This is a genomic window from Streptomyces sp. NPDC093261, from assembly GCF_044753645.1.
GTDB lineage: Bacteria > Actinomycetota > Actinomycetes > Streptomycetales > Streptomycetaceae > Streptomyces.
Map to the genome: position 1 here is coordinate 399,829 of NZ_JBIVNO010000003.1, position 114,284 is coordinate 514,112.

Here is a 114,284-nt window from a genome sequence, read left to right on the forward strand (position 1 = left end):
TCCCGCTCGGTGCGGGCGGCGATCGCGAATCCGAAGTCACGTGCGAACACCTCGGCCCGGTCCAGGTCCGGCTTCTCGAACTCCAGCCATGCCAGGTCAGCCACCTTGATGACGGGGTTGCGCGCGCGTCCGGGGTGCTCGCCACGCAGGGCACCCAGCTCGCTGTGGAGATCTTGGTGGGGCGTCTGGAGATCGTCCCTGTTAACGGGGGTGTGGGACATGGTGTCCTCCAAGCAACACTGCCGTAATGAGGAAATCATCAACTTTGCCGTTGCTCATCGTCAATAGAGTCAGCGCATTAAATTGAGGGAATCATCATTCATGCGGGGATCATCGCGCCGGTTGTTACACTCGCCGTATGCCGACGTCAGCCCCGCCCAAGAACCGCTTCGAGCGGCGCCGCGCCGAAACCCGTCAGGCGCTCATCCGTGCGGCCCGGCAGATCCTCGCGGAGACCGGGGACACCAGTGCCAGCATCCAGGCGATCGCCGAGCGCGCGGATGTGGGCTTCGGCTCCTTCTACAACCACTTCGCGTCGAAGACGGAGCTGTTCGACGCCGCGGTGACGGATGCCCTGGAGGAGTTCGGCCAGGTCATCGACGAGCGCGTCCAGGGGATCGAGGACCCCGCCGAGCTCGTCGCGGCGGGCTTCCGGCTCACCGCCCGGATGGCCGAAACGCACCCCGAGCTCATGCGGATCCTGCGAGATCGCGGTCTGGCCCACATTCACTCCGAACGCGGCCTGTCCCCACGAGCCCTCCGCGACCTGAAGCGCGGCATCACCTCGGGCCGCTTCACCTCCACCGACCCGACCACGGCCCTGTCCGCCATGGGCGGGACCCTGCTCTCCCTGGTGGCGCTCCGGCTGTCCCGCCCCGACCTCGACGGCGACCATGCCGCCTCCGACCTGGCCGAGATGGTCCTGCGCATGCTGGGCATCCCCGCGGACGAGGCCCGCGAGGTCACCCGGCGCCCCCTGCCCGACTGACCTGACGCGCGACAGCGCGGCCGACCTGGCCATGCACGGAGTTCACTCGGGAAAACAGGCTGCGGTGGTCTGCCTCGACAGAAGGGTCAGCATCCGCAGGCTTTCCTGCTCGGCGGCGGCGATGCAGACCGCCGGGTTCGGGCGGGCAGACCGCCGGGTTCGGGCGGGCTTCGCGGAGCCGAGGAGCGAAAAACCGTGGGCGCCGGTGCTCCCTCAAGCACCGGCGCCCACTCACCCCTGCCCGAGGTGGCTTTGATGTCCTGCTGAACAGGTGTCAGGGGACGAGGATGAGGCGGATCGGGTCGCCGATCTTGCTCTCCAGGCGGTGCAGCGCCACGGCCGCGTCGGCCAGCGGGAGGTGGTCGGTGATGGAGGGGGCCAGGTCGAGACGGCCGTGGGACGCCAGCTGCACCAGCTCGGAGACGGACTCGGAAGTGCCGCCATAGTGGCCGCGCACCTGCTTGCCCAGGTAGTTGAAGGTCAGGCCCTCGGTGATGGTGAGCGGCTTGGGCGTGATGCCCACCAGGATCAGGGAGCCGCCCAGGCCGAGCACGGAGGCGGCCTGCTCGCGGACGGCTGGTACGCCGGCGCAGTCGAAGGCGAAGTCCAGGCCGCGTCCGCCGGTGGCCGCGCGTACCTGGTCGGCGAAGTCGGGGGCGGCCGGGTCCAGGGCGACGTCCGCGCCGAAGGCGAGGGCGCGCTCGCGGGCGCTGGGCAGCGGGTCGACGGCGATGATCGGCGCGGCGCCGACCATGCGGGCGAGGCGCACGTTGTGCGCGCCCACTCCGCCCACGCCCCATACGCCCACGGACTGGGCGGGACGGACGCCCGCGGTGGCGACGACGGCGGCGTAGGGGGTCGAGACCGCGTCGGGGATGATCGCGGCCTGGTCGAAGGGCAGGCTGTCGGGGATGGGGATGAGGGTGTCCTCGCGGGCGAGGGTGTACTGGGCCCAACCGCCGTCGTAGTCGATGCCGGCGGTGAGCATCTGGACGCAGGGGCGGCGGCGCACGCAGCCGGCGCACCGGCCGCAGGTCTTGCCGGCCTCCAGGGTGACGCGGGTGCCGACGGTCAGGCCGCGCTTGAGGTCGGGGCCGAGCGTGTGGATCACACCGGATACCTCGTGGCCCACGGTGACCACGTCGGAGGTGGCGAACAGCGGGACGAGGGAGCCGTCGATCAGGTGGACGTCGGAGAGGCAGACGCCGGCGGCCTTGACCTCGATGAGGACCTCGCCCGGGCCGGGTACGGGGACCGGGGCCTCCTCCACGACGAACTTCTTGCTGTCCAGGTGGAAGCGTCCGGCGAGCATGGTGTCCATGAGTACCTGCTTTCTGTGAATGGCTCTCCCCGGCCGGTTGGGGCCGCCCGGGTGCCGTGGGGTGTCCGGCGGGCTTGGGGTGGGGGCCGGGAGGCATGCGGGGCGGCGGCACTGCCGCATGCCTCCCGGCGTCAGGGTTCAGGCGAAGACGTCCTGCTGGTAGCGCTGCTCGGCTTCGAGCTGGGCGAGCCACCGCTGGGCGTCCTCGTCGTCGCTGCCGGTCCGCTCGCGGTAGACCGCGGCGAGGGCCTCGCGCACGGCGGGCGCCATGCGACGGCCGTCGCCGCAGACGTAGATGTACGCGCCGTCTTCGATCGCCTGCCACACCGCCTCGGCGGAGTTGGCGATGGCGTTCTGCACGAACCGGGCCGGGTGACCGGTCACCGCGGAGTACGCGGTGTGGACCCGGGCGATCCCGGACTGCTCCCAGGCCCGCATCTCCTCCTTGTAGAAGTAGTCGTGCTCCGGGTGACGGCAGCCGACGAACACCTGCGACAGGCCTACCGTCGTGCCGTCGGCGTGCTGCCAGGCGCGCTCCTCCAGGAAGCCGCGCAGCGGCGCGATGCCGGTGCCGGGGCCGATGAGGATCAGCGGCGTGGCGGGGTCGGCCGGCGGGGCGAAGGTCGGGGAGGGCACGCGCACATAGCCGTAGAAGACGTCACCGGGCTCGAGGCCCGCGATGTAGGAGGAGCAGGTGCCGCGGTACTGGCCGTCACCGGACAGGGCGGGCCCCTCGAGGAGCCCGACGGTCAGGCGTACCTGGCGCGGGTTGGCCAGCGGGGCGGAGGAGATGGAGTAGAAGCGGGGACGGATCGGCCCCATCATCTCCAGGAAGACCGCCAGCGGCAGTTCGATGGCGGGGAAGCGCTCCAGCAGGCCCAGCACCGAGACCCGCTTGTCCAGGATCTCGCTCTGGTAGCGCTCTGCGGCCTCTGCGGTGTCGGCGGTGTAGGCCTGAAGCTGCGGCCGGGTCCACGGGCACTCGGTGTGCCCGGCCAGGGTCTGGATCTGGGAGCGGGTGGCCACGTCCTGCAGCTCCAGGAACTCGCTGAGCAGCAGGCCGGCGGTGACCGGCGTGCCGACCGGCAGGTGGGTCCAGCCGCCTGCGGGCTGGTCCAGGCGCAGCACCTGGTCACGCTCCACGCCCAGGCGGGTGAGCGCGCGATCCACGAGCTGCGGTTCGTTCTTGGCGAAGACGGCCAGATGGTTGCCGGTGTCGTAGGTGACACCCTCCGGCAGCTCGATGGTGATGGACTTCGCGGACGGGCGCGGCGGTTCGATCCGGAAGTCCCACAACCCGGTCGCGTCGGCCACGAGTTCCTCGTTGGCCACCACCGTGAGGGGGTAGGCCTGCTCGGAGACGATCGCGGGGCGCACGTCGGCCTCGGTCAGCAGCTGCACCTGGTAGCGCGGCGCGCCGTCGTCGGAGGTGTCGGCGGCGTACTCCTCGGCCAGGGTGGCCCACAGGGTGTCCATCCAGCGGGTGGCCATGCCGTCGAAGTCGCCTGCGGCGTCGGCTATGCCACGCTCGACGACGGGGGCCGCGCCGGCGGCCAGCAGACCTTCCTCGATCCGCTTGGGGAAGGCCTGGTAGGTGGCCACCCACTGGGTGTTGCCGGCGCCCAGCAGCGCGAACCGCACGTTGGACAGCGAGCCCTCGGGCAGTCCGGCGGCGAGCAGGTCGTCGAAGCGCTGGGCGTTGTCGGGGGCCTTGCCGTTGTAGCTGGCGGCGACGACCACCAGCAGGCCCTCGGTGGGCAGGTTGTCGCCCAGCTCGTCCAGGCTCATCAGGGTGGTGCCGAACCCGGAGCGCTCGCTGCGGTCGGCGATGGTGCGTGCCAGGTCCTCGCAGGAGCCCAGGCTGGAGCCGTAGGCGACGGTCAGGTTCACACCGACACCGCTGACCGCGGCCTGCCGCTGCGTGTCATCCGTCTGCACGTCGGCCACGCCGAAGACGTGACGCTCGTGCTCCTGGCGCCTGCGCACGACCAGCTCGAAGTCGCCGGGCTTGCGCGTCAGCGTCTCCCTGGCGTCCATCTTGTAGTCGCCGGTGTCGGAGAACTTGAACTTCTGCAGCACCAGAGCGAGGGCCAGACGGGCCTCGACGAGCGCGAACTGGCGGCCGATGCAGGCACGCACACCGTTGCCGAACGACTTGTAGGCGTGCGGGTGGTGCTGGACCCGGTTCTCCGGCAGCCAGCGGTCGATGTCGAACTCGTGCGGCCGCTCCCACGCCTTGGGGTGGGTATGCAGCGGGCCCATGAGGAGGTTGACCCGCGTTCCCTTCTTCAGCTCGTAGCGGCCACCGATGACGGTGTCCTCCAGCGGCGCCTTGCCGATCGACGGGATGGGGGCCCACAGCCGCAGGGTCTCCTCCAGGATCCGCGGGATCACATCCAGCTGCATGATCGTGTCGTAGTCCGGGACGGTGTCGCCGGGCAGCAGGCGGTCCACCTCTGCGTAGGCCTGCGCCAGCACATGCGGGTTGCGCATCAGCGAGTACGTGGCGAACGACAGCAGACCGCTGGTGGTCTCGTGGCCGGCGATCAGGAACGTCAGCACCTGGTCACGGACGTTGTCGACGTCCAGGGACTTGCCCGTCTCCGGGTCGGTGGCCTCCAGCATCAGGCCCAGCAGGTCCTCCTCACCGCTGGACTTCCCCTCGCGGCGCTCCTTGATCACACTCTCGACCAGGTCCTGCATCAACCGGATGTTCTCGCGGTACTTCTTGTCGTCCGCCTTGCGGAGCTTGGTCATCATCGGCAGCTCCTGCGAGCGCCGCAGCGACTCCACCAGCGCGCCCAGCAGCGCATTGAGGAAGGGGTGCAGCTCCTCCTTGTCGAAGGACCGGAACCGGTAGCCGAACCCGGACAGGGCGATCGTGTCCAGGGTGAGCCGGGTGTAGTCGTCGGTGATGTTGACCGGCCGGCCCTCCCGGCGCTCCCACTTGCCCGCCAGGTTCTGAGCGATCTCCAGCATCTGCCCGTAGTAGTTCTTCATGGCGCGCTGACTGAAGGCCGGCAGGAGGATCCGGTGCGCCATGCCCCATTCCTCCTCGTACTGGTGGGCCGTGAACAGGCCCGCGCCCGCGAAGTCCCGGACGTGGTACAGCGGCGTCTTGTCGATCTGCTTGAAGAACCGCGTCTCGTCACAGACCTCGGCCACCAGGTCCGGGTCGTAGACGAAGACCTGCTCGTGACCGGCGATGTCCATGCCGTAGATGCCTTCGGGGAACTGCTTGGACAGCTCGCCGAAGTAGGCGATCGGGTTGGTGTCGGGGATCTGCGGCGTGTGGCCGAGCAGGGGGATCCCGCGCGGGGACCGGATAGGGCGAAGGTCGTTCGCGGACTGCGTGGTCATGACTTGCTCCTTTGCGCGGAGAGGGGATGGGCAAGGGCGCCGGTCGATGCTGCGGTGCACGACAGAAACATACGCCGTATGGAAGTGATAACATACGTCGTATGGAAAGTCGAGCGCAACCTGACCCGAGCCCCACCCCGCCGTCGAGACCAATTTCATACGCAGTACGAAACTGATACCGTACCGAGTATGGAAAAGCCGAAGCGACCCCCGCGGGGCACCAGGAAGAGAGACGTGCCTCTGACCGAGGCCGGGATCTACGCCGCCGCCCTGCGGCTCATCGACGAGGACGGGGTCGAGGCGCTCACCATGCGCAAACTCGCGGCCGTGCTGGATGCGAACCCGATGTCGCTCTACCACCACGTGCCGAACAAGGAGGCCGTGCTGCGCGGCGTGGCGAGAATGGTCGGCACCCAGTTCCGCACCGTGACGCTGGAGAACGCTCCCTGGCAGGAGCGCATCCGCCTGCTCGCCACGGATTTCCGGACGCTGGCGCACCGCCACCCCAAGCTCATGGCCTACTCGTTCAGCCACCAGCCGGACTTCATCCAGCCCGAAGACCCGTTCCTGGCTACGCTCACCGCGATCCTGGACGCCGCAGGGGTGCCGCTCCCGCAGATCCCGGAGGTCTCCGCCGTCCTGTGCGCCGTCGTCACCGGTGTTCTCACCGCCGAGCTCAACGGGGCGCTCCACCAGTGGGCGAACCTCAAGCCGCCGACCGTCCGCACCACCGACGAGAACGGATACACGAATCCGGACCCCGATGAGGACCGCGTCTTCCGCCTGGTGCTGGACACGATCATCACGGGCCTGGAAAGCCGGCTCACCGCCGATCGTGACGGCCAGGGCGCCGGCCGTTGAGTCCCTGCTCCTACGGCGTTGCGGCCGCGTCCTGAGACAGACCCGCGGCCGGGCGGACTCAGGCCGCGCGCACGGGGCGGGACCGACGCGGTGCACGGCCGGGCCGTGGAACGCGCCTGTGCGGCAACGGCCTGCCGGGGTGACCGGCCCCGTCGGCGCATTCGGGGGCTGCGACGGGACTCAAGCCATGCATCCCGGCGCATCGGCGAGCACACGGCAGGTGAGACCGCCCGCTGTCGGCGGACTCTTCAGCCGGTCGCCGTCCACTGGGTGGGGACGTGGGCGTCAGGCGATCCGAAGAGCGGCGGCTCGAGCGGCTCCGCGCCTGCCACCGCAAGGGTGAGTCGGCGCCGCCGGGACGTGACGCGGAGGAGGCCGTGCCCCGATCCTCCGTCCGGCGACGGCGGACGAAGGTGTGCGCGCAACAGGCTTGTTCCGCAGAGCGGTTGGGAGGTTCCTGTCAGCTGTCCGGGAGCAGGTTCGCCAGTTCGGTGTCCCAGTCGATGTGTCCGGACTCGGTGCCCTGCGGCACCAGTGCCTCCGTGTCCTCCAGGAAGGTCATGACGTCCTGCACGGGAACCTCGAGCAAGGCGGTGCCCGCGGAGGACCCGAGGGCGATGTACATCTCTCGGTCGCCACGGCCGACGGCCGACCAGATCCGGATGTCCCCCTCACCCGCGGAACCCCTCAGGCCGTCGGCCAGAAGGTCACGCCCCAGGATCCATTCCACCGGCTCGTCAGTGTCGGTGAAGAAGCAGGCGCGGACGACATAGGGATCGGTGGGCTCGTACCGCAGGCGCATGCTCAAGGGAACCGAGCAATCTCGCGAGACGACAAGCTGCGCGCCCACTCGCTGCACCACGACTCTCAAAGACTTCATCGACCTCACTCCAAGGCGCTTCCGCCTCGGCTGCCTCCTTCGCCACCGGACCGTCCCGGGCCGGTGGCGAAGAGGCGACGAAGAGGAGGCGTTGTACAGCAGGGCCCGGGTGCCGGACGGCATCGGCGGACCGCATGATTCATGGCGTCGCGCCAGTGGGGCGACGCGAACCTGCGACCCGTGGTGGGTGCCCGCAGGCAGGTGTGAGGGCGACGGCCCCTCACTCAGCCGGCCGCCTGGGCGGAGGTCACGGACCGCTGGTGCCCGGACCGGCGGTCTCGTCCCTGCCGCCGGCAGGCATCACAGCGAGGCGCACGGCCTGGACCCACGGGCGCAAGCGGCATCCGTCTCACCGGCCGGCGTGGTTCCGGTTGTGGGGGTGCCGGTCCCGGCCGTCGTGCTCGTGGCGGTTCCCGTCGTGCCGGTGCGACCGGTCGGACCTCCCTCCGCGTCCCTTGTAGGAGTGGCCGTCGTGGCCGTACCGGGCCGAGCCGGTGACGCAGTCGTCGTGGTGCCAGCCGCGGATCCGGTCCCAGGAGTAGCCCTGCTCGAGCAGGTAGCCGACACCGTGGTCCCAGCGGTTGTTGTCGGCCTTGACGCTGACGGCCGGGCGCTGGATGTGCGCGGACGCGGGAGTCGCGGCCGAAGCGGTGCCCCCGGCACCGAGGACGGCGGCACCCGCGACCGCCACGGAGGAAGCAGTGACGGCGATCCGCTTCGTGAGCTTCTTCATGGTCTGTCCTTCCGGTCGGTGCGATCCGCACCAACGGCTGCTCGTGCAGGCGATGTGAGGCGCCCGGCATGGTCGATCAAGCTCTTCCATACGCTGTATGGAATCGCCCTTCCAGTACTACCATACGACGTATGGAAGTGTCGAGGGCTCGTCGCCGAAGAGGATGTGCGCCACTGCTTCGCCGGTGTGCTACCGCTTCGACGGGGTACTCACCCCGCTGCGCCGACCCGAGCGCCTGACCCCCTTGCGCCGCGAACCCGGCCCGGCGAACCGGCACGTCGGATTCGGCAGCCGCATGCCCCTCCGCTACGACGCCCCTCGCCCGTATCGAGGCTGAGGCCGCACCGGACGCGCTGAACCCCCGCCTCGCCTTTGGCGCGCCCGGCCCAGGACCCCGACCCCTACGGGCGGCACGCCCCCGCCAACTGACCTTTTCAAGGGTGAGGCCGCCTGGAGGCGACCCTCCTCACGCCGCGGCGGGAAGAGGGCGCCGGGCGACGTCGCGGGCCTCGTCCGTGGAGAGGCCGAGCAGGTGCAGGAGCATCTCGGCCATGCTGTCCGAGGCCCGGCCGTTGTCCACCTCGGGCTGGGTGAACCACAACTCCAGGAGCGCCAGCAGGCTGCCGTTCAACGCGACCAGAGCGACGACCGGGTCGACCACGGTGAAGCGGCCCGAGGCCATGCCCTGCTCCACGTCGCGCCTCGCGCGCGCAGCCAGCAGTCCGCGGCCGGCGTAAATGCGGCCGAGTCCGCTGTGGCACAGGATGCTCACGATCTCCGGGTGCGCCCCGGCCATGCGGGCGCTGAGCCGCACGGCGCCGGCGAGGCGCTCGGCCGGATCCTCGAGGCCGTGCAGCCGTCCGTCGATGACCTGGGCGTACTCCTCCAGGGCATCGGCCACGGCCGCGTCGAACAGTTCCGGCTTGCACGTGAAGTGGTTGTAGAAGGAGCCGAAGCCCACGTCCGCGCGCTCCGCGATGTCCCGAATGCTGGCGCTGGTGTCGCCGGACTCGGCCAGGATCGTCCGCGCGGCGCGGACGAGTGCCCGTCGAGTCTCTGAGCGACGGCGGTCGAAGCGATTCCCGCATGAAGCTGACATCGTCATCACCGTGACCAAAAAGCACCAGTTGTGATGTTTTCATCATTGCACCGCCGCCCACGCCCGTCCAGTGAACGCCTTCGCCCGTAGCGACGCGTCCACGGAGGACGTGACATGCCACGACACACTCTGATCTATTCCTCAGTTATGACCATCTCATCCGTTATGAGGCACTTGACGGCCAGCGGTTCGTATCTGACTATTTCATCAGAAATGGGCGAAACGCTCGATACCGACACATGCCGCGTGTGTGCGCTCAACCGGCCATCGCCGTTCCACCACGACTGCACACAGGACCGCCGCGCCATGTACCGACGCTCCCTCACCTCCGCACCGATGGGATGAACCACGATGACGCACACCGGCCACAGCCCCCTCGCCGAGCCGGCGAAGCCCCGCGAGATACCCGACGCGGCGATAGCGATGATCGACGCGGAGGGGACCGTGACGGGGTGGACGCAGGCGGCCCAGCGGCTGGTCGGGTACTCGGCCGGGGAGGTGGTGGGCCGGTCCGCCGCACACGTGCTGCCGCCCCCCGAGGACGCCGGAAGGGCTTCGGAGTTGGCCGAGCAGTGCCGTGCCCAGGGCGGCTGGTCCGGCACCGTGGCGGTCCGCCACCGCGACGGCCATACGCTCACCATGACGCTGCGGGTCTCGTTGCTGTGGGGGCAGAACGCCGGCACTCGGTGGCTGGTGTCCGTGACCGACATAGGCTCCCTGTCCTCGGAGGCGGCCACCGGGCCGGTGCGGGAGTCACTGCTTGCCCGCGCACCGATCGGCATCGTCGTCTATGACCCGCAGCTGCGCTGTGGCTGGGTGAACGACGCCATGGAGCGTCACGACGGCGTGCCGCGTCAGCGACGGTTCGGACGCCGCCTGAAGGACTCGCTGCCCGCCTTCGAGGCCGAAGCGCTCGAGGTGGTGATGCGGCAGGTACTGAAGAGCGGCACCACCATGGTCCACGAGTTCCGGGCGTGGCCGCCGGCGGACCGGCGCCGGGAGCACGCCTTCTCGGCCTCGTTCTTCTGCCTCCAGGGCGCGGACGGCACGCCGGTGGGCGTGTGCTCCATGACCGTGGACGTCACCGGCAACCGGCGGGCACGCGAACGCCTCGCCATCCTCAGCGAGGCCGGCACCCGCATCGGCAGCACCCTCGACCTCATGCAGACCGGGCAGGAACTGGCCGAGCTTGCCGTGCCCCTGCTGGCCGACCACGCCCTCGTCGACCTGGTGGAGTCGGTTTCGTTCGGCGTGGAGCCCTCGGCCGTCACGGCGAGCGGCAGCCGCCCGGTGCTGCGCCGTGCCGGTGTGGCCACCATCGACCCGGGTGTCCCGAAACTGCCGTTCGTACGCGAAGAGGTGATCCACGCCCACCGGGCCTCGCCGTTCGCCGCCGCCCTGCGCACCGGCAGGGCTTACCTGGAACCAGTGCTGGACACCCACGCCGGCCCCTGGGTCGACCACGACCCGGTACGGGCCCAGAAGGTACGTGACAGCGGCATCCACTCCTTGATGGTCGTCCCCATCCGTGCGCGGAGCAGCGTGCTGGGCCTGGCGATATTCGCCCGCTCCGAGGAGCCGACGCCGTTCCAGGAGGACGACCTGCTGCTCGCCGAGGAGCTCGTCACCCGGGCCGCGCTCTGCCTGGACAACGCGCTCCGGTACGCGCGCGAACGCGCCGCGGCCCTCACGCTGCAACGCGCCCTGCTCCCTCACCGTATGCAGGGCGGTGCCGCCGTCGAGGTGGCCTCCCGCTACGTGCCGGCCGACATCGACCACGGCGTGGGGGGTGACTGGTTCGATGTGATCGAGCTGTCCGGCGCCCGGGTGGCCCTCGTCGTGGGCGACGTGGTCGGACACGGCATCAACGCCGCGGCGACGATGGGCAGGCTGCGCACCGCCGTGCGCACGCTCGCGGACCTTGACCTGCCCCCCGACGAACTGCTGGCACACCTCGACGACACGGTCCGGCGGTTGAACGACGAGGAAGCCGACCTTTCCGACGAGGTCGGCGCGGTGGTGGGCGCCACCTGTCTGTACGCCGTCTACGACCCGGTCACCCGACGGTGCACGATGGCACGGGCCGGGCACCCCCCGCCCCTGATCATCGACCCGCAGGGCCAGGTCAGCTTCCCCGACCTGCCCACCGGAGCCCCACTGGGCCTCGGTCTCGGCGTGGTTCCCTTCGAGTCCGCGGAACTGGAACTTCCCGAGGGGAGTCTGCTCGCGTTCTACTCCGACGGCCTGGTCGAGTCCCGCGACGACGACATCGACGTCGGTCTGCACCGCCTGGGCGCCGCCCTGGCACAGCCGGGCTCATCCCTGGAGGACCTGTGCTCACGAGCGATGGAGACCTTGCCGACTCAGGCACCGGCCGACGATGTCACCCTGCTCCTCGCGCGCACCCGCGCACTCCAGCCCGCCCAGGTCGCCTCCTGGGACCTGCCGAACGAACTGGCCACCGTCCCGGCCGCCCGGCATCTGGCCGCCCGTCAGCTCACCGAATGGGGACTGGAGCCGCTCGTGAGACCCATGGAACTGATCATCAGTGAACTGGTCACCAATGCCATCCGCCACAGCGACGGCCCGAGCCGCCTACGGCTCATCCAGCACCGGGTTCTGACCTGTGAGGTCTTTGACACCAACACCAGCCAGCCACGCCCCCGCCATCCCCACTCCCTCGACGGGGACGGCCGAGGACTCTTTCTCGTCGCCCAGTTGTCGCGCAGGTGGGGCTCACGCTCCGGGGCGGACGGCAAGGTCGTCTGGGCCGAACAAGACCTGCCCTCCGCAGCCCTTGCGGCGCCCCCCATGCTCCAGCAGGGAAGTCCCGGACATGGCTCTCAACAACGCACATGACACCGGTTCGCTGAGCACCGCCCAGGAGACACCGAGCGTCTCCGACGCCCGTCCCAGCGGCAGCGCTTACGTCCTCGCGGGCCTGGCGGCCGCCGTGGTCGACAGCCGAGGCGCGGTGGTGCGGTGGACCGAGGCAGCAGCGGACCTGACGGGGTTCACCGCCCAAGAGGTCTGCGGCCGCCCCGTGCGGGAACTGGTGGCGGAACTCCCCGACGGACTGCGCGGCACCACGCAGATGCCGGCATCCGGCCGGGTACGGCTGTGGCTACGGTGCGGCAACACCGTCGACGTCGCTTTCCGGACCACCCGGCTGAGCGGCTCGGCGGAGTGCCTCGCCCGCGAGGTGGCGGAGCAGGTGGGAGGGTCCCTGGATGTCGTGCGTACCGCGCAGGACACTCGCGGACCTCGAGCTCGAGCCGGACGAGCTGCTCACCCGGATCGCGGACCTGGTCCAGCGCCTCTCGGCCGAGGCCCCACCCGGTGACCACGACATCGTCGGCGCCACATGCCTGTACGCGGTGTACGACGCCGTCACCCGCCGCTGCGTCATGGCCAGTGCCGGGCACCCGCCACCCGTCCTGGTCCGGCCCGACGGGACCGCGGAAGCCGTCGGAATCTCCCCGGGCCTACCACTCTCCCTCAGCGGCGTGCCGTACGAGACCACCACCATCGGCCTCGAACCGGACAGCGTGCTCGCGCTGTACACCGACGGCCTGATCGATCGGGGCGCGGACGACACCCGCGATGGACTCCGGCGGCTGACCCATGCGCTCGCCGCGTCCTGCCGCCCGGACCGCGCTCTGGACGAAACCGGCCGGGCGGTCCTCGCCGATCTGGTGGACGAAGCGCCGCGTGATGACGCGACCCTGCTGTTGGCACGCACCCGCGCCGTACCGGCGCAGGACACCGCTCACTGGGAGATCCCGGCCGATCCGGCTGCCGTCTCCGAGGCTCGGGAATGGGCAGGCCGCCGACTCGCCGCATGGGGGCTGGACGCCCTCCTCTTCACCACCGAACTCATCGTCAGCGAACTGGTCACCAACGCCATCCGCCACGGTCGTCCGCCGGCGGAGCTGCGGCTGATCCGCCACAACGTTCTGCTCTGCGAGGTCACCGACTCCAGCAGCACCCAGCCCCGCCTACGACGTGCCCGCACGAACGACGAGGGAGGACGCGGCCTGTTGCTCGTCGCTCGACTCGGCGCGCGCTGGGGCTGCCGCCACAGCCAGAACCGCAAGACGATCTGGTCCGAACAGCTCATCGAATGCCCACGCTGACCGATGTCCTCGCCGCCACGCGGGCCTGGGCCCCGGCGGCAGCCGAGCGCGGCACGACATCCCGACAGGGACGGAGCGCCGGCCCGTACGCAAGACAGCTCACCCAAGAGGCCGGCCGTGTCCGCGTCGAGGCTCTGCGATCCCTCACGATCGAAGGGCCGCCGTCTGCGGGTACGCCGGGGGGCCGCGAGCGGAAACGCGTGTCGATCTCCTCCCGCACCCGCTTTGTGGGCGCCCCGTGACTGAGAACACCGGCGGGATCCCGATTCGCTTTCAGGGCCGACCGGCCCCCGTCCCACCCCGCTCAGCCCATGTGATCGCCGGCATGGCGGCCGATGCTTGAAATGCCGAGAGCCCGGAGGAAACCGCGATGACGGACGACACAGTCAGCCGCCCCCGGATACACGCCCTGCTCGCGGACGGCAGCACCGTCTGCATCCGGCCCGTGGAGCCGGACGATCACCAGCGGTTGCGGGGCTTCTACGAGGAGATGTCATGCGTCGCTTCGGGTTCGTCACACCCAGAGCGCACCGGCAGGCCGCCAAGTCCAGTGCCTTCAAGGCCGGCGAGCGGCCACCGCACGGCTCGCCCACGATCGGCCGCACGGCCCCTGGGAGGAGGTGACGAGCTGTGGCCGCACAAGCATCGTCGAACGCGGCGGGAGGCCACCCGACCGGTGACCTTGGGCGCCGGATCGCCCTGCGGCGCGAGGAACTCGGCTTGACCCGGGAGGAAACGGCCGATCGGGCCGGTATGGCTGCCGGCTACCTCCGGTACCTGGAGGAGCAGTCCACCGCCACGCCGAGCGCGGCCTCCCTCCTGCGGTTGGCCGGAGCACTCGAGACCACCGTCCGGGACCTCTCCGGTGGTGACGTCGATCTGCCACCCGGCCTCGGACAGGCGGGCCGACACCCGAAGTTCACGGTGCTGACCACGCAGGAGTGCCAGGAGCTGCTCTCGACCCACGGCGTGGGGAGACTCGCGGTATCCACCGCCTCAGGACCACTGGTCGTCCCTGTGAACTACAGCGTCGTGGAGGGGACGGTCGTCTTCAGGACGCTGCCCCACGCGGTACCTTCGCAGGCGCCGGGCCCTCAAGTGGCCTTCGAGATCGACCACGTCGACGGAGCCTTGAGCCAGGGCTGGAGCGTCCTGGTGCGCGGACAGGCCCGAGCCGTGACGGATCCCGAGTCCGTACGGCGTCTGGAGGAACAGGCGTACAGCGCACCCTGGGCGGGCGGGCAACGTGAGCTGTGGATCCGCATCGAACCTCTCAGCATCACCGGGCGCCGGATCACCGTGTGACGACACCGACCGCCCGATGGCGACGGCCTCCGTCTCGTGGGAAGCCGAAACGACGGTGAGCGAGCCCGTCTGCCCAGGCGGCACCGGCACGCCGAGCTCGGCCTCTTCTCATTCGAGGACTACCGCATACGTCTCTGCGGCGCATACCGGCCATCACTGCGAGGAGGTCCGAGGAGCCTCCGCCTGCCGGGGCCCGGCGGCGCCGGTCGGGTGCGGTCTGTTCGGCGACGGACGACGGGTGGCCTGCGGTTGCCGCAGTCGGGTGATGGTGCTGAAGCGTGCCGCGCGGCGGCGCAGGTGGCGGTGGCCGAGGGCCGGCCGGGGCGGTACCGGTGCGCGTGCGGTCCGGTAGAAGATCCGCTTGCCCGTCTCGACGAGGAGAAGATAGACGACGACCATGGCGGCCACCGCGGCGAAGAAACCGGTCGGCAGGAACTGGAAGCCGAGGACATGAGCCAGGGGGGTGGCCGGCAGGGCGGCGCCGAGGGCGACGACAGCCAGCGCGGTCAGCGTCAGGGGGAGGCTGGGGCGGCTGCGCCAGAAGGGGGTGCGGCGGGTGCGGATGGCGAAGATCACCAGCGTCTGCGTGGCGAGGGACTCCACGAACCAGCCGGTGTGGAACTGGGCCGCGCCTGCGTGGAAGAACCACAGCATCACCCCGAAGGTCAGGAAGTCGAACAGCGAGCTGATCGGCCCGAAGCACACCATGAAGCGCCGGATGAAGGCGATGTCCCAGTGCGCCGGTCGGCGCACCTGCTCCTCGTCGACCTCGTCGGTGGGAATGGCGAGCTGACTGGTGTCGTACAGAAGGTTGTTGAGCAGGATCTGGGAGGGCAGCATCGGCAGGAACGGCAGGAACAGTGACGCGCCGGCCGCGCTGAACATGTTGCCGAAGTTGCTGGACGTGCCCATCAGCACGTACTTGATGGTGTTGGCGAAGATCCGCCGCCCCTCCGCGACCCCGTCCGCCAGGACCCCGAGGTCCTTCTCCAGAAGGATCACGTCGGCCGCGTCCTTGGCCACGTCCGTGGCCGAATCCACCGAGATGCCCACGTCGGCGGCGTGCAGCGCGAGGGCGTCGTTGACCCCGTCACCGAGGAAGGCGACATCGCCGCCGGTCCGCCTCCGGCTGCGGACGATGCGGGCCTTGTGCTCGGGGCTGACCCGGGCGAAGACCGTGGTGTGCTCGATCGCGACAGTGAGCTGCTCGTCGTCCAGGGCGTCCAGGTCGCTCCCGGTCAGGACGCCGACCTCGCTCAGTCCCAGGTCGTGGCAGACCCTGGCGGCCACCGCGGGGTTGTCCCCGGTGACGATCTTCACCGTGATGCCCAGCGCGTCGAGCCGCCTCAGCGCCTCGGCGGCGTCGGGTTTGGGCGGATCGAGGAAGACCAGCAGACCGGCCAGGCACAGGTCACGCTCGTCGGCAGCCGTAAGAGCGGCGGCCGCCTCGGCGGGGCGGGTCGCCACGGCCACGACACGGTTGGCGGCGGCGAACTCGGCGTTCAACGCCCGACGGGCGCTGTCGGGCACCTCCAAGCAGCGTTCCAGCACCGCCTCGGGGGCACCTTTGGTGATCAGCGTGGGGGCGCCGTCGGGATCGGTGACCGTGACGGAGACCATCCGACGCTCGTGGTCGAAGGGCAGGACCTGGATCCGTATCCAACCGCTGAGGGCCGAGCGCTGGAAGGCGGCGGCGGAGGAGCCCCACAGGGCGGCGTCCAGCGGGTTGCCGCCCGCCGGCCGCCCCTGGTCGTCCACTTCCGCCTCGGTGCACAGCAGCCCGAAGCGCATCACCTCCTCCGGCGACGCACCACCCACCGGCACCGCCCGCATGAAATCGATGCGCCCCTGGGTCAACGTGCCGGTTTTGTCGGTGAACAGCACGTCGACGTCACCGAGGTCCTCGATACACACCAGGCGCTTGACCAGCACCTTGCGCCGGCTCATCCGCCGCGAGCCCGCGGCCAGGCTGGTGGAGACCACGGCGGGCAGCAGCTGCGGAGTGATCCCGACGGCGATGGCCAGTGAGAAGAGCAGCGCCTCGATCAGCGGCTTGTGCAGTGCCCCGTTGATGACGAAGATCGACGTGGTCAGCGCCCCCGCGACGTACACCAGCAGCATCGAAAACCGGCGTAGCCCCACCTGGAACTCGGTCTCCAGCTGGTGGCCGCTCAGTCCGGCGGCGATCTTCCCGAACTCGGCCTGCGCACCGGTGGCGACCACCAGCCCACGGCCGCTTCCCGAGTGGACCACGGTGCCCATCAGGGCACATCCGGACAGCTCGGCGAGCACCGTGGCGGCCGGGACGGGGGCCGTGTCCTTGGCGACCGGCAGCGACTCGCCGGTCAGGACCGACTCGCTGCACTCCAGGCCGGTGACCTGGAGCAGTCGTAGGTCCGCGGGCACGACGTCGCCGAGGCGCAGCTCCACCACATCGCCCGGAACCAGGCCGGTGACCTCCACCTCCTGCGGACGGCCGTCGCGCAGCACGAGCGCCCGGTGGCGGATCTTCGCGTGCAGTGACTGGGCGGTCTTCTCGGCCCGGTACTCGTTGACGAAACCGAGACCGACGGAGAGCACGACGATCACCCCGATGATCAAGGCATCGTTACGTTCACCGACGAAGAAGGAGACGACGGCGGCGGCGAGCAACAGGCCCAGCAACGGGGACCGCAGCTGGTGCCACAGGACGAGCCATGCCCGGGCCCGGTGCGAATGGACCGCGTTGGGTCCCCACCGCCTCAGCCGCCGCTCCGCCTCGTCCGACGACAGACCACCGTCGGTCGCCCCCAGGTCGCGCAGCACCTCGGCGGTGGACCGGGCGGCCGCCGTGGCGGCACGGCCGGCGGCTACCGGCCGCGCCGGCATGGTGGTCACCATCACAGCTCAACCTTCGATCCGCTTCGCCCGCGGCCCAAGGGGCCATCCGGTCCCTGTCGCCGGGACCTGTGTCGCGGCGCAGCCGCTGTCGGCCGCAGGTGCACTCCACCGACTCCTAGTGATGATCGCTTGCCTCCCGTACGGAAGCGGCAACGCGATCGATCAAATCGGGCAGAGCCGACTGCACCGGTTCGCTCAGGCCGGTGCCCAGCGCGATGTCGGACGCCTCCACGGCATGCACCACGAGCTCACGCGGGAGCCGGTCGAGGGCCTTTGCCAGGGCCAGGCACTCTCCCAGGCCCAGAGCGTGGGTGCTCGCCGAACCCGCCCCGTGTGCGGCCGCTTCCGCCGCTGACAGGGTATGCAGCCGGCCGGGGCGGGCCGGCTGCGTGCGAACGGCTTCCACCAGGACCACGGTGTCGGCTCCGTGCCACAGGTCGAGCATCCGGCCGGGTTCGCCGTCACTGACCGTCAGAACGATGCCGTCGGGAACCCGGTCCCGCAGTGCCTCCACCACCACCGGGCCGACACCGTCGTCGCGGCGGAAGGGATTGCCCACACCGATCACCACGACCCTGCCGGTCATGCGCGCTCCACCGTCAGATCGAGGAAATGGGTGGAGCAGGAAATGCAGGGATCATGATTGCGGATGGCCCGCTCGCACACGGTGGTGAGTTCCTCGTCGTCCGGGGCGAGGCCCGGCCTGTCCAGTCGCGACTGGACGGCCCGGCGCAGGTCCTCCTCGATGGCCGACTGGTTCTGGGCAGTGGGCGCAATGATGCGGGCTGCGGTGAGCGTGCCGTCCGCCGCCATGGCGTAGCGGTGGTAGAGCAGTCCGCGGGGTGCCTCGGTGGCGCCGGTGCCGACCGCCTCGCGTGGCGTGACCTCGACGGCCGGGCGGGGAGGTGGTTCGTAGGCGTCGATGACGCGCAGGGCTTCCTCGACGGCATGCACGACCTCCACGGCGCGTACGACGATGCTGCGGAAGGGGTTGCGGCAGACCGCGCCCGAGGTCGGGTCGCCGAGCCCGGCGTCTCGCGCCGCTTCGGCTGCCGCGCGGTGCAGCCAGCGGCCGTTGAGGGCATAGCGGGCCAGTGAGCCGGTCAGGTAGCGGCGGCCGTCGAGGGTGGCGGTAAGGGCGGTGGAGTGCGGTACCTGCTCTTCCCGCACGTGCCGCTCGAAGTCGGCGACCGGGAACTCGCGCGGGGCCGGGCTCCGCTCGGTGTCACCGTGGTCGAGGGCGGCCATGACCGCGGGTGTTCCGGAGTCGATGGCGTAGCGGCCCGGATCGCGCAGCGCGAGGAGGTCGTAGTCGCACAGGGCGTCGGGGAATTCGAACGCGGCCACCCAGCGCACGGTCTCCAGCGCGTCCTCGCGGGCCTGCCGCAGCCGGTCCGCCAGTGGCCGAAGCTCCTGGACCGTCGGCGTGCGGTAGAAGCCGCCGACACGGACGTTGACCGGGTGGATGGGGCGGCCGCCCAGCTGTTCCAGGATGGCGTTGCCGGCCTGCTTGGTCCTCAGGCCGCGCTCGACGGCGGCGCGGTGGTCGCGGGCGAGTTCGACCGCACTGGGGCAGCCGAGGAAGTCCGGGGCGTGCAGCAGATGGATGTGCAGGGTCTGGCTCTCGATCCATTCGCCGCAGTACAGCAGGCGGCGTAGCTCTGCGAGGGGGCCGTCCACGGTGACGCCACAGGCGTTCTCGACCGCCTGGCAGGCGCTCATCTGGTAGGCGACCGGGCAGATGCCGCAGATGCGGGAGGTGATGTCCGGTGGCTCGGTGTGTCCCCGGCCGATCAGGAAGGCCTCGAAGAACCGTGGCGGCTCGTAGATGCGCAGCCGTGCCTCGGCGAGCGTTCCGTCGTGTACGCGCAGGTGGAGGGCGCCTTCGCCTTCCACGCGGGCCAGTGCGTCCAGCCGCAGGACGCGGGATCCGCGATGGCTCATACCGGCCCTTCCGGGATGGTGTCTGTCCTGGTCTGAGAGTCGTCCTGCTCCTCGGCTGCCTCAGCCGCGAGATCGGGTACGGGGGCATATTCCGGCGACGCGGCGTTGAAGGTGCGGAAGACACGCAGGATGTCGCGCTCGCTCATCCCGTCGTGGCGCAGCTGCCGGACCATGGAGCGCAGGTTGGGGCTGTTGCTCGGGCCGAAGCAGCCGTAGCAGCCGCGTCCGTAGGCGGGGCAGATCGCGCCACATCCGGAGTGGGTGACCGGGCCCAGACAGGGGGTGCCGTGGGCCACGGTGATGCAGGTGGTGCCGCGCCTCTTGCACTCGAAGCAGACACTGTGGTCTGGGATGCCCGGTTTGCGCCCGGCCAGGTAGGCGGTGATGACCTCGAGGAGCTGGCGGCGGTCGATGGGGCAGCCGCGCAGTTCGAAGTCGACCGGTACATGGGCCGAGATCGGCGTCGACGTCTCCAGCGTGGCGATGTACTCCGGGCGGGCGTAGACCGCGGCGCGGAACTCGGCGACGTCCCCGAAGTTGCGCAGCGCCTGGATGCCACCCGCGGTGGCGCAGGCTCCGATGGTGACCAGGCGCCGCGAGATGCGTCGGATGTGCCGGATCCGCTCGGCGTCCTCGGCCGTGGTGATCGACCCTTCGACCAGGGAGAGGTCGTACGGTCCGCGCCCGGACAGCTCCGCGCGCTCCCCGTCGGGACCCTCGGCGGCGGACATCTCCAGGAAGTGCTCGATCCGTATCCGGTCGGTGAGACCGAGCAGCTCGTCCTCGCAGTCGAGCAGGGTCAGCTGGCAGCCGTCGCAGGAGGCGAACTTCCACACGGCGAGTGTCGGCCGGGGATCGGCGGCCGGTCCGGTGCCGGTGTCCGGTCGCGTGTTGATGTCCATCTCACAACTCCCTTACGGCGAGCAGTGGTTCAGCCCGGTCGTAGCCGACGACCGGACCGTCCCGGCACAGCAGCAGGGGGCCTAGCTGGCAGTGGCCGCAGTGGCCGGTGGCGCAGCGCATGTTGCGTTCCAGGGAGACCTGGACGAGGTGCGGGGGCACGCCCCGGTCCGTCAGGGCGCGTGCGGTGTGGCGGATCATCACCTCGGGGCCGCACACCAGCGCGCACGTGCGGTCGGGATGGATGTCGAACCGGTCCAGGAGTGTGGTGACCACCCCCACCGCGCCGTGCCAGCCCGGGCTGGGGCGGTCGACGGTCACTGCCACCCGGGCCGAGCCGCCCCAACTTTCGGTCTCCTCCCGGCAGACCAGGTCGCCGGGGGTGCGGGCGCCCACCAGAATCGCGAGCCGGCCGTAGGCCGCGGGACGCTCCAGGACCGTGTGCACCACCGGCCGCAGCGGCGCCAGCCCGATGCCGCCGGCGATCACCAGTACATCGTGGCCGACCGCCGCGTCCAGGTCCCAGCCGACGCCGTACGGCCCGCGCAGCCCCACGGTGTCTCCGGGGCGCAGCCGGTACAGCGCCGTGGAGACCGCACCCACCGCGCGCACGGTGTGCACCAGCCCTCCGTGGCGGCCACGCAGGGAGCTGACCGAGATGGGCACCTCGCCGACGCCGAACGCGTAGATCATGGCGAACTGACCCGGCGAGAACGGCGGTAGCTCCCGCCCCACCGGCACCAGTTCCACCGAACAGGTGTCGGCGGTCTCCCGCCGGGTGTCGGCGACCCGGTACGGAAGCGGAGGCGTCACGGTGCTCATGCCGGGCCGCTTCCGTACGGCGCGTACAGGTCCAGCAGCCTGATGCGGGTCGCCTGCAGGCGCTCGGCGACGACCTCGGTGAAGCGGCGCATCAGGGCGTAGCCGAGTCTGGGGTCGGCCGCGCACAGGCCGAGTACCTCGGCGGCGGGGAACTGCGTCGCCTCCACCGCGGTCACCGTCCGGGCCCCCAGGTGCCAGCGGTACGGCGGAGAGATCCACGACCAGCCCAGCAACTGACCCGGGCCGAGCGTCTCCACCACGGGCGCCGGGTGCCGGCCGGGGACGTACAGGTCGAGGGCGACCTCGCCGGAGCGCAGCAGCCAGAAGCGGTCGGCCTTCCCGCCCTCGTCGAAGAGTCGCGTACCGGCCGGATACGTGACGTCCAGTCCTGTGGCCATCAGCCGTTCGCGGTGTGCGGCGGGGAGGAAGTCCGGGGACGGCGGCAGGCGGGTCACGGGGCCTCCTCCGATGCCCGGGACTGCGTCCAGTCGTGCAGAGCGGCAGCCTCCTCGGTGATGTCGATGCCGACCGGGCACCACACGATGCAGCGGCCGCAGCCCACACAGCCGGAGGAGCCGAACTGGTCGTACCAGGTGCCCAGTTTGTGGGTCATCCACTGCCGGTAGCGGCTGCGCGCGGACGCGCGGACCGGGCCGCCGTGCAGACGGGAGAAGTCGAGGTCGAAGCAGGAGTCCCACAGCCGCCACCGCTCCGCGTGGTCACCGGTGAGGTCGGTGACGTCCTCGGTGGTGGTGCAGAAGCAGGTGGGACACACCATGGTGCAGTTCCCGCACGTCAGACAGCGCCCGGCGACGTCGTCCCAGCGTGGGGCGTCCAGCGTGCCGGCCATCAGTTCCCTCAGGTCGGCTTCGGGCATGGTCCGTCCCATGCGGTCCGCGGCGGAGGCGACGCCCGCGCGGGCCGCCTCGCGGGTGGCGGCGTCCGCCGGGCGGGCCGGCAGTTCGGCGAGGATCTCGGCGCCTTCCTCGCTGCCGGCGCGGATCCAGAAGCGGTGACCGTCGTCATCGACCACCTCGGTCATCACCAGGTCGTAACCGGGTCCGGCCGCCGGTCCCGTGCCCATCGAGACGCAGAAACAGGTGCCCCCGGGCTCCGTGCACTCCACCGCCACCAGGAACGCTCCGGTGCGCCGCCCCTGGTAGACGGGGTCGCGGTGCGGCCCCCCGGTGAGCACCCGGTCCTGGATGGCGATGGCCCGCAGGTCGCAGGAGCGCACCCCGAGGAACGCGTACCGGACCGGCGGGGGCTCGTCAGCCGTGAACACCGTCTCGTCTCCCACCCGGTCGGCACTCCACTGCCGTACCCGCGCCGGGTGCAGGAACGTCTTCCACGACTGGGGGCCCGCCGCGTTCGCGAACGCGGCGCCGTCCGGCCGCTCGCGCAGCCGGTACTGCCCGGCCTCCAGCTCCACGCCCCATCCGTAGGGCAACCGGTCGGCCGACTCCAGCTCCGCCAGCACGATCGCGCCGTCCCGCACAGTGGGGCCGACCACGGTGAGACCGCGCCCGATCAGGACGTCGACCAGCGCGGCCATCCCGTCCTTGCCGATCACCATCCCGTCGGAGAGGGGTGGCGACGAGCTGTTCACGTCGGTGTACGTGTTCATGGCCTTGCTCCCTCAGTACCGCGGAAAGCAGGTGCGGCGGCCGTCGGTCCCCATGGTGCCCATGGGTTCAGGACTTCCGGCACAAGCGTACAAATACGGAGGTACCGGAAGCATGTGCGTGTGCCTTCAAGGACGCAAAGAAGTAATCGGTATCCACTACCAGGGCGGAAGCCCGCCGTACGACGTGCGCCGGGACGCCGGACGGGCGACGCTGTATTTCTCCGGACCCGACGCGTACGTCAAGCACCTGGGCGTACGGACCGCCTCACCTGAACGCCGCTGATGACGGAGATCACGATGGCACGACCGGATGCCCCGATCGTGGTCGGTGTGGATCCCGACCCCGCGAAGCGCATGGCGCTGGCCTGGGCGGCCGACGAGGCGGCGCGGCGCGGACTGCCGCTGCGCCTGGTGCACGCCGAGAGCATGCCGACCGTCGGGTTCGGTCGGTGGGAGGTGCCTCCCTCCTGGGAGGCGTGGAACGAGATGCTGCACCGGGCCGGCGAGCGTGTGCTGGAGGACGCGGTGTCCTTCGTGGAGGCCCGGCAGCCCCAGGTGCGGGTGTCCGGGCTGCTGGCGGAAGGGAACCCGGCGTGGGTCCTGCGCGAGCAGAGCCGGCAGGCCACGGCTGTCGTGCTGGGCTCGTGGCACCTCAGCCGAGCGCGGGAGGTGTTCGGCTCCTCGTCCATCGCCGTGCCCGTCATGGCGCATGCCCGCTGCCCGGTGGTCGTGGTCCCCGAGCCGGAGCACGTCACCCAGCAGCCCGCGCACTTCGTCGTCGGCGTGGACGGCAGCGCCCACTCCGCCGCCGCAGTCGACTTCGCCTTTCAGGAGGCCGCCCTGCGGGGCGCCGCGCTGCGCGCCGTGTACGCGTGGCAGTCCGGGCCGTTGCACTGGATGTTCGACGAGCACGCGGAGCAACAGGAGTACCGACGGGTGCTTTCCGAAACCGTCGCGGGGCGCGGCGCGGCGTACCCGGACGTGCAGGTGCGTCACGAACTCGTCAGCGGTCATCCGGTGGAGGTGCTGACCGGGGCATCCGCCCACGCTCTCGGCCTGGTGGTGGGGACCCGGGGGCGCGGCGGCTTCGTCGGCATGCTGCTCGGCTCGGTGAGCCAGGGCGTGCTCCACCACGCCCGCTGTCCCGTCATCGCCGTCCCGCACGACTCGGCGTGAGCCGTGAAGACAAAGGCCGGTGGCCGTGGCGGGCGGCGAGAGACGAACCTTCTATCGGCTCGGCACAGCCGACGTCTGCTGGAGTCCGGACTGCTGGCGATGACCGCGGGCGCCCTGCTCGCCGGCGGCATCGCGTGGCTGCTGGGGCGTCACGATGTCGCGGGTGCCTGCTGGGCGGCCGGCACCGCGCTGGCCCTCGTTCCCGCGGTCGCGTGGGTGGTGGGCGATCTGCGCAGGGGACGGGCCGGCGTCGATGTGATCGCCGTGCTGGCGCTCGCCGGAACCCTCGCGGTGGGCGAGTACCTGGCGGGTGCTCTGATCGGGCTGATGCTGGCGACCGGCCGGGCACTGGAGAAAGCCGCGGAACGGCGCGCCTCACGGGACCTGCGTTCCCTGCTGGAGCACGCCCCGCGTTCGGCCCATCGCCGCGACGGCGGGAAGGTGAGGGTCGTGCCGCTGGACGTGGTGGCACCCGGTGATGTGCTGGTGGTCGGCCCGGGCGAGGTGGTGCCGGTGGACGGCGAGATCACCGTCGGCCCGGCGGTGCTCGACGAGTCCGTGCTGACCGGGGAGTCCGGCGAGATCGAACGCGGGGTCGGCGAGACGGTGCGCAGCGGAGTCGTGGGCGGCGGGGGCGTCTTCGAGCTGAGGGCGAAGGCCACCGCCGCCGACAGCACCTACGCCGAGATCGTGCGCCTCGCCCAGCAGGCGGCGGCGGAACGGGCTCCCATGGTGCGGCTGGCGGAGCGCTACGCCGCCTGGTTCCTTCCCCTGTCGCTGGGGTTGGCCGCCGTCGCCTGGCTGGTGAGCGGCTCCGTGGTACGGGCGGTGGCCGTCCTCGTCGTGGCCACCCCCTGCCCGCTGCTGCTCGCCACCCCGGTCGCCATCGTCTCCGGCCTGTCGCAGTGCGCCCGGCGGGGCGTCGTGGTCCGTGACGGCGGTGCCCTGGAGCGACTGGGCCGGGCCCGCACCCTGGTGATCGACAAGACGGGCACGCTGACCGTGGGACGGCCGCGGGTGCTGGAGGTGGCGGGCGCGCCGGGAGGCCCGGCTCCGGCGGAGGTGCTGCGGCTGACCGCCTCGCTCGACCAGGTGTCGGCCCACCTCCTGGCCGAAGCCATCGTCCACGAGGCCAGGGCACGCAACCTGCCCCTGGCCCTTCCGCAGGACGTCATCGAGGAACCCGGACGAGGGGTCACGGGGACCGTCGACGGCGTGCGCATCGGCGTGGGAAGGACGGAGCTGTCCCCGGCCGACCTGCCCGGCTGGGCGCGTGCCGTGGACAACCGTGCCATGCTGAACGGCGCCGCGACGGTCTGGCTGACCGTGAACGGCATGGTGTCCGGTGCCCTGCTGCTGCGAGACCCGCTGCGCCCCGACGCGCCCCGCACCATCCGCCGCCTGCGGGCGGCCGGACTGGACCGGCTGCTGATGCTCACCGGAGACCGCCCCGAACCGGCCCGTGAGGTGGGGGCGGTGCTGGGACTGGACGACGTACGCGCCGGGCAACTGCCCACCGACAAGATCGCCGCGGTGCGCGAGGAGAGCGAGCGGGCCGTCACGGTGATGGTCGGCGACGGTGTCAACGACGCCCCCGCTCTTGCCGCGGCCGACGTCGGTGTCGCCATGGGTGCCCGTGGGTCCACGTCGGCATCGGAGGCCGCTGACATCGTCCTCGTTACGGACCACGTGGCGCGCCTGGCCGACGCGATGGAGATCGCCGCACGCGCCCGCCGCATCGCGGTGCAGAGCGCCGCGGGCGGGATGGCGATGTCCCTGGCCGCCATGACGGCCGCGCTCCTCGGCCTGCTCCCGCCCGCACCCGGCGCCCTCCTCCAGGAGGCCATCGACGTGACCGTCATCCTCAACGCGCTGCGGGCCCTGCTCCCGCCACCCGGCGTACGCCCGACCCTGGAACCGGAGGCGGAGAGCCTCATCCACCGGTTCGCCACCGAGCACGACGACCTCAGGGACGCCCTCGACGCGATCCGGGAAGCCGCCGGCCTCCTCGCCACGGACCACGGCCCCCGCGCCCTGGCCGCCGTGCGCGAGATCGACCACCTGCTCAGAAACCGCCTGCTCCCCCACGAACACGCGGAGGAACACGAGCTCTACCCCGCGCTGGACCGACGTCTGGGGCCCGAGGCCACCGACACCATGAGCCGCGCCCACGCCGAGATCGAACGCCTGGCGGAGCGCATCGCCACCCACGTACGCCTCACCGACGAGGAAGGCGGGCTCCGGCCGGAGCAACTCGACGACCTGCGCGCCTCGCTGTACGGCCTCCACACGATCCTGCGCCTTCATTTCGCGCAGGAGGAGGAGAGCTACTTCTCGCTGGCGCAGTGACCGCTCACGGCAGCTCCGGTACGACGGCCACCGGGCGCTGGGCCTGGTGCAGCAGCGTGTGTCCCACCCTCCCCAGGCGGAGTCCATGGGGGTCGTGGCCGCGGGCGGCCCCGATGACCACGAGGTCCGCGGCGGCCGAGCGGTGCAGCAGCACCTTGTGGACGGGCCCCTCGACCGTGGTCCTCTTCATCCGGACGTCCGGGTGATCGGCCGCCGGGTCCTGCAGCAGGGCGTCGATCAGCGTGGAGGCCCGCTCCTGGTGGTAGACACGAGCCGCAGCGGCAGACCGTGCCGAGCCGCCTCGTCGGTCGCCCAGTCCGCCGCGAGGAGACGGAATCCGATCCGTCGACGCCTACGACCACGGGCAGTCCCATCGTCCCCACCGCCTTTCCCCAGTCCGGGAAACCACGCAGGACCAGGTACTTGCACCAGCACGCCGCCCACGGGGCCACAGAAGGGCATGTCGCCCTCTTCGGTGCGGCATTCGGCCCAAGCCGCTCGATGCGCCGGCCGCGCATACCCGTCCGGAAGACATGGTCCGCACGGTCCTCCAAGAGGTCCGAACGGCCCTACCCCGGCGTACCGCGCGCCCCCAGTCTGGAAGGTGATCAGCCGTCCGGATCGACTCCGGAGGGGGTTCAGTGACCGCACCACCCTTGGACGTGTCCGTCGTCGCGGCGTTCGTCGAAGACGCCACGGCCGCTCCGTCCCAGCACAACGCACAGCCCTGGAGATTCCGGTTCCTCGGTGACAGCGGCGTCCTGCAGCTGTACGTCGACCCGGAGCGCACCCTTCCGAAGACCGACCCCGACGGGCGCGGCATGCACCTCGGCTGTGGTGCCGCACTGTTCAACCTGCGGGTGGCCGCGGTGGCGGCAGGCCGGGAGCCCGCCACCCGGCTCCTGCCCGACTCGTCAGTCCCCCAGTTGCTGGCGGAGGTGGACCTCACAGGCGACGCGAGCCCCGGCGACGATCTCGCCCTTCTCCACCCGGCGATCCGACGACGCCACACGAGCCGGCATCCCTTCCGTGAGGACGACATCCCGGATGCCCTGAAGGACGGCCTGTGCGCGGCGGCCCGCCTCGAAGACGCCCGGCTGGTCTTCCCCGACGCCTGGCACGTGCAGTCGGTCCTCGATCTGGTGCGCGACGCCGAAGGCCGGGAGGCACGGTACCCGGAGGTGCGGGGCGAGACGGCCCACTGGGCCCGGACCGAGCCCGCCGACAAAACCCCCGCTTCGGACGGGATCCCCGCCGAGGCGTTGGGCCCTCGCCAGTGGGGAGCCGACTCCCCCGTACGGGACTTCGCCGTCGGCCGCGAGGTACCCGGGCGCGGTTGGGCCCCGTTCGAGAAACGGCCTCAGATCGCTCTGCTGGGCACGGCACAGGACCGGCGGCTGGACTGGCTGCGGGCCGGCCAGGCGCTGGAGCGGGTCTGGCTCCAGGCCACTTTGGACGGCCTGGTCGCGTCCCTGACGTCCCAGCCTCTCGAGTGGCCCGAACTCCGGTGGGTGGTGCGGGACCCGACGACGGCCATGGGGCACGTACAGATGGTGATCCGTCTCGGATACGGACCCGAGGGCGCCCCGGCTCCGCGACGACCTGTGGCCGATGTGCTGGACATCGTCTGACGGCCCGCCCTCGCCGCGAGCCCCTTTCCACAGCCATGAGGGCTGTGCCCACGGATGGAAGAAGTGCAAACATGCAGCACCGGACAGTCGCCGAAGTCATGACACACAGTGTCGTCACGGCACACCCGCGCTCGTCCTTCAAACAGATAGCCCAGCTGTTGCGCGACAACGACGTCACGGCCGTCCCCGTCGTCGACGACGAGGGGCGCCCCATCGGTGTCGTGTCCGAGGCGGACCTGCTCCGCAAGGCGGCGAGCCTGCCGGACCCGGAGGGACGGCCGCCAGGACACCGGCTGGGTCCGGAGGAGCTGGCACGCGCCGGTGCCGAAACCGCGGAAGCGATGATGACCACACCCGCGGTGACGGCACGTCCGGGCTGGAACGTCGTCGAGACGGCAAGGAGCATGTACCGCCACAAGGTGAAGCGGCTGCCCGTGGTCGACGAGACCGGCAGACTCGTCGGGATCGTCAGCCGGTCGGATCTGCTGCGGCCGTTCCTGCGCGGCGACACGGCGATCAGCGACGAGATCCACCAGGACGTGCTGCGCGCGACCCTGGGTCTCGCCTCGGACGCCGTGCAGGCCGACGTGCGGGACGGCGTGGTGACGCTGAAGGGCCGGGTCGAGCAGAGAACGCTGATTCCGGTTGTCGAGCGTCTGTGCCGTTCCGTGGACGGCGTGGTCGCCGTGCATCAGTCGATCGGCTACGCCGACGACGACCTCGGATCCGACCTCGGTCCACCGCGGCTACCCGGCAGGGGAGACAGCGGCCATGAAGCGTCCGCTCACCGTGGGTGAGTGATGACGCCGCCCAGCCTGGGGAGGCATTCCCGGCATTGCTCCTTCGAGGGCGGCCACCCGGCCGGAAGCATGCAAGATGGCCTGCCGTCGGCACGACTCGCGACTCGAATGCCAGGCGCCGGGCATCGCCGTGGGCCCGGACAGCAGGGCGCCGACTGCCCGACCTGCACCCGCGTTGAGGAAGCCCGCGTCTTGTCAGGGCGGGAGCCGAGGTCATGGCAGCCGCCGTCACATACGAGCCCCGAGCCGTCGGGACCCGGTCATGGCCGGCCGGACCACCTCATCGCGCTTCCGGGCGCACGATGACAACCGGGCACCTCGCATGGTGAGCCACGTGCTGGCTGACGGACCCCAGCAGGGCTCGCGCGAACCCGCCCCGCCCCCTGCTCCCCACGACCAACGCCTCAGCGCCCTCGGCGGCCATCAGAAGCACCTCGACGGGGTTCCCCCGGACCACGAGCGCCCTGACCGAGGCGGCTCCCTCGGCACCCAGCACATCGCTCAACTCCTGGCTGAGCTGTTGCCGGGCGACGGCCTCGTCGAAGTCGGCGTCCACGGCCAGAGCCGACCAGCCGTACGCGCCGGGCATGTCCCACGCCACCACCGCGTCCACGGTTCCGCCGATCAGGCCGGCGTACCGCACGGCCCAGCGCAGCGCCGCGTGTGACGACGGCGAACCGTCGACGCCGACGACGACACGAGGCCTGGAAGTGTCCGTGCCCATGTGTCCCACCTCTTCCGCGGCCTTCTCGCCGGCCACGCCGGATGCCGTCCTTCACCTCCACGCTGCGCGACTTCGGGGTGGCGCGCCAGGGAAGGGCAGCCGAGTGAGCCCTGTGCGCCGCTCGCTGGGCCGGCAGCCGCAGCGGCAGTTCATGGCGCGCCGCCTCGTCCACCGGCCGGTCCACCGCCTGAAGACTGGATTCCGAACCGTCGGCGCCGACAACCAGGGGCGGCTCCATCGTCCCCACCGCCTTCCATCGCAGCTCACTGTGAGGACCCAGTCACCACCGTCGCACCGTCCTGCGAGGCCCGCGACGGGCGCAATGGCCCCGCGACGGGGACCTTCGGCCCGATGCCGCCCGGTCCGATGCCTTGGGACTCTGGAGGACAGGGTCGAGGCTGCGACGCGCCGGCGTCTTCAGACGAAGCGCTGCGCGCTTCCTGCCGCGCCCGGCCGGGTCGTAGCGCGAGGAGGTCTTCATGGCCGGGACACCGCACATCGTGAGCGATGTGATGACCATGGCGGTGGTGACCGTAGGACGTGACGCGCCGTTCAGGGAGATCGTCAGGACCATGGAGCAGTGGAAGGTCAGCGCCCTGCCGGTCCTGGAGGGCGACGGCCGCGTCATCGGGGTGGTGTCCGAAGCCGACCTCCTGACCAAGGAGGAGTTCCGCGCCGGTATTCAGGGCCTGTCCGAGCAGCGGGAGCGCCTGTCCGCCACGGCCAAGGCCGGAGGTCTGACCGCCGCAGACCTCATGAGCACTCCTGCGATCACCGTGCATCCCGACGTCACCTTGGCGCAGGCGGCCCGGATCATGGCCGTGAAACGCGTCAAACGACTCCCCGTCGTGGACGACGAAGGAATGCTGCGCGGGATCGTCGGCCGCGCCGACCTGCTAAGGGTCTTCCTCCGGCCGGACCAGGACTTGGCGGAAGAGGTCCATCGCACGATCGTCGCCCCGCTCTTCCCTGCCCTCGCCCACACCATCCACGTGGAGGTGAAGGACGGAGTCGTCACCCTCCGCGGTCAGTTCGGGGACACCTCGCTCATCTCTGTCGCCGCACGTCTCGTTCGCGCCGTGGAAGGGGTCGTGGACGTGGAATGCCACCTCACTGACGCCCATAGCGCCGGCGTCGGGCCGAACGGGCCCTAGTGCGCCTCGATCAGTCCGCCCAGGCGCTGCTGCCCTACCAGGCGCGTGAACTGCTCTGGCGTTCCGGCCCAGTTGGCGCTCTTCCGCAACGGTGAGGGCCTGACCGGAAGCACGGCGCCGTACCCACCACCGCCGCCCGACCAGAGAACCGAAGACCTGCCAATTGATCGTTTCCCACCGGGCACGTCACTACGGTTCGGATCAGCCACGAGGCCGGCAGTCTCGCGCTTCCTCAACCAGCGTTGACAGTCTGGTTGGCAGTATCGGCCGTCCTCCGCCCGATGGTCCGAGAGCGAGCGCGGGCCTGCGAGATCAGCGCAAACGTCGCTCGATCGCTGAGCGAATCTTGGTAAGCGCAACGCCTGAAGGAGACCGTGATCGGAGCGCGGAAGTTGATCGGGCAGCCAGCTTTACATCTCACAGCGCAAGGCCAGGTCACGCCACAATGCCGGGCCAGCGCGAGGTCAGCTTCTCCCGTACGACCAGCGCCACGATCGGCCATGCTGGATGTGACGTCCTGGCGCACCGTATGAGGAGGACATGTGGCTGAGCTGGTCAGCCGGCAGGAGTATCCGGTGGAAGTCGATCACGGCGGCTTCGCCCTGCAGGATTGGGACGACCGGCAAGTGCCGGTGCAGTTTCCCGACGGTTTCCAGCACGGAGCCTTTCTTGCTGCGCACCCCGGGCGCCTGGACTTCACAAGTGCGGGGCACGCACACCGCTGCTCTCGCCGTCGAGGTGTGGGATATCGAGCCTCCCGTTCCTTCAGGAACATGGGAGGAGATCGCCACGGCGCGCATCTACTGCTCGTCGGGGAGGCTTGAGGCGAGGTCGATGACCGCTGGCCCGATGTTGGACGAGATTCAGTTGTCGGATGGTCCGGGGACCTGGTCCGTGCGTGTGGTGTGTACGGGGCGGGACGCGCTCGCTGAACTGGCCGGGGAAGGGGCTGTGGACGGAGTGGAGTGTTACGTCGCCCAGTTCTGGCCTGAGGTGTAACAGGTCGGCGGGCCCGGATCGCCGCTGCGTGATCCGGGCCCGCCGAGTGGGTGTTGCCTGATTGGTGTCAGGGGATGATCTTGACGAGGAACCCGTCGTCCGGTCCGTCAAGGATGCGGTTCTTGTCGTAGAACTGCGCGAGCAGGATGCCGCCGGCGCCGTTCTCCTCCTTCTTCACCGGCATCACGCTGAAGTTGTTGGGCTCTCCCAGGTGGTCGTGCTTCCAGCGAGCGGCGCCCTCGTAGGTGCTTTGGAAGGGGTATTCGTCGCACTCCTTGGTGTTGTGCTGTGTGTAGCCTGCGCCGAAGTACTTCTTGCAGTTGTAGACCGAGACGTTGTAGTTGTCCTTGCGCCGGGCGCTGTCCCAATACAGGCGTGTCAGCGGGGCGTCGGCGGTCTGGCCTGGGAAGCCCTTCCTCGTCGTGGGCGGCAGCGTGCTGAACGGTTTGGTGAAGGCCTTCTGGATGTGGAGTGCCACGCCCCGCTCCGGCGCGTTGGCTGCCGCGCTGTACTGCAGCGTGGGGAGGATGCTGAAGGCTGCGGCGCCGGTGGTCTTGCTGGGGAGGTAGGCGGCTTTGTCCCAGCGCGGCGGCAGCATGAAGAAGTTGTGTGCTCCAGGGTTGGCCACGACCCACCCGGGCGGGGCTTTGATCTCGACGCTGGGCTGGTAGGCGGCGAATTCGGAGTCGGTGCGGGCTCCGGCGCTTCGCTGGCCCGCAGCGGCGCTGACCGTGCGCTTGAAGCTTCCTGATTCCAGCAGCGGTGACCGTGACAGTGCGGCTGTCTTTGGGGATGGTCCCGATCGCCAGCACGTCGAAGCTGCTCGCGGCCCCAGGACGGACGTCGTTTCATTCGATACCCCCTGTTTCAGGACACGCCATACGGCGTGGGTCCTGTCAGGGGGATCAAGCACAAGAAGTTCACAGGCATGGAGGATTCACTTGTGACGCAAATGCATCCGGCGATGGCCAGATCGTGATCAACAGGGGGCGCTGGCGCTTCGACGAGACCTCACGATTGCGAATCAGTGCCAGCACTGCCCATCGATCCGCTCGCCTGAAGGCGCAGAGCCAGCACTCAAGCCGCACACCCTGGGCCGCGGCATCCACCTGGCCCTTGTCGACCCGGAGCCCAGCCCCACCGACCCTCCCAAGGTGTGCCGCCAGCGCACGATCACCATCAGCCCCGAAGCCGGCGCCAAGCACTGGCAGGCCCTCGAGTACGGCAGCCCGGAATGGCAGAAGGTCTACTTCCGGCTCCGCAATAGCGTCGAGGGCTACAACGGCTACGCAAAGAACCACCTGGCCGAAGGGATCGAGTCCGCCGGCTCCCGCCGCATCCGCGGCATCGCGGCCCAGACGATCCTGCTCGCCTTCCAACTGGCCCACGCCAACCGCCGCAAAATCAGGAAGTGGCTCGACACCCTGGCACTGAACAGCGAACGACCACGCCGCCGCACCCATCACCGCCGGAAGACCAAAGAACCAAGGTCCTGGACCCCGACCGGCCACCTGGCACCAGCGGCGTAGACCGAACCAACCAGGTTCCGCCGAAGGACAATCAGGATCAGGAGCAGGGCGCCGGCCGTGAGATAGCTCACGTACGGCGGGCTCTTGGGCGCTCCTGATCGCGGGCCGTGCGGTATCTCACATCTGAGGTAAAACAACGCGAAACGGGTCCCTCCAGGACTTTCGTCACTGTGAGAGACCCGTTTCGTCGGTACCTCGTGGTGCGCGAGGGGGGAGTTGAACCCCCACGCCCTTGCGGGCACTGGAACCTGAATCCAGCGCGTCTGCCTATTCCGCCACCCGCGCATTGGGTGTGTCTTCCGGCTCCCGCTCCTTTCGGTGCTGGCGCCCTCCGACATCCAGAACATTAGCACGCTGGAGAGGGTGGGTTCACATCCCTTTCCCTCCGGGGCCCCTGCCCGGCCCCGGGGCCGCTCCCGCGGAGCCCCCTCCGACCAGCGACGACAGGCCCCCACCCCCGACCGGCGCTCACGCGGCCCACGGCCCCGGCCCTGAGCCCCTGCCCCAGGCCCCGGACGCCAGACCCCCTCGAACCCCGACGCGGCCCCCGCGCTCACCCGCCGCAGCACCGTCCACCCGCACCCCCAAGGCCCCCGCCACTCCCCCGGCCCGCGGCCCGCAGCCGCCGCCCCGCAACGTCTCGACACGAATCGGTTCACGTATCAACCTCGTACCGGTCCCGCCCATCTCTCCAGGAGGGGGCAGGGTCCGCAGCCAGGTGCGGGACACTGGTCTGCGGCCCCCTCTACGATCCATGTCAGGAGTGCGTGCGAGGTTACGTGCACGCACTGCGAGCAGGAGAAGTTCGAGGAGGTCGTCCGGAGGGAACTCCGCAGGCGTCGACACCCGTCGACAGAGCCGACAGGGGGAACCAGCCGATTTTCCGGCGCGTGGATACGATCAGTAAGCAGTACCAGGTAAGCAGTACCCAGGACGGCAACGACGGAGGAGGTGCCCCATGGGAGTCCTGAAGAAGTTCGAGCAGCGTCTCGAAGGTCTGGTCAACGGCACCTTCGCCAAGGTCTTCAAGTCCGAGGTCCAGCCCGTGGAGATCGCCGGCGCGCTGCAGCGCGAGTGCGACAACAACGCGACGATCTGGAACCGCGACCGGACCGTGGTCCCCAACGACTTCATCGTGGAGCTGAGCGCGCCGGACTACGAGCGCCTGAGCCCGTACTCGGGCCAGCTCGGCGACGAGCTGGCCGGCATGGTGGGCGACTACGCCAAGCAGCAGCGCTACACCTTCATGGGCCCCGTCAAGGTCCATCTGGAGAAGGCCGACGACCTCGACACCGGTCTGTACCGGGTGCGCAGCCGCACCCTGGCCTCCTCCACCAACCAGCAGGCTCCCGCCCCCGCCGCCCCCTCCGGACGGCAGGGCCCGGGCGGCTACGGCTATCCGCCGTCCGCCGCGCCGGCGGGAGCGCCGCCCGTGCCGAGCGCGCCGCCGCCCGGCGGGCGTCCCGGCGGCTATGGGTACCCGCAGCCTTCGGGCCAAGCCGCCCCGGCATCCGGCGGGCGCACCCGCCACTGGATCGAGATCAACGGCACCCGCCACCAGATCTCCCGTCCGACGCTGGTGCTGGGCCGCAGCACCGAGGCGGATGTGCGGATCGACGACCCCGGCGTCTCCCGCCGGCACTGCGAGATCCGGACCGGAACGCCCTCGACGATCCAGGATCTCGGGTCCACCAACGGCATCGTGGTGGACGGGCAGCACACCACCCGCGCTACGCTCCGCGACGGCTCGCGGATCGTCGTGGGCAGCACCACCATCATTTACCGGCAAGCCGAAGGGTGAAGCGGGGGCAATGTCAGAGCTGACCCTCACGGTCATGCGGCTGGGTTTCCTGGCCGTACTGTGGCTGTTCGTGATCGTGGCCGTGCAGGTCATCCGCAGCGACCTGTTCGGTACGCGCGTCACACAGCGCGGCTCGCGCCGTGACGGCGGGCGGCCGCAGCAGGCGGCCCGGCCGGCGGCACCGCCGCCGCAGCGGCAGCAGCCGGGCGGCAGCCGCCAGCGCCGTGGCGCCCCCACCAAGCTGGTCGTCTCCGAGGGGTCCCTGACGGGCACGACGGTCGCGTTGCAGGGCCAGACCATCACGCTCGGCCGCGCCCACGACAGCACCATCGTGCTGGACGACGACTACGCCTCCAGCCGGCACGCCCGGATCTACCCCGACCGGGACGGCCAGTGGATCGTCGAGGACCTCGGGTCCACCAACGGCACGTACCTCGACCGGACCCGGCTGACGACCCCCACACCGATTCCGCTGGGTGCGCCGATCCGCATTGGCAAGACCGTCATCGAGCTGCGGAAGTAGTACGACAATGAGCGAGCGGAGCGAGCACGCAGCGGCGGTCCACACCATGGGCCCCGGCGCGCTCCCGACCGGAGGGTGGGCACCGTGCGGATGTACCCGGAGCCGACAGGCGAGGTGCGCATGAGTCTGTCACTGCGCTTCGCCGCCGGATCGCACAAAGGCATGATCCGCGAGGGCAACGAGGACTCCGGTTACGCCGGTCCGCGCCTGCTCGCGATCGCCGACGGGATGGGCGGCCAGGCCGCCGGCGAGGTCGCCTCCTCCGAGGTGATCTCCACGATCGTCGCGCTCGACGACGACATCCCCGGCTCGGACATCCTCACCTCGCTCGGCTCGGCGGTGCAGCGCGCCAACGACCAGCTGCGGGCGATGGTGGAGGAGGACCCCCAGCTGGAGGGCATGGGGACCACGCTCACCGCCCTGCTGTGGACCGGTCAGCGGCTCGGGCTCGTGCACGTCGGCGACTCGCGCGCGTATCTGCTGCGGGACGGCGTCCTGACGCAGATCACCCAGGACCACACCTGGGTGCAGCGGCTCGTCGACGAGGGCCGCATCACGGAGGAGGAGGCCACCACCCACCCGCAGCGCTCCCTGCTGATGCGCGCGCTGGGCAGTGGCGACCACGTCGAACCTGACCTGTCCATCCGTGAGGTACGCGCGGGCGACCGCTATCTGATCTGCTCCGACGGGCTGTCCGGGGTGGTCTCCCATCAGACGATGGAGGAGACCCTCGCCAGCTACCAGGGCCCGCAGGAGACCGTGCAGGAGCTGATCCAGCTGGCGCTGCGCGGGGGCGGCCCCGACAACATCACGGTCATCGTGGCCGACGTCCTCGACCTGGACACCGGGGACACCCTCGCCGGGCAGCTGTCCGACACCCCGGTCGTGGTGGGCGCGGTCGCCGAGAACCAGCATCATCTGCACGACAACGGCATCATGCAGACGCCCGCGGGCCGCGCCGCCGGTCTCGGCCGGCAGGTGCCCGGTCAGGGCGGCGGGGGCGAGTTCGGCCCGCCCGGCAGCGGTGACACCACCGGCTACGTCCCGGGCGGCGGCTTCGGCGACTACACCGACGAGGACTTCGTCAAGCCGCGCAAGGGCCGTAGGTGGCTGAAGAGATCCTTCTACACGGCTCTCGTGCTCGGCGTGATCGGCGGCGGCTGCTACGGCGCCTACCAGTGGACGCAGACGCAGTACTACGTCGGCGCCAACGGCGAGCATGTGGCGCTCTACCGCGGTCTCAGCCAGGACCTCGCCTGGGTGTCGCTGTCGAAGGTGCAGAAGGACCACCCCGAGATCGAACTCAAGTACCTGCCGCCGTATCAGCAGAAGCAGATCCGGGCGACCATCGCCGAGGGCGGTCTCACGGCGGCCCAGTCGAAGATCTCCGAGCTGTCGGTGCAGGCGTCCGCGTGCCGCAAGGAGAGCGAGCGCCAGGAGAGCGCAGGCCGGCCCGGCGCGAAGACCGGCGAGGGCCGGACCGGGGGCGTCACGGGAACCACAAAGGCCTCACCGACGTCCAAGGCCTCGCCGACCCCGACGTCCTCGGCGCCGACGACCAAGACACCGACCGCACCCACTCCCACACCCGGCCCCAGCCTCTCGGAGGAAGAGCAGAAGGTCGTCTCACTGTGCGGTAAGCAGTAAGCAAGCCGTGAGGGGCCCTGTCACACCATGAGCAGCAGTACGAACACGACGACACATCACACGTCCACGATCGGCGCGATCGGCGCGCCGAGCCGCCGCAACACCGAACTGGCGCTGCTGGTCTTCGCCGTCGTCATTCCGGTGTTCGCCTACGCCAACGTGGGCCTCGCCATCAACGACAAGGTGCCGCCCGGCCTGCTGAGCTACGGCCTCGGCCTCGGCCTGCTGGCCGGGGTGGGCCATCTGGTCGTACGGAAGTTCGCCCCGTACGCGGATCCGTTGCTGCTGCCGCTCGCGACGCTGCTGAACGGGCTCGGCCTGGTCGTCATCTGGCGGCTGGACCAGTCGAAGCTGCTCCAGGCCATCAAGCAGGCCGGCACCGCGGCGCCCCGCCAGCTGCTGTACACCGCGATGGGCATCGCCCTCTTCGTCGTCGTACTGATCTTCCTGAAGGACCACCGGGTCCTTCAGCGCTACACCTACATCTCCATGGTGGGCGCGCTGGTCCTGCTGCTGCTGCCGCTGATCCCGGGTCTCGGGGCCAACATCTACGGCGCGAAGATCTGGATCCACGTCGGCAGCTTCAGCATCCAGCCCGGTGAGTTCGCGAAGATCGTGCTGGCGGTCTTCTTCGCCGGCTACCTGATGGTGAAGCGGGACGCGCTCGCCCTGGCCAGCCGCCGCTTCATGGGCCTGTACCTGCCGCGCGGCCGCGACCTCGGCCCGATCCTGGTCGTGTGGGCGATCTCGATCCTCATCCTGGTCTTCGAGACCGACCTCGGCACGTCGCTGCTGTTCTTCGGAATGTTCGTCGTCATGCTGTACGTCGCCACCGAGCGGACGAGCTGGATCGTCTTCGGTCTGCTGATGTCCGCGGCCGGCGCGGTCGGTGTGGCGTCGTTCGAACCGCATGTGCAGCAGCGTGTCCAGGCGTGGCTGGACCCGGTGAAGGAGTACGCGCTCTCCCGGCAGGGCGTCGCCGGCCACTCCGAGCAGGCCATGCAGGCGCTGTGGGCGTTCGGCTCCGGCGGCACCCTCGGCACCGGCCTCGGCCAGGGTCACTCCGATCTCATCCGGTTCGCGGCCAACTCCGACTTCATCCTCGCGACCTTCGGCGAGGAGCTGGGCCTGGCCGGCATCATGGCGCTCCTGCTGATCTACGGCCTGATCGTGGAGCGCGGCGTGCGCACCGCCCTCGCCGCCCGCGACCCGTTCGGCAAGCTGCTCGCGGTGGGCCTGTCCGGCGCCTTCGCGCTCCAGGTGTTCGTGGTCGCCGGCGGTGTGATGGGCCTCATCCCGCTGACCGGTATGACGATGCCGTTCCTGGCGTACGGCGGTTCCTCCGTCATCGCCAACTGGGGGCTGATCGGCATTCTGCTGCGGATCAGCGACACCGCGCGCCGTCCGGCCCCGTCCCCCGCCCCGAACCCCGACGCCGAGATGACCCAGGTGGTCCGTCCGTGAACAAGCCCCTGCGCCGGATCGCGATCTTCTGCGGGCTCCTTGTCCTCGCACTGCTCGTCCGCGACAACTGGCTCCAGTACCTCCAGGCCGACAAGCTGCGCACGGACCCGAACAACCGCCGGGTCCTGATCGCGCGGTACTCCAAGCCCCGTGGCGACATCATCGTCGACGGCAACCCGATCACCGGGTCGAAGAAGACGTCCAGCAACAGCTTCAACGACTTCGCGTACAAGCGCACGTACAAGGACGGCCCGATGTGGGCGCCGGTCACCGGCTACGCGTCGCAGGCGTTCGGTGCCACACAGCTGGAGTCCATCGAGGACGGCATCCTCACCGGCGACGACGACCGGCTGTTCTTCCGCAACACGCTCAACATGCTGACCGGCAAGCAGCAGCAGGGCGGCAACGTGGTCACCACGCTCAACGGGGCCGCGCAGAAGGCCGCCTACGACGGTCTGAAGAACGTCGGCGGCAAGGGCGCGGCCGTGGCGCTCGACCCGCAGACGGGCGCGATCCTGGCGCTCGCGTCCTATCCGTCGTACGACCCGTCGTCGTTCGCGGGCAACTCCACGACCACCGACACCAAGGCGTGGACGAAGCTGCTGAAGAAGAACGACCCGAGCGACCCGATGCTGAACCGGGCGCTGCGCGAGACCTACCCGCCGGGCTCCACGTTCAAGGTGGTCACGGCGGCGGCCGCGCTGGAGAACGGGCTGTACAGCAGCGCGGACCAGAACACCGACTCCCCGCTGCCCTTCATCCTCCCGAACACCAGGACCGAGCTGAAGAACGAGGGCAACATTCCCTGCAAGAACGCGACCATGCGGGTCGCGCTCCAGTTCTCCTGCAACACGGTCTTCGGCAAGATCGGCGCCGACCTCGGCAAGGACAAGATGCTGGAGGAGGCGAAGAAGTTCGGCTTCGACTCGGAGCAGTACACGCCGGTGCGGTCCAACGCCTCCAACTTCCCCAAGGACATGGACAAGCCGCAGACGGCGCTCAGCTCGATCGGCCAGTTCGAGACGGCCGCGACCCCGCTGCAGATGGCGATGGTCGCCTCGGCGGTCGCCGACGACGGCAAGCTGATGAAGCCGTACATGGTGGACAAGCTCCAGACGCCCGGCCTGGACGTGGTCACGCAGACGCAGCCGCAGGAGCTGAGCCGTCCGCTGTCCGAGAAGAACGCCCAGATCCTCCAGTCGATGATGGAGACGGTCGTCAAGGACGGCACGGGCAAGAACGCTCAGATCGGAGGCGTTACCGTGGGCGGCAAGACCGGTACCGCCCAGCACGGTCTGAACAACAGCGAGAAGCCGTACGCCTGGTTCATCTCGTTCGCCAAGCTCGGTGACGGCAGCTCGCCGGTCGCCGTGGCCGTGGTGGTCGAGGACGACAACGCCAACCGTGACGACATCTCCGGTGGCGGCCTTGCCGCCCCGATCGCGAAGAACGTCATGGAGGCGGTCATCAACAGCAAGAAGTGACTCCCGTCACGTCCCCTTCACATCGGTGCACGTTGCGATACCGGTCCTGTATCGGGTGGCGGATGTGGCCAGGTCACGCAAAGCGAGCCGGGTAGCGTATGCCCGGACAGCACACCGCCGGACCATACGCGGGTGTGGTCGGGACCGACGGAGAGGGCTGGTAGGAAGCTATGGAAGAGCCGCGTCGCCTCGGCGGCCGGTACGAGCTGGGCCATGTGCTCGGCCGTGGTGGCATGGCGGAGGTCTACCTCGCGCATGACACGCGCCTCGGCCGCACCGTGGCAGTGAAGACGCTGCGCGCCGACCTGGCGCGTGACCCTTCCTTCCAGGCCCGGTTCCGCCGGGAGGCCCAGTCGGCCGCCTCACTCAACCACCCCGCGATCGTCGCGGTGTACGACACGGGCGAGGACTACATCGACGGGGTCTCGATCCCGTACATCGTGATGGAGTACGTCGACGGCTCCACGCTCCGTGAGCTTCTTCACAGCGGCCGCAAGCTGCTGCCGGAGCGGGCCATGGAGATGACCATCGGCATCCTCCAGGGCCTGGAGTACGCCCACCGCAACGGCATCGTCCACCGCGACATCAAGCCGGCGAACGTCATGTTGACGCGCAACGGCCAGGTCAAGGTGATGGACTTCGGTATCGCCCGGGCGATGGGCGATGCCGGCATGACGATGACGCAGACGGCGGCGGTCATCGGTACGGCCCAGTACCTCTCGCCGGAGCAGGCCAAGGGCGAGCAGGTCGACGCGCGTTCCGACCTGTATTCGACGGGTTGCCTGCTGTACGAGCTGCTGACGGTCCGCCCGCCGTTCGTGGGCGACTCCCCGGTCGCGGTGGCCTACCAGCATGTGCGCGAGGAGCCGCAGCCGCCGAGCGTCTTCGACCCCGAGATCACGCCTGAGATGGACGCGATCGTGCTGCGGGCGCTGGTCAAGGACCCGGACTACCGCTACCAGTCCGCCGACGAGATGCGCCAGGACATCGAGGCGTGCCTCGACGGCCAGCCGGTCGCGGCGACGGCGGCGATGGGCTCGGTCGGCTACGGCGGCTACCACGACGACCGGGCGACGACGGCCCTGCGCGCCGAGCCCGGTGCCGGTGCCACGACGATGCTGCCGCCGATGAGCCCGGACGACGGCGGCTTCGGCTACGACGACCGCCCGGACCGCCGCCGCCAGAAGAAGTCCAACACGTCGACGATCCTGCTGGTCGTCGCCGGTGTGCTGGTGCTGGTCGGAGCGATCCTCATCGGCAAGTGGATGTTCAGCGGCGGCGTGGGCAACGGTTCCGTCGAGGTGCCCAACTTCGTGGGGCAGAGTCTGAAGGACGCGCGGCAGCTGGCGACGAATGCCGACCTCAAGGTGGGCACCGTCTCCAGGAAGCCCTGCGACAACCAGGCGAAGGGCAACGTCTGCGACCAGGACCCGAACGCCAAGGCGTCGGTCAAGAAGGGCACCACGGTCGACCTGGTGGTGTCGACGGGCGCCCCGAAGGTGACGGTGCCGGACGTCCTGGGTGTGCAGTTCGACACGGCGAAGTCCCAGCTCGAGGGCAAGGGCTTCCACGTCGAGCGGAAGACGCAGGAGTCCGACCAGACCCCGGGCGTCGTCACCGACCAGGACCCGAAGGGAAATGTCGACAGGGAGAAGGGCTCGACGGTCACGCTGACGGTTGCGGTCGCCCCGGCGACGACGACCGTGCCGGATGTGACGACCGCCGCGAACTGTGACGCCGCCAAGCAGCAGATGCAGGCCAGCAATCTGACCGCCAACTGCGTCGAGGTGGACGTCACCGACCCGAACCAGGCGGGCAAGGTCGTCAAGATCGATCCCCAGCCGGGCAGCACGGTCAGGAAGGGCTCCACGGTCACCATCCAGTTCGGCAAGGCGGCCCAGCAGACCCAGGTCCCGAACATCCAGGGCCAGAAGCTGAAGGACGCCGAGCAGGCGCTGGCGCAGGCGGGTCTCAAGGTCGGCAACATCGTCGGCTCCCAGGACCCCAACTCCACCGTCATCGGCTCGAACCCGAACCCGGGCACCCCGGTCCAGCAGGGCTCCTCGGTGACCCTGGTCACCGCCGGCCAGGGCAATGGCAACAACGGCGGGAACAACGGCGGCTTCATCGGCGGCAACTTCGGCTGACCGCTCCAAGCGCGACGATCAGGGGTCCGGCACTCATGGAGTGCCGGACCCTTTTGGCATCCCGCGGCCGGGAGGAACGGTCAGTCGACCCGCAGTTCCCTCGGCGGCGTCCGCTCGCTGTCCACCTTCTCCACGCGTTCCAGTTCGCCCCACACGATGTAGCGGTACTCGGAGGTGAAGACCGGGGTGCAGGTCGTCAGCGTGATGTAGTGGCCCGGTTTCTTCACGCCCGCCTCCTTGGGGACGGCGGAGAGGACCTTCACGTTGTACTTCGAGGTCTCCGGGAGAATCGCGAAGACCTTGTAGACGTACCAGTCGTCCTTCGTCTCGAAGACGACCGGGTCGCCCTTCCTCAGCTTGTCGATGTTGTGGAACTTCGCCCCGTGCCCGTCGCGGTGTGCGGCCAGCGCGAAGTTGCCGGTCTTTCCCGTCATCGGCAGGGTCGCCTTGACCGGGTCGGTGTAGTAGCCGGCCACGCCGTCGTTGAGGACGCTCGTCGACGTGCCCTTCTCGACCAGCACCTCGCCGTTGTCCATGGCCGGCACGTGCAGGAAGCCGATGCCGTCCTTGGTGTCCAGGGCGCCCGGGCCGCTGTCCTTCTCCGCGGCCCAGTGGTCGCGGACCTTGTCGCCCTGCCGGTCCGCCTTGCGGTCGGCGAGGACGTTCGTCCACCACAGCGAGTACACGACGAACAGGCCGAGCACGAGGCCCGCGGTGATGAGGAGTTCCCCGAAGACGCTGACGGCGAACGCGATCCGGCCGGACCCACGGCGCCTTGGCGCGGAGGGGGAGCCGGGACCGGGCGCGGGCGCGTCGGTCTGCTCGTCCTGGTCGGTGGTCACTCCCACTGCATCTGCCCCGTCTGTCCCATGTGCCCGTGCGCCCACGTGCCTTACGAATGAGCGGCCCGCCAAGAGGCCTGTGGAACGTAGCGTGCCCTACGAGATGAGCGCGTCCGGCTTGCCCTTGCTGCGCGGCCGTTCCTCGACCATCTTGCCCCAGACGATCAACCGGTACGTGCTGGTGAATTCCGGTGTGCAGGTGGTGAGGGTGATGTAGCGGCCGGGCCTGGTGAAGCCCGAGCCCCTGGGTATGGGGGCGAGGACGCTGGTGTTGGACGGCGATGTCACCGGCAGGGTGGACGTCATCTTGTAGACGAAGTAGTCGTCCTGCGTCTCCACCACGATCGCGTCGCCCGGCTGGAGCCGGTTGATGTACCGGAAGGGCTCGCCGTGCGTGTTGCGGTGGCCCGCCAGCCCGAAGTTGCCCGTCTTGGCGTCCGGCATGGCCGTCTTGAGGCTGCCCTCGCCGTAGTGGCCGACCATGCCCTTGTCGAGGACATCGGTCTTGCTGGTGCCCTCCGCGATCGGTGCGACCACGTCCAGCTTCGGGATGTGCAGGATGGCGAAGCCCTGCCCGGGCACGAAGGCCCCCGGCGCCCGCTTGCCGCTCGCCCAGTCCTGCTGGAGGTGCTGTGCGGCGCTGCCCGCCTCCTGGTGCGCCCGCACATTCGACCACCACAGCTGGTAGGTCACGAACAGCAGCATCAGCACACCGGTGGTGATGAACAGCTCGCCCACCAGTCGGCTCACCACGACCGCCGCACCGGGCTTCCGGGCCCGTGCGGCGCGTCGGGCCTCCATCCGGGACCGGGGCGCCGCCGGGGCCGTCCCAGGGGCTTCTCCGGCCGTCTGCGGGCCGCTGGGGCCGCCTGGGCCGCCACCGCGCCGTCCGTGCTTCCTGGCCGCCTTGCGGCGCGCGGCACGGCCTCCCGGCGCGGCGGCGGGCCCGGGCGCGGCCCGCCGAGCCTCCTCGGCGTCCACGGCGCGCAGCGCGACCGTCTCGTTGTCCACCGGCACGGGCGGGGCATGGGACGGGCCGGCCGTGGGTTCCTCGTACGGGGGGAGCACCGCTGTCGCGTCGTGCGCCTGCTGCGGTGCCTGCTGCCCGTACGGCCGCGGGTCGCCGTGCCTCCCCGCTCCCTGCCACGCCTGCCCCTGCCACGCGCCACCGCCCTCGTACGGCTGCTGCCCGTACGAGGGTCCCTGGCCTGCGGCGTCCCCATAGGAGGCGCCGGTGTCGCGCTCGGGGCGCAGCGCGGTCACGCCGTGGCCCTGCCCACCACCGGGGCGAGCCCCGCCGACCTCGCCACGGCCTCCCGGTCACCGCACTCAGCGAGCCAGTTGGCCATCATCCGGTGGCCGTGCTCCGTGAGCACCGACTCCGGGTGGAACTGCACACCCTCGACCGGGAGTTCGCGGTGCCTGAGGCCCATGATGATCCCGTCGTGCGTGCGCGCCGTGACCTCCAGCTCGGCCGGCACCGTGGCCGGCTCGGCGGCCAGGGAGTGGTAGCGGGTCGCGGTGAAGGGGGAGGGGAGCCCGGCGAAGACGCCCTTGCCCTCGTGCTCGACCAGGGAGGTCTTGCCGTGCAGGAGTTCCGGTGCCCGGTCGACGACGCCGCCGTAGGCCACCTGCATGGACTGCATTCCCAGGCAGACGCCGAAGACGGGGACGCCGGTCGCGGCGCAGTGCCGGACCATCTCGACGCAGACGCCGGCCTCCTCGGGGGTGCCGGGCCCGGGCGACAGCAGCACGCCGTCGAAGCCGTCCTGCGCGTGGGCGGTGGACACCTCGTCGTTGCGCAGCACCTCGCACTCGGCGCCGAGCTGGTAGAGGTACTGCACCAGGTTGAAGACGAAGCTGTCGTAGTTGTCGACGACGAGAATGCGCGCGCTCACTGGTTGTCCACCGTCACATCGTTGAAGGGCAGCAGCGGTTCGGCCCAGGGGAAGACGTACTGGAAGAGGACGTAGACCACGGCCAGGATCAGCACGGCCGACATCAGCGCCTTCACCCAAGCGTTCCCCGGCAGATGCCGCCAGATCCAGCCGTACATGCCGTCCCTTCCGTCTCACCACGGCACCAGACTCCCGCCGCACGCCACCAGACTAACGGCGCAGGGCCGTCGGTTTCCCTGCGTCCACAGGCTGTGTGACATCGAGGTGCGCCCAGACGATCAGACGATGGCTGTGCCCCCATTCCGGATCGCACGTGGTCAGCGTCAGATAGCGTCCCGGACGCGTATACCCCGACTTACGTGGCACAGGGTCGATTACTTCAACGTCCGTGGGCACGGTTTTGTAAGGGCCTTTGTCGATCCGATACGTGAACCAGGTGGTTCCGTCGGTGAGGACGATGGCGTCACCGGGGCGCAGCCGGGGGAAGTCCTTGAAGGGGTCGCCGTAGGTGCGCCGGTGCCCGGCGACCGCGAAGTTGCCCTGCCGGCCGAGCTGGGCGGTGCCCGTGTAGTGGCCGAGTCCCTTCTCGAGGGTGTCCGCCGCGGTGTCCTCGAGCACGGGCTTGTTCCACGTGAAACCGAGCCGCGGGATGTACATGAGGGCGAACGGCCTGCCGGGGACGTAGGGCGGGGGCCGGCCGGGGCTCGGGGGGCCGCCGGGCACCGCCGTCGCCTTCGACCACTGCCGTTGCAGCCGGTCGACCTGGTCGTGCATCGCGCTGTCCGCGCGCACTGCGGTCCAGAACAGGACGTAGACCACGAAGAGCACGATGAGCGCGCCGACGGTGACGCACAGTTCGCTGACGGTCCTGACGATCACACGCACCGGCACAGGTCCCCCCGGCGGCAGCCGTTCCCGGGCCTACTCCACGGGCTTCGCGTAGTGCAGGTCCACTGTGCCCGAGTAGCCGGGAAGAGTCACCGTTCCGTCCTCGGTGACCTGCCAGCCGAGGCCGTAGACGTTGACGTACACCATGTAGTTCTGGATCGCGGGCGAGGCGGCCAGCGCCTTCTGGAGCTTGTCCGGGTCACCGATCGCGGTGATCTTGTACGGGGGCGAGTAGACGCGGCCCTGGAGAATCAGGGTGTTGCCGACGCAGCGTACGGCGCTGGTGGAGATCAGCCTCTGGTCCATGACCTTGATGCCCCGGGCTCCGCCCTGCCACAGCGCGTTCACCACGGCCTGGAGGTCCTGCTGGTGGATGACCAGGTAGTCGGGCTGCGGCTCGGGGTAGCCGGGGAGCTTGGCGGTGGCGTTCGGCGGGGCGTCGTTGAGGGTGACCGTGACGGCCTTGCCGGTGAGCTTCTGGGTGCCGGCGTTCCTCTCCAGCGCGGCGAGCCTGGCCTCCTCCGCCTTGCTGCTGCCGCCGCCGGTCCGTTTGGCGAGGTTCTCGACGTCATCGCGCAGTGTCGCGTTGGTCTCGTCGAGACGGGCGTTCTTGTGGCTGCGGTCGTGGATCAGGTCGGAGAGCTTCAGCAGCGAGGAGTCCGTGCGGATGTTGGTGCCCTTGGCCGTGTTGAAGCTCGTGAAGAAGAGGAGCCCGGCGAGGGCGAAGACGCCCACGGTGAGCACGCGCACGGGCCGCAGCCGGCGCGGAGGGCGGGATGTGGTCCCCGTTTGGGGGGACCCGGAACCCGCCTGGGGGGAGTCGGCCCTATTGCTCAACGTACCCTTATCTCCTTCGGCGCCGCGGAAGCACTACGCTAACGGACGCCCGGGGGAGCGCTCAGTGTCCCCTTGTACGCTGCCCCGGAGCCCGCCCCCGTTCCCTGCGCGGCCACGCAGCGCATCGACAGGAGAGACCCTCGTGCCGAAGTCACGTATCCGCAAGAAGGCCGGCTACACGCCGCCGCCGTCCAAGCAGGCCACGAACATCAAGCTGGAGAGCCGGGGCTGGGTCGCGCCGGTCATGCTGGCGATGTTCCTCGTCGGTCTCGCGTGGATCGTCGTCTTCTATGTGACCGACGGCTCGCTGCCCATCCACGCTCTGCGCAACTGGAACATCGTGGTGGGCTTCGGCTTCATCGCGGCGGGGTTCGGCGTCTCCACACAGTGGAAGTAGCGGCCTCGGAAGGTTCCGTGGCCGGCTTCGCCCAGGGCTTCGCGGCGAGTTATCCACAGCCTTTGTCCACAGGCGCGGCGACCAGTGGAAAAAGAACGACGATCTGTGGATAACCCATCAGCCATTGACGCCGGTATGACGGAATCACCGGCCTCCGTAAATCTGTTCGCCCCCTGTCCCACCTGCGAAAACTCCGGTCGGTGACAGGGGGCACGCCTGTTCCCCACAGCATGCACAAGATCCGCCACAGACTGTGGACAACGCTGGGTACAACCTAGGGCTACGGCCTGTGCGGATCCACCGCTCAGGTGAGCTGGGCCGTCCTCACCAGGGCCATCACGACCACGACTGCCAGCACCAGCGCACACGTCCCGTACTGGACGAGGTTCCGCCGCTCGCGCGGGGCGTGGACCATGGCGTAGCCGACCACCACACCGGCGACGAGTCCCCCGATATGGGCCTGCCATGCGATGCTGCCCCACCCGAAGGTGATGATCAGGTTGACCACCAGAAGACCGATCACCGGGCGCATGTCGTACCTGAGCCGGCGCATGAGCACGGCTGTGGCGCCGAAGAGGCCGAAGATCGCGCCGGAGGCGCCGAGCGAGGGCTGGACCGGGGCCGCGAGCAGATAGGTGAGCGCGCTGCCGGCCAGCCCGGAGGTGAAGTAGAGCGCGAGATAACGGGCGCGGCCGAGAGCCGCCTCCAGGGGGGCGCCGATCCACCACAGGCTGAGCATGTTGAACAGGATGTGGACATAGTTGGCGTGCAGGAACATCGCCGTCAGCAGCCGGTACCACTGGCCCTCGGCGACGCCCTGGAGCGGGCCGCCGTCGGAGAACGTCGCCTGCCCGATGAGGGCGAAGCGGTCGGTGAAGACGTCCCCCAGCACCTGCTGGAGCACGAAGACGAGCAGATTGATCCCGATGAGGATCTTGGTGACCAGCCGGGGGTCGGCGGTGACGGTGCCGCCCGCGAGCGTGCGCGGCTGGGAGGCGGCCGGGGCGTGGCCCGTGCCGGAGCCGCTGCGGACGCACTCGGGGCACTGGAAGCCGACCGAGGCGCTGACCATGCACTCCGGGCAGATGGCCCGCTCGCAGCGGGTGCAGCGGATGGCCGTCTCGCGGTCCGGGTGCCGGTAGCAGACCGGCAGCTCCCGGGCTCCGTGCGGTCCCTGGTTCTGCGGGTCCTGCGGACTGCCTGGCGCCTGGCCCATGGTCCCCTCACTCTCCGTACGACGGGTGGCCCCGCCCTATCCTCTTACGGATGGGCGGGGCGCTTTTGTTCCCTCGTGCGGGGTGCCCCGGAGGGATCAGCCCTCGCGGGACTCGACGACGACCGACTCGATGACGACGTCGCTGACCGGGCGGTCCGTGCGCGGGTTGGTCTGGGTGGTGGCAATGGAGTCCACGACCTTCTGGCTGGCCGCGTCGACGACCTCGCCGAAGATGGTGTGCTTGCGGTTCAGCCAGGCCGTCGGGGAGACCGTGATGAAGAACTGCGAGCCGTTGGTGCCGGGGCCGGCGTTGGCCATGGCCAGGAGGTACGGCTTGTCGAAGGCGAGGTCCGGGTGGAACTCGTCCTCGAACTGGTACCCCGGGCCGCCGGTGCCGTTGCCCAGCGGGTCACCGCCCTGGATCATGAAACCGCTGATCACCCGGTGGAAGACCGTGCCGTCGTAGAGCTTCTTGGTGGACTTCTCACCGGTGGCGGGATGCGTCCACTCGCGCTCGCCCTTGGCGAGCTCGACGAAGTTACGGACCGTCTTGGGCGCGTGGTTCGGCAGGAGCCGGACCAGGATGTCGCCGTGGTTGGTCTTCAGGGTGGCGTAAAGCTGCTCAGCCACGATGTGCCTTCCGTTGTCCTCTGTGACTCCCCGATCCTCGCACGGTACGCGCCCCGAGTCGCCCGACCACCGCTTCCGGGTCCGCGACCGAGGTGTGTTCCCCCGGCGCACCTCGGGCGGCTGAGCGCGCGGGCGAGGATCCGGAGCCGTATTCCGGGCCGCCGCGGGCCCACGAGGCAGCAGTCCGGGCGAGCAGAAATCAGGCCGGGTCGCCCCGCCACGGGGGCGCGGCGCGGCGATCCGTGGCATTGTCGTCGACAAGCTCCTGTTGCCCCGTATTCATCCGCTATCGCGCGTGATCAGCCGATGCACACGATCATCCCCTTCGTCGCTCGGCCCGGGTGCCGGCCGGAGGCGTCCCGCGTGGCTCGTCGTGGGCCACGTGACCCGGATGCCCGTCCTCGCATGCCCGGGAGTCCTTCGAGAGGCATGATCCGTAAAAGGCTGGAAAGTCGAATTACCGTACGCCACCGAGGAGGAGGAACCCCGTGACCCGCATCGACAGCGTGCGCGCCGCGACCGGTTCGGCGAAGGACAGCGTGCTGCATGCCGCGGAAGTGGTGGCGCCGTACGCCGACACGGCCAAGGACAAGGCAGCGCATTACGCACACGAGGCGCGCGTGCGTCTCGCACCCAGGGTGTCGCAGGCCGCAGAGCAGGCTCGCATCCAGTACGACGCCCGCCTCGCCCCGCGACTGGAACAGGCTCGCACCCATGTGCCGCCCAAGGTGGACCATGCCGCGCAGGAGGCGGCCGCCTACACCCGCAAGGCCGCCCGCCAGGCAGCCGAGTACTCCCGCCCGAAGATCGAGCAGGCGGTCGCGGTCGCCGGGCCGGCACGTGAGGAGGCGGCGGCCCGTGGCGCCGCGGCGCTGGCCGCGTTGCGCGGCCAGGTCTCGCCACAGCAGGTCCAGAAGCTCGTACGCCGGCAGCAGCGGCGGGCCAAGGCCGGCCGCGCCGTCAAGGGGATCGCGCTGCTGGGTCTTCTGGCCGGTGGTGCCTTCGCCGCCTGGAAGTGGTGGGACAAGCAGGCGAATCCGGACTGGCTCGTGGAGCCGCCCGCCGCGACCGAGGTCCCGCAGGAGGACCGGCTGACGTCCGTGGACGGCAGCGAGCAGCTCGACCCGGAGGTACAGGCGAAGCAGGCCGAGGAGGACTCCTCGGAGAACGACGACCGTCGCTGAAGCCACCCGGCACGGTCCGGATTCCAACACCCCTGTGGGGCAGGAGGCGTGGGCGGCTCCTGCCCCACAGGGGTGCCCGGGTGATGTTTCACGTGGAACGGCGCGGGTGGCTGCGCCTCGTCACCGACGCAGCCGAGGACTTCCCCTCACCCCTGCGGGGCAGCGGGCGTTCATGCCCTCGCACAATGACGTTTGCAACGCATCATCTGTGCACATTCCGTGGAGACTTCGCTCACGGAGAGCGTCCCCACACTTACGCCCCTCCGGGCCTATCGGCCCGCACAAGATGCCTCAAACCACCCCGCACCGCCCCCTGGCCCCACCAGTCATTCACACGGGTGCCCTGGGCCCGGCGGCCGGCTGCGACCCTTTGCGCAAAGGATTGCAACGCCTGCAAACGCGCTCGCGTGACACAGGTCACCCCCACAAGAAGACCGGCCAGCCGCCGCGAGGGCGTCTGGCCGGTCCGGGATGTGGAGCCTAGGGGAGTCGAACCCCTGACATCTGCCATGCAAAGACAGCGCTCTACCAACTGAGCTAAGGCCCCGAGAAGCCGCGTCCGCACGACGCGTACACACACCGCCGGGCGCTGCGCACCAGCGTACCGGGTCACCCCCCGTATCTCGCAAAAAGAGGGGGGTCCCCGTGGACGACCACTCTCCGTAAGATGCTCGTCGTGGTTCGCTACAGCGAACCGCGGTACTTGGGGAAGCGATGGGGAGACGCAATGGACGCCGCACAGCAGGAAGCCACCGCAAGAGCGCGGGAGCTGCAGCGGAACTGGTACGGAGAGCCGTTGGGGGCGCTCTTCCGTAAGCTCATCGACGATCTCGGCCTCAACCAGGCTCGTCTCGCCGGTGTCCTGGGCCTGTCCGCGCCGATGCTGTCACAGCTGATGAGCGGTCAGCGCGCCAAGATCGGCAATCCCGCGGTGGTCCAGCGGGTGCAGCTGCTGCAGGACCTGGCGGGGCAGGTCGCGGACGGCAGCGTGAGCGCGGCCGAGGCGACCGAGCGGATGGACGAGATCAGAAAGTCGCAGGGGGGCTCCGTGCTCAACAACACCACGCAGACGACCAGCAGTTCGGGAGCGCCCACGGTCAAGCGGGTGGTCCGCGAGATCCAGTCGCTGCTGCGCTCGGTGGCGGCGGCCGGCGACATCATCGAGGCGGCGGACACCCTCGCCCCGAGCCACCCGGAGCTGGCAGAGTTCCTCCGGGTGTACGGCGCCGGCCGCACCTCCGACGCGGTCGCGCACTACCAGTCCCACCAGAACTAGCCGACCTCGGCCGCCGGGGACTCCCGCGCCGGGGGGTGCGCGGGAGTCCCCGGCGCCGTCCGGAAGGGGGAGCGACGTACGACCATGGGTGAGGTCTTCGCCGGACGGTACGAACTGGTCGACCCCATCGGGCGCGGGGGCGTCGGCGCGGTCTGGCGCGCCTGGGACCACCGACGGCGCCGCTATGTGGCCGCCAAGGTCCTCCAGCAGAGAGATGCCCACGCGCTGCTGCGCTTCGTGCGTGAGCAGGCGCTACGCATCGACCATCCCCATGTACTCGCGCCCGCCAGCTGGGCCGCGGACGACGACAAGGTCCTGTTCACCATGGACCTGGTCGCCGGGGGCTCGCTGGTCCATCTCGTCGGGGACTACGGCCCCCTGCCTCCCGCGTTCGTCTGCACCCTGCTCGACCAGCTGCTGTCCGGGCTCGCCGCCGTGCACGCGGAAGGGGTCGTGCACCGGGACATCAAGCCCGCCAACGTGCTGCTGGAGGCCACCGGCACCGCCCGGCCCCGGCTGCGTCTGTCGGACTTCGGCATCGCCATGCGCCTCGGAGAGCCGCGGCTGACGGAGACCGACTACGTGGTGGGCACGCCCGGCTATCTCGCGCCCGAACAACTGCTGGGCTCGGAACCCGACTTCCCGTCCGACCTGTTCGCCGTGGGCCTGGTCGCGCTGTATCTGCTCCAGGGCGCCAAGCCGGACGCCAGGGCCCTGGTCGAGCGCTTCACCACCCACGGCACCCCCGGGGCACCGCGCGGTGTTCCCGCGCCGCTGTGGGAGGTCGTGGCGACGCTGCTGCAACCGGACCCCGCCGCGCGCTTCCGCACCGCCACGGGGGTGCGCAAGGCTCTCGGCTCGGCCAGGGAGCTGCTGCCCGAGCCGGGCGACGATGACGACCAGGTCGAGATCTTCGACCAACTCGGGCCGCTTCCGGCGGGATTCGGACCCGAGGGACCGCTGGGCAGGGCGTCGGGGGTGACGGGGGGCGCGGGGCGCGGATCGGGCGCCGCCCTCGGCCCGTCGGGCGCCGCGGCCGGTGGTGCGCCGACGAGCGGCGCGGGAGCCAGTGGCGCGGGGACAAGCGGCGCGGCGTGGGCCGCGTCCGCGGGAGCCGGCCCGCGGCCGTCGCACGGCAGCCCCGCCATGACCGAGGGCGGACCGGCGCCGCTCACGACCGGCGCGATCCCGCCACGGCCGACCGCTGCCCCGGCGGCGTCCGGCACACCCGCCCCCCTGCCTGTCGCACCTCCCCCACCTGCCGCCTCTTTCAGCCCGTCCCCATCAGTCCCTTCGCCCGTTTCCACCCCTTCCGGCACCCCTACGCCCCCGCCGCCCCCGGCCGGCCCGCACACCCCCACGCCTCCTCCCCCTGGCCACGGCACCGGCGCCCCCGTCGCAGCGCCCGGGCCGCCTCCCCCCGCCGTACGACCGCAGGCCGCGCCGAGCGGCGTACCGCCCAAGCCGGCCGCCGATCCGACGCCCCCCTCACGGCCCTCCACGATGTCGGACACCGGAAGCTTCCCGCTGCCGCCGCCGCTGCCACGAGCGGCGCGCGGTGCGGTGCCGGGTGCGCCCGGGCATCCGCCCACGCCCCCCGCCACCGCCGTGGCCCCGGCTCCGGCGCCCGCGTACACGGCCCCCGCCCCGCACCACGAACCCACGCATGTGCCCGCCCCCGGCCCGCACACGGCCGCCGGGCAGACGACCGCCTACGCGGCTGCCGTGCCGTCGCCGTACGCCCCCACCCGGCCGCAGCGGGTCGCGCGGCACGGCAGAAGGGCTGCCGCCCGGCGCGCGGGACCACCGGCGAAGGTCGCCGTACCGGTCCTGCTCCTCGCGCTCGTCTGCTACGCGGTGGGCTTCTGGGCCCTGGCCCGGATCTGAGCGGCGCTCACCCCCACCGGCGGCGCCCCCGCCGCCTGGCGGCGACGGCCCACAGCCCGAGCCACAGGACCAGCGCGCTGCCGGTGCCGATCCCGCCCACGGCGACCATCCTCATCGCGCGGGTGTCCTGCGCCGCCACCCTGCCAGCGCCGTTGGGGGCGGTGCGATGCGATGACCCGCCGGGACCCTTGCTGCTGCCCGCGTCGTGCCCCGCCCCCGCCCCCGCCGCCGCCTGCTCCCGGTCCGCGGCCGTGACCTCGAACACATCGCGTGGCACAGGCCGCCCGGCGTACACCGGCCCGGCCACCGGTGTGCCGCTCACCCGCACCCGCAGCGTCAGCCCGAACGGGCCGTTGCCGAACCGTTCCGCCACGGGCGCCCCGAGGTGGACGGCCAGGTAGTACCAGCCCGCGAACCGCATGCCGCTCGCGCGGCTGCCGACGGCCCCGCGGTTGGCGTAGTCGACGGGTGGCAGCGGATCCAGCGCCGCCGAGCTCCGGGTGCCGCCGTACCCGGCGTCGGCGTCCTCGACGTAGGCCCGGACGGGGTTGTAGAGCGTCATGGCCAGGGCGGTGCCGACATATCCGCCGCCGCCCCCGGAGCCGCCCATCTCGGCGGTGGCGGAGAGCTGTTGTCCCCAGTCGACGGGCACCTTGTAGAAGAGGGTCTGGCCGGGTCTGATCCCGTCCTGCCAGACGCCCTGCCCCACAGCGCCGGCCGTGGCGAAGCCCGCCCCGCCCGCGCGCCGCGCGGCCTCGCCGAGGACGGGCTCGGGGGGCGCGGAGTTGCGGGTTCGGAGCGGGGTGGGGGCCCCCGGCCGGCGCGGGGCGGGCTCGGAGACGTAGTCCAGTTCGAGGTCCCAGCCGACGGGCAGGGCGGCGGTCAGATCGCGTCGTTCGACGACCATGTAGTACGCCCCCGCCTTCTTGCACCCGTAGGTGCCGGGGCCGGTCTCGCGCGAGGCCCAGGCGGCGATCGGATGGGGGCTCTGGGTGGGGCCGAAGTACGAGGTGCCCGAGGAGCACGTGGTGCCGTCGGCGTCCTGGACGGACACCTTGAGGCCGTCGGAGGAGGTGACCCGCGCCCCCGCCCGCGGCACGGCCGTCGCGGAGACATAGGCGTGGGCGGAGGCGTCGAGATCGAGACGGTAGTAGCGCTTGGCCCCCGGAGGCAGTGCGCTCCGGTAGGTGTGTCCGGGATCCAGGCGTACGGCGTCCGTGGTGCCCGTCGCGCCGGTGACCGTCTGGGCGTCGCGGGCGAACGCGTACGGGGCGGGCATGCCGTCGCCGGCCGCGGAGGCGGGCGCGGAGGCGGGCGCGGCCCGCGCGGGAAGCGCCGATGCCGCGCCGAGCGCCACCGCCGCGCACAACGCCATGGCCGCGTGCACCGGCGTACGGCCGCGCCCCGGGGCTCCGCAACCCGCTCTCGTACGCCGTTTCCCCACGCTGCACCCCCGCCGTGCTCCGCCGTCCCGGACCGCCGCCCATCCTGCCCCGCACTCCACGGCGGCGCTCCGGTATTTCGGACGAGCGGCCGAAACGCCCCCTGAGGGGCCGGGGAAACACAAAACCCCGACCGCACCGGCGGTCGGGGTTTGCTCTGCTGTCTGTTGTCCGTGAGGACTCACGAACCCGTGGGCACGGAGTCGGTCGCCTCCGTCCACAGATCCTGCTCGGCGCGATCCGCCTGGATCTGGCGGTACACGAGGAGCCCGCCGATGGCGGCCAGTGCGACCAGGAGAAGCTTCTTCACCGCGCGACCTCGTCTTTCCTTGACGTAGGGGACTTCTGGCGCCCGACTATACACACCGATCGATATCGATCGGTGACCTGAGCCGGTGCTCAACTCCGGTCCGGCGCACCGCAGTACGGCCGGGCGCCCCTCGCGCGTCACCGCGTGAGCATCCCTCACAGAGGGTGATGTTCGGCACTCTCCCTCGCCTTTCCTGACTTTTCCGGGTCTTGTGCGTCCATCCGAGTGGTGTTCATCCGAAGATCGACGCGCCACGGGCGTCGGTCCACCACTTCGAGAGCCCCATACACATCATGAGGAAAGTACGCAAATCGCTCGACCCGAAAGTGAGGGGTCATGGCCCGCACCAAGGTCATGAAGCTGTGGACCGCCGTCGTCACCGCCTTCCTCGCGCTGTTCACCGCGCTGGGATTCATCACCACGACCACCACCGCCGCCGCCGCGGAGGTACCCCACAGCCAGCCGGTCCGCAACAGCAGCGCCGCCCCGGTGACACCGACGCGACCGGCTCACGGACGCTGGCCCCGGGATCGGTCCCTACCCCCCACGATGAAACAACGGATCCACGCCGAGGCTCACGGTTCCTCCCCGAACTGCCGCCATCGAATGCCGGTCTCCGCACCGACGCTCCGCCTGGCCCGCTGCGCCCTCAGAGTCCCCAGCCGGCCCGCCGATCCTCCTGAAACGACCGTACGGCTCCAGCACTGACCAGACCCCGGCCGCGCCCCCGTCCCCCCGGAAGCGCCGCGGCCGCACCCCGGGCGACATGCGTACACTCCCAGGGCGAACGGCCCGGCACCTGCTCCCAGGCGCCGGGCCGTCGACGCGCGCGAGCACAGGGCTCGAAGGGCCGCTCGCTCACCAGATAGGAATAAAGGGAGCAAATAGGGCAATGTGGAATAAGTCACATACGGCCCGCGTTGTCCCCGACTGGGCAGTCAAAGGCAACCGCACACACTCCAGGAGAAACCGTATGACCCATGGAGCGGCGCACGCGCTCGATCCCGCACTGCACGCCGACCCCGCCCTGGCCGTCGGCTGTTCTGTGTGCAACGGCTGGGGAAGCGTGATCGACCCCGAGGGGCACCACGCACTGTGTCCCGCATGCCAGCCCGATCGACAGCCGCTCGCCGAGGGTGGGGACTGAACATCAGCCGTGGATGCCGAGAATCCCCACCAGGATCGGTTGGGGTTCCTGGCCGTGTCTCTCACCTTGTCGCGCGGTCACGGACCCGACGGTGGCCGGTTCGCCCGCGTACTGGCCGAGCCCGCCGGGTACGCCGTCTCCGCTGTGAGCCCTGGATGCAAAAGACCCCCAGCCGTGATCGGTTGGGGGTCTTCTCACTGGTGGGGCTAACAGGATTTGAACCTGTGGCCTCATCCTTATCAGGGATGCGCTCTAACCAACTGAGCTATAGCCCCGCCGCGCTCTGCGGTGTGTGTCCCGCGCGCTGACCCCTGAAGATTAGCGCACGACGTGGGAAGTCCCAAAATCGGTTACCCGGGGCAGACGGCCGGACCGCCGGGGTCCGGACCTCGGGTGGCGCCGCGGCCCCGGGGCCCGACTCACTCGTCTTCCGCCAGCGTCAGCTCGACGCCGCCCACGAAGCCCGCGGAGAGGTTGTAGATGAACGCGCCGAGCGTCGCGAGGGCGGTCGCCAGGATCACGTCGATGACCGCGATGACCGTCGTGAAGATGAGCACGTTCGGCAGGGACAGGAACGACTGGAGGTCGAAGCCGTTCGACTCGTTCGAGCCGGTGGCCTCCGAGATGGTCCCGCCGACGGTGGAGAAGACGCCCATGGCGTCCATGACCATCCAGAGCACCGCGGCCGCCACGATCGTGCAGATGCCGAGCGCGATGGAGAGCAGGAAGCTGACCTTCATCACCGACCACGGGTCGGCCTTGGCCACCCTGAGCCGGGCCTTGCGGGTGCGGGGAGTGGTGCGCGCGCCCGTTCGGGGCCGGCGCACGGCGCCCGTCGCCGGCTGCGCCTCGTAGGCCTGCGGCGGGTGGTAGGGCCCCGCGGCCTGCTGCGGCCGGCGTTCCCCCGGCAGGGGCGAGGCTCCGGCCGCCTGTGCCGCGGCGGGCTGTGCCTCCGGCGCGGCCTGCTGGGCTCCGGGAGCGGCCGGGCCCGCTCCCGCCGCGTACTGCTGCCGGGTCTGCGGGCCTCGGGTGTCCGTCACAGTTCCCCCCTGGGATCCATGAGAGTCATGGGAGTGCGTCGGCTCCGTGGCGGAGCCACGGCCGCCGCCGTCCGTGTCCGTACCGGCCGATCCGGCGCCCGTGGCTCCGCTCACGCTGACTCACTCCTCGTGCTACTCGGCCGAGGGCGCCTCACCCTCGTCCGTGCCGGTGGCCGCGCCCTCGGCGGTCTCGTCCACGGCATCGTCACCGTCGACCTCCTCCGCCTCACGCCCCGCCTCGGCGTTACGTGCGATGCCGACCACGGCATCGCGCTTGCCCAGGTTGATCAGTTGGACGCCCATGGTGTCACGGCCCGTCTCCCTGACCTCGTTGACTCGCGTACGAATCACACCGCCCGACAGCGTGATGGCGAGGATCTCGTCGGTCTCCTCGACCACCAGCGCGCCGACGAGCGAACCACGGTCCTCGACGATCTTGGCAGCCTTGATGCCGAGGCCGCCGCGACCCTGGACGCGGTACTCGTCGACGACGGTCCGCTTCGCGTACCCGCCGTCGGTGGCAGTGAACACGAACGTACCGGGTCGAACAACATTCATCGAGAGAAGCTCGTCTCCCTCGCGGAAACTCATGCCCTTGACACCCGAGGTGGCGCGGCCCATCGGGCGCAGGGACTCGTCGGTCGCGGTGAACCGGATCGACTGGGCCTTCTTGCTGATCAGAAGCAGATCGTCATCGGGCGAAACCAGCTCGGCCCCGATCAGCTCGTCATCGGAACCGTCCTCCATCTCGCGGAGATTGATCGCGATGACACCGCCGGAGCGCGGCGAATCGTAATCCTTCAGAGGCGTCTTCTTCACCAGACCGCCCTTGGTGGCGAGCACCAGGTACGGCGCGGCCTCGTAGTCGCGGATGGCGAGGATCTCGGCGATCGACTCGTCCGGCTGGAAGGCGAGCAGGTTCGCGACATGCTGGCCGCGCGCGTCCCGGCCGGCGTCCGGCAGCTCGTAGGCCTTGGCGCGGTAGACGCGGCCCTTGTTGGTGAAGAACAGCAGCCAGTGGTGGGTGGTCGACACGAAGAAGTGGTCGACGATGTCGTCTTCCTTGAGCTTCGTGCCGCGCACGCCCTTGCCGCCGCGCTTCTGCGCGCGGTAGTCGTCGGTCTTGGTGCGCTTGATGTAGCCGCCGCGGGTGACCGTGACGACGATGTCCTCCTCGGCAATGAGGTCCTCGATGGACATGTCGCCGTCGAAGGGCACCAGCTGGGAGCGGCGGTCGTCGCTGTACTTCTCGACGATCGCGGCGAGTTCCTCGCTGATGATGCCGCGCTGTCGGACGGGCGACGCGAGGATCCCGTTGTACTCGCGGATCTTCGCCTGGAGCTCGTCGTGCTCCTGGACGATCTTCCGACGCTCCAGGGCCGCGAGGCGGCGCAGCTGCATCTCGAGGATGGCGTTGGCCTGGATGTCGTCGATCTCCAGCAGGCTCATCAGGCCGTCGCGGGCGATCTCGACGGTGTCGCTGCGCCGGATGAGCGCGATGACCTCGTCGATGGCGTCCAGGGCCTTCAGCAGACCGCGCAGGATGTGCGCGCGCTCCTCGGCCTTGCGCAGCCGGAAGCGCGTACGGCGGACGATGACCTCGATCTGGTGCGTCACCCAGTGGCGGATGAACGCGTCCAGGGACAGCGTGCGCGGCACGCCGTCGACGAGCGCCAGCATGTTGGCGCCGAAGTTCGTCTGCAGGTCGGTGTGCTTGTAGAGGTTGTTCAGGACGACCTTGGCGACCGCGTCCCGCTTGAGCACGATGACCAGGCGCTGGCCGGTACGGGAGGAGGTCTCGTCGCGGACGTCCGCGATGCCGCCGATCTTGCCGTCCTTGACCAGGTCGGCGATCTTCTGCGCGAGGTTGTCCGGGTTGACCTGGTAGGGCAGCTCGGTGACCACCAGGCACTGGCGGTTCTGGATCTCCTCGACCTCGACGACCGCGCGCATGGTGATCGAGCCGCGGCCGGTGCGGTAGGCCTCCTCGATGCCCTTACGGCCCACCACCAGGGCGCCCGTCGGGAAGTCGGGGCCCTTGATGCGCTCGATGAGGGCTTCGAGCAGCTCCTCGTGCGAGGCCTCCGGGTTCTCCAGGTACCACTGGGCGCCGGCCGCGACCTCGCGGAGGTTGTGCGGCGGGATGTTGGTCGCCATGCCGACGGCGATACCGGCGGAGCCGTTGATCAGCAGGTTCGGGAAGCGGGACGGAAGGACGGTCGGCTCCTGGGAGCGGCCGTCGTAGTTGTCCGTGAAGTCGACGGTCTCCTCGTCGATGTCGCGGACCATCTCCATGGACAGCGGCGCCATCTTGCACTCGGTGTAGCGCATGGCGGCCGCGGGGTCGTTGCCCGGGGAGCCGAAGTTGCCGTTGGAGTCCACCAGCGGCATCCGCATCGACCACGGCTGCGCGAGGCGGACCAGCGCGTCGTAGATGGAGGAGTCGCCGTGCGGGTGGTAGTTGCCCATGACGTCGCCGACGACGCGGGCGCACTTGTAGAAGCCGCGCTCGGGCCGATAGCCACCGTCGTACATCGCGTACAGGACTCGGCGGTGTACGGGCTTCAGACCGTCCCGCACGTCGGGCAGCGCACGCGAGACGATGACGGACATCGCGTAGTCGAGGTACGAGCGCTGCATCTCCGTCTCGAGCCCGACGGGCTCGATGCGCACAGTGGTCTCGCCGCCCTCTTCGGGCGTCACTGGAGTGTTCTCGTCGGCCATTGCTGGTGAAGATCCTTCCTGGTTCGGTCAGCTGGGACCGACTCAGATGTCGAGGAAGCGGACGTCCTTGGCGTTGCGCTGGATGAAGGCGCGGCGCGCCTCGACGTCCTCGCCCATGAGGACCGAGAAGAGGTCGTCGGCCTGGGCGGCGTCGTCGAGGGTGACCTGGCCGAGGACACGGTGGTCCACGTCCATGGTGGTGATGCGCAGCTCCTCGGCGTTCATCTCGCCGAGGCCCTTGAAGCGCTGCACCGAGTCGTCCCTGATCCGCTTGCCGTTGCGGCGGCCCAGCTCGATCAGCGCGTCGCGCTCGCGGTCCGAGTACGCGTACTCGAAGTCGTCCCGGCCCCACTTGATCTTGTAGAGCGGGGGCCGGGAGAGGAACACGTGCCCGGCCTCGACCAGCGGCCGCATGAAGCGGAACAGGAAGGTCAGCAGGAGGGTGTTGATGTGCTGGCCGTCGACATCGGCGTCCGCCATCAGGATGATCTTGTGATAGCGGAGCTTGGAGATGTCGAAGTCCTCGTGCACGCCGGTGCCGAAGGCGGAGATCAGCGCCTGGATCTCCTGGTTCTGCAGGATCTTGTCGATCCGCGCCTTCTCGACGTTGAGGATCTTGCCTCGGATCGGGAGGATCGCCTGGTACTGCGGGTTGCGGCCGGACTTGGCCGAGCCGCCGGCGGAGTCACCCTCGACGATGAAGATCTCGCACCTGGTGGGATCGTTCGACTGGCAGTCGGACAGCTTGCCCGGCAGCGACGCGGTCTCCAGCAGGCCCTTGCGGCGCGTGAGGTCACGGGCCTTGCGGGCCGCCACGCGCGCGGTGGCCGCTTGGATGCCCTTGCGGACGATGTCCGTGGCCTCGTTCGGGTTGCGGTCCAGCCAGTCGTTGAGGTGCTCGTAGACCGCCTTCTGGACGAAGGTCTTCGCCTCGGTGTTGCCGAGCTTGGTCTTGGTCTGGCCCTCGAACTGCGGCTCGCTCAGCTTGACCGAGATGATCGCGGTCAGGCCCTCGCGGATGTCGTCGCCGGTGAGGTTGTCGTCCTTGTCGCGCAGCAGCTTCTTGTCGCGCGCGTACTTGTTGATCAGCGAGGTCAGCGCGGCCCTGAAGCCCTCTTCGTGCGTACCGCCCTCGTGGGTGTGGATGATGTTGGCGAAGGAGTACACGCCCTCGCTGTAGCCGCTGTTCCACTGCATCGCGACCTCGAGGGACAGGCTCTTGTCCCGGTCCTCGGCCTCGAGGTCGATCACGGTGGGGTGCACCACGTCTCCCTTGCGGGAGTTGAGGTACTTCACGAAGTCGACGATGCCGCCCTCGTAGTGGTACGTGACGGTCTTGACCTCGGCCTTCTCGTCGGCACCCGCCTCGTCCGCCCCGGTCGTGGCCTTCGCCGACTCGCGCTCGTCGGTGAGCCTGATCGTCAGGCCCTTGTTGAGGAAGGCCATCTCCTGGAAGCGCCGCGAGAGCGTCTCGAAGGAGTACTCGGTCGTCTCGAAGATGTCCGGGTCGGCCCAGAAGGTGACCGAGGTGCCGGTCTCGTCGGTGGGCTCGTGCCGCTGGAGCGGCGCCGTGGGGACGCCCATCTTGTAGTCCTGCGTCCAGCGGTAGCCGTCGGTCTTGACCTCGACGGAGACCTTGCAGGACAGGGCGTTCACGACGGAGACACCGACGCCGTGCAGACCACCGGAGACCGCGTAGCCGCCGCCGCCGAACTTGCCGCCTGCGTGCAGCACGGTCAGCACGACCTCGACGGCCGGCTTGCCCTCGGAAGGGACGATGCCCACCGGAATACCGCGGCCGTTGTCGACGACACGCACGCCGCCGTCGGCGAGGATCGTCACGTCGATCGTGTCCGCGTAGCCGGCCAGCGCCTCGTCGACCGAGTTGTCGACGACCTCGTACACGAGGTGGTGCAGGCCGCGCTCACCGGTCGAGCCGATGTACATGCCGGGTCGCTTGCGGACCGCGTCCAGACCCTCGAGGACGGTGATGGCGCTGGCGTCGTACGACGCGGTTACCTCGCCGTTCGAGCTGGTCGCCGCTCCGGCGTCGGTGGACGGGATGTTCTCGTTGGGGTTGCCGGAATCGGCCACGAAGCGCCCTTTCTGGCACAGCACAAGCCAGGCTCGTCGGCGGTTTGCCGGAGCGGCTGCGGCATGTTGCGTTGGTAAGCCTTGATCAGCGTTGCTCAGCGTTACCCGGACGGTCCCCACGATCGGGGCGGGATTGTCTCCCAGTCTACCGGTAGCGCCGACAGTGATGGGGGTTTGCCGGTACCTGGCTCCGCATGTGCCGCCCTCAACCGGTCTCGCCCGACTCCCCATATGCGGAACGGGTCTCCAAGAGGCTCTACGAGGCACTCAGCGCTTCCGGCTGTCAACCCTTCGCAATGCCGGAGTCCGGTGGATGTTCGCAACCGCGCGCGGGCACAGCGAAAGGGCCGCCGGCGCCTTGCGTCCGACGGCCCGACGTGATGTCCGTCACCCGTAGGTGTCGCCGGGGCCCGTGCTCCCCGGGGCGCGCAAGGGACCGAAGCGGCGGGCGGGGCCGCCGGGACCATGGACCTTGATCAACCGGACCGTGCCGTGCCCGAGGTCCTCGTTCAGGCGCGCGACCAGCTGCGGGGCCAGCAGTCGCAGCTGCGTGGCCCATGCCGTGGAGTCGCACCCCACGGTCAGGACGCGCTCGTCCTCGTCGTACCGCTGCGGGACGCAGTGCTTGGCGAGGTCCTCGCCGACGATCTGCGGCCAGCGGCCCATCACACCGCCGACCGCGGCCGGGGTCTCCCAGCCGCGCTCGGTGATCAGCCGGTTGATGGCCGCCCCGAGCGCCATGGGGTCCCGGCGGTCGGCGCGCGCGCCGGAGCGCAGGCCGCCGCGCCGCGCCTGCTTCTTCTGCTGTGCCGCGTCCCCCCGCGCGCGTGCCTGTTCCCTGGCCGCCCGGAGCGCCACGCGCGCGAGATCCACACCCGACAGCTCGGAGGTCTTCTCGGGTGCGGGCTCGTCGGTGCTCATGTGCGCTCCACGGTGCCGTCGGACACGGCGTACCGCGTCCCCGTCAGTACGTGCGGTACGTCGTCCTCGACCGCGGCGGTGACCAGGACCTGCTCGCCGGGCGCCACCAGTTCGGCGAGGCGCTCGCGGCGGCGGGTGTCCAGCTCGGCGAAGACGTCGTCGAGGACGAGCACCGGCTCGTTGCCCTCCGCACGGAGGAGGTCGTACGACGCCAGGCGCAGCGCCAGCGCGTAGGACCAGGACTCGCCGTGGGAGGCGTATCCCTTGGCGGGCAGCTGACCGAGTTTGAGGAGCAGATCGTCGCGGTGGGGTCCCACCAGGGTGACGCCGCGCTCGATCTCCTGCCTGCGGGCCTCGGCAAGCGCGGACATCAGCTGCTCGTAGAGGGCCTCCCGGGCGTGGGCCTCACCGGGCGCGGAGGGCTTGTACTCCAGGGCGAGCGGGCCGCCGCCGGGAGCCAGCTGCTCGTACGCCTTGTCGGCGAGCGGCTGGAGCGCGGCGATCAGGTCGAGGCGCTGGGCGAGCAGCTCCGCACCCGCGCGCGCGAGGTGCTGGTCCCAGATGTCGAGGGTGGACAAGTCCGCCCCCTGGCTCGAATTCGATCGCCCGGGAGGTGCCCCCGTCCGTCCGCCGTGGCGGCGGGCCAGCGCGGCCGTCTTCAGGAGGGTGTTGCGCTGTTTGAGGACCCGGTCGTAGTCGGAGCGGACACCCGCCATCCGCGGGGTGCGCGCGGTGATCAGCTCGTCCAGGAAGCGGCGCCGCTCGCCGGGGTCGCCCTTGACCAGCGCGAGGTCCTCGGGCGCGAACAGCACGCTCCGTACGATGCCGAGCACGTCTCGCGGTCTGACCTGCGAGGACCTGTTGATACGGGCGCGGTTGGCCTTGCCGGGGTTCAGCTCCAGTTCGACGAGCTGCTGTCGGTCGCCCTGCCGGACCTGCGCCCGGATGATCGCGCGCTCGGCGCCCGTCCGGACCAGGGGCGCGTCGGAGGAGACACGGTGGCTGCCGAGGGTGGCGAGGTAGCCGACCGCCTCCACGAGGTTCGTCTTGCCCTGGCCGTTGGGGCCGACGAACGCGGTGACGCCCGGGTCGAGCGGGACCTCGACCCGGGCATACGAGCGGAAGTCGGCCAGCGACAGATGCGTCACGTGCATGGTGGTTCGCCGACCTCCCCCAGGGGTTGTGGACCGCGGGGCGGTCCTGTGGATTACTTCTTCTCGACCGCGTGGCCGCCGAACTGGTTCCGCAGCGCCGCGATCATCTTCATCTGCGGCGAGTCGTCCTGCCGCGAGCTGAAGCGCGCGAACAGCGACGCCGTGATCGCCGGCAGCGGCACCGCGTTGTCGATCGCGGCCTCCACGGTCCAGCGGCCCTCGCCGGAGTCGGCCGCCCAGCCGCGCAGCTTGTCCAGGTGCTCGTCCTCGTCGAGAGCGTTGACCGCGAGGTCCAGCAGCCAGGAGCGGATGACCGTGCCCTCCTGCCAGGAGCGGAAGACCTCGCGGACGTTCTCCACGGAGTCGACCTTCTCCAGCAGCTCCCAGCCCTCGGCGTAGGCCTGCATCATCGCGTACTCGATGCCGTTGTGGACCATCTTCGCGAAGTGGCCCGCGCCGACCTTGCCCGCGTGCACCGAGCCGAAGTCGCCCTCGGGCTTGAGGGCGTCGAAGACCGGCTGCACCTTGGCGACGTTCTCGGCGTCGCCGCCGTACATCAGCGCGTAGCCGTTCTCCAGGCCCCAGACACCGCCGGAGACACCGCAGTCGACGAAGCCGATGCCCTTGCCCGCGAGTTCCTCCGCGTGCCTCTCGTCGTCCGTCCAGCGGGAGTTGCCGCCGTCCACGACGACGTCACCGGGCTCCAGCAGCTTGGCCAGCTCGTCGATCGTGGACTGGGTCGGGGCACCGGCCGGAACCATCACCCACACCACGCGCGGGCCCTGCAGCTTGTCCACAAGCTCTTCGAGGCTGTGGACGTCGGCGAGGTCCGGGTTGCGGTCGTATCCGATGACGGTGTGGCCTGCGCGGCGGATCCGCTCACGCATGTTGCCGCCCATCTTGCCGAGGCCGACGAGACCGAGCTCCATCAGTTGTTCCTTAGGTTGCGATGGCATGAGGGCACTTTCGTACCTGCGTCCGAGCCTAAACCCGGGTGCTCATGCACACCTGTGGGCCCACGCGCTCATGCGTAGCCCCTCTCACCTGCGGCTTTGCTCAGGGCCTGGTGATCCACCGGGCCCTGGGCATCCTGTGGACAGCCGTCAGCCGCTGAGCCGCACCGGCATGATCAGGTACTTGTACGCGTCATCCGCCTCGGCGTCCACAGCCGGCTTGCCGCCGAGCAGCGCGGGCTTCGTGGACGTCGTGAAGGACAGCTGGGCCACCGGGGAGTCGATGGCGCTCAGACCGTCCAGCAGGAAGGTCGGGTTGAAGGCGATCGAGATGTCGTCGCCCTCCAGGTGGGCGTCGACCCTTTCCACAGCCTGTGCGTCGTCGCTGGAGCCGGCCTCCAGGATCAGCACTCCCTGCTCGAAGGTGAGCCGCACCGGGGTGTTGCGCTCGGCGACCAGGGCGACGCGCTTGACGGCCTCCACGAAGGGGGCGGTCTCGATGGTGGCGACCGAGTTGAACTCCGTCGGGAACAGCGTGCGGTACTTCGGGAGGTCGCCCTCCAGCAGGCGGGTCGTCGTACGCCGGCCGGCGCCCTCGAAGCCGATCAGGCCCTCGCCCGCGCCCGAGCCGGACAGCGCCAGGATCACGGAGTCGCCGCTGGTCAGCGCCTTGGCGGTGTCCAGGAGTGTCTTGGCGGGCACCAGGGCCACCGCGGACGCCTCCGGGTTCTCCGGCTTCCACAGGAACTCGCGGACCGCGAAGCGGTAGCGGTCGGTGGAGGCCAGCGTGACCGTGTCGCCCTCGATCTCGATGCGGACACCGGTGAGGACGGGCAGCGTGTCGTCGCGGCCCGCGGCGATGGCGACCTGCTGCACGGCGGAGGCGAAGACCTCGCCCGGGACCGTGCCCGTCGCGTTCGGCATCTGGGGCAGCGCCGGGTACTCCTCCACCGGGAGGGTGTGGAGGGTGAACCGGGAGGAGCCGCACACCACCGTCGCCCGTACACCGTCTGTGGAGATCTCCACCGGGCGGTTGGGGAGGGCGCGGGAGATGTCGGCGAGAAGACGGCCGGACACGAGGACCGTGCCCTCCTCCTCGACCTCGGCCTCCACCGACACGCGCGCGGAGACCTCGTAGTCGAAGCTGGAGAGGCTCAGCTGACCGTCCTCGGCCTTCAGCAGCAGGCCGGCGAGGACAGGCGCCGGCGGACGGGCCGGGAGGCTGCGCGCCGCCCAGGCCACTGCCTCCGCGAGTACGTCGCGTTCCACCCGGATCTTCACCGTAAGCCGCCTCCTGCTGTTGCCGGCGTTCTCGCCCTGCTTGGCCTTCGTCGTCTGACTCGGTGTCGCGAGCCCCTGTGACGGGAAGGACACCGGGGACCAGTCTGACGCACACCGCTGACAGTCGGTGCCTCTCGGGGTCAAGTCGTGACGAGGGGCGGTCGGGAGCCGGAGAGCGAGTTGTGCACAGGACCCGCTTCCAGACGAATTCCCCGGTCTCTCTGAGTAGGAGTAGTAGTAGGGCCTGTGGAAACCGTGGATAACCGCATTTGCCCAGCTCAGCGGCGGTATTTTGTCCACGGGCCCTGTGGGCGGCGGCGGTGGACAACCGGTGGTCTCTGTGGAGAACGCAAAGTTCTGCACACCCCGTGCACAGCCGAGGGGCACTTCTCCCCAGTGCCGTCCCCAGCTTTACCCGCCTTTCCCACAGCCCAACCCGCCCCCCTCATGTGACGGCTTTCACTCCGTCCGGTGAGTTGCCGCGTCGCGTTGCCGAACAGTGGACAGGGGTGTGGAGAAGCCGGGGAACACTGGGGACAACCGGCCGCAGCCTGTGGGTCGCCGGTGGACAACTCCGTGCACAGCCTGTGGATCTCCGTCTCGTCCACAGTCTGTGGAGATCGTTCGTCCACCAATCCACAGGCAGCTGACCTGGCCCGACGGTCTGTCGACAGCCCAGCCTGTGGATGCGATCTGGACAACTCCGCAGTCCCCAGCATGTGGACGGAAGAAAGTCGACGGATCTGTGGAGAGTGGCCGTAACCCGGCAGGTATTCGAACAGCAGGTTGCCGACGTGCTGCCCCCGGAGGCGCGAGGAGCGCCCTTCCACAGGGGCTGGGGAGGGCGGAGGATGCCGGGGCGGGTGCCTCGGGGCGCGTCTCGACGGGCGCCGTGGAGCGACGCTGAGACAGGGACGAGGGGCGTCCGTGCCCGGCTGTGCCCGTGTTCCTCCGCGGGTGTCCGGGGACGGCAGAGGGCGCCCGCGGGGAGATTCCCGGGGGCGCCCTCTGCCGTGTGCGCGGCGCGGCCGTCAGCCGTTCTTGATGCGGTTCGTGAGCTCGGTGACCTGGTTGTAGATGGAACGCCGCTCGGCCATCAGCGCGCGGATCTTGCGATCGGCGTGCATCACCGTCGTGTGGTCGCGGCCGCCGAACTGCGCGCCGATCTTCGGCAGCGACAGATCCGTCAGCTCACGGCACAGGTACATCGCGATCTGCCGGGCTGTCACCAGGGCACGGCCGCGCGAGGTGCCGCACAGGTCCTCCACCGTCAGGCCGAAGTAGTCGGCGGTGGCGGCCATGATGGCCGTCGCGGTGATCTCGGGGGCCGCGTCCTCACCCCCGGGGATCAGGTCCTTCAGCACGATCTCCGTCAGACCGAGGTCCACGGGCTGGCGGTTGAGCGACGCGAACGCCGTCACCCGGATCAGCGCGCCCTCCAGCTCCCGGATGTTCCGCGAGATACGGGAGGCGATGAACTCCAGCACCTCCGGCGGCGCGTTCAGCTGTTCCTGCACCGCCTTCTTGCGGAGGATCGCGATACGCGTCTCCAGCTCGGGCGGCTGCACGTCGGTGATCAGTCCCCACTCGAAGCGGTTGCGCAGCCGGTCCTCCAGGGTGACCAGCTGCTTGGGCGGCCGGTCCGAGGACAGCACGATCTGCTTGTTGGCGTTGTGGAGCGTGTTGAAGGTGTGGAAGAACTCCTCCTGCGTCGACTCCTTCTGCGCCAGGAACTGGATGTCGTCGACCAGCAGGATGTCCATGTCGCGGTAGCGCTTGCGGAACGCGTCCGCCTTGCCGTCGCGGATCGAGTTGATGAACTCGTTGGTGAACTCCTCGGAGCTCACGTATCGCACACGGGTGCCCGGGTAGAGGCTGCGCGCGTAGTGACCGATGGCATGCAGCAGGTGCGTCTTGCCGAGCCCCGACTCGCCGTAGATGAAGAGGGGGTTGTACGCCTTCGCCGGTGCCTCGGCGACGGCGACCGCGGCCGCGTGCGCGAAGCGGTTCGAGGCGCCGATGACGAACGTGTCGAAGAGGTACTTCGGGTTCAGCCGCGCGGTGGGCTCCCCCGGTCCGGTCGCCGGCGCGGGCTGCGCGGCCAGCGGGCCGGGGGCGCCGGTGGTGGGCAGACCCGGGCCGGCCCGGTGCACCGGGCCGCCGCCGGAGGGCGGCTCCGGCAGCTCACGCCGGCCGGGGCGCTGCTGGTCGAAGTCGGCCCGCGCGCTGTCGTAGTCCGGGCGCTGCTGCTCGTACGGCGAGCGCTCCAGTGACTGCGTGCGGTAGTCGGGCGCCGGCGTCGCGTACGGGTCGCGTTCGGGGAAGCCGAGGCGCTGCTGCTGCCAGCCGTAGCCGTCCTGCGCCGAGCGCGGCCAGGCGCCCGGCTCGGGGCGCTGGTACTCGCCCGGATACGCGGGACGAGCCGGCGGGAGCTGGTCGGCGCGCGGGGGCGGGAGCTGGTCCGTCGGGGCGGTGGGCAGCTGGTCGGTCCGGCCCGGCCGGTGGTCGTCCGCGCGGTGGCGGCCGTATCCGTCGTAGCCGTTCTGGCCGTCGTAGGGATCGCGGCCGGGGAGCTCGGGCTCCTCGTAGCGCGGCTGGGCGGGCGGAGCGGGGGCCGGGGGCTCGCCCGCGGAGTCGTCGACGGTGATCGCGATGCGGATGGGGCGGCCGCACTCACGGCTGAGCGTGTCGCTGACGACCGGTGCCAGCCGGCCTTCCAGGACACCCTTCGCGAACTCGTTCGGCACCGCCAGCAGGGCGGTGTCGGCGACCAGCGCCAGCGGCTGGCAGCGCCGGATCCAGTGCTCGTCCTTCGCCTCGACACCCGGCCCGCGCCCCTCACCGAGAAGCTGCTCGAGTACGCGTGGCCACACTGCGGCAAGATCGGCAGGTACGTCAGCCACAGGGCACGCTCTCTCACAGGTCCCGCGCACAGGAGGTCGCGGGAGGGTCGGGATACAGATCGGGCAAGCCGGGCCCGGGACGAAACAGCTGGGCCGGGGACAAGGGAACGAATCGGAGTCCAGTCACGGTAGTCAGGGCGACCGGCGTGGTTCAAGTTGTTGTCCCCAGCCTGTGGACAAGTGTCTCCCACGGGTCGCTGGTTTGACCGGATGGCGCAGGCCCGCGTACCGTGACCAGGTCGAGTTGTCGATGGCTGCTGCCGCCTGCCTCCGATGGGCACAGATCACGTACCAGTGTTCCGACCAGGGAACACGTCGATGATCGGGAAGCGGTGCACTCGGGCGTAATGCGAGCTACTCGTGGGCGCACGGTGACAGCCAGGCGGCACCCCGCCACCCACCGAATCATTACTGGAGCCCCCGAGTGAGCAAGCGCACCTTCCAGCCGAACAACCGTCGTCGCGCGAAGACCCACGGCTTCCGGCTGCGTATGCGCACCCGTGCCGGCCGCGCCATCCTGGCGTCCCGCCGCAGCAAGGGTCGCGCCCGTCTGTCCGCCTGATCGCGTACAGGTCATGACGTGCTGCCTACCGAGCATCGGCTGAGGCGGCGCGAGGACTTCGCGACCGCGGTACGCCGAGGACGCCGGGCCGGGCGCCCGCTTCTCGTCGTCCACCTTCGTAGCGGTGCCACGGACCCGCACGCGCCTGGGGAGAGCGCTCCCCCGACGCGTGCGGGTTTCGTCGTGAGCAAGGCCGTGGGCGGAGCGGTCATACGCAACAAGGTGAAGCGCAGGCTTCGCCATCTGATGCGGGACCGAGTGGCCCAGTTGCCCCCCGGTAGCCTGGTAGTCGTACGAGCGCTGCCCGGTGCGGGTGACGCCGGCCCTGCACAGCTGGCCCGAGACCTGGATGCCGCACTTCAGCGGCTGATGGGAGGAGGGGGCACGCGATGAAGTACCCACTTCTGGCCCTGATCAAGATCTACCAGTGGACGATCAGTCCACTGCTCGGGCCGGTGTGCAAGTACTACCCGTCGTGTTCCCATTACGGCTACACGGCCATCGACCGGCATGGTGCGATCAAGGGAACGGCACTGACCGCCTGGCGCATCCTGCGGTGCAATCCGTGGTCGCTGGGCGGCGTGGACCATGTCCCGCCGCGCAAGCGCCCGCGGTGGCACGAAATGCTGCGCGCCGCCTGGCGCGCACGCAAGGGCGGGCCCTCCGCCGCCGAACCGGCCACCGAGGGGAATCTCCCCTCGAGCCCGGCCGCAGAGACCTCGTCCCATGCCCAAGGAGCATGATTAGTGGACACGATTGCCAGCCTCTTCAGCTTCATCACGACACCCGTCTCCTGGGTCATTGTCCAGTTCCACTCGGTGTACGGGAAGATCTTCGGTCCCGACACGGGCTGGGCCTGGGGCCTGTCCATCGTGTCCCTGGTGATTCTGATCCGTATCTGCCTGATCCCGCTCTTCGTGAAGCAGATCAAGGCGACCCGGGCCATGCAGACCCTGCAGCCCGAGATGAAGAAGATCCAGGAGCGCTACAAGAACGACAAGCAGCGCCAGTCCGAAGAGATGATGAAGCTGTACAAGGACGCGGGCACCAACCCGCTCTCCTCGTGCCTTCCCATCCTGGCGCAGTCCCCGTTCTTCTTCGCTCTGTACCACGTGCTCAACGGCATCGCGTCGGGCAAGACCATCGGCGTCATCAATGAGCCGCTGCTCGCCAGTGCCCAGAAGGCTCACATCTTCGGCGCCCCGCTGGCCGCGAAGTTCCTGGACGGCGCCGACACGGTCCACAAGCTCGGTGCCTCGCTGACCGATGTCCGCATCGTCACCGCGATCATGATCGTCCTGATGTCGGCGTCGCAGTTCTACACGCAGCGCCAGCTGATGACGAAGAACGTCGACACCACGGTGAAGACGCCGTTCATGCAGCAGCAGAAGATGCTGATGTACGTCTTCCCCATCATGTTCGCCTTCTTCGGCATCAGGTTCCCGGTCGGTGTCCTCATCTACTGGCTGACCACCAACGTGTGGACCATGGGCCAGCAGATGTACGTCATCCACAACAACCCGACCCCGGGTTCCAAGGCCCAGGCCGCCTACCTGGAGCGTCTGACCAAGCACGTCACGCACCATGGCAAGATCCGCAGGCGGAGCGAGAAGGCCATCATCAAGGCGATCGTCGCCAAGGGCCGCGACCGCAACGAGTTCGAGCGCAAGTTCATCAACGGTCTGAGCAAGGCGGGCCTCACGGCCCAGCCCGACGGCAGCGTGGTGAAGAGCGAGGCCGTGGCCGTCGCCACCGTCGAGGACGGCACGCCGAGCACCGGGGCCCCCAAGCGCCAGCAGCCCAAGCGGCAGAGCAAGGCCCAGCGTCAGTCCGGTGGACCCAAGCCGGCGGGCGGTTCCGAGGAGTCGCCCTCCACGCCGTCGCTGACCAAGTCCGACGAGCCGCAGGACGCCAAGCCGAACGACGCCGCCAAGAAGGCGCAGCCCGGCTCCGGCGCCCGCAGCAGGGCCCAGTCCGGCCAGCGCAAGGGGCCGCAGCGGCCCAAGTCCCCGTCCAAGAAGTAAGAAGGAGTCCATCCCGTGACGGAAGGCACCACCTCCGCGGCTGCCGAGGGTGCAGACACCCTGACTCGCCTGGAGCAGGAGGGCGAGATCGCGGCGGACTACCTCGAGGGTCTGCTGGACATCGCCGATCTCGACGGCGACATCGACATGGACGTCGAGGCCGACCGTGCGTCCGTGTCGATCATCAGCGACATGGCCGGCCGGGACCTGCAGAAGCTGGTCGGTCGTGACGGCGAGGTGCTGGAGGCGCTCCAGGAGCTGACGCGCCTGGCCGTGCACCGGGAGACCGGCGACCGCAGCCGGCTGATGCTGGACATCGCCGGCTACCGCGCCAAGAAGCGCGCGGAGCTCTCGCAGCTCGGTGCCCAGGCGGTGGCCGAGGTCAAGAGCTCCGGCGAGCCTGTGAAGCTCAAGCCGATGACGCCCTTCGAGCGCAAGGTCGTGCATGACGCGGTCAAGGCCGCGGGCCTGCGCAGCGAGTCCGAGGGCGAGGAGCCGCAGCGCTTCGTTGTCGTGCTGCCCGCCTGAATCGGTTCGTCGCTTTCCCCGGCCCCGTCTGTTGAGCAGGCGGGGCCGAACTTTGTCAGCCTGGTAGTTCCCGGCGGCCGCGTCCCCGGCGGCCGGTAGTCCCTGATAGTTCTGGTGGTCTGCGCCCAGTGCGCTCGTGCGGTACGGAAGGACGGTCCCCGTGACGGAGGCAGCAGAGCTTCCCCCTGCGCCGGAGCAGGCACGCGTGGTGTTCGGCGATCGCTTCGCGGACGCGGTCCGCTATGCGGAGCTGCTCGCGGAAGCAGGTGTGCAGCGCGGTCTCATCGGTCCGAGGGAAGTGCCCCGGCTGTGGGAGCGACATCTGCTGAACTGCGCGGTGCTCTCGGAAGTCGTACCCGACGGGGTGACCGTGTGCGATGTTGGCTCCGGTGCCGGACTGCCCGGCATTCCGCTGGCACTCGTCCGGGACGACCTGAAGATCACGCTGCTGGAGCCGTTGCTGCGGCGTACCAACTTCCTCAGCGAGGTCGTCGAGCTGCTGGGGCTGGACCATGTGACCGTCGTCCGCGGCCGTGCCGAGGAGGTCATGGGCAAGATCCAGCCGGTTCATGTGGTCACCGCACGGGCCGTGGCCCCGCTGGACCGTCTGGCCACCTGGGGCATCCCCTTGCTGCGCCCCTACGGGGAGATGCTCGCGCTGAAGGGCGACACCGCGGAGGAGGAGCTGAAGAGCGCCGCCACCGCTTTGACGAAGCTCGGCGCCGTGGAGACGTCCATCCTCCATGTGGGCGAGGGGATCGTGGATCCGTTGTCGACCGTGGTGCGCGTGGAGGTGGGGGAAAGCCCCGGCGGTGTGCGCTTCGCGGCCAAGCGGGCGAAGGCGGCCCGGGCAGGGCGTGCGCGACGGCGTCGCTGATCGTGCGGGCATTCTCGATGCCGTCGTACTCCACACAAGCTTCCCCGCCTACGCATCTCGGAGTGTCGCGGAGGTCGGGCCGGAGCCGCTGTGCATCGTGTTTCACGTGAAACGTCGCTCACTGCTGCACGGCATCATCAGTCGGGGCCGGGCTGCGGCCGAACCCCGCGACCGTAGACCGCTCGGAACCCTCGGAGAACTGTCCACCTCGGGGGGCCCGTCCCCCGTGAAGGGCGCGGAGTTGTCCACAGAGGTGGATTTCTCCACAGAAGACCAGACCTCACTGGTTCACCACCCCGAAGGCATGGGAGGCTCTGTTCATTGCGAGCCTGTAGTCGAGGAGAGTGAATCCTTGCGGTCCGACGCCAACATCGCGGGACCGATGACCGATCCGGTCCCCGGTCCCCGTACCGAGTCGATGGGGGAGGATGTTTCACGTGAAACACCACCCCCGATGGACGACACTCCCATCGGTCGTGCTGCCCAACTGGCGGTGGAGGCACTGGGGCGCGCCGGTGAGGGCCTGCCGCGACCCGAGCAGACCCGGGTCATCGTGGTCGCCAACCAGAAGGGCGGGGTGGGTAAGACCACGACAACGGTCAACCTTGCCGCGTCGCTTGCCCTCCACGGTGGCCGTGTCCTGGTGATCGACCTCGACCCTCAGGGCAATGCGTCCACTGCGCTGGGGATCGACCATCACGCCGAAGTTCCCTCCATCTATGACGTGTTGGTCGAGAGCAAGCCTCTCGCTGAGGTGGTGCAGCCCGTTCCCGATGTCGAGGGCCTCTTCTGCGCCCCGGCCACCATCGATCTCGCCGGTGCGGAGATCGAGCTGGTGTCTCTTGTGGCACGGGAGAGCCGACTGCAACGGGCGATCCAGGCCTATGAGCAGCCGCTGGACTACATCCTCATCGACTGTCCGCCTTCGCTCGGCCTGCTGACGGTCAACGCGTTGGTCGCCGGGCAGGAGGTCCTCATCCCGATCCAGTGCGAGTACTACGCCCTGGAGGGTCTGGGGCAGCTGCTGCGCAATGTCGACCTGGTGCGGGGCCACCTCAATCCCACCCTGCATGTGTCGACCATTCTGCTCACCATGTACGACGGCCGAACGCGCCTCGCGTCCCAGGTCGCGGAAGAGGTGCGCAGCCACTTCGGGGACGAGGTGCTGAGGACGAGCATTCCCCGTTCGGTCCGCATCTCGGAGGCGCCGAGTTACGGGCAGACGGTGCTGACCTACGATCCAGGTTCGAGTGGTGCTCTCTCGTATCTTGAGGCGGCACGGGAAATCGCGCTGAAGGGTGTCAGCGTCGGATATGACGCGCAGCAGGCCCACATCGGCGCCCAGACGGAACAGAGCATGGTGGAGGGGATCCAGTGAGCGAGCGACGGAGGGGGTTGGGCCGTGGTCTCGGCGCACTGATCCCTGCCGCCCCGACAGGGGAGAAGACGGCGACCCCGACTGCGGCGGGCGGCGGTCCGTCCGTCTCGCCGGGGGCGGGGCCCGTGTTGACCACGGACCGAGGAGTGGCGTCCGCGAAAGTGGCCACGCTTCCGTCTGTTTCTCAGGAAACCGAGGAGTCGTCAGCGATCGGCACCATGGAGACGGTCGCGCCTCCGCTGGGTGCCCACTTCGCCGAGCTGCCCCTCGACTCGATCACGCCGAACCCCCGGCAGCCCCGTGAGGTGTTCGACGAGGATGCGCTCGCCGAGCTCGTCACCTCCATCAAGGAGGTCGGGCTGCTCCAGCCCATCGTGGTGCGGCAGCTGGGCCCCTCGCGCTACGAGCTCATCATGGGCGAGCGGCGCTGGCGGGCCTGCCGCGAGGCCGGCCTGGAGGCCATCCCGGCGATCGTGCGGGCCACGGACGACGAGAAGCTCCTCCTGGACGCCCTTCTGGAGAACCTGCACCGGGCGCAGCTGAATCCGCTGGAAGAGGCAGCCGCCTACGACCAGCTCCTGAAGGACTTCAACTGCACCCACGACCAGCTGGCCGACCGTATCGGCCGGTCGCGTCCGCAGGTGTCCAACACGCTGAGGCTGCTGAAGCTGTCGCCGGCCGTGCAGCGCCGGGTCGCCGCCGGAGTACTGTCGGCCGGGCATGCCCGAGCCCTGCTGTCCGTGGAGGACTCGGAGGAGCAGGACCGGCTGGCTCATCGCATCGTGGCGGAGGGGCTGTCCGTGCGGGCCGTCGAGGAGATCGTCACCCTCATGGGGTCCCGGCCGCAGAGCGCTCCGCGCGCCAAGGGGCCGCGGGCCGGTGCCCGTGTCTCTCCTGCGCTCAGTGACCTGGCGACCCGGCTCTCGGATCGTTTCGAGACCCGGGTGAAGGTCGACCTCGGTCAGAAGAAGGGCAAGATCACCGTCGAGTTCGCTTCGATGGAGGATCTCGAGCGGATCCTGAGCACCCTTGCGCCGGGTGAGGGACCGGTCCTTCAGAGGAGCCTGGTGGGCGATGACATCGAGGAACCGGAGGACTGAGCCCGTCGGTGACGTCGGCGGGAGACGAGCGGTCCCTGGAGAGAAGGCGGGCTGTGTCCGGTGTGTACCGGAACACGGCCCGCTCTTTGCTTTCAGGCGGTATCGAGTGAATCGCATCATGGATACGATGCGATCAGGTATGGCGCATCCACGGGGCGGTACCTTCAGTGGGGAGGCAGGGGTCATGCGCGTCATGAGCCGTACCGGACTGGTGACCGCGGGCTTGAGCCTGGGGGCGGTCGGCGGATTCGTCGGCAGCCTGCTCAGGGAGCGGAGTGCTCTGACAGCCGCCCGTGGCGCTGCGGGCGAAGGAAGCGAGGAACTGCCTTCATGGGGCGTCGGCTCGTACCGCTCACGCTGGACAACCTTCCGGACCTTCCCAAGCGCTGTCGCGCGTGTGTCTTCTGGGAGTTGGACCCCGTCAGTGGTGAGGCAGCGGTAAAGGCCGGAACATCCGGGCTCGAGAAGGAGGCGTGGATCTCCGCCGTTCTGCTGGACTGGGGTTCCTGCGGCCGGGTGGTCTACGTCGACGATGTTCCGGTGGGCTTCGTGCTCTACGCGCCCCCCGCCTATGTCCCGCGCTCCACGGCGTTCCCCACGAGTCCGGTCTCTCCGGACGCGGTCCAGTTGATGACCTCCTTCATCATGCCGGGATACCAGGGCCAGGGACTCGGGCGTGTCATGGTCCAGACGGTGGCCAAGGATCTGCTGCGACGTGGCTTCAAGGCGATCGAGGCCTTCGGTGACGCCCGCTGGAAGGAGCCGGCGTGCCTCCTTCCCTCCGACCACCTTCTGGCTGTGGGCTTCAAGACCGTACGTCCGCACCCCACATACCCCCGGCTGCGGCTGGAGCTGCGTTCGGCACTCTCCTGGAAGGAAGACGTCGAGATGGCGCTGGACCGGCTTCTGGGAGCCGTACAGAAGGAACCGGCGCTGCGGCCGTTGTGAGGGGTCACCGCTCATGCGAATGGGCCAGCCCATGCGGGCTGGCCCATTCGTGTTTCACGTGAAACATCGCCGCTTCGGCCCAGCGGCGGCGCCGCTCGCTTACTCGGCGATGAAGTCCTCGAGGTCGCGAACGATCGCTGCCTTCGGCTTGGCACCGACGATGGTCTTGGCGACCTCGCCACCCTGGTAGACGTTCAGGGTCGGGATCGACATGACACCGTACTTGGCTGCCGTGGCGGGGTTCTCGTCGATGTTGAGCTTGACGACCTCGATCTTGTCGCCGTACTCGGTGGCGATCGCCTCCAGCGAGGGCGCGATCTGGCGGCACGGACCGCACCAAGCGGCCCAGAAGTCCACCAGGACGGGCTTGTCGCTCTTGAGTACGTCCTGCTCGAAAGAGTCGTCGGTCACGTTCTTCAGGGTGCCGGCCACAGGGGCTCCTTAACTCGGTGGTGCGATGGGGCGGGAGGGGGTCAGACGGTGGTCTTCTCGGGTTCCGCCTGCTGCTCGCTGTCTGCGAGAGCGGCGAGGAAGCGCTCGGCGTCGAGGGCGGCGGAGCAACCGGTGCCGGCCGCGGTGATCGCCTGACGGTAGGTGTGGTCGACGACGTCACCGGCGCCGAAGACGCCGGTCAGGTTGGTTCGGGTCGAGGGAGCGTTCACCTTCAGGTAGCCCTCCTCGTCGAGGTCCAGCTGCCCCTTGAAGAGTTCGGTGCGCGGGTCGTGCCCGATCGCGATGAACAGACCGGTCACCGGCAGCTCCGACAGCTCTCCGGTCTTCAGGTTGCGCAGCGTCAGGCTCTCCAGCTTCGGGCTGCCCTTGATCTCGGCGACCTCGCTGTCCCACACGAACTTGATCTTCGGGTCCGCGAACGCACGGTCCTGCATCGCCTTGGAGGCGCGCAGTGTGTCACGGCGGTGGACGATCGTGACCGACTTGGCGAAGCGCGAGAGGAAGGTGGCCTCCTCCATCGCGGTGTCGCCGCCGCCGATCACGGCGATGTCCTGGTCCTTGAAGAAGAAGCCGTCACAGGTGGCGCACCAGGAGACACCGCGTCCGGAGAGGGCGTCCTCGTTCGGCAGGCCCAGCTTGCGGTGCTGGGAGCCGGTGGCGACGATGACGGCCTTCGCCTGGTGGACCGTGCCGGCGGTGTCCGTAACCGTCTTGATCTCACCGGTGAGGTCGACAGAGACGACATCGTCCGGGACCAGTTCGGCACCGAAGCGCTCGGCCTGCGCGCGCATGTTGTCCATGAGCTCGGGGCCCATGATGCCGTCCTGGAAGCCGGGGAAGTTCTCCACTTCGGTGGTGTTCATCAGCGCACCGCCCGCGGTGACGGCGCCCTCGAACACCAGCGGCTTCAGCGAAGCGCGGGCGGTGTAGAGCGCCGCCGTGTAGCCGGCGGGCCCGGAGCCGATGATGATCACGTTACGGACGTCGCTCACGGCTTCATTCCTCGTCTCTGGAGACTGCTGCTGCATCTGCCGGTGGGAGCATCTCTCAGTACTCTCACCCCACCCAACGGATCCTAAGGGGCCCGCATTCCCGGTGTGTCCGGGCACACGGAGTACCCGACACCGCACACAGATGCCAACCGAAACCCGGTCAGGGAGAGTCCGACGCGGGAGCCCTCAGGGGCGTTCGTACGAACGGGTCAACAGCACCGAGCCGGGCACGACCGACGCCTTCTTCACACAGGCGGCATCGACGATATAGGCCGTGACCTTGGTGCGGGCGGAGGCGTCGGGGGTGACCACCAGATAGACGAGGGTTCCCCGGTACACACCCTTGTCGGAGGCGAGCACGGGCTCGTCGGTGTGGATGGCCTGTTCGACGCAGCTCGGCACGCTGCCGGTGGTGTCCTGGAAGGTCCTGTTGGGCTGCATGCCTGAGGACCCCGTCGTGTCACCTTCTGACTCGGCGCCCCAGGGCTTGCTGCTGCCAGCCCGGCTCCCGCCCGTTTTCTGCCCGGCGAGCAGGTCGGTCACCTGCTTCTCCAGGGTGCCTCCGGCGTAGGTGTGGGCGGCGTCGGTGTGCTGCTCTGTAGCCCTGTTCGGGGTCTTGCCCGTGTCGCTGCCGCCCAGGGTGTGCACCAGCAGGGCGCCCAGGCCGAGGGCTGCGGTTGTGAAGACGGCTCCCAGGGCGACGGCCCTGCGGCCACCGCGGCGTGTGCGCTGTGCACGGCCGGGTCCCGTGGCCGCATGGCCGTGGCCCGAAGGCCGGCCGGTCGGCGAGACGGACGATGTTTCACGTGAAACATGAGGGACGGCCGACTCCGCGGGGGAAGTCTGCGGGGTGCCGGGTGTGGTCGCGTCCAGCAGGGCCTCCGCGGCAAGCGCGGCGTCGATGCGCTCCGCCACATCGTGCGGCATACGCTGCGGTCCCGGCAGCGTGCCCAGGAGACCGCGGATCTCCTCGAGGGAGTCATACACATCGGCGCAGAGGGCGCAGTCCTCCAGATGTCGCCGCACGTCCGCGGTGCGAGACACCGCAAGGAGACCTTCACTGAGGTCGGAGAGTTCTTCGACGTCCGGGTGCCCGGCCGTGCCGGTCGTGGATGTCACGCTCGCCCACCTCCGCCCTTCACAGCAGCTGAATCGCTCGACCCTGTGTCACGTGGGCCCGCTGGGGGTGGGACGGACGCCCCCTGCGTCCGGTTCCGCCCGCCGTCGGACTTCTTGCCGCCCTGGCCGCTGCCCTCCCTCCGTAGATGGGTGAGCAGCGGCAGCAGTCTGGCTCTGCCGCGGGCACAGCGGCTCTTCACCGTGCCGGTCGGCACATCGAGGATGCGGGCGGCCTCGGCCACCGGGTAACCCTGCATATCCACCAGGACCAGGGCGGCCCGCTGGTCTGCCGGCAGAGTGCCCAGGGCTTCCAGCAGCTCGCGGTGCAGATCCTTGCGCTCGGCCGGGGCGGAAGCCGCCTCGTGCGGCTCCAGGAGCTGCTCCAGCCGTTCTGTGTCATCGACGGGCGAGGTCTTCCTGGAGGCCGCCTTGCGGGCGCGGTCCAGGCAGGCGTTCACCGTGATCCGATGCAACCAGGTCGTGACGGCCGACTGCCCTCGAAAGGTATGGGCGGCCCGGTAGGCGGAGACAAGGGCGTCCTGGACGGCGTCCGCGGCCTCCTCACGGTCCCCCAGCGTCCGCAGGGCCACGGCCCAGAGCCGGTCACGGTGGCGCCGCACGAGTTCACCGAAGGCGTCGGGGTCGCCTGCGCCATGGCGGGAGAGGAGGTCCTGATCGCTCGCATCGCCGTATTCGGCTTCACCGGCCATCGGCCATCGGCCCCCTCCCCGTCAATGACTGTTCAGCCGATGAACTTCAGGTCCGTTATGGCCTGCTTATAGCCTGGGTCGCTGTACGAGTCACCGGGTGCGTACGGCAGCGCGGTGAACCACACCAGTACGTACCGGCTCTTCACCGACTTGGTGACCTTGACCTGTGCGGTGGTGCCGGTCGTCTGCACCGAGCCCAGTTTCGTCATCGAAGTCAGCGGCACCGATGAACTCATCGAGTCGGTCGCGTAGAGCGTGACGGTCGTGTGGTCGCCGCCGAACAGGAGCCCTATGGAGGCGCCGGAGACTGCCTGCGCGGAGCCGAGGTCGTAGACGATGCCGACGCCGGGCTTGAAGACTGGGTTCAAGTCCGGCCCTTCCTTGTAGCTGGCGGTACGCCAGTAGGTAGAGCTGTTGCCGTCGTACGTCTTGGCGACGTCCTGGGGGTGCTGGGCGTCGCCCTTCGCGACGTACTCCTGCGCGCCCTGGATCTTGAGCGGCGTGACCGTCTTCTTCTTCTGGGCACCCGACTTGTCGTTGCCGTCCGTCGTCTGCGTCTGGTTCGTGTTGTTGGACTTGTCGCCCCGGTCCATCAGAGCCTCGGCCAACTGCCAGCTCCCCAGCCCCAGCGCGGCGATCAGCAGTGCGGACACGACCCACTTGAGGGCTTTGCCGGTACGGCTCTGCAGCGGGGGCGGCGGGGCCGGCACGGGCTGGGTGATGCCCGGACGGGCCGAGGGGCGGCCGTACGTGCCCTGCTGGTACGTCGTGCGCTGGTACTCCGGCGGCGCCGCGAACGCGGGCTCAGGGGGGCGGATGCGGGGCATCTCACCGATCGCCTTCGCCAGCTCCTCGGGCGTGGTGCACGGGGACTCATGGCGGGAGGCGGTGGCGCCGTTGTTGGCCAGTGCCCGCATGGAGAGCTCGGACAGGCCGCGGTGGACCCCGGCGCGCACCTGGTCGGGTGCGATCAGGCCGACGCCCTTGGGCAGTCCGGACAGGCCGTATGCGTCGTCCTCGTAGGGCCAGCGCTGGGTGAGGGCGGCGTACAGGAGGGCGCCGATGGCCTCCGTGTCGGTGCGCTGCGGGGTGTCGGAGCCGATACCGCGCAGCGCGGCGTTCACGGCCAGGCCCCGGATGCGCCACTGGCCGGAGGAGGTGCGCAGCACGGTCCCCGGGTTCAGGCGCAGATGGGAGAGCCCCTCACGATGGGCGGCGGCCATCGCCTGGGATACATGGGTGACCATCTGGTAGGCGTCGTGGGCCTCCAGCGGGCCCGAGGCGAGCAGCGTGGTCAGCTCGGTGGCGTCGGGCAGCCACTCGTGCACGACATAGACGAGGTCGTTCTCCTCGACCGCGTCCAGGACCTGCACAAAGCGGGGGTCGCCGAGCAGCGCGGACGAGCGGGCCGCGGCCAGCACGGAACGGGCCCGTGGGTGGACCGCCGGCAGGACGTGCACACCGACGGCGCGGCGGAGTTTCTCGTCCACCGCACGCCAGCTGCTGAACCCGTCCAGACGGGTGAGACATTCCTCGAGACGGTAGCGTTTGGCGAGCTTGTGGCCGCTGTGCAGCTCGGGGGGTGAAGCCTTTCCGGGATGCTCGGTCCCGCCGCCCCCCGGCGACTCGTCGCCGTCCGTGTCCCGCTCCCGCTTCTGGGCCACCCCGTCGGACGTGGACTGGTCCGCCTTGGCGGTCAGCGGCTCGTCGCCGCTGTTGTCTGCCACGTCGACGGCAGCCGTGCTCCGTTCCGCCACCGTCGTTCCTGCCTCCCCATCCGTTGCGCGCTGTCCGACGCAGAAACCAATTGTGCCCACAGTCCGCCGCTATGCACGACACACAGCGACGCACGATGGTTGTGCGCGTACCCCCGCCTCAGCGCCCCAGGCGCCCGCGGACCATGCCGACCATTGAGTTGAGCTCCTCGATACGCATCTTGCGTGCGGCCACGCAGAAGACAACGAGGAGAAGAGCGCCACCGCCGATCAGGGCGGCGAGCGAGCCGCCGACGCCCTGGCCCAGCGTGTGGCCGATTTCGTAGCAGGCGGCCCCGCTCAGCAGAGCGGCAGGCACCGAGGCGATGCCCAGGCGTGCGTACGTCCGCAGCACTCGTGCACCGTCCAGATCGCCGCCCAGCCGCTTACGCAGCCGCGCCCAGGCGACTCCGACGCCGATCGCGTACGCGAGGCCGTAGGAGGCCGCCATGCCGACCACGGCCCAGCGGGCCGGGAGCAGGACGTAGCAGGCGGCCGAGGCGCCGGCGTTCACAGCGGCCACGATGACCGTGTTGTAGAAGGGGGTGCGGGTGTCCTCGTACGCATAGAAGGCGCGGAGCACCACGTACTGCACCGAGTAGGGGATCAGGCCGAGGCCGAAGGCCATCAGCATGTAGCCCATGTTGGTCGCGGAGCCGGTGCCCGAGGAGCCGAAGATCAGGGTGCACATCGGGATGCCGAGCGCGACGAAACCGAAGGCGATCGGCACGATCGCGACGGCCGTCGTGCGCAGGCCCTGGGAGATGTCGTCCCGGACGGCGCCGCCGTCCCCCTCGGCGGCGGAGCGCGCGATGCGCGGCAGCAGGGCGGCCATCAGGGAGACGGTGATGATGGCCTGCGGGAGGCCCCAGATCAGCTGGGCGTTGGCATAGGCGGCGAAGCCGGTGCCGGGGAACTTCCTGCCGGCGTGCTCACCCGCGGCGGTGGACAGCTGGCTGACGACCATGGCGCCCGCCTGGTTCGCCAGGACGAAGAGCACGGTCCACTTGGCGAGCATGGCGGCCTTGCCCAGGCCGTGGCCCTTCCAGTCGAAGCGCAGGCGCAGCCGGAAACCGGTCTCGCGCAGATAGGGAATCATGGCGAGGGCCTGGACGACGAGACCGAGCAGGACACCGACGCCGAGGAGACGCTGGCCCTCGGGCGGAATGGTGTCCACCGTCATCCCGGAGTGCGCGGCGCTGCCGTAGACCCAGAGGAACATGCCCAGCGTCACGATGATGACGATGTTGTTCAGGACCGGCGTCCACATCATCGCGCCGAACTTTCCACGGGCGTTGAGAACCTGCCCCATCACCACGTGGATGCCCATAAAGAAGATCGAGGGCAGGAAGTAGCGGGTGAAGGTGACGGCGACGCCGTCGGCCTGCGGGTTGGTCGCGACCGAGTTCGACAGCACCCGCACCAGGAGCGGCGCGGCGAACATCGCGAGGGCCGTCAGCAGGCCCAGCGCCACCATCACCAGCGTGAGGAGACGGTTCGCGTAGGCCTCGCCTCCGTCGTCGTCCTCCTTCATCGCGCGCACGAGCTGCGGCACGAAGACGGAGTTCAGGCCGCCGCCGACCGTGAGGATGTAGATCATCGTCGGGAGCTGGTAGGCGACCTGGAAGGTGTCACCGAGCACGCCGACGCCAAGGGCCGAGACGATCAGCGCCGAGCGGATGAAGCCCGTGAGCCGGGAGACCATCGTGCCCGCCGCCATCACGGCGCTGGACTTCAGCAGGCCCGAGGCGCGCCCGCCCTTCTTGGCGGGGGGCTCGGGTACGGCGGCGGCCGGTGCGGCCATGGCGGCCGCCTCGGCGGCCGCTCCGGGCGTGGACGCGTACGCCCCGGGCTGCGGGGGCGTCGCGGCGTGGGCCGGCTTCTGGAAGGGGGTCTCGGGGCCCTGGCCCGGAGCGGGCGCGACAGCCGGCGCGGGCACGGACGCCGGCTGCGCGTACGGCTGACCGCCGCCCTGCTGCTGGTCGCGGAAGAGGTGGGCGAAGGCGTCCGGCTCGTGGTGTTCCTCGCCGGCCTGGGTGACCAGGTCGTCGACACCCACGTACTGGGTCGTGCGAGGGTCGTCGCCGTAGGGCAGGTACTGCGTCGGGCCCGCCGGCTCGGGCGCGGGCGGCTGGGCCCACACACGGGGGTCCGGGGCGTACTGCGGCGTCGGCGGCTCTCCATAGAGCGGCTGCTGCGGCTGGTAGGTGCCCGGGGGCGGCGGGGGGTGCGCGGCGCGGTCGTAGAGGGCCTCGGTGACCGGATCCTGGGCGGAGAGGTCCTGCGCCCGGTAGGGGTCCTGCTGGTAGGCGTCCTGGAGGTACATGTCCGCCTGGGGGTGCGGCGGCACCTGGCCGGGCTGCTGCGGGGGCGGGCCCTCGGGGTGGCCCGAGCCGCCCGCGGCGCCCTGGCCGCGGTCACCGTCGTACGGCGCGTTCATGGTTACCCCACCTCATTGTCCCCGGGCCGACCGGCCACGACGTCGCTCAACGGTCCACTCTCTCACCCGTGCTGGACGGGTCGGCGCTTTCGGGTGCGGTGTCCGGTGCCGGGTCACTCGGCTGCTCCGGGTCGTCTGCCCCCTGCTCCGCGTCCGACTCCTGTTCGGGTGCCGTCGTGCGGCCGTCGGCGTCTTCAGTGTCTACGGTGCCGTCGGCGGAGTCGTTCAGGCCCCCCTCCCGCGAGGTGGCGTCCGGGGTGCTCTGCTCCTCCTGGGCCTGCCGTGCGGCCAGGCGCTTGCGCTGGGTGTACATGCGGAAGCCGGCGAGGACCAGCAGCAGGACACCGCCCGCGATGACCAGCATCACCGTGGGCGTGATCTCCGTGACGTTCACGTCGAAGGTGACGGCGGGGCCGTAGGCCTGGCCGTCCTCGGTGAAGAGCTGGGCGACCACGGCGGCCCGGCCGTTGGCGTTGGCCGTGGTGGTGAACTTCACGGACTGGCTGTGTCCCCCGGAGACGCTGATGGGCTGCTCCGTGTAGGGGCCGTTTCCGATCTTGAGACGCGTCGGCTGCTGCGAGGTGAGCCGCAGCACCAGGTGGTCGACCCCCTGCATGAGGTTGTTCTGCACTGTTACGGGGATCGTGGCACTGCGCCCCGAGAGCTTGGTCTCCGACTTCTCGATCAGCCGGACCTGGGCGGTGAGCCCGTCGAGGTACGACTCCACGTCCAGGCGGAAGTCCGAGGCCTCGGTGGAGTGCCCTCGCCAGGAGGTGGACATGGCGCGATCTATGGCCCGCCCGAAGGGGGTGACGACCCGTGCCCGGTCGGTGAGGATCACCTTGAAGTTGTCGAGCTTGTCCTGCGTGTCCTCGACCTGCTGGAACGCGGACTGCGGCAGCTCCTCCCTGCGCAGCGAGGAGGGGTAGCGCGAGGTGGACGGCACATGCGTCGCGGCCCGCGGGTCCGGCTTGGCGTCGGTGGCCGCGGACAGCCCGGCGGACTGCGACCAGTTGCTGTCCTGGAGGACCTTCAGCGCCTGTGCCATCGACTGGGCCTGGCTCGCGGAGGGCATCCGCTGCGGGGCCACCACGATGCTGCGCTGCTTCTGCGGCTCCTCCAGGTTGGTCATCAGGCTCTGGGCCAGGAACCGCTGCACCGCCAGCGTGGCGGCGCCGGCCGAGCTCACGTCGCCCTCGAAGGCGGTCGACAGCCCGGCGTCCGCGACCACCGCCGTGGTGCCGCCCCCGATGGGGCGCGCCGAGGTCGGGGTGTAGGGCAGGCCGCCGGTCTCCTGGAGGCTGTCACTGCGGGCGATGATCTTGTCGGCGCCGGCGGAGGTGGCGACCTTGACGATCGAGGGGTCGACCGCGCCGTCCACGGGCCAGGCGAAGTCGGTCTCGGGTTTCACGTGGAGGATGGTCTCCACGGTGCTCGAGGCCACGTCCGTAGCGTCCTTGAGATGGCTCAGGGAGCCGGTGACGTTCTTGCCCTTGTGGGCGAGTGAGGCGAGGTCGGGGTCGGCGAAGGGGAGGGCCACGACCTCCTTGTCCTGGACCGCCTGCTCGAGCTCGGCGAGCCACTGCTTGGCGACCGCCTGGTTCTTGCCCGTCGTGATCGAGTCGCCGTCGCCCTTGACGCTGTAGCTGCCCGCCATGGCGTCCACGGAGGCGAGCAGGTCCGGATCGATCACCCAGGTGACGTCCAGGCCCCTGCCCAGCGACAGGAGCTGGGAGAGGCGGCCGCCAGGGGAGATCTCCTTGGCCAGGTCGTCGTTCTGGAAGACGGGTGTCTGCTGCTGGTTGGGAAGGGTCTCCGCGCTCATGTGGACGGAGGAGATCAGCGGCCAGAGGTACGTCGTCTTCGTCTTGGCCGTCGCGCTGTCCGGCTGCCAGGGTAGGAAGGTCCGCTGGATCCCGAGGACCTGCTCGTACGGCTGCGCGGAAGTCTGGCCGGAGAGCGAGACGCCGAGCTGGTAGACCCCGTCGGAGCCCAGGTCCAGCGCCTTCACGGGCACGGAGAGGGAGAAGTCCTGCGAGACCCCGGGGGTGAGCTTGTCGAAGTCCTCGACGTACTTGCCGCCGAGCTCGGTGCCGTCGAGGCCGGGCGCGAAGCCGGTACGGCGGGCGGCGCTGTCGATCGCCCCGCGACTGTTCAGGGACGGGCCGACCCGCAGGCCTACATGCGCGTCCGTGACCGTCTGCCTGCCGTTGTTGGTGACCGTACCGGAGACGGTCAGGGTGTCGCTGTCGGTCGGAGCGCTGGGGCTGACCGAGTCGAGCGCGACGCTGACCGCGCCGGAACCGCTCGCCGCCACCGGAGCGCTCTTCTCGGCGGCGTGCGCCGCCGGCCCGGCGGGCAGCTGTAGCAGGCCCGCCAGCAGGGGTGCACCCGCGAGCAATGCTCCGGTGCGCCGGAGCCACCGGCGGGCAGGTGAGGGACTCATCCCCTGGAAGTCTGCCGCCTCGGCCACGCGCTCGCCCGTCCCTCGTCGTCGTCAGTGGTCGTCGGAATGTGCGTCCAGGCATGGTAACGATGCGCGCGGAGGGGAAGTGCCGCGGTCCGCCTCCCAAGATCGGGAAGGAGGGAGGGCTGTCCTCTATAGAGGCGTATCGAGCAGGGCATCCGTACACGGTGCTTATGCGTGGTTACGGAAAGCTTGTGCGCATTTATTCGAGGCGTCCCCGCTCGCCTGGGCCACGTACCCTTTTCTGTTGTGCCGAACGCCAACGAAGACAACCCCAGTGCCCTGAGCCAGGTGCAGCACCGCGCGGTGAGTGAACTGCTACGGGTGTCCCCTGTCGCCGACGACCTCGCCCGCCGCTTCCAGGAGGCCGGGTTCTCGCTCGCGCTGGTCGGCGGCTCGGTGCGGGATGCCCTCCTAGGCCGGCTCGGCAACGATTTGGACTTCACGACCGACGCCCGCCCGGAGGACGTGCTGAAGATCGTGCGGCCGTGGGCGGACGCCACCTGGGAGGTCGGTATCGCCTTCGGAACGGTCGGTGCCCAGAAGGACGCGCGCGTCGGAGACGCTGTGCAGCGCTTCCAGATCGAGGTGACGACGTACCGGTCCGAGGCGTACGACCGGACCTCGCGCAAGCCCGAGGTCTCGTACGGCGACTCGATCGAGCAGGACCTCGCCCGCCGTGACTTCACCGTGAACGCCATGGCCGTCGCGCTGCCCGAGAAGGAGTTCATCGACCCCCATCATGGGCTCGACGACCTCGCCTCCCGGGTGCTGCGCACACCGGGCACACCGGAGGAGTCCTTCTCGGACGACCCGCTGCGAATGATGCGGGCCGCCCGCTTCGCGGCCCAGCTCGACTTCGAGGTCGCTCCCGAGGTCGTCACGGCGACGAAGGAGATGGCCGGACGCATCGAGATCGTGTCCGCCGAGCGCGTGCGGGACGAGCTGAACAAGCTGCTCCTGTCCGCCCAGCCGCGGAGCGGACTGAGGCTGCTGGTCGAGACGGGCCTCGCCGACCATGTTCTGCCGGAACTGCCCGCCCTGCGGCTGGAGCGTGATGAGCACCACCGGCACAAGGATGTCTACGACCACACGCTGATCGTCCTGGAGCAGGCCATGGCGCTCGAGGACGAGGGCCCGGACCTGACCCTGCGGCTCGCCGCTCTCCTGCATGACATCGGCAAGCCGCCGACGCGCCGCTTCGAGAAGGACGGCCGTGTCTCCTTCCATCATCACGAGGTGGTGGGCGCCAAGATGACCAAGAAGCGAATGATGGCGCTCAAGTACCCCAACGAGCTGGTCAAGGACGTCTCCCGGCTGGTCGAGCTCCATCTGCGCTTCCACGGCTACGGAACCGGAGAGTGGACTGACTCCGCGGTGCGCCGGTACGTCCGTGACGCGGGCCCGCTCCTCGACCGTCTCCACAAGCTCACCCGGTCCGACTGCACCACCCGCAACAAGCGGAAGGCGGCGGCGCTCTCCCGCGCCTACGACGGACTGGAGGAGCGCATCGCCCAGCTTCAGGAACAGGAGGAGCTGGACGCGATCCGCCCCGATCTGGACGGCAACCAGATCATGGAGATCCTGGGTGTCCGCCCCGGCCCCACGGTGGGCCAGGCGTACAAGTTCCTACTGGAGCTCCGTCTGGAGAACGGGCCCATGCAGTACGACGCCGCCGTGGCGGCGCTGAAGGAGTGGTGGGCCGAGCACGGCTCCTGAGACTGGAAGTGGAGGCATGTTTCACGTGAAACATGCCTCGGATGTGAGGGGCGATGTTTCACGTGAAACATCGGCCCTCCGGTCTGCACGGGGGCGCCCTGGTTCGGGAACGGGGCGTAGGGGTCCTCGGGGCTCCGGGCCCTGGAACGTGAATGCGTAGTCCGCGAAATACGATGCCCGCAAGCCATCGGCCCCACTGACAATGTTGAAACTCAGAGGGGTTCCACAGCCTTGATGCGACACTCAGCCGCGCTCGAAGCGGGACATGGTAGCGGCAACCGCCGCGTAGATCACGGCGACCGTGACCACCAGGGCGGCTGACCGGCCGTCAGGTGGCAGCATCAGGGCGGCGAGCCCGGCCGCGCCGACGAAGGCGGCGTTGAAGAGAACGTCGTACACGGAGAAGATCCGGCCCCGGAAGGCGTCCTCGACCGCCGACTGGACGATCGTGTCCGTGGAGATCTTGGCGCCCTGGGTGATCAGTCCCAGGACGAAGGCCGCGACCAGCAGCGGTCCGGTGGCGAACGGAAGGCCGAGCGCGGGCTCCAGCACCGCGGCTGCCGCGGCGCACGCGACGATCCAGCGGCCCGGGCCGAGCCGTCCCGCCGCCCACGGTGTCACTACCGCCGCGGCGAAGAAACCGGCACCGGACACCGCCAGCGCCATCCCCAGCAGGGCGAGCCCCTGGGCCGGGTCCGAGGCCAGGGCGTACCGGCACAGCATGAGCAGCAGGACCAGCAGCGCGCCGTAGCAGAACCGCATCAGCGTCATCGCGGTGAGCGCCCAGACGGCCTCCCGGCGCGGAGGCTCGGCCAGATGACGTACGCCCGCCACCAGGGCGCGCAGGGTGCCGGCGAGGGCGGTGCCCAGCCGCGGCGGCACTGCCGTCCGGTCGGGTCCCAGCCGGTCCGGTGCGAGGCTCAGGGAGACGAGGGCGGACCCCAGATACAGCGCCGCGCCCAGCAGGACCACCGCCGCGTCGGAGCCCGCGGCCACCAGGCGCACCAGGAAGGCGAGTCCGCCGCCCGCGGTCGCGGCGAGCGTGCCGGCCGTCGGGGAGAGCGAGTTGGCCATCACCAGGCGTTCGCCGTCGACCACATGCGGCAGTGCGGCCGACAGTCCCGCGAGGATGAAGCGGTTGACCGCGGTGACGCAGAGCGCGGAGACGTAGAAGAGCCAGTCCGGGACGTGAGCCACCATCAGAGCGGCCGTCGCACAGGCCAGCAGGGTGCGCAGCAGATTGCCGTAGAGGAAGACCTGACGCCGCCGCCAGCGGTCCAACAGGACTCCCGCGAAGGGGCCGACGAGGGAGTACGGAAGAAGCAGCACCGCCATGGTGGAGGCGATGGCCGCGGCCGAGGTCTGCTTCTCCGGGGAGAAGACGACATAGGCGGCGAGTGCGACCTGGTAGACACCGTCGGCTCCCTGGGAGAACAGCCGCACGGCGAGCAGGCGTCGGAAACCCTGGAAGCGCAGGAGGACGCTCAGGTCGCGCACGACGGACATGGGGCCCAGCCTCACATACGCGCAGGGTCCCCGGGCACACGGCCCGGGGACCCCTCACAGTTCGCAGGCGAACAGGGACGTCAGCGGTCGACCTCGCCCTTGATGAACTTCTCGACGTTCTCGCGAGCCTCGTCGTCGAAGTACTGGACCGGCGGGGACTTCATGAAGTACGAGGACGCCGACAGGATCGGGCCTCCGATGCCGCGGTCCTTGGCGATCTTCGCGGCGCGCAGGGCGTCGATGATGACACCGGCGGAGTTCGGGGAGTCCCAGACCTCGAGCTTGTACTCCAGGTTCAGCGGGACGTCGCCGAAGGCGCGGCCCTCGAGGCGGACGTACGCCCACTTGCGGTCGTCGAGCCAGGCCACGTAGTCGGACGGGCCGATGTGCACGTTCTTCTCGCCGAGATCCCGGTCGGGGATCTGGGAGGTGACGGCCTGAGTCTTGGAGATCTTCTTGGACTCCAGGCGCTCGCGCTCGAGCATGTTCTTGAAGTCCATGTTGCCGCCGACGTTCAGCTGCATCGTGCGGTCCAGGACGACACCCCGGTCCTCGAACAGCTTGGCCATGACGCGGTGCGTGATGGTGGCGCCGACCTGCGACTTGATGTCGTCACCGACGATCGGGACGCCCGCCTCGGTGAACTTGTCCGCCCACTCCTTGGTGCCGGCGATGAAGACCGGAAGGGCGTTGACGAAGGCGACCTTGGCGTCGATGGCGCACTGGGCGTAGTACTTGGCCGCGTCCTCGGAGCCGACGGGCAGGTAGCAGACGAGGACGTCGACCTGCTTGTCCCTGAGGACCTGGACGATGTCGACCGGCTCCTCGGCGGACTCCTCGATGGTGGCGCGGTAGTACTTGCCGAGACCGTCGAGGGTGTGGCCGCGCTGGACCGTCACGCCGGTGGAGGGTACGTCGCAGATCTTGATGGTGTTGTTCTCCGAGGCGCCGATGGCGTCCGCCAGGTCGAGACCGACCTTCTTGGCGTCCACGTCGAACGCGGCGACGAACTCGACGTCACGGACGTGGTAGTCGCCGAACTGGACGTGCATCAGGCCCGGGACCTTGGACGCCGGGTCGGCGTCCTTGTAGTACTCGACGCCCTGCACCAGCGATGCGGCGCAGTTGCCCACGCCGACGATGGCTACGCGAACCGAACCCATTCCGGTTGCTCCCTGTGTGTACGAGGTGAAGCCCCGACTGGACCTCACGTGGTGGTGTCGTCGGACGGATCCGGCCGGGTGCTGTCCCGGTGCCGGGGCAGGCCGCCCGTCTCTCCAGATGTGCTGCCGTGAGCGGAGCCGTCGGCGGTGGAACCCTTGAGGTCCCGTCCGGCCCGCTCGCTCTCGATGAGCTCGTTCAGCCAGCGCACTTCGCGCTCCACGGACTCCATCCCGTGGCGCTGGAGCTCGAGGGTGTAGTCGTCGAGGCGCTCCCGGGTGCGCGCCAGGGAGGCCCGCATCTTCTCCAGGCGTTCCTCCAGCCGGCTGCGGCGGCCCTCGAGGACGCGCATGCGCACGTCGCGGGACGTCTGCCCGAAGAAGGCGAAGCGAGCGGCGAAGTGCTCGTCCTCGTACACGTCCGGGCCCGTCTGCGAGAGCAGCTCCTCGAAGTGCTCCTTACCTTCCGCCGTCAACCGGTAGACGATCTTGGCGCGGCGCCCCGCGAGCGGAGTGGCGAGGGCGTCGTCGGTGGTACTGCCCGTCTCCTCGATCAACCAGCCGTTGACGACCAGCGTCTTGAGGCACGGGTAGAGCGTCCCGTAGCTGAACGCACGGAATACACCCAGTGACGTATTGAGTCGTTTGCGCAGCTCGTAGCCGTGCATCGGGGACTCGCGGAGCAGGCCGAGGACGGCGAACTCGAGGATCCCGGAACGCCGGCTCATGTGCGCCTCCTCTCTGCCGCTGTCTCGTCCGCACGGCCTTTATGTCGTGCTGATGTATCGACTCGATACATCAGCACGATAGAACGCCCCTCCGCGTGCGACAAGAGGGGGCAGGGTGAACGGGGTCACATCACCGATTCGTAGTAGGCAAGTTGCCTGATTTGGGGTGAACTTCAGTGCTCGGCAGGTTTTGGCGGTGCGTAGTCTGTGCGCCATGCACATCGCCGGGAACCGAGTGACGCCCGGGGACGTCCTCGTCCCTGGTGCAGTACGGGTGAATGCACAAACGACCGCATCCGTACTTCGGGGGGACCGGAAACCAGCCGCCGTTTCCAGGCGCGCGAGGATGCGCCTGCCCGAGGAGTAATCGTTCGATGAGCGAGCACCGTCGCAAACCGCCGCAGCCGCAGGGAGGCGGACGTGCCGCGGCCCGACGCGGCCAATCGGCGCCCTCCGGCCGCCGTGCGGCACCGCGAGGCGCCACCGGGTCCCCTTCCGATTCCTACGAAACGGGAGGGGGGGAGCGCCAGTACGGAGGCCGTGCCGAGGCCCGGCGAGCGGCCCAGAGAAACAGTGGGGGCCGACGCCGAGGGCCCGACGGCCCGGGGCACGGTCCCGGCGGGGCCGGTCCCGGCCGGGGCAGAGGGCGCAACACCCCTCCCGCCAAGAAACGCTTCATCGACTACCCGCGCGCCGGCAAGTACGGCGCCGCGCGCTGGGTGCCCTCGTGGAAGCTGGTCACAGGCCTGTTCATCGGCTTCATAGGGAGCCTCGTGGCGGTCGCCGGAGTCGGCTACGCGCTTGTGAGCGTTCCGGACGTGGCCAAGACGGCGAAGGCCCAGAACAACGTCTTCTACTGGTCCGATGGCAGCCAGATGGTGGCCACCGGCGGCGAGATCAACCGCCAGATCATCAACTACGCGCAGATCCCCAAGGAGATGCGCTACGCCGTCATCTCGCAGGAGAACAAGACCTTCGAGACGGACAGCGGTGTGGACCCCAATGGCATCGCGCGCGCCGTCTTCAACATGGCCAGGGGTGGCCAGACGCAGGGTGGCTCCACCATCACCCAGCAGTACGTGAAGAACGCGATGCTGGACGACCAGTCGCAGACGATCTCCCGGAAGTTCAAGGAGATCTTCGTCGCGATCAAGGTGGGGGCCAACGTCCCCAAGGACCAGATCATGGCCGGCTATCTGAACTCCGCCTACTACGGACGGGGCGCCTACGGACTTCAGGCGGCCGCGCGGGCGTACTTCAACAAGGACGCCACCTATCTGAACCCGGGCGAGTGCGCCTTCCTTGCGGCGATGCTCAAGGGCGCCACGTACTACGACCCGGCGGGTGCGACCTCCCTCGACCCGAACGCCACTCCCCAGGCGAACAGCAGGCGGGCCGAGGCCCAGATGCAGGACACCCTCAACAAGATGGTCCAGTACGGCCATCTGAGCGCCGAGGTGCGGGCCAAGTACACCAAGCTGCCCAAGGTCCAGAACCCGCGGTCGAACAGCCGGCTGAGCGGTCAGATCGGCTATCTCGTCGACCTCGCCAAGGGGTACCTGGTCAACAACACGAACATCACGGCCAGCGACCTGCAACGGGGCGGCTACTCGATCTACACGACGTTCGACAAGCACAAGGTCGAACAGCTCGAGACCGCGGTCAAGAACGTCCAGAAGGCCAACATCAAACCCAAGCTGCGCCCGAACACGGACAAGTTCGTCCAGTTCGGCGGGGCTTCCGTGGATCCCTCCAGCGGTGCCATCGAGGCGATCTACGGCGGTGAGGACGCGACCAAGCACTTCACCAACAACGCGGACCAGACCGGTGCGCAGGTGGGTTCGACGTTCAAGCCGTTCGTGCTGGCGGCGGCGATGTCCTGGGGCCAGCGCAACCCGGACCTCGGCCCGTCGCAGGCCCAGGACGAACGCACCATCGTCTCGCCCAAGAGCCTCTACAGCGGTCAGAACAAACTGAAGATCCAGGAGTACAACCACACCGTCTGGAAGAACGAGAAGGGCGAGGAGTGGCTGCAGACGAACGACGGCGGTGAGTCGGTGGGCAACCCGCCGGACTACAAGATCGACCTTCGTGAGGCGATGCGGCTCTCGGTCAACTCCGCCTACGTCCAGCTCGGCATGGACGTCGGTCTGGACAAGGTCAAGGAGGCGGCCCTGGACGCGGGCATCCTCAAGTCCAGCCTCGCCAGCGCCAACTACCCCTCGTTCTCGATCGGAACCTCCGACCCCAGCGCCATTCGCATGGCCGGTGCCTACGCCACCTTCGCGGCCAGCGGTCAGCAGAACGAACCGTTCTCGGTCAAGAAGGTCACGAGCAAGGACGGCACGGTCTTCGAGCACCAGGCCAAGCCCAAGGAAGCCTTCACCGCGAAGGTCGCCGACAACGTGACCGACGTCCTGAGGACCGTGGTCGAGAAGGGCACCGGTACCGCCGCTCAGCTGCCCGGCCGGGAGGTCGCGGGCAAGACCGGTACGACCGACGGCAACAAGTCCGCCTGGTTCGTCGGGTACACCCCGCAGCTGTCGACCGCGATCGGCATGTTCCGGTTGGACGACAACGAGAACAACAAGTCGCGTGAGTTCCTGGAGATGTACGGAACGGGTGGCCAGAAGAAGATCCACGGTGCCTCGTTCCCGGCCGAGATCTGGCACGACTACATGCTGCAGGCGCTCAAGAACGAGCCCGTGAAGAACTTCCCGACGCCCGAGCCCATCGGTGAGGTCGTGAACGACACCCCGAGCCCGAGCGTGACCCCCACGCCCACACCGAGCAGCACGCCGAGTCCGACCCCGACCCCGACGCCGAGTGAGACGCTCATCTCTCCCTCGCCGACGCCCAGCGACACCTGCGGCAACTTCGGCTGGAACTGTGGCAACAACAACGGCGGTGGCAACGGCAACGGCGGTACCGACGCCGGCGGCACGGGTGGAGTGACGTCGAGCCCGACGGAGACCTCCGGGAGCGGAAACACCCGGGGCAACGGCAACGGAGGGTTCATCAGCGGTCCGAACGGATAGTCGTCACAGTCCGTATCCTCCGTGAAACTCTCTGTTTCACGTGAAACATCGGCCGAAGCGGGGCCGCCCCACCAGCGAGGTGGGGCGGCCCTCGGCTTTTTCCCAGGCGCATGCGGCAGGATGGCCCCCATGCCCAGTGCAGAGACGACGCGAACGAGCGTCCACGAGCCGGACGTGGTGCGGCCGACCCGGGAGGACGAGGTCGCCGCGGCCGGGAGCGAGCTGATCGGCGGCCCCATCGGGCGACGCGCACTGCTCGGGACGTCCTGGTGGACGCCCGTACGAGTCGTGGCGCTCGTCGCGATCGGCCTGTTCGCCCTCGGCATGGTCCAGAAGCTGCCTTGCTACGACAGCGGCTGGTTCTTCGGCGCCAGCTCGCAGTACACCCACGCGTGCTACTCGGACATTCCGCACCTCTACCAGGGCCGCGGCTTCGCCGATGGGCTCGTGCCCTACTTCGACAAGCTTCCCGGCGACATGAACTACCTCGAGTACCCCGTGCTCACCGGTGTGTTCATGGAGGTCGCCTCCTGGCTGACGCCGGGCGGCGGCGCGCTCCAGACCCGGGAGCAGAGCTACTGGATGGTCAACGCCGGGATGCTCCTGGTGTGCGCCGTGGTCATCGCCGTGTGCACCGCGCGGATCCACCGCCGGCGGCCCTGGGACGGCCTTCTGGTCGCCCTCGCGCCCGCCTTCGCGCTGACGGCGACCATCAACTGGGATCTGCTCGCCGTGGCCCTGCTGGCCGTCGGGATGCTGATGTGGTCGCGTGGCAGCGCCCTGTCCTTCGGCATCCTGGTGGGACTGGCCACGGCCGCCAAGTTCTATCCGTTCCTGCTGCTCGGACCACTCCTGGTGCTGTGCTGGCGGGCCGGCAAGTGGCGGGAGTTCTCGACCGCAGTGCTGGGGGCCGTCGGGGCGTGGCTCGTGGTCAACCTGCCGGTGATGTTCCTCGCGCCCGAGGGCTGGTCGAAGTTCTACACCTTCAGCAAGGAGCGCGGGGTCGACTTCGGATCGGTCTTCCTGTTCGTCTCCCGCTGGCTCGACATCAACATCACCGCGGACACGGCCAACGTCTGGGCGATGGTCATGATGGTGGGCGCCTGCGCGGGTATAGCGGCCATCACGCTGACGGCCCCGCGGCGCCCGCGTTTCGCGCAGCTCGCGTTTCTGATCGTCGCGGTGTTCATCCTCACCAACAAGGTCTACTCGCCGCAGTACGTCCTGTGGCTGGTCCCCCTCGCCGCGCTGGCCCGGCCGCGCTGGCGGGACTTCCTGATCTGGCAGGCCTGCGAGGTGGCGTACTTCCTGGGGATCTGGATGTACCTCGCGTACACGACCAGCGGAGACGCCCACAAGGGCCTGCCGTCGGACGGGTACCAGGTGGCCATCGCCGTCCATCTGCTGGGGACGCTCTATCTGTGTGCCGTCGTCGTACGGGACATCTTCATGCCGGAACGGGACATGGTGCGCCGGGCCGGTGACGACGACCCCTCGGGCGGTGTGCTGGACGGGGCGGAGGACGTCTTCGTCCTGGGCGCGGCGGCCCATCCGCCGCGGCACGCGGCGCACTTCGGGGGGCCGCATGTGGAGTGGGGCAACCGGGACGTGGAGCTCCTGAAGGACGGTTCGCCCTGAGCGAACAGACCTCGGGGCCGTCCTGCACAAGGCCGTACACGGGCTTCCGTGTACGGCCTTGGTGCCGTTGCGCCCGGGTCAGCGGTCGACGAGCCGGTCGAACTGGGTGGTGGTGTGCCGCAGATGGGCCACCAGTTCGTCGCCCACCTTCGGTTCCGTGGCGTCCGCCGGGACGAACAGGATCGAGACCTGCATATGGGGCGGCTCGGCGAACCAGCGCTGCTTGCCCGCCCAGACGAACGGCGAGAGGTTCCGGTTCACCGTGGCTAGGCCGGCCCGTGCGACGCCCTTGGCGCGCGGCATGACGCCGTGCAGGGCCTTGGGGGCCTCCAGACCCACTCCGTGGGACGTCCCGCCCGCCACGACGACCAGGAAGCCGTCGGAGGCCGCCTTCTGCTGCCGGTAGCCGAAGCGCTCGCCCTTGGCGACCCGGGTGACGTCCAGGACCGCCCCGCGGTACTCGGTCGCTTCGTGGTCCCCCAGCCACAGCCGCGTGCCGATGCGGGCCCGGAAGCGGGTCTGCGGGAACTGCTGCTGCAGCCGGATCAGCTCCTCCGCCTTGAGGTGGCTGACGAACATCGTGTGCAGCGGCAGCCGGGCCGCGCGCAGCCGGTCCATCCAGCCGATGACCTCCTCGACGGCGTCCGAGCCGTCGGTGCGGTCGAGCGGAAGGTGGATGGCGAAGCCCTCCAGACGGACGTTCTCAATGGCCTGGTGCAGCTGCGGCAGGTCCTGCTCGCTCACCCCGTGCCGTTTCATCGAGGACATCACCTCGATGACCACACGGGCGCCCACGAGCCCGTACACGCCGTCCACGGACGAGACCGACCGGATGACGCGGTCCGGCAGCGGAACCGGCTCCTCGCCGCGCCGGAACGGCGTCAGCACCAGCAGGTCGCCACCGAACCAGTCCTTGATCCGGGCCGCCTCGTACGTCGTGCCCACGGCGAGGGTGTCCGCGCCGAGCCGCGTGGCTTCGTCTGCCAGCCGCTCGTGGCCGAAGCCGTAGCCGTTGCCCTTGCAGACCGGGACGAGCCCCGGGAACTGCTCCTGGACGTGCTTGTGGTGTGCCCGCCAGCGCGCGGTGTCGACATAGAGCGTGAGCGCCATGGCCGGTCCCGGAACCTTTCTCGTGGCTGCCGTGTATCAGAGGTCTGAGAGGGGATTGTGACCGCTCCGTCGAGCCGACGGGGCGATGCCGGACCGCTCGGGCGGTCCGGCGCGGGCTCCGGCGTCAGCGGCGCGACATGTAGATGTCGAGCGCCTTGTGGAGCAGCTTGTTCAGCGGGAAGTCCCATTCGCCGAGGTACTCGGCGGCCTGCCCGCCCGTGCCCACCTTGAACTGGATCAGGCCGAAGAGGTGGTCGGTCTCGTCCAGCGAGTCGGAGATGCCGCGCAGGTCGTAGACGGTCGCGCCGAGCGCGTAGGAGTCACGCAGCATCCGCCACTGCATCGCGTTGGAGGGACGGAACTCACGGCCGATGTTGTCGGAGGCGCCGTAGGAGTACCAGACGTGCCCGCCGACGATCAGCATCGTCGCCGCCGACAGGTTCACCCCGTTGTGCCGGGCGAAGTAGAGCCGCATGCGGTTGGGGTCCTCGGTGTTGAGGGCCGTCCACATACGCTGGAAGTACGACAGCGGGCGGGGCCGGAAGTGGTCGCGCACGGCTGTGATCTCGTAGAGCCGCTGCCACTCCTCGAGGTCGTGGTAACCGCCCTGGACGACCTCGACACCGGCCTTCTCGGCCTTCTTGATGTTGCGGCGCCACAGCTGGTTGAAGTTCTTGTGGACCTCTTCCAGGGAGCGGTTGGCGAGCGGCACCTGGAAGACGTAGCGGGGCTGCACGTCGCCGAAGCCGGCGCCGCCGTCCTCGCCCTGCTGCCAGCCCATGCGGCGCAGCTTGTCGGCCACCTCGAAGGCACGCGGCTCGATGAAGTCGGCCTCGATGTCGCGCAGCCGCTTCACATCCGGGTCCTGGATGCCCTGCTTGATGGAGTTGGCCTCCCAGCGCCGGATGATGACCGGCGGGCCCATCTTCACGGAGAACGCGCCCTGCTGCTTGAGGTGCGCGAGCATCGGCTGGATCCACTCGTCCAGGTTCGGCGCGAACCAGTTGATGACCGGGCCCTCGGGAAGGTACGCGAGATAGCGCTTGATCTTGGGCAGCTGGCGGTACAACACCAGTCCGGCGCCCACCATGTCGCCGTTCTTGTCGAACCAGCCGAGGTTCTCCGAGCGCCACTCGGCCTTGACGTCCGCCCAGGCCGGGACCTGCATGTGGCTCGCCGCCGGCAGGCTCTGGATATACGCCAGATGCTGCTCGCGGCTGATCGTCCTCAGGGTCAGACTCATACGGGGCGCTCCTCGGGCTGGTGTGTCCCCATGGGTACAGGGGCTCCGGCTCTCGCGCCGAAGCCTACTGCGCCCCGCGAGCGCCCCGTCTGGCCGTATGGAACCTGTGTGCCCATGAGGTCGCCGGCCGGCCCCGCGGTCCGGCCGGCGACCTCACCCCTCAGCCGCCGACGAGCCCGCCGAAGAGACCGCCGTGGGCCATGCCGAGGAAGAATCCGATGGCCGAGGCGCCGAGCCCCAGGATCAGTCCGAAGCGCTGCCGGGTCGTGATGGAGATGAACTGGCCGTACGCGCCGGTGAAGATCCCCACCAGCCCGGCCCAGGAACTGATCAGATGCAGGTCGTGGGACACCAACGCCGTGATGAAGGCCGTGAGCCCGAGCGCCAGGGTCACCAGGAGAAGGGTGTCCTGGACGGGATGGGCCTTGCCGTCGGTGGCGAAGAGAGAGCCGGTGGTGTTGGGTCGCAATACCTGTGCCATGGGGCACCTCCTGCGGAAGGCGGCGCATCGTAGCGCCTTACACACCCGATGTGTACAGATTGACGGCCTTCGCGGCCGGATTTCAACCGGAAGCTCGTGTGCGGGTACTCTGTACCGTCTGCACCGGTGTCTGCCCAGGCACAGCCGCGTCAATCGTCGTCTGACCCCGATTGTCAGTGGCGGCTGATGTACTGACTTCGATCGTCAGTGCGGCTGAAGTACTGGCAGGCACTGTTGCGTACGCATCACAACCCTCCTGCCACGGAACGACCGTGGCCGCTGAGTCCAAAGGAGGTGGGTTCCACATGCGTCACTACGAGGTGATGGTCATCCTCGACCCCGATCTCGAGGAGCGCTCTGTCTCCCCGCTGATCGAGAACTTCCTTTCTGTCGTCCGTGACGGTGGCGGAAAGGTCGAGAAGGTCGACACCTGGGGCCGTCGTCGTCTCGCGTACGAGATCAAGAAGAAGCCCGAGGGCATCTACTCGGTCATCGACCTGCAGGCCGAGCCTGCGGTCGTCAAGGAGCTCGACCGCCAGATGAACCTGAACGAGTCGGTCCTCCGGACCAAGGTCCTCCGCCCCGAGACCCACTGAGCTTCCGCTCAGCTGATCTCGGGATTCGAGTAGCAGCACAAGCAGCCAGCAGCAAACCCGCCGAGAGGTTCCCCCATGGCAGGCGAGACCGTCATCACGGTCGTCGGCAACCTTGTCGATGACCCCGAGCTGCGCTTCACCCCGTCCGGTGCGGCGGTCGCGAAGTTCCGCGTCGCGTCCACTCCCCGCACCTTCGACCGCCAGACGAACGAGTGGAAGGACGGCGAGAGCCTTTTCCTGACCTGCTCGGTCTGGCGTCAGGCGGCGGAGAACGTCGCCGAGTCGCTCCAGCGAGGCATGCGCGTCATCGTGCAGGGCCGGCTGAAGCAGCGGTCCTACGAGGACCGTGAGGGCGTCAAGCGCACGGTCTACGAACTCGACGTCGACGAGGTCGGCGCGAGCCTGCGCAACGCCACGGCCAAGGTCACCAAGACCGCGGCCGGCCGTGGTGGCCAGGGTGGCCAGGGTGGCTACGGCGGCGGTGGCGGCCAGGGTGGCGGCGGCTGGGGCGGCGGCCCCGGTGGCGGCCAGCAGGGCGGCGCTCCGGCCGACGACCCCTGGGCGACCGGCGCTCCGGCCGGTGGCCAGGGCGGTGGCGGCTGGGGCGGCGGCTCCGGCGGCTCCGGCGGCGGTGGCGGCTACTCGGACGAGCCCCCCTTCTAGGCCCTTGTGCCGGATCCCCGGATCCGGACGGGACGAGGGTGGGCCGTATACCCAACTTCTTGATCACACAGGAGAAACACCATGGCGAAGCCGCCTGTGCGCAAGCCGAAGAAGAAGGTCTGCGCTTTCTGCAAGGACAAGGTCACGTACGTGGACTACAAGGACACGAACATGCTGCGGAAGTTCATTTCCGACCGCGGCAAGATCCGTGCCCGCCGCGTGACCGGCAACTGCACGCAGCACCAGCGTGACGTCGCCACGGCCGTCAAGAACAGCCGTGAGATGGCGCTGCTGCCCTACACCTCCACCGCGCGCTAAGGAAAGGGTGACCGACAAATGAAGATCATCCTGACCCACGAGGTGTCCGGCCTCGGCGCCGCCGGTGACGTCGTCGACGTCAAGGACGGTTACGCTCGCAACTACCTCATCCCGCGGAAGTTCGCGATCCGCTGGACCAAGGGTGGCGAGAAGGACGTCGAGCAGATCCGTCGTGCTCGCAAGATCCACGAGATCCAGACCATCGAGCAGGCCAACCAGGTGAAGGCCCAGCTCGAGGGCGTCAAGGTCCGCCTGGCCGTCCGCTCCGGCGACGCCGGCCGTCTCTTCGGTTCCGTCACCCCGGCCGACATCGCCTCGGCGATCAAGGCTTCCGGTGGCCCCGAGGTCGACAAGCGTCGTATCGAGCTGGGTAGCCCGATCAAGACGCTGGGCGCCCACGAGACGTCGGTGCGACTGCACCCCGAGGTTGCCGCCAAGGTCAACATCGAGGTCGTCGCGGCCTGACGCTGCGCTCGGTTCGAGTAGGTGAGAAAGGGCCGTACCCCACGGGTACGGCCCTTTCTTCATGACCGGCGGCGGCCCGCGTCCAGCGGACGTCCGGTGGCCCGCCCGGCGGGAGACGGGAGCGCCGTTTCACGTGAAACGGCGCGAGGTCGGACCACGGGCTCGATCAGCGGGTCGCTCCCGTCACGATCCAGCGACCCGAACGGGAACGCAGCCACAGCGTGAGCATCCGCACGGTCATCATCAGTGTCATCGCCGCCCACAGTGCGGTGAGCCCGCCGCCGAGGACAGGGACCAACAGGGCCACGGGAGCGAAGACGGCCAGGGTCAGCAACATCGCCCAGGCGAGATAGGGGCCGTCGCCAGCGCCCATCAGAACGCCGTCCAGCACGAAGACGATGCCGCTGACGGGCTGGGAGACCGCCACGAGGACCAGAGCGGGCAGAGCCGTGCGGTGGACGGTCGGGTCGCTGGTGAACACCGGCAGGAAGAGCGGGCGCGCCACAAGGACCAGCAATCCCAGGGCCACACCCGCCGAGATCCCCCACTGGACCATACGGCGGCAGGCTTCCCGGGCGCCCTGGGCGTCGCCCGCACCGAGATACCGCCCGATGATGGCCTGCCCTGCGATGGCGATCGCGTCCAGGGCGAACGCGAGCAGACTCCACAGCGACAGAATGATCTGGTGTGCGGCGATGTCCGCGTCCCCGAGTCGGGCGGCGACGGCGGTGGCGATCATCAGGATCGCCCGCAATGAGAGGGTGCGCACCAGCAGGGGCACCCCCGCCTGTGCACTGGCTCGTATGCCCGCCGCATCCGGCCGCAGCGAGGCGCCGTGTCGACGGGCACCGCGGACGACGACATACAGATAGGCGCCGGCCATGCCGCACTGGGCGATGACGGTGCCCCAGGCGGAGCCGGCGATTCCCAGACCCGCCCCGTAGACGAGGCCGGCGTTGAGGGCCGCGTTGGCGACGAAACCGGCGACTGCGACATACAGCGGTGTCCTTGTGTCCTGCAGGCCCCGCAGTACGCCGGTCGAGGCGAGCACGACCAGCATGGCGGGCACACCGAGCATGGAGATTCTCAGGTATGTCGTCGCATAGGGGGCGGCCGTCTGCGAGGCGCCGAACAGGTCCACGATGCCGGGAGCCGTGGGGAGCACGACGGCGATGGCGACCGCCCCTATCAGCAGTGCCAGCCAGACGCCGTCCATGCCCTGGCGGATGGCGGCCCGCAGATCGCCCGCGCCGACGCGACGGGCGACGGCGGCCGTGGTGGCGTAGGCGAGGAACACGAAGACGCTCACCGTGGTGGTCAGGAGCGCCGAGGCGACGCCGAGTCCGGCCAGCTGAGCGGTGCCGAGATGGCCGACGATCGCGCTGTCGGCCATCACGAAGAGCGGCTCTGCGACGAGTGCTCCGAAGGCCGGAACGGCCAGGCTGATGATCTCCCGGTCCTGTCGGCGTCGGGTGGCGCCGGGTGGCGCGGGAGTCTGTGTCATGGCCACCAATCTAATCGTCCACAGGTAAGAGATGCAAAGCACTTAGGGCCCTTACTGGGGCGCGCACGGGGTGTGGTCTCGTGTCCCCTTCGCGGTGATCTTGATCCTGCTTGGGAAGTTTTTCTTCTGCACAGCCGGTGGACGGGAAAGTCGCAGGTCAGGCGGGGTTCCTTGGATCACTTGAGGGCTTGTTCACAGGGCTGTCCACCGTGTCGTGCACAGGTTTTGCGGGGTTCTCCACAGCATCGGGGCCGTCGTCCACATGGCCTGTGGATAACCAGATTGGCTGACGCTGCCGACAGGCCTAACGTGGTGCGGCGCCCGCTCTCCGTCCGCCTGTGGAAAGTACGCGAAAAGTCGCGTCTGAACCGGAGCTGGGCTTCTCGCTTTGTCAGTGTCGTGCCCTAGAAATGAGGGGCACGGCGAGGTCCGCGCGGCGGACGGGAGGAGGCGGCCCGGTGAGCATTTCCGAGCCCTTGGACGATCCGTGGGCCGACAGCGGTCCCAGTGATCGTGTCCCCGCCTCCCGCCGGGGCCGGGACGGGGGCCGGGGCCGCGACGAGCAGCATGACCGCGGTGACGACGGCGGTTCATGGGACGGCGGGGGCTCCTCCTTCGAGCGCGTCCCGCCGCAGGACCTGGACGCCGAGCAGTCCGTCCTCGGCGGCATGCTCCTGTCCAAGGACGCGATCGCCGACGTCGTCGAGGTCCTCAAGGGCCATGACTTCTACCGTCCCGCGCACGAGACGATCTTCCAGGCGATCCTCGATCTGTATGCGAAGGGTGAGCCGGCCGATCCCATCACGGTCGCGGCCGAGCTGACGAAGCGGGGTGAGATCACCAAGGTCGGCGGCGCCCCGTATCTGCACACCCTGGTGCAGACGGTCCCGACCGCGGCGAACGCCGAGTACTACGCGCAGATCGTGCACGAGCGCGCGGTCCTGCGCCGGCTGGTCGAGGCCGGCACACGCATCACCCAGATGGGATACGCGGCCGACGGCGACATCGACGAGATCGTCAACACCGCCCAGGCCGAGATCTTCGCGGTCACCGAGCAGCGGACGGCCGAGGACTATCTGCCGCTCAGCGAGATCATGGAGGGCGCGCTCGACGAGATCGAGGCGATCGGTTCACGCTCGGGGGAGATGACCGGTGTGCCCACGGGCTTCACCGACCTCGACCAGCTCACCAACGGTCTGCACCCCGGCCAGATGATCATCATCGCGGCCCGTCCCGCCATGGGTAAGTCGACGCTGGCTCTGGACTTCGCACGAGCGGCGTCCATCAAGCACAACCTGCCCAGTGTGATCTTCTCGCTCGAGATGGGCCGCAACGAGATCGCCATGCGTCTGCTGTCCGCCGAGGCGCGCGTGGCCCTGCACCACATGCGGTCCGGCACGATGACGGACGAGGACTGGACCCGTCTCGCGCGCCGCATGCCGGACGTCTCGGCCGCGCCCCTCTACATCGACGACTCGCCGAACCTGTCGATGATGGAGATCCGTGCCAAGTGCCGCCGCCTCAAGCAGCGCAACGACCTGAAGCTGGTCGTCATCGACTATCTGCAGCTGATGCAGTCCGGCTCCAAGCGGAGCGAGAGCCGGCAGCAGGAGGTCTCCGAGATGTCGCGAAACCTGAAGCTGCTGGCCAAGGAGCTGGAGCTGCCGGTGATCGCGCTCTCGCAGCTCAACCGAGGTCCCGAGCAGCGGACCGACAAGAAGCCGATGGTGTCCGATCTGCGTGAGTCCGGCTCCATCGAGCAGGACGCCGACATGGTCATCCTGCTGCACCGCGAGGACGCCTACGAGAAGGAGTCGCCGCGCGCGGGCGAGGCGGACATCATCGTCGGCAAGCACCGTAACGGCCCGACGGCCACGATCACGGTCGCCTTCCAGGGCCACTACTCCCGCTTCGTGGACATGGCCCAGACCTGAGCCGCCGACGACGTGGGAGGGGCGACAGGCCCGTCCCTGTCGCGTTGCCGAGGAAGACGCCGGGGAAGGCACCGACGGAAACCCCCGGGGAAATGGACTCGACTCGGGGTTCCGGGCCGGGTGGACTGTGGGTCATGACGACATCGCAGGAAGAGCTGCTCCCCGCCACGCGACGGGCTTTGCTGCACCGTATCGCCGTGGCCCAGGCCGAAGGACGGGCTCCGTCACTGGTCGCCGCGGTGGTCCGGGACGGCCGGACGGTGTGGCACGGCTCGCGCACCTCCGTGGACGGCCATGCCCCGGATGAGCGTGTGCAGTACCGGATCGGCTCGATCACCAAGACCTTCACCGCCGTCCTCGTCCTGCGGCTGCGCGACGAGGGTGTGGTGGACCTCGACGATCCGTTGGAGAAGCATCTGCCCGGCACCCGTGCGGGGGAGGCGACCCTTTCCGAACTGCTCGCCCACACGAGCGGGCTCGCGGCCGAGTCACCCGCGCCCTGGTGGGAACGCACCCCCGGCTCGCTGCGCCCGGCGCTCACGGATGTGCTCGGTCAGCAGCCGTTTCCGCATGCGGCCGGTCGGAGGTTCCACTATTCGAACCCCGGCTACACCCTGCTGGGGGCGCTGGTCGAGGAGCTGCGCGGAGCCCCGTGGGAGGAGGTTCTCCAACGCGAAGTGCTCGAACCCCTGGGTCTTCATCGCACGAGTGTGCGTCCGCAGCAGCCCCACGCCGGGGGCTGGGCGGTGCATCCCTGGGCCGATGTCATGTTGCCCGAACCGGCCGAGGACCTGGGCCGGATGGCACCGGCCGGGCAATTGTGGTCCACCACCGGGGACCTGGCGCGCTTCGCCGCCTTTCTGGTCAGGGGCGACGACCGGGTGCTGAGCGCCGATTCGCTCCTGGAGATGCGCACTCCGGCGGCTCCGCCCGAAGCCGCGGACGTGGCGGCCGGCTATGCCTACTGTCTGGGGCTGGAGATCCGGCGTTCGGGTGAACGGCTCCTCGTCGGGCACACAGGCTCGCTGCCGGGCTTTCTCGCGTGCCTCACACTCAGCGTGGAGGACGATGTCGCCGCCGTGGTCCTGGCCAACTGCACATCCGGCCCGCTGGTGTCGGCCGTGGGCGCCGATCTCGTCCGTATCGTGGCCGAGGCCGAACCCAGGATCCCCGAGCCGTGGCGCCCCATGAAGCACGTCGATCCGGCCGTACTGGAGCTGGCGGGCCAGTGGTACTGGGGCACGCATGCCTTCGCCCTCCGGGTCACCGCGGACGGGCTCGTGTCGTTGGGCCCGCTGTCCGGCGCCGGCCGGCGCTCACGGTTCCGGGCGAACGGCGACGGCACATGGACGGGGCTGGAGGGCTACTACGCGGGAGAGCGGCTGCAGGCCGTGCGGCGTCCGGACGGGTCCGTGAGCCATCTGGACCTCGGATCGTTCGTGTTCACGCGTCAGCCGTATGACGAGGGCGCTCCGGTGCCCGGCGGGGTCGATCCCGGGGGGTGGCGGGGGATCGGCTAAGACGTCGGCACTTGGCAGGGTCATCCGGCGAGGGTCCTGTTTCACGTGAAACAGGACCCTTCGTTCGGCCCGGCCGGGTCATTGTTCGTCCGGTCGAGGCACCGCCGTTTCAGAGCCGCAATTTGAAGCCCACGTGCGAGGGCTCGAAGCCCAGACGCTGGTAGAAGCGGTGGGCGTCGGTGCGGCTTGTGTCGGAGGTGAGCTGGACCAACTGGCAGTTCAGCCGCCGGGATTCATCGATGGCCCACTCGATGAGCCGCGCGCCCAGGCCGTTGCCGCGCTCGTCGACGTCGATGCGGACCGCTTCGATGAGCGAGCGGTTCGCACCCTTGCGGGACAGCCCCGGGATGATCGTGAGCTGGAGGGTGCCGATGATGCGTGCGTCCCGGACGGCGACCATCAGATGCTGGTTCGGATCGCGGTTCACCCGGTCCAGCGCGGCCAGATAGGGCGTCAGGTCATCCGGCGACTCCCGCTGGGCGCCGAGCGGATCGTCCGCGAGCAGAGCGACGATCGCGGGGACGTCGTCCGTGAGGGCACGCCGAATCTCAAGATCTCCCATACCGGCAGCCTATGCGGGACTGGGCGCACCGGGGTGTGCGGGGAGCAGACGGTTCCAGATGGGCACGTTCAGGGACTCCATCACACGGACCAGGGGCTCCAGCTCCGGGTTCCTCGCCGCCTCGTCGAGTGCCTCCCGCAGCGCGGCGTCATTGGTGGGACGGGCCTCTTCGAGGAGCTTGAGACCGGACTCACTGACGTTGGTGTAAATGCCGCGGCGGTCGGTGGGGCAGAGGTAGCGGGACAGCAGGCCACGGTCCTCGAGCCGGGTGACCAGCCGGGTGGTGGCGCTCTGGCTGAGGACGACCGCGTCGGCGACCTGCTTCATCTGCAGATGGCCTCCGTCGCCGTCGTGCTGTCGGCTGAGCACGTCGAGCAGGGAGTACTCGCGCACGCTCAGGTCGTGCTTGGCCTGCAGGGCTCGCTCGATATGGGCCTCGATTCTCCCGTGCAGCAGGGAGAGGGCGCACCAGCCCTGCGCGAGGGCGGTGAGCGCGGGGTCCGTCGCTGTCATGGCGTTCTCCTCCATCCCGGAGCGGCTCCCATCCAGGATAGGGCACCACCGCAATAGACTGCTGTTGCAGTTATCCCGCGTCTGCAATTAATGTTGCAAGGGCGCAATGCGCTCATGCAATCGTCTGGAAGGTGCAGCCCGCATGCCTCTCGCGCTTCTGGCCCTTGCCATCGGGGCCTTCGGAATCGGAACCACAGAATTCGTGATCATGGGAGTGCTGCCCGAGGTCGCGGACGACTTCGGGGTCTCCATCCCCACTGCCGGACTGCTCGTGACCGGCTACGCCCTGGGGGTGATGCTCGGTGCCCCGATCATGACCGCGCTCGGCACCAAGGTCTCCCGCAAGCGGATGCTGATGGTGCTGATGGGCCTGTTCATCATCGGCAACCTGGTCTCCGCCGTCGCGCCCGTCTTCGGGCTGATGCTGGTGGGCCGGGTGGTGGCCTCTCTGGCCCACGGCGCGTTCTTCGGTATCGGCTCGGTGGTGGCCGCCGAACTGGTCGCTCCGGAGAAGAAGGCCGGGGCCATCTCGATGATGTTCAGCGGCCTGACCGTCGCCAATGTCGTCGGCGTCCCGCTCGGCACGCTCATCGGGCAGTCGGCCGGCTGGCGGATCACCTTCGCGCTGGTCGCCGCGCTGGGCGTGCTCGGACTGATCGGAGTCGCCAAGCTGGTGCCCGAGATGCCCAAGCCGGAGGGCGTCCATCTGCGCCATGAGCTGGCCGCCTTCAAGAACGCGCAGGTGCTGCTCGCCATGGCGATGACCGTGCTCGGCTTCGGTGGTGTCTTCGCCGCCATCACCTACATCGCACCGATGATGACCCATGTGGCCGGCTTCGCCGACGGCTCGGTCACCTGGCTGCTGGTCCTCTTCGGCCTCGGCATGGTCGGCGGCAACCTCATCGGTGGCCGGTACGCGGACCGTGCGCTGATGCCGATGCTGTACGTGTCGCTCGGCGGGCTCGCCCTCGCGCTCGCGCTGTTCACGGTGACCGCGCATCACAAGTTCCTCGCCGCGCTCACCATCGCGCTGATCGGCGCTCTCGGGTTCGCGACCGTGCCTCCGCTGCAGAAGCGGGTCCTGGACCACGCCCACGGCGCCCCGACCCTCGCCTCGGCCGCGAACATCGGCGCCTTCAACCTGGGCAACGCACTGTCGGCCTGGCTCGGTGGCATCGTCATCGCCGCCGGTCTCGGCTACACCGCCCCGAACTGGGTCGGCGCCGTCCTCGCCGCGGCCGCCCTGCTGCTCGCGTTCCTCTCGGCCGCCCTGGAGCGCCGCGAGACAGCCTTCGGCACCGCCGTGGGGGCGAGCGCGCCGAGCGAACGGCAGGCCGCTGTGCACCATTGAGCGGATCCGCCACCGCGAGCCTGAACGCGTGCCTCCCTTCGTCGAAGGCACGCGTTCCGTGCTGACCGGCTCAGCCCGCCGCCACCGTCACCGGAGCGAAGCGCCGCATCCAGTCGCCGGGCAGGTCCGGGATGCCGTACGTCATGACCGCGTTCATGCCGACGGAGGCGAGCCCGCGCTCCTTCAGCCAGGTCAGCAGGCCCTCGTGCCGCACATCGACATCCGTGCGCAGCGGGCGATCGGTATGGGCAGCGAGAGACGCGACGAGTGCCTTGGCCGTTTCGGCGTCACGGGCGATGAGCGGACCCACGACATGCGTGTCCATATTGGGCCAAGCGGCCGCGTATCCCGTGATCCGGCCGTTCTCCTCGGCGACGCGCATCTGGTCGGCGAAGGCGGGCAGCCGGGTGAGCACATGGGTGCGGTCGACGCCGAAGACCTCCTCGTCGAGTCTGACGAGCGTGGCGAGGTCCTCCCCGGTGGCCGGGCGGGTCAGGACGGGGGACGGCGTTGCATCAGCCGTGAAGTGTCCCACCACCGTCTCGGAGCTGCCGATGGTCTTGAAGCCGAGTTCCTCGTAGAGGGGGCGGCCGTAGGGGGTCGCGTACAGCGTGAGCGGGGCGGCGCCCATGTCCGCCACCACATGACGCATCAGCCGACGGCCCACACCCTGGCGTGCATGCCGCTGGGCGACGAGCACCATGCCGATGGCGCAGAGATCCGGACGGGACCGCGTTCCGTACTCGGTGACGACGCAGGCCGTGACAAGGCCGCCCTCGGGGTCGTCGATGCCGTACCCCTTTCCGGCAGCCAGAAGCAGGCCCCATTTGTGTTCCTCCCGGGGCCACCCCCGGTCCTCGGACAAGTCGGCGCAGGCGCTGAGATCGCGGGGCGTCAGACGGCGGATGGGCAGAGCGCTGAGGGGAGGTGTCGACACGCAGGTCAGGCTGTCCGACAGGGGTCGCCGACGTCCACCGGTTTGCTGCCGAACGCACATGCTTTTGGCCAAGTCATGCCCAACACCGCGCAAGGGGAGGCGTTTCACGTGAAACAGGCAGGAGGTCAGATCGGGATCGCTCCGGAACAGATCCTGTGCATTGGTGCGGCTCGCCAGGTAGTTGAGGGAATTGCCTGCTGAGACGGCCGCTTCCGGCGGGAGACCAAGGCGGTACTTGTGTGGGAGACGGCGACCGGTATGGTCGAGTCCGGTTCGCGTCGGGTGTGATGTGCGTACATTCGTGCAGGGCGCGAATGCAGGCCGATGCAGCCTAACGGGACGGTGAGATCCAAGACCCGTATTTTCTGTTACCCGGCCGGGCAGACGTCCCGGAGTGCGATGCTGCGGCCTGAGTGCTGCGGCCGATGTCACACTCTCGCCTTGCTTGCCCGTACGCGGCGGAAACATGGGTTGGATGTGGCCGCATTGACCATCAGGAACGGGGAAAGAAGCAAGACCCTCGGTGTGCAGACTGACAGCCCGCCGACAGGGGAAGTGCGCAGACCGACCGAAAGATGTTCGAGGCGAGGCACACCATGGAGGCTCCGACCACCACGTCGGCCGACGACGGTACGTCCGGTGGCAGCGGCGGGGGCGGCTGGTTCACGCCCCGCACGAACCCCCAGGCGCCCCCGAGTGGAGAGCTGGAGACACCCGAGGGCAACCGCCTGGCGGCGATGCGCCCTGTCGGTCGGCAGACCCCGGGCGAGCACGCCGACCCGTCGCGAACAGGCAGTCCCGTGCCGGCGACGGCTCCGCCGGTACGGCCCCTCACCGAACCCGAGCCCTCCCGCGAGGCGGCTGCCCCGGCCGCCACCCCGAACGGGCGGACGCCCGGTTTTGCCCAGGGCGGCCATCCCGCCATGCCCGGCCCCTCCAGCGCTACCGCTCCCTCCAGCGCCACCGCTCCCTCCAGCGCCACCGGCCGCACCGAGTCCCAGGTCTCCACCCGCCTCACCGAGCCGCAGGCCTTCGCTCAGCGGCCGGCCCCCGGACCCCGGGCCTCCCCTGACGCCGTGCTGATCCGGCGGACCATGGCCGAGGTCGAACCCATCGCCGACAAGGTCACCTCCTACTTCTACGCGCTGCTCTTCGTCCGCCACCCCGACCTGCGGTCGCTGTTCCCCGCCGCGATGGACACCCAGCGGGACCGGCTGCTCAAGGCGCTGCTGACCGCCGCGGAGCACATCGACAACACCGAGGTCCTGGTCGCCTATCTGCAGAACCTCGGACGCGGTCACCGCAAGTACGGCACCCGGGCCGAGCACTATCCGGCCGTCGGGGAGTGCCTTATCGGAGCGCTGAGCAAGTACACCTCCGCGATCTGGGACGCCGAGACCGAGGCCGCCTGGGTGCGGGTGTACACCACCATCTCCCAGGTGATGATCGACGCGGCGGCCGCGGACGAATTGCGCGCCCCGGCCTGGTGGTACGCGGAGGTCGTCTCGCACGACCTCCGGACCCCGGACATCGCGGTGATCACGGTGCGACCCGACCAGCCGTACCCGTTCCTGGCCGGCCAGTACACGAGCCTGGAGACCCCGTGGTGGCCGCGGATATGGCGCCACTACTCCTTCGCCTCGGCACCGCGTTCCGACGGACTGCTCACGTTCCATGTGAAGGCGGTTCCGGCGGGCTGGGTGTCCAATGCGCTGGTCCATCGGGCCCGCCCCGGCGACATCATCCGGCTCGGGCCGCCTGGCGGCACGATGACCGTCGACCACACCACGGACAGCGGGCTGCTCTGCCTCGGCGGCGGCACCGGCATCGCGCCCATCAAGGCCCTGGTCGAGGACGTCGCCGAGCATGGCGAGCGCCGCCGGGTCGAGGTCTTCTACGGCGCCCGCACCGGCCACGATCTGTACGACATCGACACCATGCTGCGACTGGAGCAGAGCCACCCCTGGCTCTCGGTCCGCCCGGTCGTCGACGAGCGGGAACGCGTCCAGTTGCCGGACGTCATACGCGAGTACGGGCCGTGGAACGAGTACGACGTGTATCTCTCGGGGCCGCCCGGCATGATCCGCAGCGGTGTGCACGCGCTCCGGAACGTCGGTGTCCCGTCGGAGCGCATACGCCACGATTCGGTGGAGGAACTGGTCCTGGCCGGCGTGCAGGAATCGTAGGAACACCACCCCCGCAAGGGTCCCCAGGGCGAGCCGGCGGTCCGGTACGGGATGTCAGCCCAGGTCGGGCGCGTGCATCGCGCGTACTCCCTCGATGTTTCCGTCCAGGTAGTGCCGCAGCGACAGCGGTACGAGATGGACGGACGCGATGCCGACACGGGTGAAGGGCACCCGTACGATCTCGTACTCGCCTTCGGGCTCCTCGACCTCGGGACCGTGCCGGAGGCGCTCGTCCATGGACTCGAGGCGGCAGACGAAGAAGTGCTGCACCTTCACGCCGGTGGCCCCGCCGTTCTCGCCGATGTGCTCGACCGTGTCCACAAAGCAGGGGACCACATCGCTGATCTTGGCCCCGAGTTCCTCGTGCACTTCACGGTGGAGCGCGTCGACAACGGTCGCGTCGGTCGGATCGACCCCGCCGCCCGGTGTGACCCAGTAGGGATCGACTCCGGGCTTGGTCCGCTTGATCAGAATCAGGTCGTCACCATCCAGCAGGATGGCGCGGGCAGTGCGCTTGACCACGGGGCGAACGGTCATGGGTGAAATGTGGCCCACCCTGTTCCACGTGAAACATCCCGCACCCCACATGGCGTCGAACCCCGCGTGAACAGCGGGTGGAACGGGTGGGGTCCGAGGTGGCGGACCGCGCCGTCCCGCCGGGTCTCAGCCCCAGGCGGCCGCAGTCCGCAACAGCCACTCGTGGGCACGAGCGATATGGGGCATGGCGAGCGTTCCGGTGCGGACCACGAGGAAGTACGTCCGCAGCGGCGGCACCGCCGGTTCATGAAAGGCCACGACATCGCCCCGTTCCAGCGCGGAGGCGCAGAGGTAGCGCGGAAGCACGGCGAGCCCGGCCCCGGTGACGGCACAGGCCAGAACCGCGCGCAGATCGGGGACGACGACCGTGCCGGAGGCAGCGGGCCGGGAGTCGAAGACGGAGGCCCAGTAGCGGGAGACGAAGGGCAGCGACTCGTGCACCTCGACCACCGGAAGGTTCTCGAGCAGATGCGCGTCCATTCGGCGCACCGGACCGGGGCCGATGCGGGGGACCCAGCGGGGGGCCGCGACCAGGACATGTTCCTCGTCGCAGAGGGGGGTCGCCGTGAGCAGGGCTCCGCGGGGCCGTGTCGTGGTGATGGCCAGGTCGTGGTGCCCGGCGGCGAGCCCTTCCAGCGTCTCCTCGGCGTTCCCGAAGGAGGCACGGAGGGTAAGCCCCTGGCCGTCCTCGTCGGTCAGCTCCGCCAGTGCGGGCAGGGCCCGTTCGGCGGTGAACTCCGGCGGCCCCGCCAGATGGAGGGTGCGCAGCGACGAGTGCTCGTCGAGACCCGTCTCGGCGATCTCGACCAGGGCGTCCAGATGAGGAGCGGCCTTGTGGGCGAGTTCGTCACCGATGGATGTGGGGGTCACCCCGCGGGCCTGGCGCAGGAAGAGCGGCCGCCCCAGCTGTCGTTCGAGGGTGCGTATCTGGGAGGTGACCGCCGGCTGCGACAGGCCGAGCAGTGCCGCGGCACGGGTGAAGGAACCGGCCCGGTGCACCGTGACGAAGGTGCGCAGCAGGGCCAGATCCATGACGCTCCCTCCCGTCTCCGGCACCCCGCGACCATGCCCAACTATAAATAAGTCGATAGGTCTCTGTCGCTACCGTGATTGGACACTGACATAGAGTCAACTAGCCTTGTCTGCGCGGTTCTTCGCGCGCGGAACCGAGGACGGTCCGAGCCACGAGGGGGGAGGCTCGGACCGTCCGTTGTCCGTAGACGGACCCCCAGGGGGACCGCATCGCCCTTGGACGCGCGCGTAGCCGGAGCCTGAGGACGGCAGGGCCGGACATGGTCATTCCGCCGACGCGTCGAGCGCCCGCAGCACATCGGCCACCAGGTCCTCGGGGTCCTCGGCGCCGACGGAGAGGCGGATGAAGCCCTCCGGGACCGCGTCGCCGCCCCACCGTCCACGCCGCTCGGCGGTGGACCGCACCCCTCCGAAACTGGTCGCGTCGTCAACGATGCGGAGCGCGTCCAGAAAACGGTCGGCACGCGCACGCGTGGGCAGCGAGAACGACACCACGCAGCCGAAGCGCCGCATCTGCTGCGCGGCGATCTTGTGCGAGGGGTCGTCGGGCAGGCCCGGATACCGCAGCCCCGTCACCTCGGCCCGGCCCCGCAGAGCCTCGGCGACCACGAGCGCGTTGGCCGACTGCCGGTCCGCGCGCAGCCGCAGCGTGGCCAGCGAGCGGTGTGCGAGCCAGGCCTCCATGGGACCCGGGATCGCTCCGACGATCTTGCGCCAGCGCCGTACGGCGGTCATCAGCCCGGCGTTCCCGGACGCCACATAGCCGAGCAGGATGTCCCCGTGCCCGGTGAGCATCTTGGTGCCGCTGGCCACGGAGAAGTCGGCGCCCAGTTCCAGGGGCCGCTGGCCGAGCGGCGTCGCCAGGGTGTTGTCGACGGCCACG

At 69.5% G+C, this 114,284-nt stretch carries 101 protein-coding genes and 3 tRNA genes (2 of these 104 only partly in view); 47 read left to right on the top strand and 57 right to left on the bottom strand.

Features of this window, described 5'->3' with window-relative positions; genetic code table 11:
• Positions 1-221, bottom strand: the beginning of a protein-coding gene (locus ACIP94_RS10905; protein ID WP_402422642.1) for a VOC family protein. The gene continues 925 nt to the left of window position 1, outside the view; the window shows 221 of its 1,146 coding nt (coding positions 1-221); its start codon is at positions 219-221; its stop codon lies off the left edge, out of view.
• Between the two features lie 137 nt (positions 222-358).
• Between ACIP94_RS10905 and ACIP94_RS10910 the strand changes: the two genes are divergently transcribed.
• Positions 359-988, top strand: a complete 630-nt coding sequence (locus tag ACIP94_RS10910) for a TetR/AcrR family transcriptional regulator (RefSeq protein ID WP_402422645.1) — start codon at positions 359-361, stop codon at positions 986-988.
• A gap of 274 nt (positions 989-1,262) precedes the next feature.
• Here the strand turns inward: ACIP94_RS10910 and ACIP94_RS10915 are convergent, their stop codons facing one another.
• Both ACIP94_RS10915 and ACIP94_RS10920 read right to left on the bottom strand, forming a co-directional pair.
• On the bottom strand, positions 1,263-2,309 hold the full coding sequence (locus tag ACIP94_RS10915) for a zinc-binding dehydrogenase (RefSeq protein WP_402422648.1): 1,047 nt from the start codon (positions 2,307-2,309) through the stop codon (positions 1,263-1,265).
• A gap of 138 nt (positions 2,310-2,447) precedes the next feature.
• Positions 2,448-5,669 (bottom strand): cytochrome P450, encoded by a 3,222-nt coding sequence (locus tag ACIP94_RS10920; protein WP_402422651.1) that lies wholly within the window; start codon positions 5,667-5,669, stop codon positions 2,448-2,450.
• Positions 5,670-5,903: 234 nt separating this feature from the next.
• Here ACIP94_RS10920 and ACIP94_RS10925 point away from each other — a divergent pair, with 234 nt between their 5' ends.
• Positions 5,904-6,530 carry a TetR/AcrR family transcriptional regulator gene (locus ACIP94_RS10925; RefSeq protein ID WP_402422654.1) on the top strand — a complete coding sequence of 209 codons (627 nt, stop codon included), beginning with the start codon at positions 5,904-5,906 and terminating at the stop codon, positions 6,528-6,530.
• A gap of 460 nt (positions 6,531-6,990) precedes the next feature.
• On the opposite strand, the gene ACIP94_RS10930 is transcribed toward ACIP94_RS10925, so the two are convergent.
• Positions 6,991-7,410 (bottom strand): SsgA family sporulation/cell division regulator, encoded by a 420-nt coding sequence (locus tag ACIP94_RS10930; RefSeq protein WP_402422657.1) that lies wholly within the window; start codon positions 7,408-7,410, stop codon positions 6,991-6,993.
• 349 nt (positions 7,411-7,759) lie between these two features.
• Positions 7,760-8,143, bottom strand: a complete 384-nt coding sequence (locus tag ACIP94_RS10935) for a hypothetical protein (protein WP_402422660.1) — start codon at positions 8,141-8,143, stop codon at positions 7,760-7,762.
• 97 nt (positions 8,144-8,240) lie between these two features.
• Here ACIP94_RS10935 and ACIP94_RS10940 point away from each other — a divergent pair, with 97 nt between their 5' ends.
• Positions 8,241-8,480 (top strand): hypothetical protein, encoded by a 240-nt coding sequence (locus tag ACIP94_RS10940; RefSeq protein WP_402422662.1) that lies wholly within the window; start codon positions 8,241-8,243, stop codon positions 8,478-8,480.
• 129 nt (positions 8,481-8,609) lie between these two features.
• On the opposite strand, the gene ACIP94_RS10945 is transcribed toward ACIP94_RS10940, so the two are convergent.
• Positions 8,610-9,248, bottom strand: coding sequence for a TetR/AcrR family transcriptional regulator (locus tag ACIP94_RS10945; protein ID WP_402422665.1), 639 nt, complete (start codon positions 9,246-9,248; stop codon positions 8,610-8,612).
• Between the two features lie 345 nt (positions 9,249-9,593).
• Here ACIP94_RS10945 and ACIP94_RS10950 point away from each other — a divergent pair, with 345 nt between their 5' ends.
• From ACIP94_RS10950 to ACIP94_RS10965, 4 genes are all read left to right on the top strand, one after another.
• Positions 9,594-12,101 carry a SpoIIE family protein phosphatase gene (locus ACIP94_RS10950; protein ID WP_402422668.1) on the top strand — a complete coding sequence of 836 codons (2,508 nt, stop codon included), beginning with the start codon at positions 9,594-9,596 and terminating at the stop codon, positions 12,099-12,101.
• Positions 12,079-12,585 (top strand): PAS domain S-box protein, encoded by a 507-nt coding sequence (locus ACIP94_RS10955; protein WP_402422671.1) that lies wholly within the window; start codon positions 12,079-12,081, stop codon positions 12,583-12,585. Before ACIP94_RS10950 ends, ACIP94_RS10955 begins: the two co-directional genes overlap by 23 nt.
• Positions 12,473-13,378 carry a SpoIIE family protein phosphatase gene (locus tag ACIP94_RS10960; RefSeq protein ID WP_402422674.1) on the top strand — a complete coding sequence of 302 codons (906 nt, stop codon included), beginning with the start codon at positions 12,473-12,475 and terminating at the stop codon, positions 13,376-13,378. The genes ACIP94_RS10955 and ACIP94_RS10960 overlap by 113 nt, the downstream gene beginning before the upstream one ends.
• 630 nt (positions 13,379-14,008) lie before the next feature.
• The gene (locus ACIP94_RS10965; RefSeq protein WP_402422677.1) at positions 14,009-14,683 is read left to right on the top strand and encodes a helix-turn-helix domain-containing protein; all 675 of its coding nucleotides are present in this window, start codon (positions 14,009-14,011) and stop codon (positions 14,681-14,683) included.
• Between the two features lie 153 nt (positions 14,684-14,836).
• Here the strand turns inward: ACIP94_RS10965 and mgtA are convergent, their stop codons facing one another.
• The 7 genes from mgtA to ACIP94_RS11000 form a co-directional block, all read right to left on the bottom strand.
• Complete coding sequence (gene mgtA / locus ACIP94_RS10970) at positions 14,837-17,563, bottom strand: magnesium-translocating P-type ATPase (protein ID WP_402422680.1); 2,727 nt, start codon at positions 17,561-17,563, stop codon at positions 14,837-14,839.
• Between the two features lie 115 nt (positions 17,564-17,678).
• Positions 17,679-18,134, bottom strand: coding sequence for a hydrogenase maturation protease (locus ACIP94_RS10975; RefSeq protein ID WP_402422683.1), 456 nt, complete (start codon positions 18,132-18,134; stop codon positions 17,679-17,681).
• 11 nt (positions 18,135-18,145) lie between these two features.
• A complete protein-coding gene (locus tag ACIP94_RS10980) occupies positions 18,146-19,507 on the bottom strand; it encodes a Ni/Fe hydrogenase subunit alpha (RefSeq protein WP_402422685.1) in 1,362 nt (453 codons plus the stop codon).
• Positions 19,504-20,409: an oxidoreductase gene (locus ACIP94_RS10985; protein WP_402422688.1), complete on the bottom strand. Its 906-nt coding sequence runs from the start codon at positions 20,407-20,409 to the stop codon at positions 19,504-19,506. Before ACIP94_RS10985 ends, ACIP94_RS10980 begins: the two co-directional genes overlap by 4 nt.
• A 1-nt stretch (position 20,410) precedes the next feature.
• Entirely contained in the window at positions 20,411-21,229 is an 819-nt protein-coding gene (locus ACIP94_RS10990; RefSeq protein WP_402422691.1) for an FAD/NAD(P)-binding protein, read from the bottom strand.
• Positions 21,226-21,627 (bottom strand): Crp/Fnr family transcriptional regulator, encoded by a 402-nt coding sequence (locus ACIP94_RS10995; protein ID WP_402423069.1) that lies wholly within the window; start codon positions 21,625-21,627, stop codon positions 21,226-21,228. The genes ACIP94_RS10990 and ACIP94_RS10995 overlap by 4 nt, the downstream gene beginning before the upstream one ends.
• A gap of 53 nt (positions 21,628-21,680) precedes the next feature.
• Positions 21,681-22,856, bottom strand: coding sequence for a 4Fe-4S dicluster domain-containing protein (locus ACIP94_RS11000; RefSeq protein ID WP_402422694.1), 1,176 nt, complete (start codon positions 22,854-22,856; stop codon positions 21,681-21,683).
• Positions 22,857-22,968: 112 nt separating this feature from the next.
• On the opposite strand from ACIP94_RS11000, the gene ACIP94_RS11005 reads away from it, so the two are divergent.
• From ACIP94_RS11005 to ACIP94_RS11015, 3 genes are all read left to right on the top strand, one after another.
• Complete coding sequence (locus tag ACIP94_RS11005; RefSeq protein ID WP_402422697.1) at positions 22,969-23,139, top strand: DUF1918 domain-containing protein; 171 nt, start codon at positions 22,969-22,971, stop codon at positions 23,137-23,139.
• A 14-nt stretch (positions 23,140-23,153) separates the two neighbouring features.
• Entirely contained in the window at positions 23,154-24,032 is an 879-nt protein-coding gene (locus ACIP94_RS11010; RefSeq protein ID WP_402422700.1) for a universal stress protein, read from the top strand.
• A 99-nt stretch (positions 24,033-24,131) separates the two neighbouring features.
• On the top strand, positions 24,132-26,381 hold the full coding sequence (locus tag ACIP94_RS11015; RefSeq protein ID WP_402422703.1) for a heavy metal translocating P-type ATPase: 2,250 nt from the start codon (positions 24,132-24,134) through the stop codon (positions 26,379-26,381).
• A 4-nt stretch (positions 26,382-26,385) separates the two neighbouring features.
• On the opposite strand, the gene ACIP94_RS11020 is transcribed toward ACIP94_RS11015, so the two are convergent.
• Positions 26,386-26,718, bottom strand: a complete 333-nt coding sequence (locus ACIP94_RS11020; RefSeq protein ID WP_402423072.1) for a universal stress protein — start codon at positions 26,716-26,718, stop codon at positions 26,386-26,388.
• 304 nt (positions 26,719-27,022) lie between these two features.
• Here ACIP94_RS11020 and ACIP94_RS11025 point away from each other — a divergent pair, with 304 nt between their 5' ends.
• Both ACIP94_RS11025 and ACIP94_RS11030 read left to right on the top strand, forming a co-directional pair.
• Complete coding sequence (locus ACIP94_RS11025) at positions 27,023-28,012, top strand: Acg family FMN-binding oxidoreductase (protein ID WP_402422706.1); 990 nt, start codon at positions 27,023-27,025, stop codon at positions 28,010-28,012.
• Positions 28,013-28,083: 71 nt separating this feature from the next.
• Positions 28,084-28,809, top strand: coding sequence for a CBS domain-containing protein (locus ACIP94_RS11030; RefSeq protein WP_402422708.1), 726 nt, complete (start codon positions 28,084-28,086; stop codon positions 28,807-28,809).
• Positions 28,810-29,092: 283 nt separating this feature from the next.
• Here the strand turns inward: ACIP94_RS11030 and ACIP94_RS11035 are convergent, their stop codons facing one another.
• Positions 29,093-29,536, bottom strand: a complete 444-nt coding sequence (locus ACIP94_RS11035) for a universal stress protein (RefSeq protein WP_402422711.1) — start codon at positions 29,534-29,536, stop codon at positions 29,093-29,095.
• A gap of 479 nt (positions 29,537-30,015) precedes the next feature.
• Between ACIP94_RS11035 and ACIP94_RS11040 the strand changes: the two genes are divergently transcribed.
• Entirely contained in the window at positions 30,016-30,690 is a 675-nt protein-coding gene (locus ACIP94_RS11040; RefSeq protein ID WP_402422714.1) for a CBS domain-containing protein, read from the top strand.
• 542 nt (positions 30,691-31,232) lie between these two features.
• The gene (locus ACIP94_RS11045) at positions 31,233-31,514 is read left to right on the top strand and encodes a hypothetical protein (protein ID WP_402422717.1); all 282 of its coding nucleotides are present in this window, start codon (positions 31,233-31,235) and stop codon (positions 31,512-31,514) included.
• Between the two features lie 242 nt (positions 31,515-31,756).
• On the opposite strand, the gene ACIP94_RS11050 is transcribed toward ACIP94_RS11045, so the two are convergent.
• On the bottom strand, positions 31,757-32,317 hold the full coding sequence (locus ACIP94_RS11050; protein WP_402422720.1) for a hypothetical protein: 561 nt from the start codon (positions 32,315-32,317) through the stop codon (positions 31,757-31,759).
• Positions 32,318-32,843: 526 nt separating this feature from the next.
• On the opposite strand from ACIP94_RS11050, the gene ACIP94_RS11055 reads away from it, so the two are divergent.
• Positions 32,844-33,218: a hypothetical protein gene (locus ACIP94_RS11055; protein WP_402422723.1), complete on the top strand. Its 375-nt coding sequence runs from the start codon at positions 32,844-32,846 to the stop codon at positions 33,216-33,218.
• A 198-nt stretch (positions 33,219-33,416) separates the two neighbouring features.
• On the opposite strand, the gene ACIP94_RS11060 is transcribed toward ACIP94_RS11055, so the two are convergent.
• A tRNA-Leu gene (locus ACIP94_RS11060) sits at positions 33,417-33,503 on the bottom strand.
• A 673-nt stretch (positions 33,504-34,176) separates the two neighbouring features.
• On the opposite strand from ACIP94_RS11060, the gene ACIP94_RS11065 reads away from it, so the two are divergent.
• The 6 genes from ACIP94_RS11065 to pknB all read left to right on the top strand — a co-directional run bounded on the left by ACIP94_RS11065 (position 34,177) and on the right by pknB (position 42,284).
• A complete protein-coding gene (locus ACIP94_RS11065) occupies positions 34,177-35,019 on the top strand; it encodes an FhaA domain-containing protein (protein WP_402422726.1) in 843 nt (280 codons plus the stop codon).
• Between the two features lie 10 nt (positions 35,020-35,029).
• Complete coding sequence (locus ACIP94_RS11070; RefSeq protein ID WP_402422728.1) at positions 35,030-35,542, top strand: FHA domain-containing protein; 513 nt, start codon at positions 35,030-35,032, stop codon at positions 35,540-35,542.
• A gap of 120 nt (positions 35,543-35,662) precedes the next feature.
• A complete protein-coding gene (locus tag ACIP94_RS11075; RefSeq protein ID WP_402422731.1) occupies positions 35,663-37,189 on the top strand; it encodes a Stp1/IreP family PP2C-type Ser/Thr phosphatase in 1,527 nt (508 codons plus the stop codon).
• 27 nt (positions 37,190-37,216) lie between these two features.
• Positions 37,217-38,653: an FtsW/RodA/SpoVE family cell cycle protein gene (locus tag ACIP94_RS11080; protein WP_402422734.1), complete on the top strand. Its 1,437-nt coding sequence runs from the start codon at positions 37,217-37,219 to the stop codon at positions 38,651-38,653.
• Positions 38,650-40,137, top strand: a complete 1,488-nt coding sequence (locus tag ACIP94_RS11085; protein ID WP_402422737.1) for a penicillin-binding transpeptidase domain-containing protein — start codon at positions 38,650-38,652, stop codon at positions 40,135-40,137. The genes ACIP94_RS11080 and ACIP94_RS11085 overlap by 4 nt, the downstream gene beginning before the upstream one ends.
• Before the next feature lie 170 nt (positions 40,138-40,307).
• Positions 40,308-42,284, top strand: coding sequence for a Stk1 family PASTA domain-containing Ser/Thr kinase (gene pknB, locus ACIP94_RS11090; protein ID WP_402422739.1), 1,977 nt, complete (start codon positions 40,308-40,310; stop codon positions 42,282-42,284).
• 80 nt (positions 42,285-42,364) lie between these two features.
• Here pknB and ACIP94_RS11095 read toward each other — a convergent pair whose 3' ends face one another.
• The 6 genes from ACIP94_RS11095 to ACIP94_RS11120 form a co-directional block, all read right to left on the bottom strand.
• Positions 42,365-43,132, bottom strand: a complete 768-nt coding sequence (locus ACIP94_RS11095; RefSeq protein ID WP_402422742.1) for a class E sortase — start codon at positions 43,130-43,132, stop codon at positions 42,365-42,367.
• A gap of 90 nt (positions 43,133-43,222) precedes the next feature.
• The gene (locus ACIP94_RS11100; protein ID WP_402422745.1) at positions 43,223-44,389 is read right to left on the bottom strand and encodes a class E sortase; all 1,167 of its coding nucleotides are present in this window, start codon (positions 44,387-44,389) and stop codon (positions 43,223-43,225) included.
• Positions 44,386-45,024 carry an aminodeoxychorismate/anthranilate synthase component II gene (locus tag ACIP94_RS11105; RefSeq protein ID WP_402422746.1) on the bottom strand — a complete coding sequence of 213 codons (639 nt, stop codon included), beginning with the start codon at positions 45,022-45,024 and terminating at the stop codon, positions 44,386-44,388. The genes ACIP94_RS11100 and ACIP94_RS11105 overlap by 4 nt, the downstream gene beginning before the upstream one ends.
• The gene (locus ACIP94_RS11110; RefSeq protein WP_402422749.1) at positions 45,021-45,182 is read right to left on the bottom strand and encodes a hypothetical protein; all 162 of its coding nucleotides are present in this window, start codon (positions 45,180-45,182) and stop codon (positions 45,021-45,023) included. Before ACIP94_RS11110 ends, ACIP94_RS11105 begins: the two co-directional genes overlap by 4 nt.
• Positions 45,183-45,234: 52 nt before the next feature.
• Positions 45,235-45,909 carry a class E sortase gene (locus tag ACIP94_RS11115; RefSeq protein WP_402422752.1) on the bottom strand — a complete coding sequence of 225 codons (675 nt, stop codon included), beginning with the start codon at positions 45,907-45,909 and terminating at the stop codon, positions 45,235-45,237.
• Positions 45,910-45,945: 36 nt separating this feature from the next.
• Positions 45,946-46,749, bottom strand: a complete 804-nt coding sequence (locus tag ACIP94_RS11120) for a DUF881 domain-containing protein (protein ID WP_402422754.1) — start codon at positions 46,747-46,749, stop codon at positions 45,946-45,948.
• 142 nt (positions 46,750-46,891) lie between these two features.
• Here ACIP94_RS11120 and crgA point away from each other — a divergent pair, with 142 nt between their 5' ends.
• The gene (gene crgA / locus ACIP94_RS11125) at positions 46,892-47,146 is read left to right on the top strand and encodes a cell division protein CrgA (RefSeq protein WP_402422757.1); all 255 of its coding nucleotides are present in this window, start codon (positions 46,892-46,894) and stop codon (positions 47,144-47,146) included.
• Between the two features lie 304 nt (positions 47,147-47,450).
• Here crgA and ACIP94_RS11130 read toward each other — a convergent pair whose 3' ends face one another.
• The gene (locus ACIP94_RS11130; protein WP_402422760.1) at positions 47,451-48,362 is read right to left on the bottom strand and encodes a rhomboid family intramembrane serine protease; all 912 of its coding nucleotides are present in this window, start codon (positions 48,360-48,362) and stop codon (positions 47,451-47,453) included.
• 96 nt (positions 48,363-48,458) lie between these two features.
• Entirely contained in the window at positions 48,459-48,992 is a 534-nt protein-coding gene (locus ACIP94_RS11135; protein ID WP_402422763.1) for a peptidylprolyl isomerase, read from the bottom strand.
• Positions 48,993-49,480: 488 nt separating this feature from the next.
• On the opposite strand from ACIP94_RS11135, the gene ACIP94_RS11140 reads away from it, so the two are divergent.
• The gene (locus tag ACIP94_RS11140) at positions 49,481-50,176 is read left to right on the top strand and encodes a DUF5324 family protein (protein WP_402422766.1); all 696 of its coding nucleotides are present in this window, start codon (positions 49,481-49,483) and stop codon (positions 50,174-50,176) included.
• Between the two features lie 474 nt (positions 50,177-50,650).
• Here ACIP94_RS11140 and ACIP94_RS11145 read toward each other — a convergent pair.
• Positions 50,651-50,723: transfer RNA gene (locus tag ACIP94_RS11145), tRNA-Ala, on the bottom strand.
• Positions 50,724-50,903: 180 nt separating this feature from the next.
• Here ACIP94_RS11145 and ACIP94_RS11150 point away from each other — a divergent pair.
• Together ACIP94_RS11150 and ACIP94_RS11155 are read left to right on the top strand one after the other, a co-directional pair.
• A complete protein-coding gene (locus ACIP94_RS11150; protein WP_361774489.1) occupies positions 50,904-51,452 on the top strand; it encodes a DNA-binding protein in 549 nt (182 codons plus the stop codon).
• 84 nt (positions 51,453-51,536) lie between these two features.
• Entirely contained in the window at positions 51,537-53,339 is a 1,803-nt protein-coding gene (locus ACIP94_RS11155) for a serine/threonine-protein kinase (protein ID WP_402422769.1), read from the top strand.
• Positions 53,340-53,346: 7 nt separating this feature from the next.
• Here the strand turns inward: ACIP94_RS11155 and ACIP94_RS11160 are convergent, their stop codons facing one another.
• Complete coding sequence (locus ACIP94_RS11160; RefSeq protein ID WP_402422772.1) at positions 53,347-54,726, bottom strand: hypothetical protein; 1,380 nt, start codon at positions 54,724-54,726, stop codon at positions 53,347-53,349.
• Positions 54,727-54,962: 236 nt separating this feature from the next.
• Positions 54,963-55,091 carry a DLW-39 family protein gene (locus ACIP94_RS11165; RefSeq protein WP_003999697.1) on the bottom strand — a complete coding sequence of 43 codons (129 nt, stop codon included), beginning with the start codon at positions 55,089-55,091 and terminating at the stop codon, positions 54,963-54,965.
• Between the two features lie 336 nt (positions 55,092-55,427).
• On the opposite strand from ACIP94_RS11165, the gene ACIP94_RS11170 reads away from it, so the two are divergent.
• Both ACIP94_RS11170 and ACIP94_RS11175 read left to right on the top strand, forming a co-directional pair.
• Entirely contained in the window at positions 55,428-55,799 is a 372-nt protein-coding gene (locus ACIP94_RS11170; protein ID WP_402422775.1) for a DUF6344 domain-containing protein, read from the top strand.
• 265 nt (positions 55,800-56,064) lie between these two features.
• Positions 56,065-56,238: a hypothetical protein gene (locus ACIP94_RS11175; protein WP_402422778.1), complete on the top strand. Its 174-nt coding sequence runs from the start codon at positions 56,065-56,067 to the stop codon at positions 56,236-56,238.
• A gap of 198 nt (positions 56,239-56,436) precedes the next feature.
• Here ACIP94_RS11175 and ACIP94_RS11180 read toward each other — a convergent pair.
• From ACIP94_RS11180 to dnaA, 9 genes are all read right to left on the bottom strand, one after another.
• Positions 56,437-56,513 (bottom strand) — tRNA-Ile (locus ACIP94_RS11180).
• A 144-nt stretch (positions 56,514-56,657) separates the two neighbouring features.
• Positions 56,658-57,392 carry a DUF3566 domain-containing protein gene (locus ACIP94_RS11185; RefSeq protein WP_402422781.1) on the bottom strand — a complete coding sequence of 245 codons (735 nt, stop codon included), beginning with the start codon at positions 57,390-57,392 and terminating at the stop codon, positions 56,658-56,660.
• Positions 57,393-57,410: 18 nt separating this feature from the next.
• The gene (gyrA, locus tag ACIP94_RS11190) at positions 57,411-60,002 is read right to left on the bottom strand and encodes a DNA gyrase subunit A (protein WP_402422784.1); all 2,592 of its coding nucleotides are present in this window, start codon (positions 60,000-60,002) and stop codon (positions 57,411-57,413) included.
• A gap of 42 nt (positions 60,003-60,044) precedes the next feature.
• The gene (gene gyrB, locus ACIP94_RS11195; RefSeq protein WP_402422787.1) at positions 60,045-62,120 is read right to left on the bottom strand and encodes a DNA topoisomerase (ATP-hydrolyzing) subunit B; all 2,076 of its coding nucleotides are present in this window, start codon (positions 62,118-62,120) and stop codon (positions 60,045-60,047) included.
• Positions 62,121-62,483: 363 nt separating this feature from the next.
• Complete coding sequence (locus tag ACIP94_RS11200) at positions 62,484-63,017, bottom strand: DUF721 domain-containing protein (RefSeq protein WP_402422789.1); 534 nt, start codon at positions 63,015-63,017, stop codon at positions 62,484-62,486.
• Positions 63,014-64,171 carry a DNA replication/repair protein RecF gene (gene recF / locus ACIP94_RS11205; RefSeq protein ID WP_402422791.1) on the bottom strand — a complete coding sequence of 386 codons (1,158 nt, stop codon included), beginning with the start codon at positions 64,169-64,171 and terminating at the stop codon, positions 63,014-63,016. Before recF ends, ACIP94_RS11200 begins: the two co-directional genes overlap by 4 nt.
• A gap of 53 nt (positions 64,172-64,224) precedes the next feature.
• Positions 64,225-65,100 carry a phosphogluconate dehydrogenase (NAD(+)-dependent, decarboxylating) gene (gnd, locus tag ACIP94_RS11210; RefSeq protein WP_402423075.1) on the bottom strand — a complete coding sequence of 292 codons (876 nt, stop codon included), beginning with the start codon at positions 65,098-65,100 and terminating at the stop codon, positions 64,225-64,227.
• A 174-nt stretch (positions 65,101-65,274) separates the two neighbouring features.
• Positions 65,275-66,405: a DNA polymerase III subunit beta gene (gene dnaN / locus ACIP94_RS11215; RefSeq protein WP_402423077.1), complete on the bottom strand. Its 1,131-nt coding sequence runs from the start codon at positions 66,403-66,405 to the stop codon at positions 65,275-65,277.
• 1,031 nt (positions 66,406-67,436) lie between these two features.
• Positions 67,437-69,308, bottom strand: coding sequence for a chromosomal replication initiator protein DnaA (dnaA, locus tag ACIP94_RS11220; protein ID WP_402422794.1), 1,872 nt, complete (start codon positions 69,306-69,308; stop codon positions 67,437-67,439).
• 424 nt (positions 69,309-69,732) lie between these two features.
• Here dnaA and rpmH point away from each other — a divergent pair, with 424 nt between their 5' ends.
• The 9 genes from rpmH (at position 69,733) to ACIP94_RS11265 (ending at position 76,725) form a co-directional block, all read left to right on the top strand.
• Complete coding sequence (gene rpmH / locus ACIP94_RS11225; protein WP_003956500.1) at positions 69,733-69,870, top strand: 50S ribosomal protein L34; 138 nt, start codon at positions 69,733-69,735, stop codon at positions 69,868-69,870.
• A gap of 18 nt (positions 69,871-69,888) precedes the next feature.
• On the top strand, positions 69,889-70,263 hold the full coding sequence (rnpA, locus tag ACIP94_RS11230) for a ribonuclease P protein component (RefSeq protein WP_402422797.1): 375 nt from the start codon (positions 69,889-69,891) through the stop codon (positions 70,261-70,263).
• A complete protein-coding gene (gene yidD, locus ACIP94_RS11235; RefSeq protein ID WP_402422800.1) occupies positions 70,260-70,613 on the top strand; it encodes a membrane protein insertion efficiency factor YidD in 354 nt (117 codons plus the stop codon). The genes rnpA and yidD overlap by 4 nt, the downstream gene beginning before the upstream one ends.
• Positions 70,614-70,616: 3 nt before the next feature.
• Positions 70,617-71,894, top strand: coding sequence for a membrane protein insertase YidC (yidC, locus tag ACIP94_RS11240; RefSeq protein WP_402422803.1), 1,278 nt, complete (start codon positions 70,617-70,619; stop codon positions 71,892-71,894).
• 15 nt (positions 71,895-71,909) lie between these two features.
• The gene (locus tag ACIP94_RS11245; RefSeq protein ID WP_402422805.1) at positions 71,910-72,422 is read left to right on the top strand and encodes a protein jag; all 513 of its coding nucleotides are present in this window, start codon (positions 71,910-71,912) and stop codon (positions 72,420-72,422) included.
• Positions 72,423-72,582: 160 nt separating this feature from the next.
• On the top strand, positions 72,583-73,299 hold the full coding sequence (rsmG, locus tag ACIP94_RS11250; RefSeq protein ID WP_402422808.1) for a 16S rRNA (guanine(527)-N(7))-methyltransferase RsmG: 717 nt from the start codon (positions 72,583-72,585) through the stop codon (positions 73,297-73,299).
• 304 nt (positions 73,300-73,603) lie between these two features.
• Complete coding sequence (locus tag ACIP94_RS11255) at positions 73,604-74,677, top strand: ParA family protein (RefSeq protein WP_402423080.1); 1,074 nt, start codon at positions 73,604-73,606, stop codon at positions 74,675-74,677.
• The gene (locus ACIP94_RS11260) at positions 74,674-75,777 is read left to right on the top strand and encodes a ParB/RepB/Spo0J family partition protein (RefSeq protein ID WP_402422811.1); all 1,104 of its coding nucleotides are present in this window, start codon (positions 74,674-74,676) and stop codon (positions 75,775-75,777) included. The genes ACIP94_RS11255 and ACIP94_RS11260 overlap by 4 nt, the downstream gene beginning before the upstream one ends.
• A gap of 330 nt (positions 75,778-76,107) precedes the next feature.
• The gene (locus ACIP94_RS11265) at positions 76,108-76,725 is read left to right on the top strand and encodes a GNAT family N-acetyltransferase (RefSeq protein ID WP_402422813.1); all 618 of its coding nucleotides are present in this window, start codon (positions 76,108-76,110) and stop codon (positions 76,723-76,725) included.
• A gap of 99 nt (positions 76,726-76,824) precedes the next feature.
• On the opposite strand, the gene trxA is transcribed toward ACIP94_RS11265, so the two are convergent.
• The 7 genes from trxA to ACIP94_RS11300 all read right to left on the bottom strand — a co-directional run bounded on the left by trxA (position 76,825) and on the right by ACIP94_RS11300 (position 86,666).
• Entirely contained in the window at positions 76,825-77,157 is a 333-nt protein-coding gene (trxA, locus tag ACIP94_RS11270) for a thioredoxin (RefSeq protein WP_402422815.1), read from the bottom strand.
• Between the two features lie 41 nt (positions 77,158-77,198).
• Complete coding sequence (trxB, locus tag ACIP94_RS11275) at positions 77,199-78,170, bottom strand: thioredoxin-disulfide reductase (RefSeq protein ID WP_402422818.1); 972 nt, start codon at positions 78,168-78,170, stop codon at positions 77,199-77,201.
• A gap of 186 nt (positions 78,171-78,356) precedes the next feature.
• Positions 78,357-79,289, bottom strand: coding sequence for an anti-sigma factor family protein (locus ACIP94_RS11280; RefSeq protein ID WP_402422821.1), 933 nt, complete (start codon positions 79,287-79,289; stop codon positions 78,357-78,359).
• A complete protein-coding gene (gene sigM / locus ACIP94_RS11285; RefSeq protein ID WP_402422824.1) occupies positions 79,286-79,999 on the bottom strand; it encodes an RNA polymerase sigma factor SigM in 714 nt (237 codons plus the stop codon). The genes ACIP94_RS11280 and sigM overlap by 4 nt, the downstream gene beginning before the upstream one ends.
• Positions 80,000-80,031: 32 nt before the next feature.
• Complete coding sequence (locus ACIP94_RS11290) at positions 80,032-81,756, bottom strand: protein kinase family protein (protein WP_402422827.1); 1,725 nt, start codon at positions 81,754-81,756, stop codon at positions 80,032-80,034.
• Positions 81,757-81,874: 118 nt separating this feature from the next.
• Positions 81,875-84,193, bottom strand: a complete 2,319-nt coding sequence (gene murJ / locus ACIP94_RS11295; protein ID WP_402422830.1) for a murein biosynthesis integral membrane protein MurJ — start codon at positions 84,191-84,193, stop codon at positions 81,875-81,877.
• Positions 84,194-84,239: 46 nt separating this feature from the next.
• A complete protein-coding gene (locus ACIP94_RS11300; RefSeq protein WP_402422833.1) occupies positions 84,240-86,666 on the bottom strand; it encodes a DUF6049 family protein in 2,427 nt (808 codons plus the stop codon).
• Between the two features lie 243 nt (positions 86,667-86,909).
• Here ACIP94_RS11300 and ACIP94_RS11305 point away from each other — a divergent pair, with 243 nt between their 5' ends.
• The gene (locus ACIP94_RS11305) at positions 86,910-88,379 is read left to right on the top strand and encodes a CCA tRNA nucleotidyltransferase (RefSeq protein WP_402422836.1); all 1,470 of its coding nucleotides are present in this window, start codon (positions 86,910-86,912) and stop codon (positions 88,377-88,379) included.
• 243 nt (positions 88,380-88,622) lie between these two features.
• Here ACIP94_RS11305 and ACIP94_RS11310 read toward each other — a convergent pair whose 3' ends face one another.
• From ACIP94_RS11310 to ACIP94_RS11320, 3 genes are all read right to left on the bottom strand, one after another.
• A complete protein-coding gene (locus ACIP94_RS11310; protein ID WP_402422839.1) occupies positions 88,623-89,885 on the bottom strand; it encodes an MFS transporter in 1,263 nt (420 codons plus the stop codon).
• Positions 89,886-89,965: 80 nt separating this feature from the next.
• Positions 89,966-91,048: an inositol-3-phosphate synthase gene (locus ACIP94_RS11315; RefSeq protein WP_402422843.1), complete on the bottom strand. Its 1,083-nt coding sequence runs from the start codon at positions 91,046-91,048 to the stop codon at positions 89,966-89,968.
• Between the two features lie 44 nt (positions 91,049-91,092).
• Positions 91,093-91,773 carry a helix-turn-helix transcriptional regulator gene (locus ACIP94_RS11320; protein ID WP_402422846.1) on the bottom strand — a complete coding sequence of 227 codons (681 nt, stop codon included), beginning with the start codon at positions 91,771-91,773 and terminating at the stop codon, positions 91,093-91,095.
• A 374-nt stretch (positions 91,774-92,147) separates the two neighbouring features.
• Between ACIP94_RS11320 and ACIP94_RS11325 the strand changes: the two genes are divergently transcribed.
• Together ACIP94_RS11325 and ACIP94_RS11330 are read left to right on the top strand one after the other, a co-directional pair.
• The gene (locus tag ACIP94_RS11325) at positions 92,148-94,811 is read left to right on the top strand and encodes a transglycosylase domain-containing protein (protein ID WP_402422849.1); all 2,664 of its coding nucleotides are present in this window, start codon (positions 92,148-92,150) and stop codon (positions 94,809-94,811) included.
• Positions 94,812-94,940: 129 nt separating this feature from the next.
• Positions 94,941-96,449, top strand: a complete 1,509-nt coding sequence (locus ACIP94_RS11330; RefSeq protein ID WP_402422852.1) for a glycosyltransferase family 87 protein — start codon at positions 94,941-94,943, stop codon at positions 96,447-96,449.
• 78 nt (positions 96,450-96,527) lie between these two features.
• Here ACIP94_RS11330 and ACIP94_RS11335 read toward each other — a convergent pair whose 3' ends face one another.
• The 3 genes from ACIP94_RS11335 to ACIP94_RS11345 form a co-directional block, all read right to left on the bottom strand.
• Positions 96,528-97,559 (bottom strand): alanine racemase, encoded by a 1,032-nt coding sequence (locus ACIP94_RS11335; protein WP_402422855.1) that lies wholly within the window; start codon positions 97,557-97,559, stop codon positions 96,528-96,530.
• 124 nt (positions 97,560-97,683) lie between these two features.
• Positions 97,684-98,802, bottom strand: coding sequence for a peptidoglycan bridge formation glycyltransferase FemX (gene femX / locus ACIP94_RS11340; RefSeq protein WP_402422858.1), 1,119 nt, complete (start codon positions 98,800-98,802; stop codon positions 97,684-97,686).
• Between the two features lie 160 nt (positions 98,803-98,962).
• Positions 98,963-99,283: a hypothetical protein gene (locus ACIP94_RS11345; RefSeq protein ID WP_402422861.1), complete on the bottom strand. Its 321-nt coding sequence runs from the start codon at positions 99,281-99,283 to the stop codon at positions 98,963-98,965.
• A 305-nt stretch (positions 99,284-99,588) separates the two neighbouring features.
• On the opposite strand from ACIP94_RS11345, the gene rpsF reads away from it, so the two are divergent.
• The 4 genes from rpsF to rplI all read left to right on the top strand — a co-directional run bounded on the left by rpsF (position 99,589) and on the right by rplI (position 101,325).
• Positions 99,589-99,879: a 30S ribosomal protein S6 gene (rpsF, locus tag ACIP94_RS11350; RefSeq protein WP_009189556.1), complete on the top strand. Its 291-nt coding sequence runs from the start codon at positions 99,589-99,591 to the stop codon at positions 99,877-99,879.
• Positions 99,880-99,954: 75 nt separating this feature from the next.
• Entirely contained in the window at positions 99,955-100,542 is a 588-nt protein-coding gene (locus ACIP94_RS11355; RefSeq protein WP_402422864.1) for a single-stranded DNA-binding protein, read from the top strand.
• Positions 100,543-100,623: 81 nt separating this feature from the next.
• A complete protein-coding gene (gene rpsR, locus ACIP94_RS11360) occupies positions 100,624-100,860 on the top strand; it encodes a 30S ribosomal protein S18 (protein WP_003949403.1) in 237 nt (78 codons plus the stop codon).
• Between the two features lie 18 nt (positions 100,861-100,878).
• Complete coding sequence (gene rplI, locus ACIP94_RS11365) at positions 100,879-101,325, top strand: 50S ribosomal protein L9 (RefSeq protein ID WP_010032778.1); 447 nt, start codon at positions 100,879-100,881, stop codon at positions 101,323-101,325.
• A gap of 166 nt (positions 101,326-101,491) precedes the next feature.
• On the opposite strand, the gene ACIP94_RS11370 is transcribed toward rplI, so the two are convergent.
• Complete coding sequence (locus tag ACIP94_RS11370; protein WP_402422868.1) at positions 101,492-102,829, bottom strand: MATE family efflux transporter; 1,338 nt, start codon at positions 102,827-102,829, stop codon at positions 101,492-101,494.
• Between the two features lie 458 nt (positions 102,830-103,287).
• On the opposite strand from ACIP94_RS11370, the gene dnaB reads away from it, so the two are divergent.
• Together dnaB and ACIP94_RS11380 are read left to right on the top strand one after the other, a co-directional pair.
• On the top strand, positions 103,288-104,763 hold the full coding sequence (dnaB, locus tag ACIP94_RS11375) for a replicative DNA helicase (protein ID WP_402422871.1): 1,476 nt from the start codon (positions 103,288-103,290) through the stop codon (positions 104,761-104,763).
• A gap of 134 nt (positions 104,764-104,897) precedes the next feature.
• Entirely contained in the window at positions 104,898-106,283 is a 1,386-nt protein-coding gene (locus ACIP94_RS11380; RefSeq protein ID WP_402422874.1) for a serine hydrolase domain-containing protein, read from the top strand.
• Between the two features lie 109 nt (positions 106,284-106,392).
• On the opposite strand, the gene ACIP94_RS11385 is transcribed toward ACIP94_RS11380, so the two are convergent.
• Together ACIP94_RS11385 and ACIP94_RS11390 are read right to left on the bottom strand one after the other, a co-directional pair.
• Entirely contained in the window at positions 106,393-106,845 is a 453-nt protein-coding gene (locus ACIP94_RS11385) for a GNAT family N-acetyltransferase (protein ID WP_402422877.1), read from the bottom strand.
• Between the two features lie 9 nt (positions 106,846-106,854).
• On the bottom strand, positions 106,855-107,358 hold the full coding sequence (locus tag ACIP94_RS11390) for a MarR family winged helix-turn-helix transcriptional regulator (RefSeq protein WP_402422880.1): 504 nt from the start codon (positions 107,356-107,358) through the stop codon (positions 106,855-106,857).
• A 142-nt stretch (positions 107,359-107,500) separates the two neighbouring features.
• Between ACIP94_RS11390 and ACIP94_RS11395 the strand changes: the two genes are divergently transcribed.
• Positions 107,501-108,709: an MFS transporter gene (locus ACIP94_RS11395; RefSeq protein WP_402422883.1), complete on the top strand. Its 1,209-nt coding sequence runs from the start codon at positions 107,501-107,503 to the stop codon at positions 108,707-108,709.
• Between the two features lie 70 nt (positions 108,710-108,779).
• On the opposite strand, the gene ACIP94_RS11400 is transcribed toward ACIP94_RS11395, so the two are convergent.
• A complete protein-coding gene (locus ACIP94_RS11400; RefSeq protein WP_402422886.1) occupies positions 108,780-109,646 on the bottom strand; it encodes a GNAT family N-acetyltransferase in 867 nt (288 codons plus the stop codon).
• A gap of 596 nt (positions 109,647-110,242) precedes the next feature.
• Here ACIP94_RS11400 and ACIP94_RS11405 point away from each other — a divergent pair.
• A complete protein-coding gene (locus ACIP94_RS11405; RefSeq protein ID WP_402422889.1) occupies positions 110,243-111,832 on the top strand; it encodes a globin domain-containing protein in 1,590 nt (529 codons plus the stop codon).
• A 54-nt stretch (positions 111,833-111,886) separates the two neighbouring features.
• On the opposite strand, the gene ACIP94_RS11410 is transcribed toward ACIP94_RS11405, so the two are convergent.
• From ACIP94_RS11410 to ACIP94_RS11420, 3 genes are all read right to left on the bottom strand, one after another.
• The gene (locus tag ACIP94_RS11410; RefSeq protein WP_402422892.1) at positions 111,887-112,369 is read right to left on the bottom strand and encodes an NUDIX domain-containing protein; all 483 of its coding nucleotides are present in this window, start codon (positions 112,367-112,369) and stop codon (positions 111,887-111,889) included.
• Between the two features lie 126 nt (positions 112,370-112,495).
• Entirely contained in the window at positions 112,496-113,401 is a 906-nt protein-coding gene (locus ACIP94_RS11415; protein ID WP_402422895.1) for a LysR family transcriptional regulator, read from the bottom strand.
• A gap of 264 nt (positions 113,402-113,665) precedes the next feature.
• Positions 113,666-114,284 carry the 3' portion of a cystathionine gamma-lyase gene (locus tag ACIP94_RS11420; RefSeq protein WP_402422898.1) on the bottom strand. 536 nt of this gene lie beyond the right edge of the window, so only the last 619 of its 1,155 coding nucleotides appear in the window; its start codon lies off the right edge, out of view — the gene reads right to left on this strand; its stop codon occupies positions 113,666-113,668.

Bases quoted from the DNA above. Each gene is read 5' to 3' on its own strand.
- ACIP94_RS10910 (WP_402422645.1), top strand. From the start codon at position 359: ATGCCGACGTCAGCCCCGCCCAAGAACCGCTTCGAGCGGCGCCGCGCC.
- ACIP94_RS10915 (WP_402422648.1), bottom strand. From the start codon at position 2,309: ATGGACACCATGCTCGCCGGACGCTTCCACCTGGACAGCAAGAAGTTC.
- ACIP94_RS10920 (WP_402422651.1), bottom strand. From the start codon at position 5,669: ATGACCACGCAGTCCGCGAACGACCTTCGCCCTATCCGGTCCCCGCGC.
- ACIP94_RS10930 (WP_402422657.1), bottom strand. From the start codon at position 7,410: ATGAAGTCTTTGAGAGTCGTGGTGCAGCGAGTGGGCGCGCAGCTTGTC.
- ACIP94_RS10935 (WP_402422660.1), bottom strand. From the start codon at position 8,143: ATGAAGAAGCTCACGAAGCGGATCGCCGTCACTGCTTCCTCCGTGGCG.
- ACIP94_RS10940 (WP_402422662.1), top strand. From the start codon at position 8,241: ATGGAATCGCCCTTCCAGTACTACCATACGACGTATGGAAGTGTCGAG.
- ACIP94_RS10945 (WP_402422665.1), bottom strand. From the start codon at position 9,248: ATGACGATGTCAGCTTCATGCGGGAATCGCTTCGACCGCCGTCGCTCA.
- ACIP94_RS10950 (WP_402422668.1), top strand. From the start codon at position 9,594: ATGACGCACACCGGCCACAGCCCCCTCGCCGAGCCGGCGAAGCCCCGC.
- ACIP94_RS10955 (WP_402422671.1), top strand. From the start codon at position 12,079: ATGGCTCTCAACAACGCACATGACACCGGTTCGCTGAGCACCGCCCAG.
- ACIP94_RS10960 (WP_402422674.1), top strand. From the start codon at position 12,473: ATGTCGTGCGTACCGCGCAGGACACTCGCGGACCTCGAGCTCGAGCCG.
- mgtA (WP_402422680.1), bottom strand. From the start codon at position 17,563: ATGGTGACCACCATGCCGGCGCGGCCGGTAGCCGCCGGCCGTGCCGCC.
- ACIP94_RS10980 (WP_402422685.1), bottom strand. From the start codon at position 19,507: ATGAGCCATCGCGGATCCCGCGTCCTGCGGCTGGACGCACTGGCCCGC.
- ACIP94_RS10985 (WP_402422688.1), bottom strand. From the start codon at position 20,409: ATGGACATCAACACGCGACCGGACACCGGCACCGGACCGGCCGCCGAT.
- ACIP94_RS10990 (WP_402422691.1), bottom strand. From the start codon at position 21,229: ATGAGCACCGTGACGCCTCCGCTTCCGTACCGGGTCGCCGACACCCGG.
- ACIP94_RS10995 (WP_402423069.1), bottom strand. From the start codon at position 21,627: ATGGCCACAGGACTGGACGTCACGTATCCGGCCGGTACGCGACTCTTC.
- ACIP94_RS11000 (WP_402422694.1), bottom strand. From the start codon at position 22,856: ATGAACACGTACACCGACGTGAACAGCTCGTCGCCACCCCTCTCCGAC.
- ACIP94_RS11005 (WP_402422697.1), top strand. From the start codon at position 22,969: ATGTGCGTGTGCCTTCAAGGACGCAAAGAAGTAATCGGTATCCACTAC.
- ACIP94_RS11010 (WP_402422700.1), top strand. From the start codon at position 23,154: ATGGCACGACCGGATGCCCCGATCGTGGTCGGTGTGGATCCCGACCCC.
- ACIP94_RS11015 (WP_402422703.1), top strand. From the start codon at position 24,132: ATGACCGCGGGCGCCCTGCTCGCCGGCGGCATCGCGTGGCTGCTGGGG.
- ACIP94_RS11030 (WP_402422708.1), top strand. From the start codon at position 28,084: ATGCAGCACCGGACAGTCGCCGAAGTCATGACACACAGTGTCGTCACG.
- ACIP94_RS11035 (WP_402422711.1), bottom strand. From the start codon at position 29,536: ATGGGCACGGACACTTCCAGGCCTCGTGTCGTCGTCGGCGTCGACGGT.
- ACIP94_RS11040 (WP_402422714.1), top strand. From the start codon at position 30,016: ATGGCCGGGACACCGCACATCGTGAGCGATGTGATGACCATGGCGGTG.
- ACIP94_RS11065 (WP_402422726.1), top strand. From the start codon at position 34,177: ATGGGAGTCCTGAAGAAGTTCGAGCAGCGTCTCGAAGGTCTGGTCAAC.
- ACIP94_RS11070 (WP_402422728.1), top strand. From the start codon at position 35,030: ATGTCAGAGCTGACCCTCACGGTCATGCGGCTGGGTTTCCTGGCCGTA.
- ACIP94_RS11075 (WP_402422731.1), top strand. From the start codon at position 35,663: ATGAGTCTGTCACTGCGCTTCGCCGCCGGATCGCACAAAGGCATGATC.
- ACIP94_RS11080 (WP_402422734.1), top strand. From the start codon at position 37,217: ATGAGCAGCAGTACGAACACGACGACACATCACACGTCCACGATCGGC.
- pknB (WP_402422739.1), top strand. From the start codon at position 40,308: ATGGAAGAGCCGCGTCGCCTCGGCGGCCGGTACGAGCTGGGCCATGTG.
- ACIP94_RS11110 (WP_402422749.1), bottom strand. From the start codon at position 45,182: ATGTACGGCTGGATCTGGCGGCATCTGCCGGGGAACGCTTGGGTGAAG.
- ACIP94_RS11130 (WP_402422760.1), bottom strand. From the start codon at position 48,362: ATGGGCCAGGCGCCAGGCAGTCCGCAGGACCCGCAGAACCAGGGACCG.
- ACIP94_RS11150 (WP_361774489.1), top strand. From the start codon at position 50,904: ATGGACGCCGCACAGCAGGAAGCCACCGCAAGAGCGCGGGAGCTGCAG.
- ACIP94_RS11155 (WP_402422769.1), top strand. From the start codon at position 51,537: ATGGGTGAGGTCTTCGCCGGACGGTACGAACTGGTCGACCCCATCGGG.
- ACIP94_RS11170 (WP_402422775.1), top strand. From the start codon at position 55,428: ATGGCCCGCACCAAGGTCATGAAGCTGTGGACCGCCGTCGTCACCGCC.
- ACIP94_RS11175 (WP_402422778.1), top strand. From the start codon at position 56,065: ATGACCCATGGAGCGGCGCACGCGCTCGATCCCGCACTGCACGCCGAC.
- gyrA (WP_402422784.1), bottom strand. From the start codon at position 60,002: ATGGCCGACGAGAACACTCCAGTGACGCCCGAAGAGGGCGGCGAGACC.
- ACIP94_RS11200 (WP_402422789.1), bottom strand. From the start codon at position 63,017: ATGAGCACCGACGAGCCCGCACCCGAGAAGACCTCCGAGCTGTCGGGT.
- recF (WP_402422791.1), bottom strand. From the start codon at position 64,171: ATGCACGTGACGCATCTGTCGCTGGCCGACTTCCGCTCGTATGCCCGG.
- gnd (WP_402423075.1), bottom strand. From the start codon at position 65,100: ATGGAGCTCGGTCTCGTCGGCCTCGGCAAGATGGGCGGCAACATGCGT.
- yidD (WP_402422800.1), top strand. From the start codon at position 70,260: ATGAAGTACCCACTTCTGGCCCTGATCAAGATCTACCAGTGGACGATC.
- ACIP94_RS11255 (WP_402423080.1), top strand. From the start codon at position 73,604: ATGGGAGGCTCTGTTCATTGCGAGCCTGTAGTCGAGGAGAGTGAATCC.
- ACIP94_RS11265 (WP_402422813.1), top strand. From the start codon at position 76,108: ATGGGGCGTCGGCTCGTACCGCTCACGCTGGACAACCTTCCGGACCTT.
- sigM (WP_402422824.1), bottom strand. From the start codon at position 79,999: ATGGCCGGTGAAGCCGAATACGGCGATGCGAGCGATCAGGACCTCCTC.
- murJ (WP_402422830.1), bottom strand. From the start codon at position 84,193: ATGAACGCGCCGTACGACGGTGACCGCGGCCAGGGCGCCGCGGGCGGC.
- ACIP94_RS11310 (WP_402422839.1), bottom strand. From the start codon at position 89,885: ATGTCCGTCGTGCGCGACCTGAGCGTCCTCCTGCGCTTCCAGGGTTTC.
- ACIP94_RS11315 (WP_402422843.1), bottom strand. From the start codon at position 91,048: ATGGGTTCGGTTCGCGTAGCCATCGTCGGCGTGGGCAACTGCGCCGCA.
- ACIP94_RS11320 (WP_402422846.1), bottom strand. From the start codon at position 91,773: ATGAGCCGGCGTTCCGGGATCCTCGAGTTCGCCGTCCTCGGCCTGCTC.
- ACIP94_RS11325 (WP_402422849.1), top strand. From the start codon at position 92,148: ATGAGCGAGCACCGTCGCAAACCGCCGCAGCCGCAGGGAGGCGGACGT.
- ACIP94_RS11330 (WP_402422852.1), top strand. From the start codon at position 94,941: ATGCCCAGTGCAGAGACGACGCGAACGAGCGTCCACGAGCCGGACGTG.
- ACIP94_RS11335 (WP_402422855.1), bottom strand. From the start codon at position 97,559: ATGGCGCTCACGCTCTATGTCGACACCGCGCGCTGGCGGGCACACCAC.
- femX (WP_402422858.1), bottom strand. From the start codon at position 98,802: ATGAGTCTGACCCTGAGGACGATCAGCCGCGAGCAGCATCTGGCGTAT.
- ACIP94_RS11345 (WP_402422861.1), bottom strand. From the start codon at position 99,283: ATGGCACAGGTATTGCGACCCAACACCACCGGCTCTCTCTTCGCCACC.
- rpsF (WP_009189556.1), top strand. From the start codon at position 99,589: ATGCGTCACTACGAGGTGATGGTCATCCTCGACCCCGATCTCGAGGAG.
- ACIP94_RS11355 (WP_402422864.1), top strand. From the start codon at position 99,955: ATGGCAGGCGAGACCGTCATCACGGTCGTCGGCAACCTTGTCGATGAC.
- rpsR (WP_003949403.1), top strand. From the start codon at position 100,624: ATGGCGAAGCCGCCTGTGCGCAAGCCGAAGAAGAAGGTCTGCGCTTTC.
- rplI (WP_010032778.1), top strand. From the start codon at position 100,879: ATGAAGATCATCCTGACCCACGAGGTGTCCGGCCTCGGCGCCGCCGGT.
- ACIP94_RS11370 (WP_402422868.1), bottom strand. From the start codon at position 102,829: ATGACACAGACTCCCGCGCCACCCGGCGCCACCCGACGCCGACAGGAC.
- ACIP94_RS11380 (WP_402422874.1), top strand. From the start codon at position 104,898: ATGACGACATCGCAGGAAGAGCTGCTCCCCGCCACGCGACGGGCTTTG.
- ACIP94_RS11385 (WP_402422877.1), bottom strand. From the start codon at position 106,845: ATGGGAGATCTTGAGATTCGGCGTGCCCTCACGGACGACGTCCCCGCG.
- ACIP94_RS11390 (WP_402422880.1), bottom strand. From the start codon at position 107,358: ATGACAGCGACGGACCCCGCGCTCACCGCCCTCGCGCAGGGCTGGTGC.
- ACIP94_RS11395 (WP_402422883.1), top strand. From the start codon at position 107,501: ATGCCTCTCGCGCTTCTGGCCCTTGCCATCGGGGCCTTCGGAATCGGA.
- ACIP94_RS11405 (WP_402422889.1), top strand. From the start codon at position 110,243: ATGGAGGCTCCGACCACCACGTCGGCCGACGACGGTACGTCCGGTGGC.
- ACIP94_RS11410 (WP_402422892.1), bottom strand. From the start codon at position 112,369: ATGACCGTTCGCCCCGTGGTCAAGCGCACTGCCCGCGCCATCCTGCTG.
- ACIP94_RS11415 (WP_402422895.1), bottom strand. From the start codon at position 113,401: ATGGATCTGGCCCTGCTGCGCACCTTCGTCACGGTGCACCGGGCCGGT.